Annotated in this window: 112 protein-coding genes, 2 tRNA genes and 2 pseudogenes (2 of these 116 cut by a window edge); 46 read left to right on the top strand and 70 right to left on the bottom strand. The window is 55.4% G+C overall.

The window, feature by feature from the left end:
- The 4 genes and pseudogenes from fdhF to ycgZ form a co-directional block, all read right to left on the bottom strand.
- Nucleotides 1–148: pseudogene (gene fdhF, locus EKN38_RS11305) on the bottom strand (formate dehydrogenase subunit alpha); it reaches 2003 nt to the left of the window's first position.
- A gap of 175 nt (nucleotides 149–323) precedes the next feature.
- Complete coding sequence (locus EKN38_RS11300; protein ID WP_014831586.1) at nucleotides 324–602, bottom strand: biofilm development regulator YmgB/AriR family protein; 279 nt, start codon at nucleotides 600–602, stop codon at nucleotides 324–326.
- Between the two features lie 29 nt (nucleotides 603–631).
- A complete protein-coding gene (locus EKN38_RS11295; protein WP_071841843.1) occupies nucleotides 632–952 on the bottom strand; it encodes a hypothetical protein in 321 nt (106 codons plus the stop codon).
- Nucleotides 953–956: 4 nt separating this feature from the next.
- Nucleotides 957–1196, bottom strand: coding sequence for a regulatory protein YcgZ (ycgZ, locus tag EKN38_RS11290; protein WP_014831587.1), 240 nt, complete (start codon nucleotides 1194–1196; stop codon nucleotides 957–959).
- Between the two features lie 340 nt (nucleotides 1197–1536).
- Between ycgZ and EKN38_RS11285 the strand changes: the two genes are divergently transcribed.
- From EKN38_RS11285 to EKN38_RS11240, 9 genes are all read left to right on the top strand, one after another.
- Nucleotides 1537–2757, top strand: coding sequence for a diguanylate phosphodiesterase (locus tag EKN38_RS11285; RefSeq protein ID WP_014831588.1), 1221 nt, complete (start codon nucleotides 1537–1539; stop codon nucleotides 2755–2757).
- Between the two features lie 190 nt (nucleotides 2758–2947).
- Nucleotides 2948–3676: a MerR family transcriptional regulator gene (locus tag EKN38_RS11280; RefSeq protein ID WP_014831589.1), complete on the top strand. Its 729-nt coding sequence runs from the start codon at nucleotides 2948–2950 to the stop codon at nucleotides 3674–3676.
- Nucleotides 3677–3990: 314 nt separating this feature from the next.
- The gene (sufA, locus tag EKN38_RS11270; protein WP_126522076.1) at nucleotides 3991–4359 is read left to right on the top strand and encodes a Fe-S cluster assembly scaffold SufA; all 369 of its coding nucleotides are present in this window, start codon (nucleotides 3991–3993) and stop codon (nucleotides 4357–4359) included.
- A gap of 8 nt (nucleotides 4360–4367) precedes the next feature.
- Complete coding sequence (gene sufB / locus EKN38_RS11265) at nucleotides 4368–5858, top strand: Fe-S cluster assembly protein SufB (protein ID WP_126522075.1); 1491 nt, start codon at nucleotides 4368–4370, stop codon at nucleotides 5856–5858.
- Nucleotides 5859–5867: 9 nt separating this feature from the next.
- A complete protein-coding gene (sufC, locus tag EKN38_RS11260) occupies nucleotides 5868–6614 on the top strand; it encodes a Fe-S cluster assembly ATPase SufC (protein WP_014831592.1) in 747 nt (248 codons plus the stop codon).
- Nucleotides 6589–7860, top strand: a complete 1272-nt coding sequence (sufD, locus tag EKN38_RS11255) for a Fe-S cluster assembly protein SufD (protein ID WP_014831593.1) — start codon at nucleotides 6589–6591, stop codon at nucleotides 7858–7860. The genes sufC and sufD overlap by 26 nt, the downstream gene beginning before the upstream one ends.
- Nucleotides 7857–9077 (top strand): cysteine desulfurase SufS, encoded by a 1221-nt coding sequence (gene sufS, locus EKN38_RS11250; protein WP_014831594.1) that lies wholly within the window; start codon nucleotides 7857–7859, stop codon nucleotides 9075–9077. The genes sufD and sufS overlap by 4 nt, the downstream gene beginning before the upstream one ends.
- Before the next feature lie 14 nt (nucleotides 9078–9091).
- A complete protein-coding gene (gene sufE / locus EKN38_RS11245; protein ID WP_014831595.1) occupies nucleotides 9092–9508 on the top strand; it encodes a cysteine desulfuration protein SufE in 417 nt (138 codons plus the stop codon).
- Between the two features lie 97 nt (nucleotides 9509–9605).
- Nucleotides 9606–10619 (top strand): L,D-transpeptidase family protein, encoded by a 1014-nt coding sequence (locus tag EKN38_RS11240; protein WP_014831596.1) that lies wholly within the window; start codon nucleotides 9606–9608, stop codon nucleotides 10617–10619.
- A gap of 60 nt (nucleotides 10620–10679) precedes the next feature.
- On the opposite strand, the gene lpp is transcribed toward EKN38_RS11240, so the two are convergent.
- The 4 genes from lpp to EKN38_RS11220 form a co-directional block, all read right to left on the bottom strand.
- A complete protein-coding gene (gene lpp, locus EKN38_RS11235; protein WP_001082307.1) occupies nucleotides 10680–10916 on the bottom strand; it encodes a murein lipoprotein Lpp in 237 nt (78 codons plus the stop codon).
- Nucleotides 10917–11227: 311 nt separating this feature from the next.
- Complete coding sequence (gene pykF, locus EKN38_RS11230; protein ID WP_013096950.1) at nucleotides 11228–12640, bottom strand: pyruvate kinase PykF; 1413 nt, start codon at nucleotides 12638–12640, stop codon at nucleotides 11228–11230.
- Nucleotides 12641–13017: 377 nt separating this feature from the next.
- Nucleotides 13018–14163, bottom strand: coding sequence for a trans-sulfuration enzyme family protein (locus tag EKN38_RS11225; protein ID WP_014831597.1), 1146 nt, complete (start codon nucleotides 14161–14163; stop codon nucleotides 13018–13020).
- Between the two features lie 11 nt (nucleotides 14164–14174).
- Complete coding sequence (locus tag EKN38_RS11220; protein ID WP_014831598.1) at nucleotides 14175–15545, bottom strand: pyridoxal-phosphate dependent enzyme; 1371 nt, start codon at nucleotides 15543–15545, stop codon at nucleotides 14175–14177.
- 400 nt (nucleotides 15546–15945) lie between these two features.
- Between EKN38_RS11220 and EKN38_RS11215 the strand changes: the two genes are divergently transcribed.
- The 4 genes from EKN38_RS11215 to fumD all read left to right on the top strand — a co-directional run bounded on the left by EKN38_RS11215 (nucleotide 15946) and on the right by fumD (nucleotide 18785).
- Entirely contained in the window at nucleotides 15946–16968 is a 1023-nt protein-coding gene (locus tag EKN38_RS11215) for a methionine ABC transporter ATP-binding protein (RefSeq protein ID WP_014831599.1), read from the top strand.
- Nucleotides 16961–17629 (top strand): methionine ABC transporter permease, encoded by a 669-nt coding sequence (locus tag EKN38_RS11210; protein ID WP_014831600.1) that lies wholly within the window; start codon nucleotides 16961–16963, stop codon nucleotides 17627–17629. Before EKN38_RS11215 ends, EKN38_RS11210 begins: the two co-directional genes overlap by 8 nt.
- A gap of 24 nt (nucleotides 17630–17653) precedes the next feature.
- Nucleotides 17654–18466 (top strand): MetQ/NlpA family ABC transporter substrate-binding protein, encoded by an 813-nt coding sequence (locus EKN38_RS11205; protein ID WP_014831601.1) that lies wholly within the window; start codon nucleotides 17654–17656, stop codon nucleotides 18464–18466.
- Nucleotides 18467–18575: 109 nt separating this feature from the next.
- Entirely contained in the window at nucleotides 18576–18785 is a 210-nt protein-coding gene (gene fumD / locus EKN38_RS11200; RefSeq protein ID WP_014831602.1) for a fumarate hydratase FumD, read from the top strand.
- Here fumD and EKN38_RS11195 read toward each other — a convergent pair.
- From EKN38_RS11195 to EKN38_RS11180, 4 genes are read right to left on the bottom strand one after another with little or no spacing between them, the layout of a single operon-like run.
- The gene (locus tag EKN38_RS11195; RefSeq protein ID WP_014831603.1) at nucleotides 18766–19452 is read right to left on the bottom strand and encodes an amino acid ABC transporter permease; all 687 of its coding nucleotides are present in this window, start codon (nucleotides 19450–19452) and stop codon (nucleotides 18766–18768) included. The genes fumD and EKN38_RS11195 overlap by 20 nt on opposite strands.
- Entirely contained in the window at nucleotides 19436–20212 is a 777-nt protein-coding gene (locus EKN38_RS11190) for an amino acid ABC transporter permease (RefSeq protein WP_014831604.1), read from the bottom strand. The genes EKN38_RS11195 and EKN38_RS11190 overlap by 17 nt, the downstream gene beginning before the upstream one ends.
- Entirely contained in the window at nucleotides 20212–21027 is an 816-nt protein-coding gene (locus tag EKN38_RS11185) for an amino acid ABC transporter ATP-binding protein (RefSeq protein WP_014831605.1), read from the bottom strand. The genes EKN38_RS11190 and EKN38_RS11185 overlap by 1 nt, the downstream gene beginning before the upstream one ends.
- Before the next feature lies 1 nt (nucleotide 21028).
- A complete protein-coding gene (locus tag EKN38_RS11180) occupies nucleotides 21029–21859 on the bottom strand; it encodes an ABC transporter substrate-binding protein (RefSeq protein WP_014831606.1) in 831 nt (276 codons plus the stop codon).
- Nucleotides 21860–22102: 243 nt separating this feature from the next.
- Between EKN38_RS11180 and EKN38_RS25760 the strand changes: the two genes are divergently transcribed.
- The 4 genes from EKN38_RS25760 to EKN38_RS11165 all read left to right on the top strand — a co-directional run bounded on the left by EKN38_RS25760 (nucleotide 22103) and on the right by EKN38_RS11165 (nucleotide 24877).
- Entirely contained in the window at nucleotides 22103–22270 is a 168-nt protein-coding gene (locus EKN38_RS25760) for a hypothetical protein (protein WP_014831607.1), read from the top strand.
- A gap of 107 nt (nucleotides 22271–22377) precedes the next feature.
- A complete protein-coding gene (locus EKN38_RS11175) occupies nucleotides 22378–23703 on the top strand; it encodes a sensor histidine kinase (RefSeq protein WP_014831608.1) in 1326 nt (441 codons plus the stop codon).
- Entirely contained in the window at nucleotides 23696–24307 is a 612-nt protein-coding gene (locus EKN38_RS11170) for a response regulator transcription factor (RefSeq protein WP_014831609.1), read from the top strand. Before EKN38_RS11175 ends, EKN38_RS11170 begins: the two co-directional genes overlap by 8 nt.
- Nucleotides 24308–24397: 90 nt before the next feature.
- Complete coding sequence (locus EKN38_RS11165) at nucleotides 24398–24877, top strand: GlcG/HbpS family heme-binding protein (RefSeq protein WP_014831610.1); 480 nt, start codon at nucleotides 24398–24400, stop codon at nucleotides 24875–24877.
- Between the two features lie 36 nt (nucleotides 24878–24913).
- Here EKN38_RS11165 and EKN38_RS11160 read toward each other — a convergent pair whose 3' ends face one another.
- Nucleotides 24914–25054: a hypothetical protein gene (locus EKN38_RS11160; protein ID WP_013096938.1), complete on the bottom strand. Its 141-nt coding sequence runs from the start codon at nucleotides 25052–25054 to the stop codon at nucleotides 24914–24916.
- 126 nt (nucleotides 25055–25180) lie between these two features.
- Here EKN38_RS11160 and EKN38_RS11155 point away from each other — a divergent pair, with 126 nt between their 5' ends.
- Nucleotides 25181–25963 (top strand): MBL fold metallo-hydrolase, encoded by a 783-nt coding sequence (locus EKN38_RS11155; RefSeq protein WP_014831611.1) that lies wholly within the window; start codon nucleotides 25181–25183, stop codon nucleotides 25961–25963.
- A 72-nt stretch (nucleotides 25964–26035) separates the two neighbouring features.
- Nucleotides 26036–26671, top strand: coding sequence for a carbonic anhydrase (locus EKN38_RS11150; protein WP_014831612.1), 636 nt, complete (start codon nucleotides 26036–26038; stop codon nucleotides 26669–26671).
- A gap of 28 nt (nucleotides 26672–26699) precedes the next feature.
- Here the strand turns inward: EKN38_RS11150 and EKN38_RS11145 are convergent, their stop codons facing one another.
- From EKN38_RS11145 to mdtK, 4 genes are all read right to left on the bottom strand, one after another.
- Nucleotides 26700–28295 carry an FAD-NAD(P)-binding protein gene (locus tag EKN38_RS11145; protein ID WP_050859588.1) on the bottom strand — a complete coding sequence of 532 codons (1596 nt, stop codon included), beginning with the start codon at nucleotides 28293–28295 and terminating at the stop codon, nucleotides 26700–26702.
- Between the two features lie 120 nt (nucleotides 28296–28415).
- Nucleotides 28416–28492: transfer RNA gene (locus EKN38_RS11140), tRNA-Val, on the bottom strand.
- Between the two features lie 4 nt (nucleotides 28493–28496).
- Nucleotides 28497–28573: transfer RNA gene (locus EKN38_RS11135), tRNA-Val, on the bottom strand.
- A gap of 153 nt (nucleotides 28574–28726) precedes the next feature.
- Nucleotides 28727–30100 (bottom strand): MdtK family multidrug efflux MATE transporter, encoded by a 1374-nt coding sequence (gene mdtK / locus EKN38_RS11130; RefSeq protein ID WP_014831613.1) that lies wholly within the window; start codon nucleotides 30098–30100, stop codon nucleotides 28727–28729.
- Nucleotides 30101–30326: 226 nt separating this feature from the next.
- On the opposite strand from mdtK, the gene EKN38_RS11125 reads away from it, so the two are divergent.
- Nucleotides 30327–30968: a riboflavin synthase gene (locus tag EKN38_RS11125; RefSeq protein ID WP_014831614.1), complete on the top strand. Its 642-nt coding sequence runs from the start codon at nucleotides 30327–30329 to the stop codon at nucleotides 30966–30968.
- Nucleotides 30969–30999: 31 nt separating this feature from the next.
- Here the strand turns inward: EKN38_RS11125 and cfa are convergent, their stop codons facing one another.
- Together cfa and punC are read right to left on the bottom strand one after the other, a co-directional pair.
- Nucleotides 31000–32148: a cyclopropane fatty acyl phospholipid synthase gene (gene cfa, locus EKN38_RS11120; protein ID WP_014831615.1), complete on the bottom strand. Its 1149-nt coding sequence runs from the start codon at nucleotides 32146–32148 to the stop codon at nucleotides 31000–31002.
- A 298-nt stretch (nucleotides 32149–32446) separates the two neighbouring features.
- Nucleotides 32447–33646 (bottom strand): purine nucleoside transporter PunC, encoded by a 1200-nt coding sequence (gene punC / locus EKN38_RS11115; protein ID WP_014831616.1) that lies wholly within the window; start codon nucleotides 33644–33646, stop codon nucleotides 32447–32449.
- Nucleotides 33647–33761: 115 nt separating this feature from the next.
- Between punC and punR the strand changes: the two genes are divergently transcribed.
- Nucleotides 33762–34673, top strand: a complete 912-nt coding sequence (gene punR / locus EKN38_RS11110; RefSeq protein ID WP_014831617.1) for a DNA-binding transcriptional activator PunR — start codon at nucleotides 33762–33764, stop codon at nucleotides 34671–34673.
- 17 nt (nucleotides 34674–34690) lie between these two features.
- On the opposite strand, the gene purR is transcribed toward punR, so the two are convergent.
- The gene (purR, locus tag EKN38_RS11105) at nucleotides 34691–35716 is read right to left on the bottom strand and encodes an HTH-type transcriptional repressor PurR (RefSeq protein ID WP_013096929.1); all 1026 of its coding nucleotides are present in this window, start codon (nucleotides 35714–35716) and stop codon (nucleotides 34691–34693) included.
- A 297-nt stretch (nucleotides 35717–36013) separates the two neighbouring features.
- Between purR and EKN38_RS11100 the strand changes: the two genes are divergently transcribed.
- Both EKN38_RS11100 and EKN38_RS11095 read left to right on the top strand, forming a co-directional pair.
- Nucleotides 36014–36103: a YnhF family membrane protein gene (locus tag EKN38_RS11100; RefSeq protein WP_126522074.1), complete on the top strand. Its 90-nt coding sequence runs from the start codon at nucleotides 36014–36016 to the stop codon at nucleotides 36101–36103.
- 163 nt (nucleotides 36104–36266) lie between these two features.
- On the top strand, nucleotides 36267–37433 hold the full coding sequence (locus EKN38_RS11095; protein WP_014831619.1) for an MFS transporter: 1167 nt from the start codon (nucleotides 36267–36269) through the stop codon (nucleotides 37431–37433).
- A gap of 35 nt (nucleotides 37434–37468) precedes the next feature.
- On the opposite strand, the gene sodB is transcribed toward EKN38_RS11095, so the two are convergent.
- On the bottom strand, nucleotides 37469–38050 hold the full coding sequence (gene sodB, locus EKN38_RS11090) for a superoxide dismutase [Fe] (RefSeq protein WP_014831620.1): 582 nt from the start codon (nucleotides 38048–38050) through the stop codon (nucleotides 37469–37471).
- Nucleotides 38051–38172: 122 nt separating this feature from the next.
- The gene (locus tag EKN38_RS11085; protein ID WP_126522072.1) at nucleotides 38173–38946 is read right to left on the bottom strand and encodes a C40 family peptidase; all 774 of its coding nucleotides are present in this window, start codon (nucleotides 38944–38946) and stop codon (nucleotides 38173–38175) included.
- 338 nt (nucleotides 38947–39284) lie between these two features.
- Here EKN38_RS11085 and grxD point away from each other — a divergent pair, with 338 nt between their 5' ends.
- Nucleotides 39285–39632 (top strand): monothiol glutaredoxin 4, encoded by a 348-nt coding sequence (gene grxD, locus EKN38_RS11080; RefSeq protein ID WP_003832760.1) that lies wholly within the window; start codon nucleotides 39285–39287, stop codon nucleotides 39630–39632.
- A gap of 44 nt (nucleotides 39633–39676) precedes the next feature.
- Here the strand turns inward: grxD and rnt are convergent, their stop codons facing one another.
- The 5 genes from rnt to eptA all read right to left on the bottom strand — a co-directional run bounded on the left by rnt (nucleotide 39677) and on the right by eptA (nucleotide 44349).
- The gene (rnt, locus tag EKN38_RS11075) at nucleotides 39677–40327 is read right to left on the bottom strand and encodes a ribonuclease T (RefSeq protein WP_014831622.1); all 651 of its coding nucleotides are present in this window, start codon (nucleotides 40325–40327) and stop codon (nucleotides 39677–39679) included.
- 96 nt (nucleotides 40328–40423) lie between these two features.
- A complete protein-coding gene (gloA, locus tag EKN38_RS11070) occupies nucleotides 40424–40831 on the bottom strand; it encodes a lactoylglutathione lyase (protein WP_013096923.1) in 408 nt (135 codons plus the stop codon).
- A gap of 100 nt (nucleotides 40832–40931) precedes the next feature.
- Nucleotides 40932–42029 carry an alkene reductase gene (locus EKN38_RS11065; RefSeq protein ID WP_014831623.1) on the bottom strand — a complete coding sequence of 366 codons (1098 nt, stop codon included), beginning with the start codon at nucleotides 42027–42029 and terminating at the stop codon, nucleotides 40932–40934.
- Nucleotides 42030–42082: 53 nt separating this feature from the next.
- Complete coding sequence (locus EKN38_RS11060) at nucleotides 42083–42682, bottom strand: TetR/AcrR family transcriptional regulator (protein WP_014831624.1); 600 nt, start codon at nucleotides 42680–42682, stop codon at nucleotides 42083–42085.
- 41 nt (nucleotides 42683–42723) lie between these two features.
- Nucleotides 42724–44349 carry a phosphoethanolamine transferase EptA gene (gene eptA, locus EKN38_RS11055; protein ID WP_126522070.1) on the bottom strand — a complete coding sequence of 542 codons (1626 nt, stop codon included), beginning with the start codon at nucleotides 44347–44349 and terminating at the stop codon, nucleotides 42724–42726.
- Nucleotides 44350–44497: 148 nt separating this feature from the next.
- Between eptA and EKN38_RS11050 the strand changes: the two genes are divergently transcribed.
- The 3 genes from EKN38_RS11050 (at nucleotide 44498) to sodC (ending at nucleotide 46281) form a co-directional block, all read left to right on the top strand.
- Nucleotides 44498–44737, top strand: coding sequence for a DUF1289 domain-containing protein (locus EKN38_RS11050; protein ID WP_014831626.1), 240 nt, complete (start codon nucleotides 44498–44500; stop codon nucleotides 44735–44737).
- Between the two features lie 48 nt (nucleotides 44738–44785).
- Nucleotides 44786–45682, top strand: a complete 897-nt coding sequence (locus EKN38_RS11045) for an aldo/keto reductase family oxidoreductase (RefSeq protein ID WP_014831627.1) — start codon at nucleotides 44786–44788, stop codon at nucleotides 45680–45682.
- Between the two features lie 80 nt (nucleotides 45683–45762).
- Complete coding sequence (gene sodC, locus EKN38_RS11040) at nucleotides 45763–46281, top strand: superoxide dismutase [Cu-Zn] SodC (RefSeq protein WP_014831628.1); 519 nt, start codon at nucleotides 45763–45765, stop codon at nucleotides 46279–46281.
- On the opposite strand, the gene EKN38_RS11035 is transcribed toward sodC, so the two are convergent.
- The 3 genes from EKN38_RS11035 to EKN38_RS11025 are packed head-to-tail and all read right to left on the bottom strand — an operon-like array spanning nucleotide 46260 to nucleotide 49386.
- Complete coding sequence (locus EKN38_RS11035) at nucleotides 46260–48287, bottom strand: FUSC family protein (RefSeq protein ID WP_014831629.1); 2028 nt, start codon at nucleotides 48285–48287, stop codon at nucleotides 46260–46262. The genes sodC and EKN38_RS11035 overlap by 22 nt on opposite strands.
- Nucleotides 48287–49147 carry an HlyD family secretion protein gene (locus tag EKN38_RS11030; RefSeq protein WP_014831630.1) on the bottom strand — a complete coding sequence of 287 codons (861 nt, stop codon included), beginning with the start codon at nucleotides 49145–49147 and terminating at the stop codon, nucleotides 48287–48289. Before EKN38_RS11030 ends, EKN38_RS11035 begins: the two co-directional genes overlap by 1 nt.
- A 2-nt stretch (nucleotides 49148–49149) precedes the next feature.
- Nucleotides 49150–49386 carry a DUF1656 domain-containing protein gene (locus EKN38_RS11025; protein WP_014831631.1) on the bottom strand — a complete coding sequence of 79 codons (237 nt, stop codon included), beginning with the start codon at nucleotides 49384–49386 and terminating at the stop codon, nucleotides 49150–49152.
- Between the two features lie 186 nt (nucleotides 49387–49572).
- On the opposite strand from EKN38_RS11025, the gene slyA reads away from it, so the two are divergent.
- The gene (gene slyA, locus EKN38_RS11020; protein ID WP_043951613.1) at nucleotides 49573–50016 is read left to right on the top strand and encodes a transcriptional regulator SlyA; all 444 of its coding nucleotides are present in this window, start codon (nucleotides 49573–49575) and stop codon (nucleotides 50014–50016) included.
- A gap of 30 nt (nucleotides 50017–50046) precedes the next feature.
- On the opposite strand, the pseudogene EKN38_RS11015 reads toward slyA, so the two are convergent.
- Nucleotides 50047–51410: pseudogene (locus tag EKN38_RS11015) on the bottom strand (MASE4 domain-containing protein).
- Nucleotides 51411–51607: 197 nt separating this feature from the next.
- Nucleotides 51608–52075 (bottom strand): outer membrane lipoprotein SlyB, encoded by a 468-nt coding sequence (gene slyB / locus EKN38_RS11010; protein ID WP_013096912.1) that lies wholly within the window; start codon nucleotides 52073–52075, stop codon nucleotides 51608–51610.
- Nucleotides 52076–52329: 254 nt separating this feature from the next.
- Between slyB and anmK the strand changes: the two genes are divergently transcribed.
- From anmK to pdxY, 5 genes are all read left to right on the top strand, one after another.
- Nucleotides 52330–53454 carry an anhydro-N-acetylmuramic acid kinase gene (anmK, locus tag EKN38_RS11005; RefSeq protein ID WP_014831634.1) on the top strand — a complete coding sequence of 375 codons (1125 nt, stop codon included), beginning with the start codon at nucleotides 52330–52332 and terminating at the stop codon, nucleotides 53452–53454.
- A gap of 94 nt (nucleotides 53455–53548) precedes the next feature.
- Nucleotides 53549–53872 (top strand): C-type lysozyme inhibitor, encoded by a 324-nt coding sequence (gene mliC, locus EKN38_RS11000; RefSeq protein WP_014831635.1) that lies wholly within the window; start codon nucleotides 53549–53551, stop codon nucleotides 53870–53872.
- Between the two features lie 57 nt (nucleotides 53873–53929).
- Nucleotides 53930–54586, top strand: coding sequence for a pyridoxamine 5'-phosphate oxidase (gene pdxH, locus EKN38_RS10995; protein ID WP_013096909.1), 657 nt, complete (start codon nucleotides 53930–53932; stop codon nucleotides 54584–54586).
- A gap of 125 nt (nucleotides 54587–54711) precedes the next feature.
- Nucleotides 54712–55986: a tyrosine--tRNA ligase gene (tyrS, locus tag EKN38_RS10990; RefSeq protein WP_014831636.1), complete on the top strand. Its 1275-nt coding sequence runs from the start codon at nucleotides 54712–54714 to the stop codon at nucleotides 55984–55986.
- A 66-nt stretch (nucleotides 55987–56052) separates the two neighbouring features.
- Nucleotides 56053–56913: a pyridoxal kinase PdxY gene (gene pdxY / locus EKN38_RS10985; RefSeq protein ID WP_014831637.1), complete on the top strand. Its 861-nt coding sequence runs from the start codon at nucleotides 56053–56055 to the stop codon at nucleotides 56911–56913.
- An 86-nt stretch (nucleotides 56914–56999) separates the two neighbouring features.
- On the opposite strand, the gene gstA is transcribed toward pdxY, so the two are convergent.
- From gstA to blr, 12 genes are all read right to left on the bottom strand, one after another.
- Entirely contained in the window at nucleotides 57000–57605 is a 606-nt protein-coding gene (gene gstA / locus EKN38_RS10980; protein ID WP_014831638.1) for a glutathione transferase GstA, read from the bottom strand.
- 98 nt (nucleotides 57606–57703) lie between these two features.
- Nucleotides 57704–59212: a dipeptide/tripeptide permease DtpA gene (gene dtpA / locus EKN38_RS10975; RefSeq protein ID WP_014831639.1), complete on the bottom strand. Its 1509-nt coding sequence runs from the start codon at nucleotides 59210–59212 to the stop codon at nucleotides 57704–57706.
- A 617-nt stretch (nucleotides 59213–59829) separates the two neighbouring features.
- Nucleotides 59830–60465 carry an endonuclease III gene (gene nth / locus EKN38_RS10970; protein ID WP_014831640.1) on the bottom strand — a complete coding sequence of 212 codons (636 nt, stop codon included), beginning with the start codon at nucleotides 60463–60465 and terminating at the stop codon, nucleotides 59830–59832.
- Nucleotides 60462–61148, bottom strand: coding sequence for an electron transport complex subunit E (locus EKN38_RS10965; RefSeq protein WP_014831641.1), 687 nt, complete (start codon nucleotides 61146–61148; stop codon nucleotides 60462–60464). The genes nth and EKN38_RS10965 overlap by 4 nt, the downstream gene beginning before the upstream one ends.
- Nucleotides 61145–61771 carry an electron transport complex subunit RsxG gene (gene rsxG / locus EKN38_RS10960; RefSeq protein WP_014831642.1) on the bottom strand — a complete coding sequence of 209 codons (627 nt, stop codon included), beginning with the start codon at nucleotides 61769–61771 and terminating at the stop codon, nucleotides 61145–61147. The genes EKN38_RS10965 and rsxG overlap by 4 nt, the downstream gene beginning before the upstream one ends.
- Before the next feature lie 10 nt (nucleotides 61772–61781).
- Nucleotides 61782–62834: an electron transport complex subunit RsxD gene (rsxD, locus tag EKN38_RS10955; RefSeq protein ID WP_014831643.1), complete on the bottom strand. Its 1053-nt coding sequence runs from the start codon at nucleotides 62832–62834 to the stop codon at nucleotides 61782–61784.
- Entirely contained in the window at nucleotides 62835–64856 is a 2022-nt protein-coding gene (rsxC, locus tag EKN38_RS10950) for an electron transport complex subunit RsxC (protein ID WP_014831644.1), read from the bottom strand.
- Entirely contained in the window at nucleotides 64849–65427 is a 579-nt protein-coding gene (rsxB, locus tag EKN38_RS10945) for an electron transport complex subunit RsxB (RefSeq protein WP_014831645.1), read from the bottom strand. Before rsxB ends, rsxC begins: the two co-directional genes overlap by 8 nt.
- Complete coding sequence (gene rsxA / locus EKN38_RS10940; protein WP_014831646.1) at nucleotides 65427–66008, bottom strand: electron transport complex subunit RsxA; 582 nt, start codon at nucleotides 66006–66008, stop codon at nucleotides 65427–65429. The genes rsxB and rsxA overlap by 1 nt, the downstream gene beginning before the upstream one ends.
- Nucleotides 66009–66084: 76 nt before the next feature.
- A complete protein-coding gene (locus EKN38_RS10935) occupies nucleotides 66085–66525 on the bottom strand; it encodes a DUF2569 domain-containing protein (protein ID WP_014831647.1) in 441 nt (146 codons plus the stop codon).
- A gap of 87 nt (nucleotides 66526–66612) precedes the next feature.
- Nucleotides 66613–66828, bottom strand: a complete 216-nt coding sequence (ydgT, locus tag EKN38_RS10930; protein ID WP_013096896.1) for a transcription modulator YdgT — start codon at nucleotides 66826–66828, stop codon at nucleotides 66613–66615.
- A gap of 233 nt (nucleotides 66829–67061) precedes the next feature.
- On the bottom strand, nucleotides 67062–67187 hold the full coding sequence (gene blr, locus EKN38_RS10925) for a division septum protein Blr (RefSeq protein ID WP_170289847.1): 126 nt from the start codon (nucleotides 67185–67187) through the stop codon (nucleotides 67062–67064).
- A 243-nt stretch (nucleotides 67188–67430) separates the two neighbouring features.
- On the opposite strand from blr, the gene EKN38_RS10920 reads away from it, so the two are divergent.
- The gene (locus EKN38_RS10920; protein ID WP_014831648.1) at nucleotides 67431–68471 is read left to right on the top strand and encodes an oxidoreductase; all 1041 of its coding nucleotides are present in this window, start codon (nucleotides 67431–67433) and stop codon (nucleotides 68469–68471) included.
- Between the two features lie 44 nt (nucleotides 68472–68515).
- On the opposite strand, the gene add is transcribed toward EKN38_RS10920, so the two are convergent.
- From add to malX, 3 genes are all read right to left on the bottom strand, one after another.
- Entirely contained in the window at nucleotides 68516–69517 is a 1002-nt protein-coding gene (gene add / locus EKN38_RS10915) for an adenosine deaminase (RefSeq protein WP_014831649.1), read from the bottom strand.
- Nucleotides 69518–69613: 96 nt separating this feature from the next.
- Nucleotides 69614–70786, bottom strand: coding sequence for a MalY/PatB family protein (locus EKN38_RS10910; RefSeq protein WP_014831650.1), 1173 nt, complete (start codon nucleotides 70784–70786; stop codon nucleotides 69614–69616).
- A 47-nt stretch (nucleotides 70787–70833) separates the two neighbouring features.
- On the bottom strand, nucleotides 70834–72426 hold the full coding sequence (malX, locus tag EKN38_RS10905) for a maltose/glucose-specific PTS transporter subunit IIBC (protein WP_014831651.1): 1593 nt from the start codon (nucleotides 72424–72426) through the stop codon (nucleotides 70834–70836).
- Between the two features lie 178 nt (nucleotides 72427–72604).
- Here malX and EKN38_RS10900 point away from each other — a divergent pair, with 178 nt between their 5' ends.
- A complete protein-coding gene (locus EKN38_RS10900; protein WP_014831652.1) occupies nucleotides 72605–73633 on the top strand; it encodes a Mal regulon transcriptional regulator MalI in 1029 nt (342 codons plus the stop codon).
- Nucleotides 73634–73719: 86 nt separating this feature from the next.
- On the opposite strand, the gene EKN38_RS10895 is transcribed toward EKN38_RS10900, so the two are convergent.
- Nucleotides 73720–75252 (bottom strand): YdgA family protein, encoded by a 1533-nt coding sequence (locus tag EKN38_RS10895; protein ID WP_014831653.1) that lies wholly within the window; start codon nucleotides 75250–75252, stop codon nucleotides 73720–73722.
- Nucleotides 75253–75350: 98 nt separating this feature from the next.
- The gene (manA, locus tag EKN38_RS10890; RefSeq protein WP_014831654.1) at nucleotides 75351–76526 is read right to left on the bottom strand and encodes a mannose-6-phosphate isomerase; all 1176 of its coding nucleotides are present in this window, start codon (nucleotides 76524–76526) and stop codon (nucleotides 75351–75353) included.
- Between the two features lie 197 nt (nucleotides 76527–76723).
- Here manA and fumA point away from each other — a divergent pair, with 197 nt between their 5' ends.
- Both fumA and fumC read left to right on the top strand, forming a co-directional pair.
- On the top strand, nucleotides 76724–78370 hold the full coding sequence (gene fumA / locus EKN38_RS10885; protein WP_014831655.1) for a class I fumarate hydratase FumA: 1647 nt from the start codon (nucleotides 76724–76726) through the stop codon (nucleotides 78368–78370).
- Nucleotides 78371–78507: 137 nt separating this feature from the next.
- Complete coding sequence (gene fumC / locus EKN38_RS10880) at nucleotides 78508–79902, top strand: class II fumarate hydratase (RefSeq protein ID WP_014831656.1); 1395 nt, start codon at nucleotides 78508–78510, stop codon at nucleotides 79900–79902.
- On the opposite strand, the gene tus is transcribed toward fumC, so the two are convergent.
- The 4 genes from tus to rstA form a co-directional block, all read right to left on the bottom strand.
- Entirely contained in the window at nucleotides 79903–80832 is a 930-nt protein-coding gene (gene tus / locus EKN38_RS10875; protein WP_014831657.1) for a DNA replication terminus site-binding protein, read from the bottom strand.
- A 73-nt stretch (nucleotides 80833–80905) separates the two neighbouring features.
- Entirely contained in the window at nucleotides 80906–82204 is a 1299-nt protein-coding gene (gene rstB / locus EKN38_RS10870) for a two-component system sensor histidine kinase RstB (RefSeq protein WP_014831658.1), read from the bottom strand.
- 109 nt (nucleotides 82205–82313) lie between these two features.
- A complete protein-coding gene (locus tag EKN38_RS10865; RefSeq protein ID WP_014831659.1) occupies nucleotides 82314–82574 on the bottom strand; it encodes a hypothetical protein in 261 nt (86 codons plus the stop codon).
- A gap of 247 nt (nucleotides 82575–82821) precedes the next feature.
- A complete protein-coding gene (gene rstA / locus EKN38_RS10860; protein WP_046887922.1) occupies nucleotides 82822–83538 on the bottom strand; it encodes a two-component system response regulator RstA in 717 nt (238 codons plus the stop codon).
- A 128-nt stretch (nucleotides 83539–83666) separates the two neighbouring features.
- On the opposite strand from rstA, the gene EKN38_RS10855 reads away from it, so the two are divergent.
- On the top strand, nucleotides 83667–84002 hold the full coding sequence (locus EKN38_RS10855; protein ID WP_014831661.1) for a GlpM family protein: 336 nt from the start codon (nucleotides 83667–83669) through the stop codon (nucleotides 84000–84002).
- On the opposite strand, the gene folM is transcribed toward EKN38_RS10855, so the two are convergent.
- The 3 genes from folM to ydgH form a co-directional block, all read right to left on the bottom strand.
- Nucleotides 83999–84721, bottom strand: a complete 723-nt coding sequence (folM, locus tag EKN38_RS10850) for a dihydromonapterin reductase (protein ID WP_014831662.1) — start codon at nucleotides 84719–84721, stop codon at nucleotides 83999–84001. The two genes, EKN38_RS10855 and folM, sit on opposite strands and share 4 nt — an antisense overlap.
- 39 nt (nucleotides 84722–84760) lie before the next feature.
- Complete coding sequence (locus EKN38_RS10845) at nucleotides 84761–86143, bottom strand: amino acid permease (RefSeq protein WP_014831664.1); 1383 nt, start codon at nucleotides 86141–86143, stop codon at nucleotides 84761–84763.
- 184 nt (nucleotides 86144–86327) lie between these two features.
- The gene (gene ydgH, locus EKN38_RS10840) at nucleotides 86328–87272 is read right to left on the bottom strand and encodes a DUF1471 family protein YdgH (RefSeq protein ID WP_014831665.1); all 945 of its coding nucleotides are present in this window, start codon (nucleotides 87270–87272) and stop codon (nucleotides 86328–86330) included.
- A gap of 534 nt (nucleotides 87273–87806) precedes the next feature.
- Here ydgH and pntA point away from each other — a divergent pair.
- Entirely contained in the window at nucleotides 87807–89336 is a 1530-nt protein-coding gene (pntA, locus tag EKN38_RS10830) for a Re/Si-specific NAD(P)(+) transhydrogenase subunit alpha (protein ID WP_014831666.1), read from the top strand.
- A 10-nt stretch (nucleotides 89337–89346) separates the two neighbouring features.
- Nucleotides 89347–90735 (top strand): Re/Si-specific NAD(P)(+) transhydrogenase subunit beta, encoded by a 1389-nt coding sequence (pntB, locus tag EKN38_RS10825; protein ID WP_014831667.1) that lies wholly within the window; start codon nucleotides 89347–89349, stop codon nucleotides 90733–90735.
- A gap of 121 nt (nucleotides 90736–90856) precedes the next feature.
- On the opposite strand, the gene uspE is transcribed toward pntB, so the two are convergent.
- The 7 genes from uspE to EKN38_RS10790 form a co-directional block, all read right to left on the bottom strand.
- On the bottom strand, nucleotides 90857–91807 hold the full coding sequence (gene uspE, locus EKN38_RS10820) for a universal stress protein UspE (protein WP_014831668.1): 951 nt from the start codon (nucleotides 91805–91807) through the stop codon (nucleotides 90857–90859).
- Between the two features lie 109 nt (nucleotides 91808–91916).
- Entirely contained in the window at nucleotides 91917–92069 is a 153-nt protein-coding gene (locus EKN38_RS10815; protein WP_014831669.1) for a hypothetical protein, read from the bottom strand.
- 168 nt (nucleotides 92070–92237) lie between these two features.
- Nucleotides 92238–92990: a fumarate/nitrate reduction transcriptional regulator Fnr gene (fnr, locus tag EKN38_RS10810; protein WP_126522068.1), complete on the bottom strand. Its 753-nt coding sequence runs from the start codon at nucleotides 92988–92990 to the stop codon at nucleotides 92238–92240.
- Nucleotides 92991–93173: 183 nt separating this feature from the next.
- Nucleotides 93174–93689, bottom strand: coding sequence for a methylated-DNA--[protein]-cysteine S-methyltransferase (gene ogt, locus EKN38_RS10805; RefSeq protein WP_014831670.1), 516 nt, complete (start codon nucleotides 93687–93689; stop codon nucleotides 93174–93176).
- A gap of 10 nt (nucleotides 93690–93699) precedes the next feature.
- Entirely contained in the window at nucleotides 93700–95226 is a 1527-nt protein-coding gene (abgT, locus tag EKN38_RS10800; RefSeq protein ID WP_126522066.1) for a p-aminobenzoyl-glutamate transporter, read from the bottom strand.
- Nucleotides 95227–95267: 41 nt separating this feature from the next.
- Entirely contained in the window at nucleotides 95268–96713 is a 1446-nt protein-coding gene (locus EKN38_RS10795; protein ID WP_126522064.1) for a M20 family metallopeptidase, read from the bottom strand.
- Nucleotides 96713–98023, bottom strand: a complete 1311-nt coding sequence (locus EKN38_RS10790; RefSeq protein ID WP_014831673.1) for a M20 family metallo-hydrolase — start codon at nucleotides 98021–98023, stop codon at nucleotides 96713–96715. The genes EKN38_RS10795 and EKN38_RS10790 overlap by 1 nt, the downstream gene beginning before the upstream one ends.
- 175 nt (nucleotides 98024–98198) lie before the next feature.
- Here EKN38_RS10790 and EKN38_RS10785 point away from each other — a divergent pair, with 175 nt between their 5' ends.
- The gene (locus EKN38_RS10785) at nucleotides 98199–99110 is read left to right on the top strand and encodes a LysR family transcriptional regulator (RefSeq protein ID WP_014831674.1); all 912 of its coding nucleotides are present in this window, start codon (nucleotides 98199–98201) and stop codon (nucleotides 99108–99110) included.
- A 355-nt stretch (nucleotides 99111–99465) separates the two neighbouring features.
- The gene (gene smrA / locus EKN38_RS10780; RefSeq protein ID WP_014831675.1) at nucleotides 99466–100029 is read left to right on the top strand and encodes a DNA endonuclease SmrA; all 564 of its coding nucleotides are present in this window, start codon (nucleotides 99466–99468) and stop codon (nucleotides 100027–100029) included.
- 37 nt (nucleotides 100030–100066) lie between these two features.
- On the opposite strand, the gene tcp is transcribed toward smrA, so the two are convergent.
- Complete coding sequence (gene tcp, locus EKN38_RS10775) at nucleotides 100067–101728, bottom strand: methyl-accepting chemotaxis citrate transducer (RefSeq protein WP_014831676.1); 1662 nt, start codon at nucleotides 101726–101728, stop codon at nucleotides 100067–100069.
- A 142-nt stretch (nucleotides 101729–101870) separates the two neighbouring features.
- On the opposite strand from tcp, the gene EKN38_RS10770 reads away from it, so the two are divergent.
- The gene (locus EKN38_RS10770) at nucleotides 101871–102734 is read left to right on the top strand and encodes an aldo/keto reductase family oxidoreductase (RefSeq protein ID WP_014831677.1); all 864 of its coding nucleotides are present in this window, start codon (nucleotides 101871–101873) and stop codon (nucleotides 102732–102734) included.
- A gap of 36 nt (nucleotides 102735–102770) precedes the next feature.
- Here the strand turns inward: EKN38_RS10770 and umuC are convergent, their stop codons facing one another.
- From umuC to EKN38_RS10755, 3 genes are all read right to left on the bottom strand, one after another.
- Nucleotides 102771–104033, bottom strand: a complete 1263-nt coding sequence (umuC, locus tag EKN38_RS10765; protein WP_014831678.1) for a translesion error-prone DNA polymerase V subunit UmuC — start codon at nucleotides 104031–104033, stop codon at nucleotides 102771–102773.
- Nucleotides 104017–104451 (bottom strand): translesion error-prone DNA polymerase V autoproteolytic subunit, encoded by a 435-nt coding sequence (umuD, locus tag EKN38_RS10760; RefSeq protein ID WP_043951617.1) that lies wholly within the window; start codon nucleotides 104449–104451, stop codon nucleotides 104017–104019. The genes umuC and umuD overlap by 17 nt, the downstream gene beginning before the upstream one ends.
- A 149-nt stretch (nucleotides 104452–104600) precedes the next feature.
- Nucleotides 104601–105230, bottom strand: coding sequence for a LysR family transcriptional regulator (locus tag EKN38_RS10755; RefSeq protein ID WP_014831680.1), 630 nt, complete (start codon nucleotides 105228–105230; stop codon nucleotides 104601–104603).
- 97 nt (nucleotides 105231–105327) lie between these two features.
- On the opposite strand from EKN38_RS10755, the gene EKN38_RS10750 reads away from it, so the two are divergent.
- The gene (locus EKN38_RS10750) at nucleotides 105328–106386 is read left to right on the top strand and encodes an SDR family oxidoreductase (RefSeq protein ID WP_014831681.1); all 1059 of its coding nucleotides are present in this window, start codon (nucleotides 105328–105330) and stop codon (nucleotides 106384–106386) included.
- 72 nt (nucleotides 106387–106458) lie between these two features.
- A complete protein-coding gene (locus EKN38_RS10745; protein WP_014831682.1) occupies nucleotides 106459–106905 on the top strand; it encodes a hypothetical protein in 447 nt (148 codons plus the stop codon).
- 46 nt (nucleotides 106906–106951) lie between these two features.
- On the opposite strand, the gene EKN38_RS10740 is transcribed toward EKN38_RS10745, so the two are convergent.
- Complete coding sequence (locus EKN38_RS10740) at nucleotides 106952–108394, bottom strand: PLP-dependent aminotransferase family protein (protein WP_043951618.1); 1443 nt, start codon at nucleotides 108392–108394, stop codon at nucleotides 106952–106954.
- Between the two features lie 95 nt (nucleotides 108395–108489).
- Between EKN38_RS10740 and EKN38_RS10735 the strand changes: the two genes are divergently transcribed.
- Nucleotides 108490–109257 (top strand): arylamine N-acetyltransferase family protein, encoded by a 768-nt coding sequence (locus EKN38_RS10735; protein WP_014831684.1) that lies wholly within the window; start codon nucleotides 108490–108492, stop codon nucleotides 109255–109257.
- Nucleotides 109258–109283: 26 nt separating this feature from the next.
- Here the strand turns inward: EKN38_RS10735 and EKN38_RS10730 are convergent, their stop codons facing one another.
- Nucleotides 109284–112358: an efflux RND transporter permease subunit gene (locus EKN38_RS10730; RefSeq protein ID WP_014831685.1), complete on the bottom strand. Its 3075-nt coding sequence runs from the start codon at nucleotides 112356–112358 to the stop codon at nucleotides 109284–109286.
- Nucleotides 112355–113288: the 3' portion of an efflux RND transporter periplasmic adaptor subunit gene (locus EKN38_RS10725; RefSeq protein ID WP_014831686.1), read on the bottom strand. The gene runs 215 nt beyond the window's last position; the window shows 934 of its 1149 coding nt (coding positions 216–1149); its start codon lies off the right edge, out of view; it ends in the stop codon at nucleotides 112355–112357. The genes EKN38_RS10730 and EKN38_RS10725 overlap by 4 nt, the downstream gene beginning before the upstream one ends.

Raw genomic sequence — 113288 nt, 5'->3', positions numbered from 1 at the left:
CCCAACCGTAAAACCCTTTCAGACATAAGGTGCCCTGATTGGTCACGCCGTCTGCGGCTTCGGCACGGATGATACGGTTATTTTCAACAACGAGGTTTAATTTGCAGCCTGCACCACAGTAAGGGCAGACGCTGGCGATTTTTTTCATCAATAACAGACCTGTTAAGAAATGAAGCAAGATGACCGGATAGCCCGATCCCGTAAAGAGGGATAAGCAGGAAGCGTGCCATCTTTAGGAGGCGTGTATTGCAGGGTGTTATCGGGGAGGAGGGGTGTCATCGTCAGGCTGTTCGACAGTTATGACGATGACACGTTAGCAGTCTTTAAAGATCGTCCATTGTGTAACCCACAACAATTTCAAGCGTTTTGCGTATGACGTCCGCCTGAACCACGTCGTTGGTCGCTTCCAGCGTTTGTATCAGCCAGAGAATGATCGCTTTGTTGGTAAGGTGACCTTCCGTGGCCAGGACACAACGTACTGCAGTAGAAAAAATCGCGGACTCTTCAGCAAAACGATCGCCAGCGTGGCGGAAATACTCCGACAGGGCGCTATCAAGAAAAGCCGAATGAAATTCGGGTTGCAGCTGAATATTCTGTCTCATTTGTTTTCACCGTAGCTGTTAAGTTGCAGTCAATGTATTTTTTTGGGGTCGGACGGTATTCCACTTCCAAATAACGGCACTACATTGTCTCTGTTATCATTGAGAGATCCCTCTCTGATTGGTCGTCCTTGCGCGGTTCTGCGACGTATAAAGGCGCTGCTTTTTGAGCCGATGTCGGCAATCACCCTCGCCAGTGTCTCCCGCCGCCGGGGATCCTTTTCACGAACTTGCATTTTACGCAGACGCTGTACCAGAGAATCGGTTGTTAACGGCCCCCGCTCTTTCAGAAGGGAAAGCACGGCTTCACCAATCAACTGGTCTGTCAGTCTTTCTGCGTCACTGCGATTCATCTCGTTACCGTTCGAAGAGCAGGCCAAGCAGCATGTGGTAATGCTGTTCCTCTTCCGGGCCTTCGGCCTTATCGAGGCGGCTTAAGAGTTTGGTGCAGAGCGACTTGCGGTTAAGGTTTCGCCCGTCGCTAAGTATTTCCACAACCACCTCACCCAGCGTTTCCTGTTGCGTAGGGAGAGCAGCTTTTTCGAAGTATTGCGCAATGGCGGCGGCTGAATCGGCGACATAACCGTTCTGGTTCATGTTTCGCTCCTGTAAAATTTAGTAATCACTAACGTTACATTTAAGGTATACACAATTTCTAAATCTGTACATTAAAAATGTACAGATTTTTGATGTTTTTATGATATATCTTATAAAGTCTTTATATTTCAGTTCGTTGCGTATCGGTATTGTGACGGCATCGTGACAGGATATATTGTACAACTTATGATGTTGCGGTTAAGTTATACAACAGAAAAAAAACGGGGTCATACATTGCCTAAATCATTGAGATGTAAATTATTTGCCTGACAATTAATATGCTATAACAGAACTCTACCCACGTGTTTACGTGGCCAAACCCCTAACCCCCAGGAAAAGCATGCTGACAACCATCATATACCGCAGCCATATCTGCGATGACGTTCCGGTGAAAGCGCTGGAAAACATGGTCGCTGCTGCAAATAGTAAAAACCGACAATCCGATGTCACGGGGATCCTGCTGTTTAACGGCACGCATTTTTTCCAGTTACTCGAAGGGCCAGTGGACAACGTGACCGCCATTTATGAGCAGATCTGCCGCGACCCGCGTCATCACAATGTGGTGGAACTGATGCGCGATCACGGTCCTTCCCGACGGTTTGGCAACGTGGGTATGGAGCTCTTTGATTTACGTCAGTACGACAGGGACGATGTGCTCCAGCAGGTACTTGATAAGGGGACGACCCGGTACCAACTGACCTATAGCGATCGCCCCCTGCAATTCTTTCGCACGTTCGTCGAGGCGACAGAGAAAGCCAACTATTTTGAATTGCCGCCCGCCGATGCCTGGGATTTTATCCCCGAAGAGACGCCGTTATCCGCGCAACCGGCGGTGGTGGCAAAAGGGGCGGACTGCAGCTTTGCCTTTCAGCCGATCGTGGATCCGTTTATGCAGCAGGTGGTGTCCTGGGAGGCGTTGATCCGCACGCCATCGGGTGATTCACCACGGGCCTATTTTGCGGCGCTTCCGCGGGAAGCCGTGTACACGGCAGATTTGCAGAGCAAACAGGTTGCGCTGTCGATGGCCAGTGCACTGGGGTTACAGGACCAGACGCTGTCCATTAACCTGCTACCCATGACGCTGGTCAATGTACCGGGTGCCGTCGATTTTCTGCTTACCGCCATTAATGCGAATGGCTTTGTGCCGGAGCAGATCGTGGTGGAGTTTACCGAGAGCGAAGCTATCTCCCGCTTCGATGAGTTTACCCATTCAGTACGACAGTTAAAAAGTGCAGGCATCAGCGTGACGATCGATCACTTTGGCGCCGGGTTTGCCGGGCTGCAGCTGTTGGCGCAGTTCCAGCCGGACAGAATTAAGATTAATCGCGATCTGGTTCTGGATGTGCATAAAAGTGGCCCGCGACAGGCCATCATTCAGGCGATCATCAAGTGCTGTTCCTCGCTGGAAATTCAGTTCTGCGCCGTGGGCGTGGAGAAGGCCGAGGAGTGGATGTGGCTGGAATCGGCGGGAATTTCCCAGTTTCAGGGGCACCTGTTTGCCAGCCCCCGACATGGCGGCATTCCGGCCATTGCGTGGCCCGATAAAAAGCCCGAATTGTGAGAAAGCTGTACATCGTGCGGCAGAGTTAACTGTACGTAAGGCAAAATTTAGACAACAATAGAGTAAACAGCGTGAGTGGTGAACAGGCCATTCACCTGTTGCAAACTGAGGTCTTCGTTATACAAATGGCTTGTACAATCTGATAAGGTTGCCGTGGTTAGGTATGGAAGTATTGAGCGTGAGGGAGTTAATGGCCTATTACAGTATCGGCGAAGTGGCCGAACGATGCGGTATCAACCCCGTTACGCTGCGTGCCTGGCAGCGCCGTTATGGTTTGTTGAAGCCGCAACGCAGCGAAGGGGGTCATCGTCAGTTCGACGATGAAGATATCCTGCGTATAGAAGAGATTAAGCGCCTGATGAAAACGGGCGTCTCGGTGGGTAAAGTCAAAGCCTTGCTGGAAAACAAGGAAGTGATGACCCAGGGTAACTGGGCCGCTTTCCAGGAAGAGATGATGACCGTTCTGCGTTATGCCAGCCCGGCAAAACTGCGCGCCAAAATAGGCGAGTTTCGCCGCGATCATGCGATGGATGCGCTGATTGATAACATCATTATCCCCGTACGACAGCGAATGAATCAGGATCAGAATACGGTGCGCCACATGGCGAGCCTGTTGGATGGCGTGCTGATTGAATTCGCCGTGGCAAGCCTGGCAGAATCGCGCAAAAAAGCCGGTAAAGATGCTTTGCTCGTTGGATGGGAATGTGACGACCGTACGCATCTGTGGCTTGAGGCCGCGCGCCTGACCAGTAAGGGCTGGCACATTGACGTGCTGGCGGAACCGATTGATTCACCGCGCCCGGAACTCTTCCCGGGGCAAAAAATCTTCGTCTGGACGGGGAAATCACTCACACCTCGTCAGCAGGAACAGCTCGATCACTGGCGTGAACAAGGTTTTGCTGTCTCATTTCATCTTTAATCATCAGAGGCCTTAAGGGCCTTTTTTTGTTTTTGTGGTTTTTCTGCGCAAAAGCTATCTCAAAAATAGGCATTTCCGATGCATATTTTATTTTTCCTCTCGCCCTCATAAGTCCCTCTACGAAATACATTATTAATCAATGCATTGAACAAATACATCCATCTCTACTGCATCCTTGTACAGGGTCTATGCTTAATAAAACCAGGCAAAAAGGGCTATTTAGCCGAAAGCCCCTGCTGACAGAGGGTTGAAGTGATAATCGTTATCACTAACATGGTGTTATGCCCTGATGGCTTATCAGATGAGGTGGACCTATGGAACTGCATTCAGAAACCTTCAATCCTGCCGATTTCGCCTGGCGCGGCTTAACGCTGACGCCAGCGGCGGCGGCCCATATTCACGAGCTGGTGGCGAAAAAGCCCGAGATCCTTGGCGTGCGTTTAGGGGTCAAACAGACCGGCTGCGCTGGCTTCGGTTGCGTGCTCGACACTGTCACCGAACCTGAGAAGGATGACCTGGTATTTGAAGCGGACGGCGCAAAATTGTATGTCGCGCTTCAGGCCATGCCGTTTATCGACGGCACCGAAGTGGACTACGTGCGTGAAGGCTTAAACCAGTTATTCAAATTTCATAACCCGAAAGCCCAGAACGAATGCGGCTGCGGCGAAAGCTTTGGGGTATAGGCGGTACTATGTCTCGTAATACTGAAGCAACGAGTGATGTAAATACCTGGAGCGGCGGGCACCTCAATTATAAAGAGGGCTTCTTCACGCAGCTGCAGACCGATGAACTGGCAAAGGGCATCAATGAAGATGTCGTGCGGGCGATTTCGGCCAAACGTAACGAGCCAGAGTGGATGCTGGCGTTCCGCCTGAGCGCTTATCGGGCCTGGCTGGAGATGGAAGAGCCGCACTGGCTGAAAGCGCACTACGACAAGCTGAATTATCAGGATTACAGCTACTACTCAGCCCCTTCCTGCGGCAGCTGTGACGACACCTGCGCCTCCCAGCCCGGTGCAGTACAGCAAACCGGGGCGGATAACAGCTTCCTGAGTAAAGAAGTGGAAGAGGCGTTTAACCAGCTTGGCGTGCCGGTTCGCGAGGGGAAAGAGGTGGCGGTGGATGCCATTTTTGACTCCGTCTCGGTGGCGACCACCTACCGTGAGAAGCTGGCGGAGCAGGGGATCATTTTCTGCTCCTTTGGCGAAGCAATTCATGAGCACCCGGAACTGGTGAAAAAGTACATTGGCACCGTGGTGCCGTCTAACGATAACTTCTTTGCGGCGCTCAACGCGGCGGTGGCCTCTGATGGCACCTTTATCTACGTGCCGAAAGGGGTACGTTGCCCGATGGAGTTGTCGACCTATTTCCGTATCAACGCGGAAAAAACCGTCCAGTTCGAACGCACCATTCTGGTGGCGGACGAAGGCAGTTACGTCAGCTACATCGAAGGATGTTCCGCTCCGGTACGCGACAGCTACCAGCTCCATGCCGCGGTGGTGGAAGTCATCATCCACAAAGATGCTGAAGTGAAATACTCCACGGTGCAGAACTGGTTCCCGGGCGACGGTAACACTGGCGGTATCCTTAACTTCGTCACCAAGCGCGCGCTGTGCGAGGGTGAAAACAGCAAGATGTCCTGGACGCAGTCCGAGACCGGCTCTGCCATCACCTGGAAGTACCCGAGTTGCATCCTGCGCGGGGATAACTCCATCGGCGAGTTTTACTCTGTGGCCCTCACCAGCGGCCATCAGCAGGCGGATACCGGCACCAAAATGATCCACATTGGTAAAAACACCAAATCAACCATCATCTCAAAAGGTATTTCTGCCGGGCACAGCCAGAACAGCTACCGCGGGCTGGTGAAAATCATGCCGACGGCCACCAATGCGCGAAACTTTACCCAGTGCGATTCAATGCTGATTGGCGCGGACTGCGGCGCGCATACCTTCCCGTATGTGGAGTGTCGCAACAACAGCGCCCAGCTCGAACATGAGGCGACAACATCGCGTATTGGGGAAGATCAGCTCTTCTACTGCCTGCAGCGAGGGATCAGTGAAGAAGATGCCATCTCAATGATCGTAAACGGCTTCTGTAAGGATGTGTTCTCTGAACTGCCGCTGGAATTTGCCGTTGAAGCCCAGAAACTCCTCGCCATCAGTCTTGAACACAGCGTCGGTTAAGGAAAGCACATGTTAAGCATTAAAGATTTACAGGTTAGCGTGGAAGATAAAGCCATCCTGCGTGGCCTCAATTTTGACGTCAAGCCAGGAGAGGTCCACGCCATCATGGGGCCAAACGGCTCCGGGAAAAGTACGCTTTCAGCGACGCTGGCGGGACGCGAAGATTACGAAGTGACCCACGGCTCGGTGGAGTTTAACGGCAAAGATTTGCTGGAGATGTCACCGGAAGATCGCGCGGGGGAGGGCATCTTTATGGCTTTCCAGTATCCGGTCGAAATTCCGGGCGTCAGTAATCAGTTCTTCCTGCAAACGGCGCTCAACGCGGTACGCAAATACCGTGGTCTGGAGGCGCTGGATCGCTTTGATTTCCAGGACCTGATGGAAGAGAAGATCAAACTGCTGAAAATGCCGGAAGACTTGCTCACCCGCTCGGTTAACGTCGGCTTCTCCGGCGGCGAGAAAAAGCGCAACGACATTCTGCAGATGGCGGTGCTTGAACCTGAACTGTGCATTCTGGATGAGACCGATTCCGGTCTGGATATCGATGCCCTCAAGATTGTCGCCGACGGGGTGAATTCTCTGCGCGACGGCAAACGGTCATTCATTATCGTCACCCACTATCAGCGTATTCTTGACTACATCAAACCGGATTACGTCCACGTGCTCTACCAGGGGCGCATTGTGAAATCCGGTGATTTCACGCTGGTCAAACAACTGGAGGAGCAGGGTTATGGCTGGCTTACCGAACAGCAGTAATGCGCTCCAGCAGTGGCACCGCCTGTTTGAAGCTCAGGGGCAAACGCGTTCTGAGCAGGCACAACAGCACCTGCAACAGATGCTGCGCCTCGGTTTGCCCACGCGTAAACATGAAAACTGGAAATACACGCCGCTCGATGGCCTGATGAACGCTGAGTTCGTCTCGCGTCTGGCGGATATCAACCCGACGCAGCGCGACGCACTGGCGCTGAATGTCGATGCCCTGCGCCTGGTGTTTGTCGACGGCCAGTTCCGTGCGGAGCTGAGCGACAGCACCGAAGATAGCGGTTATACAATAACCATTGATGATGAGCGTCAGAGTCTGACGGCGCCCGTGCAGCCAGAGGTCTTTCTGCATCTTACCGAGAGCCTGGCGCAGAGCGTGACGCAGATTCACGTGAAGCGAAACCAGCGCCCGGCAAAACCGCTGCTGCTGATGCACATCACCCAGGGCCTGGACGGCGATGAAATCAATACCGCGCACTATCGCCACCATCTGGCGCTGGCGGAGGGGGCGGAGGCCACGGTCATTGAACATTACGTCAGCCTCAACGACACCCGCCACTTTACCGGGGCGCGCCTGACGATGAACGTCGCCGCCAACGCTCAGTTGCACCATATCAAGCTGGCATTTGAGAATCCGCAGAGTCATCACTTTGCGCATAACGATATTTTGCTTGGGCAGGACGCAGCGGCATATAGCCACAGCTTCCTGCTGGGGGGCGCGGTACTGCGTCACAACACCAGCACGCAGCTCAACGGCGAGAACACCACGCTGCGCATCAACAGCCTGGCGATGCCGGTCAAATCGGAAGTGTGCGATACGCGTACCTGGCTTGAGCACAACAAAGGCTACTGCAACAGCCGCCAGCTGCACAAAACCATTGTCAGCGACAAAGGCCGCGCGGTGTTTAACGGTCTGATTAATGTGGCGCAACACGCTATTAAGACCGACGGGCAGATGACCAACAACAACCTGCTGCTGGGGCGTCTGGCAGAAGTGGACACCAAGCCGCAGCTGGAGATCTATGCCGACGATGTCAAATGCAGCCACGGCGCCACGGTCGGGCGCATTGATGACGAACAGATGTTCTATCTGCGCTCACGCGGTATCGACCAGCAGGCGGCACAGAAGATGATTATCTACGCCTTTGCCGCAGAGCTGACGGAGGCGCTGGACGATGGCCTGTTAAAACAACAGGTGCTGGCCCGTATTGGTCAGCGGCTGCCTGGAGGCGAAGCATGAGTTTTCCCGTAGAGAAAGTACGGGCCGATTTTCCGGTTCTGACCCGTGAAGTAAACGGACTGCCATTGGCCTATCTCGACAGCGCGGCCAGCGCGCAGAAGCCGAACCAGGTGGTGGATGCCGAAGCAGAGTTCTACCGCCACGGTTACGCCGCCGTGCATCGCGGTATTCATACGCTGAGCGCAGAGGCGACCCAGCGTATGGAGAACGTCCGCACCCAGGTGGCCGCTTTTCTGAATGCGCGATCGCCGGAAGAGCTGGTGTTTGTGCGCGGCACGACGGAAGGGATCAACCTGGTTGCCAATAGCTGGGGCAATGCGCAGGTGCACGCGGGCGATAACATCATCATTACCGAGATGGAACACCACGCCAATATTGTGCCGTGGCAGATGCTCTGTGAGCGTGTGGGTGCTGCGCTACGGGTCATCCCGTTGCATCAGGACGGAACGCTCCAGCTTGAGCACCTTGATGCCTTGCTGGACGACCGCACGCGGCTGGTCGCGGTTACTCAGGTTTCTAACGTGCTGGGCACCGAAAACCCGGTGGCAGAGATCGTTGAAAAAGCGCACCAGGCGGGCGCGAAAGTCCTGATTGACGGCGCTCAGGCGGTTATGCACCACCCGGTGGATGTTCAGGCGCTGGACTGCGATTTTTACGTATTCTCCGGGCATAAGCTGTATGGGCCCACCGGGATCGGCGTGTTGTATGTGAAAGACGATATTCTGCAGGCCATGCCGCCGTGGGAAGGGGGCGGCTCGATGATCGCCACCGTCAGCCTGTCGGAAGGCACCACCTACGCGCGTGCGCCGTGGCGTTTTGAGGCTGGTACACCCAATACCGGCGGGATTATCGGGCTGGGGGCAGCGGTTTCTTACGTCTCCGCGATTGGCCTTGACGCAATTCAGGAGTACGAACAGCTGCTGATGCATTATGCGCTGCAGGAGCTTGCCAGCGTACCGGATCTTACTCTGTACGGCCCGGTAGACCGGCAGGGCGTGATCGCGTTCAACCTGGGAAAACACCATGCCTATGACGTGGGGAGTTTCCTTGATAATTATGGCGTGGCCGTGCGCACCGGACACCACTGTGCCATGCCGCTGATGGCATTTTACCAGGTCCCGGCAATGTGCCGCGCGTCGCTGGTGATGTACAACACAACGGAAGAGGTCGACAGGCTGGTGGCGGGGCTAAAACGCATTCACCAGTTGCTGGGCTAACGGAGAAGCGAACAATGGCAGAGTTGCCGGATAAAGATAAATTGCTGCGTAACTTCGGGCGTTGCGCGAACTGGGAAGAAAAGTATCTCTATATTATTGAGCTGGGACAGCGTTTGCCGCCGCTCAGTGAAGAGGCGCATAACCCGGAGAATATTATTCAGGGCTGCCAGAGCCAGGTGTGGATCGTGATGGAGCAAAAGGGCGACGGTACGATTGAATTGCACGGCGACAGCGATGCCGCGATTGTGAAAGGGCTTATCGCCGTGGTCTTTATTCTGTACCACCAGATGTCTGCGCAGGATATTGTCGCCTTTGATGTGCGCCCGTGGTTTGAAAAAATGGCCCTGACCCAACACCTCACCCCGTCCCGCTCCCAGGGACTGGAAGCGATGATTCGCGCCATCCGCGCCAAAGCTGCAATCCTTAGCTAGACTTACAGGACAGCATTCATTCTGTTTCGCGAGGTGGTTCCCGCCTCGCTGGTTTTTCAGCTTTCTGGCGTTCTGTCAGTGAATAAGGAATCTCAGCATGAAGCGCGCGTCTCTAATAACACTCTTACTCCTTGGTTCGCTCGGCGCTCTTAATTCGGCCATGGCGATGGATTATCCGTTACCGCCCGCAGGCAGCCGTCTGATTGGGCAAAATCAAACTTACACAATACAGGAAGGGGACACTAAACTGCAGACCATCGCGCGTCGGTTTAATACTGCGGCGCAGTTGATCCTCGAGACCAATAATACCATTGCGCCGGTGAACCCCGCGCCGGGAACGGTTATTACCATCCCATCCCAGATGCTGCTTCCGGACACGCCACGCGAAGGTATTGTGGTGAACCTGGCCGAGCTACGGCTTTACTACTTCCCGCCGGGCGGCAATATTGTCCAGGTCTTCCCGCTGGGGATTGGACAGCTGGGGCTGGAAACGCCGGTCACGACCACCCGCGTGAGCCAGAAAATCCCTAATCCAACCTGGACCCCGACGCCGGGCATCCGGGCGCGTTCACTGGAGCAGGGCATTAAATTACCGCCAGTAGTACCCGCCGGGCCAAATAACCCGCTGGGGCGCTTTGCACTGCGTTTAGGCGTGGGCAATGGGGAATATCTCATCCACGGCACCAGTGCGCCGGACAGCGTTGGCCTGCGGGTCAGCTCCGGCTGTATGCGCATGAACGCGCCGGATATTAAAGCCCTGTTCGAACAGGTGCGTGTCGGTACCCGGGTGCAGATTATCAATGAGCCGGTGAAGTTCTCCGTTGAGCCGGACGGCAAACGCTACATTGAAGTGCATCGTCCGCTGGCACAGGTTGAGGGGGAAAACCCGCAGGTTACGCCGATTACCCATTCCGCTGATTTCGCCTCATTTGTTTCTCAGGCGGGGAGTGATAAAGCGCTTATTGATAAAGCCTTGTCGCGCCGGGCAGGGATCCCGGTTGCCGTGTCGGCCAGTAACGGCCCGTCAGCCAGCAACAGCGTGCAGTCCGTGCAGAACAGTCGGGTGTCTGCTGCGGTAATGGAAGATGACGGAGAGAAGGTGACGCAGTAGGGGTTTGACGCAGACAAAAAAAATGGCGCACAATGTGCGCCATTTTATTAACAGGTACTATTACTTACGGTATTTAGTAGCCTGGTTGTCCAGACGCTGGTTAGCGCGAGCTGCGTCGTCTTTAGCAGCCTGAACGTCGGAACGCATTGCGTTCACGTCGTTGCTCAGCTGGTCAACTTTAGCGTTCAGAGTCTGAACGTCAGAAGACAGCTGATCGATTTTAGCGTTGCTGGAGCAACCTGCCAGCAGAGTAGAACCCAGGATTACCGCGCCCAGTACCAGTTTAGTACGATTCATTATTAATACCCTCTAGATTGAGTTAATCTCCATGTAGCGTTACAAGTATTACACAAACTTTTTTGGGTTGAGAATATTTTTTTGATGGGAATACGCCTATTTTTGATCGTTCGCTCAAAGAAGCAACGAATTCGGCGTTTTTGTCGAAAAAGCTATGTTAAAAAAGGCATTTTTCATCGGATTCATCTTAGATAAATCGCGATTAAATAGAAAAACCCGATTTGCTTTTTGAATAGATTTGGCTAATACCACGAATAAAAAAAGCGCCCCGAAGGACGCTTTTTATCAAAAATTAATTTGTTTGTGCATTATTACAGCACGTGAACAGAGGCGGTGTTGGTGGTGCCACTTGGTACCAGCGCACCCGATACCATTACCACCACGTCGCCTTTCTGTGCCAGGCCGCTTTCCAGAGCCAGCTCTTTACCCTGAATGTAGAAATCGTCGGTAGAGGCGATCTCTTTCACCAGGTGTGCTACAACACCTTTGCTCAGCACCAGCTGACGCGCAGTGGTTTCATTGGTGGTCAGCGCCAGGATAGTCGCATCCGGGAAGTATTTACGCACTGCACGAGCAGATTTACCGCCCTGGGTGGCAACCACGATCAGTGGCGCTTCCAGCTTCTCAGCCGTTTCTACCGCACCGCGGCATACCGCTTCAGTGATGCGCAGTTTGCGGCTGTCGTTGTTGAAGTCCAGACGGCTGGTCATCACGCGGTCAGTACGTTCGCAGATGGTGGCCATGATGGACACTGCTTCCAGCGGATATTTACCTTTCGCGGATTCGCCAGACAGCATGACAGCATCAGTACCGTCGAGGATGGCGTTCGCCACGTCGCCAGCTTCTGCGCGGGTTGGACGTGGGTTTTTGATCATGGAGTCCAGCATCTGGGTGGCAGTGATAACCACTTTACGCGCGCGAACACACTTCTCGATCATCATCTTCTGCGCGAAGATCACTTCTTCAACCGGGATTTCAACACCCAGGTCACCACGCGCAACCATGATGCCGTCAGACGCTTCGAGGATTTCGTCGAAGTTGTTCAGGCCTTCCTGGTTTTCGATTTTGGAGATGATCTGGATCTTCTCACCGCCGTGCGCTTTCAGGTGCTCACGGATTTCAACTACGTCGGAACGCTTACGGATGAAGGAGGCTGCAACGAAATCAACGCCTTGCTCGCAACCGAAGATCAGGTCTTGCTTGTCTTTTTCAGCCAGGGCTGGCAGCGCGATGGAAACGCCAGGCAGGTTAACGCCTTTGTTTTCACCCAGGTCGCCGTTGTTCAGCACTTTACAGATGACTTTGTTGCCTTCGATCGCGGTCACTTCCATCCCGATCAGACCATCGTCTACCAGCACGGTGTTACCCACGGACAGATCGCTGGTGAAGCCTTCATAGGTCACCGCAACGATTTCGCTGTTACCGACCACAGACTTGTCAGTGGTGAAGGTGAAGGTCTGGCCCGCTTTCAGAGAGACGTCGTTACCGCCTTCCAGTTTGATGGTGCGGATTTCAGGACCTTTGGTATCCAGCAGGATGGCGGCTTTTTTACCGGTCTTGCTCATGACGTTGCGCAAGTTCTGGATACGCTGACCATGTTCAGCGTAGTCACCGTGAGAGAAGTTCAGACGCATAACGTTCATGCCGGCGTCCAGCATTTTGGTCAGCATCTCTTCAGATTCGGTTTTCGGGCCGATGGTACAAACAATTTTCGTCTTTTTCATGACAGTCTTAGTCTTTAAGTTGGGAAGGATATGGAAATCTCGCTCCGGGGGCGCACCGCCGCGGAGTCAAACCTGTGTTGCAAAAGAGTATATGACACGCACTAAGGATAGGAGACATCAAATGAGCGTGCAGAAGAAAGTGTGCCTGAGTGTCAGCCCAACGAAGGAGAGGAGAAGTTGTACGTTGTTTTTTGTATTCCAAGCGCTGAAACCATTCACCAGGGATTAGGCGCGCATTATACGCTGATTTTAGGATAAAAGGAAAATGAAAACAGCGTTTCAAAAATAATCTATGCAGTTTCACATAATATTGTTATCAAGGCGTTAAGGCATAATGACAACTTATGACGGCAGGCGAGTGACCTGCCGTATTTAGCTTAATTTTTCAGCGCCTGACTCAGGTCGGCAATCAGGTCTTTCGTATCTTCGATACCCACGGACAGGCGGATCAGTTGCGGCACAATGCCGTTGGCCAGACGCTGCTCAAGCGGGATCGAGGCGTGGGTCATGCTGTAAGGCTGACTCACCAGGCTTTCCACACCGCCGAGACTTTCTGCGAGGGTGAACAGCTTCAGCTTGCGGATCACCTCCGTCGCACGTTGCGCATCGCCTTTTACCACGACGGAAATCATCCCGCCCGGCAGCGCCATTTGCGTGCGGGCGAGCTGATATTGCGGGTGCGACTCCAGCCCCGGGTAGAACACGTTGTCAACCTGCGGCTGCTGCTCAAGCCATTGCGCAATCGCCAGCGCGTTGGTGCTGTGCTTTTCAACTCGCAGTGCCAGTGTCCGGATCCCGCGCAGCGTCAGGAAACTGCTGAACGGATCCAGGACGCCGCCGACGGCGTTTTGCAAATACCCCAACCGCTCTGCCAGCGCCGGGTTATCCCCCACGACCGCCAGACCAGCAACCACGTCGGAATGGCCGTTCAGGTATTTGGTGGCGGAATGCACCACGATATCGAAACCCGACTCCAGCGGACGGTGAATGACCGGTGAGGCGAAAGTGTTATCTGCCACGCTGATCACGTTATGACGGCGGGCAATGGCACCGATGGCCGCCAGATCGGCCAGTTTCAGCAGCGGGTTGGTCGGCGTCTCCACCCAGACCATGCGCGTTTCAGGTCGAATGGCGGCTTCCAGCGCGGCCAGATCGCCAGGCTTAACCCAGCTGACCTGCAGCCCGGTACTGCGCTTGCGTACGTTTTCAATCAGCCGGTATGTGCCGCCATACACATCATCTATGGCAACGATATGGCTGTCTTTGTCCAGCAGTTCCAGCACGGTGGAAATGGCGGCCAGGCCTGAGGCGAAAGCATAGCCGCGCGAGCCGCCTTCCAGTTCGGCGATGGCGGTTTCCAGCGCATGGCGGGTGGGGTTGCCGCTGCGGGAATATTCGTAGCCGGTATGCTCCCCGGGTGACGGTTGCGCAAACGTCGAGGTGGCGTAAATGGGCGGCATGACCGCCCCGTGTTGATCGTTGAATTCACCGCTGTGTACGCTGAGCGTGGCCAGGTTTTTCATCATTTTTTCCTTTATTGTTGTAGACGGTTGCGCCAGGCGGTGAGGACATCGCTGCGCGTAATCAGACCCAGGAAACGGTCGTTGTCATTGATCACGGCCACCAGACCGCGATCAAAAATGGCGTTGAGGGCGCTTTCCGGTGCGTGCTTATCAAGAAACTCCACCTGTCGCGTCATCGCTGCCGTGACGGGAAGGGCAAAGCGATCGCCATCGCCGCCGATATGGCGCAGCAGATCCCACTCGTCGATAATCCCCACCACCTTGCCGTTATCCAGCACCGGCAGTTGCGAGATGTCATACAGACGCATTCGCGCCAGCACGGTGGAGAGCGTGTCATCCGGGGCGGCGGTGACGGTGGCTCCTTCATCGTGGCGCAGCGCAATGTAGTCGGAGAGATCGCCTGCCTGCGGGCGGGACATCAGCCCCTGCTGGCGCATCCAGTCATCGTTGAACATCTTCGAGAGGTATTTGTTGCCACTGTCGCAGGCGAAGGTCACGACGCGTTTCGGCGTGGTCTGTACCTGGCAATACTTCAGCGCGGCCGCCAGCAGGGTTCCGCTGGAGGAGCCTGCCAGGATACCTTCCGTTTTCAGCAGTTCACGCGCGGTGTTGAATGCTTCCTGGTCGGTGATGCGCCAGGCGCGCTCCACGCCTTCGATGTGAGCCAGCGGCGGAATAAAGTCTTCACCGATCCCTTCAACCAGCCATGAACCGGCATCATGGTAGCGCCCGGTTTCGACCTGGTCTGCCAGTACGGAGCCGGCCGGGTCTGCCAGCACAAACTCCGTGTGCGGAGAGTGCTCGGCAAACCAGGCCTGCAGGCCACCCAGCGTACCGCCGGAGCCCACGCCGACCACGATGGCGTCGATGTTGCCGTCGAGCTGCTCAAACAGTTCTGGCGCGGTGGTGGTGCGATGCGCCAGCGGGTTGGCTTCGTTATTGAACTGATCGATATAAAACGCACCTGGCAGTTCATTAGCCAGACGCTGGGCGTAATCCTGATAATAGGCCGGATGACCTTTATTCACGTCCGAGCGCGTCAGTACCACCTGGGCACCCAGCGCACGCAGGTGGAAAATCTTCTCGCGGCTCATTTTGTCCGGCACCACCAGGATCAGCGAATAGCCTTTCTGGGCGGCAATCAGGGCCAGGCCGAGACCGGTATTGCCTGCCGTCGCCTCAATTATCGTGCCACCCGGCTGCAGCTTACCGGTACGCTCCGCTTCATTAATCATCGACAGCGCCACGCGGTCTTTAATGGATCCACCCGGATTCTGGTTCTCCAGTTTCAAAAACAGCGAGCAGGGACCGGTATCGAGTTTATGCAGCTGGATAAGCGGTGTACGGCCAATCAGTTCAGTGACGGAGTGATAAATCGTCATGGTTTTGTCCTTTCAGGAGAGCATGACGGGATGATAGGGCGATGAAATTTTCTCAAGAAAGAACGAATCTCTGCTTTTTAGAACTGAAAAGAATATAAATGATGTTTTTGGATGTCAGGACAGCAAGACGTAAAGTGCTCTGGATGTGAGGATGGCTATATCAACAGAAAATGCTGAAAAAATGACCGTTTTTCTCGTCTGGTGTCTGTCAGATATGCATCTGGCAGATAATCATTGCTGAAATTGGTCTAAACGGTTCCCATCCGCTCAATCCGCCGCTTATTTCTTCAGGTTATAACACATTCTTTTTTGTTCATTTAAAAGCTGATAACGGCTGTTTACTATCATTTTGGACATCCATACTGCTAAACCGCTATGCGCGGACGGATAATGAATAAGAATGATTGTTCTCAGTAATATTTCGAAGGTTTTTGACAACGGAAAGGTGGCGCTCACGGCCGTTGATAACGTCAATTTGACGATCGAACAGGGGCAAATATACGGCATTATTGGTTACAGCGGCGCGGGGAAAAGTACCCTGATCCGCCTGTTGAATGGCCTGGAAAAACCGAGCAGCGGCAGCGTGACCATCAACGGGCAGGACATTTCTGCCGCAAAAGGGGAAGCACTGCGTCAGGCGCGGCTGAAGATCAGCATGGTGTTCCAGCATTTCAACCTGCTGTGGTCACGGACGGTAACGGAAAACATCGCTTTCTCAATGCAGATAGCCGGAGTACCAAAAGCCAGGATTCAGGCTCGCGTGGCCGAGCTGGTGGAACTGGTCGGGCTGAAAGGCCGTGAAAATGCGTATCCGTCGCAGCTGAGCGGCGGGCAAAAGCAGCGCGTGGGCATTGCGCGTGCGCTGGCGAACAACCCGGATGTGCTGCTCTGTGACGAAGCCACCTCCGCACTCGATCCCCAGACGACCGATCAGATCCTCGATCTGCTGCTGGACATCAACCGTCGTTTCAAACTCACCATTGTGCTGATCACCCATGAAATGCACGTGGTGCGCAAAATCTGCGATCGCGTGGCGGTGATGGAGAGCGGCAAAGTGGTGGAAGAGGGCGACGTGCTGAGCGTCTTTACTCACCCTCAACAGCCGATCACCCGGCAGTTTGTCCGTCAGGTGAGCCAGTATGCCGAGGAAGAGACCTTCAATACCGAGCTGGCAGCCGACCTGGAAGGCACGGTCATCCGTCTGACCTTCACCGGACACAGCACGCACAAACCGATTGTGGGTGAACTGACGCTGCGCTACGGCCTGCCGTTTAACATTCTGCACGGGAAAATGACCCAGACGGCGCACGGCGTTTTTGGCCAGCTGTGGGTACACGTGGTGGCATCTGATGAACAACTGAACAATATCCTCGCCGACCTGAAGCACAGCGATATTGAAGGCGAGGTGATTAAACATGGCTGATACCCTCTTTCCGCACCTGAAATGGGATCAACTCTGGGCGGCAACGCTCGAGACGCTGTACATGACTGCGCTTTCTGGCGTGGCAACCTTTGTACTGGGGATTGTGCTGGGTCTGGCGCTGTTTTTAACCGCGCGTGGCGGGTTGTTCCACAACCGTACGGTCTACAGCGTGATTTCGATTGTGGTGAACGTGTTTCGTTCTATCCCGTTCATCATTCTGATTGTCCTGCTGATCCCGTTCACCAAGACCATCGTCGGCACCATTCTGGGGGCCAACGCGGCACTGCCGGCGCTGATTGTGGGCGCGGCACCGTTCTACGCGCGTCTGGTAGAGATTGCCCTGCGTGAAGTGGACAAAGGGGTGATTGAAGCGACGCGCTCGATGGGCGCACGACTGAGCACCTTAGTTTTTCGGGTTTTACTGCCAGAATCATCACCTGCACTGGTGTCCGGTATTACGGTGACGCTGATTGCGCTGGTGAGCTACAGCGCAATGGCCGGGGTGATTGGCGCAGGCGGTTTGGGAAATCTGGCTTATCTGGAAGGATTCCAGCGCAACCATGGTGACGTCACGCTGGTGGCAACGGTGACCATTTTGATCATCGTTTTCATTATTCAGTTCTGCGGCGACATCATCACTTCACTGTTAGATAAACGCTAATAAATACACACAGGAACCATCATCATGAAAAAGACACTGACACTGATCGCCGCTGCAACCCTGAGCGCCCTGAGCTTTGCCGCGTGGGCTGACACCCTGACCGTGGGCGCGTCCAATACGCCACACGCTGAAATTCTGGAGCAGGCGAAGCCGATTCTGGCAAAGCAAGGTATCGATCTGGAGATTAAACCCTTCCAGGACTACATTCTGCCCAACACCGCGCTGGCCGGTCATGACATTGATGCTAACTACTTCCAGCACATTCCTTACCTGAACAGCGTGCTGAAAGATCACGCGGGTGATAAGGATTATGATTTTGTCAGTGCCGGCGCGATCCATATTGAGCCAATTGGTATCTACTCTAAAAAATACAAGTCGCTGAAAGACCTGCCGGAAGGCGGCAAAATCATCATGCGTGATGCCGTGTCTGAAGAGGGGCGCATTCTCTCTATCTTCGAAAAAGAGGGGGTGATCAAGCTTAAGCCTGGCGTCGACAAAGTGACCGCGCGTATCAGCGACATCGTGGACAATCCGAAAAAGCTGCAGTTCACGCCTAACGTAGAAGCCTCTCTGCTGCCGCAGATGTACAACAACGATGAAGGGGCTGCGGTAGTGATCAACGCCAACTACGCGATTGATGCGGGTCTGGATCCGGTTCACGACCCGATTGCGGTTGAGAGCGGCGAAAACAACCCGTATGCCAACATCATTACTGTGCATCGTGGCGATGAGAAGAAAAAAGATATCGTCGCGCTGGTGAACGTGCTGCACTCGAAAGAGATTCAGGACTGGATCCGCACCAAGTATAAAGGCGCGGTGATCCCGGTAAATAACTAATCGGTTGATTTAACAGATGAAGCCCGGTGAGTCTCTCGCCGGGCTTCTTTTTTGTATCCGGGCGAGGGATCATTTAAGCTGACGCTTTTGGGCAATGGAGTGGATGACCGTGGGCAATGTGACCAAAGACGAAGCGCTGTACCAGGAGATGTGTCGGGTGGTAGGGAAGGTCGTTCTGGAGATGCGTGACTTAGGGCAGGAGCCGAAGCATATTGTGATTGCCGGGGTACTGCGTACGGCGCTGGCGAACCAGCGCGTAAAACGCAGCGAATTAACCACCCAGGCGATGGAAACGGTGGTTAAAGCGCTGGCCGGCTGATACGCCAGCGCTTTGCCAGCTGCTCAAGAGAACAGCAGAGCAGGTAATAAACGACACCGGTAAAGATAAAAATGGCCGCCGGGTAAATTTGCACCCGGTTGTTCACCTGTCCTGCCACCGTGGTCAGCTCAGGCACGTTCACAATAAAAGCCAGCGAGGTGTCCTTCAGCAGGCTGATAAAAATGCCCACCAGAGACGGCAGAATATTGCGCATTACCTGTGGCAACAGAATGTGCCACAGGGTTTGTTGCGTGCTGAACCCCTGCGTTAATGCCGCTTCGTACTGACCCGATGGCAGCGCATTAATGCCGGCCAGGACGGAGTGCATCACCGATGCGGCCGTAAACCACGCCAGCGCCAGCGTCACGGTGAGCGCACCGGGGAGGTCGCCACCGGTGATAAGCGGCAACAGATACCACATCCAGAAAATCACAAAGATTAACGGGATCCCCCGGATAAGCTCAGCCCACAGAAACAGCGCCTTGCGTATCACCCCGGCATAGCGCCATGCCAGACAGGCAAGGGCCACCCCGCCCGGCAGCGCGAGGAGCGCCGCGCCTGCGGCCATCAGTAAGGAGAGCAGGACCCCGCCGGGCTCACCGGCAGCGGCGCGTCCCCACAGCAGATAATCCAGGTTATCGGTAATGACATTAAGTCCGGCAATCATGTTTTTCACTCCCTGTGAGTGTTGTCTGCTGGCGTTGACGTTTTGCGGCGGGACCGAGCCGCACCAGCACCACGCCCATCACCACACCGGTGAACAGATAGAGCAGGGTGCCTACGGTAAACGCCTCCAGCGCGTGCGCGTTAAAGCTCTCAATCTGCCGTATCTGGCAGGTCAGTTCGGCAAAACCAATACCGCTGGCAAGCGAGGAGAGTTTCATCAGATTAAGGTACTGCCCCACAACGGGCTGCCAGGCGTTCGCCAGCCCCTGCGGCAGCAGGATGTAACGAAACAGACGCCACGCGGAGAATCCCTGGGAGAGCGCCGCCTCCCGTTGCCCGCCCGGAACTGAACGTAATCCGGACGCCACTTCTTCAATGAGAAAAGCCGAGGCAAACACGCCCAGCCCCCAGGCCGAGCATAAAAACTCGGGTGTGAACCACCAGACATCACCGGGAAGAATGGACCAGCGGTGATCTGCATTCACTGTATCCCGGAATGCCTGCGGCAGACCGTTCCAGGCGGCAAAATACCAGAACAGCAGCTGTACCAGCAGCGGGGTATTGCGAAAAAGCGACACCCAGGCATTGACCACCGCGTTGCCGGGGCGCCCACCGGAAAGACGCAGGAGCAGAAAAAGCAGCGCAAGCAGGCTTGCCAGTATCGCCCCGGCGAGCGTCACCCACAGGGTGGTGAGATAACCGGAAATAATCCATTGCAGGGGCTGTCCGGTCAGCACCCCCTGCCAGTCGAGCGCGGGCATTACAACGGCTCCTGATGCAGCGGGTTCAACACCTTTTGCAGAAAACGCTGCGCACGCGGGTGCGACGGATGGCGGAAGAATTGTTCCGGCGGCGCGGTTTCCAGTATCTGTCCGCCATCGATAAAGACAATCCGGTCGGCAATGTCACGGGCAAACTGCATCTCGTGCGTGACCACAATCATGGTGATCCCGCTGTGAGCCAGCGATCTCATGACCAGTAACACTTCGCCAATCATTTCAGGGTCGAGCGCGGAGGTCGGCTCGTCGAAGAGAATAATTTGCGGCGATGAGGCCAGCGCACGGGCAATCGCCACCCGCTGCTGTTGGCCGCCGGAAAGTTCCGCAGGGAAATGGTGTGCCTTGTCCAGCATGCCTACGTTTTCCAGCAGCGTCAGGGCACGTTCTTGTGCGGGCAGGGGCTTCCAGCCGTGAACATGCTCCAGTGCCAGGGTGATATTCTGACTGGCGGTGAGATGGGCATAGAGATTAAATTGCTGGAACACAAACCCGACGCGGCTACGTAACTGGCGCAGCGCGGGGCCGGAAAGTCGCCCGGTGGGTTTGTTGTCGACCAGGATCTCACCGCCGCTTAACGTCTCAAGCTGGTTAATAAGGCGGATCAGCGTGGATTTACCCGAACCCGAAGGGCCGAGGATAGCCACCACTTCCCCAGGCGTAATGGTAAGGTTAATACCGTTTAAAACCGGATGGTTACCGTAATGTTTGTCGACGTTGCGAAACTCGACACTGGCCTGTTCCAGATGTGAAAAATCCGCGGAGCCTGCCGCGGAGTGTGAAAATAAACCTGAAAGCATCTTACTTAGCTTCTATTGTAAAGGCGCGTGGCTGTGGAGACGGGGTGTCTGGACCAAACCAGACATCGTAGATTTTTGCTGCCTGGCCGTTTTTCTCCAGGTTCACCAGCTCATCATTGACGGCTTTCAGCAGTGCCGCTTCACCTTTTTTGACCCCCACACCAATCTCTTCTTTGCTGAGCAGATCGGGCAGAATTTTGAAATTCGCTTTATCCGGGGCTTGCGCCAGCAGGCCGGCCAGAATGGTGCTGTCCTGGGTGATCGCCTGCACGTTGCCATTGCGAAGCGCCGTCAGCGCCAGCGGAATATCGTCGTAGGAGAGCACGCGGGATTGCGGGAACCGCTGGTGCAGCGCCTGTTCGCCCGTGGTGCCTTTTACCGCGCCAATGCGTGCATGGCTGTAGGCGTCCAGCTTATCGGCGGATTTTGCCGGGACCAGGAATTGCTGGCCGGTGACAAAATACGGTGTAGAGAAATCAATCACCTGCGCCCGCTCCGGGGTGATGGTGATATCCGCCACAATTAAATCCGCTTTACCGGACTGGAGTAGGGGAATGCGGTTCGCCGGGTTAGTGGCCACCAGTTCCAGCTTCACGCCCAGCGATTTTGCCAACGCTCTGGCAAAGTCCACGTCGTAGCCCACGATGTCATGCGTTTTGGCATCGACGGAACCAAACGGTGGGTTGGCATCAAAGGTCGCCACTTTCACCACCCCTGCGGCTTTAATATCCGCCAGCTGATCTGCCTGAACCTGTGCAGAAAGCAGGCCACCTGTTGCCAGTAAACCCAGCGCAACAATCCGTTTTTTGAACCCTTTTCTGTTTGCTGCCATAGTCATACGTCATCCCGTCGTTTTTGTTTTGTCCCGTTACGCTCCCATAAGCGAAAGCTATCGCCAAATAAGAAATCGTTCTTTGCTATAAACAAAAAAGCATTAGTGAACAGTGTGTTACATGGTGGTGACACATTCTGACGGCATTTGCAGATCCTGCATATCAACAGTGGATATTGGTATTTCACCTGTGCGGAGTTTGGGTGTTTAACTGAGGGCAGGTAAAGCGAGAGGAGTCTGACGATGAAAAAGTGGATAAGCACGTTACGGCGGTTTTTTGCGACCCGACCCGTGAATGCGGAGAACAGCGCGCAACGTGTTCTTGAGTCGATACTGCCTGTCGCCAGCCTGTATGGCGTGGACGTGGCCAACATTGACCCGGAGTGGTTCCATGATAAAACGTCACGCTGAACTGCGCCGCACGCGCGAAATGTACTGGAACGAGCTGTGCTAAATTTTGTTCTGACGCCGGTTAGCTGTTAAGGTCAACAGGATGTTGAGCCTGGTCAGTAAATGGAATGAAGAACCCTATTTTCAAACGTGGCATTGTTGTCTGGACGATAGTCTGCCTCATCAGCGGCGTGTTGCTCTACGCCGAACAGATTCGCCGTCAGTTCTGGGAGCGCGATCGTGAGTTCTCGGCGTTATTCTCCGAATTAAGCGCGGTCCTGACGCAAAATGAATCGGTTTTACCGCTTCTGAATGGCGATGAAGACATTGCCGCTCTGCGCAAAAAATTCCCCCATCTGCTCGCTCTGGAAAAAACGACGGGACGCCCACTGGATGCGGCGCGGGTGGAGCCTGCCCACGAGATGCAGTACTGGCTTTATAACCCATGGCGTCAGATCCGCGTGCGGGTGGACCTCGGCCCGATTCTGAATGCACATCATCCCTTTACCCACCTTGGGATCCGCTTTATCCCGACCGGTGACGAACCGGCGTCTGAGGCATTCTGGCACTGGCAACGCACCTTCCCGCAGCATACTCAACCTTTTACGCTGGAAGCGGATTCTCGTCCGGACTGGTTCGGCGTCAGCTGGTATTTTTATCCCATCCTGTTTATCGGATGGGGGATAGTGATTGCGCTGGCAAGCGTGGTGCTCTGGCAGCGTAAAGCACGTAAAGACGCCGAGCAAAGGGCGCACTATTACCAGCACGCCAGGCTCAATACCCTGGGGGAGATCACCGCCGGTATTGTGCATGAGATAAACCAGCCGCTGACCGCCGTCCAGACGTGGATCCAGGGCGCGCAGCGTCAGTTACAGCTGGAAAACGGCCAGGCCGTGTCGCAGGCGCTGTCGGCTGCGCTGACGCAAACGCAGCGTATTAGCGCATTATTAACCCGTTTTCGCGAGCACGTTGTGAAGGAGAAAGTCACCCTCCGCGAAACCGATCTGGCAGCATGCTGGCTACAGGTGGTGAACTTACTTGAGCATGAGCGCAGGGCTGAACATATCTCGGTCAGCCATGCGTTTGCTCCCGGGGCCACCACCGTGCTGGCCGACCCTCTCTGGCTGGAGCAGGTGCTGCATAACCTGCTCAGCAATGCGATTCAGGCCCAACAGGCCAGTTCAGCCGGCTGGGTAAAGATAGAGAGTCAGAAAAACGAGAGGGGTATTCAGATAACCGTGACTGACGGCGGTCCTGGCTTTAGCCCTGAGGCGTTACAGAATGCCTTTATGCCATTTTACAGTGGCAGAGAGGTGGGCATTGGTCTGGGGATGACCTTAACGGAATCATTAATGACGCGTATGAATGGATCGATTACGCTGGATAATGCGCCGCAGGGCGGGGCACAGATCCGATTACAACTGGCGAATGGAAAGGAGGCGACGGTTGGATAACACAATCTGGCTGATAGACGATGATGAGTCTATAAGAGAGTCAATGGCGTTTTTGCTGTCGGGCATGGGCTGGACGGTAAGAACGTTTGAAAGTGTTGATGCCTTTACCGCGGCCCATTCCCGGGAAACCGCGCTGGTAGGCTGTATGCTGCTGGATATGCGTATGCCAGGAAAAGGTGGACTCACCTGGCTAGAGGAGGGCAAATGGCCCTGGCCTCTGTTGCCGGTGATTATCATGACCGGGCACGGTACCGTTGATGCCTGCCGTCGGGCATTTCGTAACGGCGTGTTTGAGTTTTTCACCAAGCCGCTGGATGCCGACAAGCTTATCGAAACGGTGGGTCTGGCCTTTGAGGAGAGTCAGCGTCGCTTTGCCGACTGGCAGGAAACCTCGCGGGCCAAAGCGCGTTTCGCGCAATTGACCGCGCGGGAACATGAAGTGCTGGGGGAGTTGATGCAAGGGCTCAGTAACAAAGAGGTGGCTGCCCGGCTGAACCTCTCGCCACGAACGGTGGAAGCGCACCGCGCGGCGGCATTTACCAAGCTTGGCGTCAGCAGCCTGGTCCAGGCAATACGCGAATACGATAAATTGCAATCCGTATAACTACCAGGTTGAGTGCGTATTCAACCGAATTATGTTTCATCGCACGTCGGGGTAATCTCTGCCACGTATCCCAACACGCGAGGAAGTGCGATGAAAAAATTAATGATGGTTGCGGCACTGGCCGCGGGTAGTGTAAGTCTGGCCGCTCAGGCTGATAAGTTGAACCAAAAGAATCTCTCGCTGGCGCAGGCGAATGCGCTGGCAACGTCCGCCATTCAGGCGTGCACGGCAAAAAATTATCAGGTGACGGTCACCGTGGTTGACCGCGCGGGCGTGGTGAAAGCCGTACAACGGACCGACAATGCCGGTCCTCACACGGTCAAAGCCAGTGAAATGAAAGCCTGGACGGCGCTCAGCGCAAAAAATGCGTCAGGCAAAGTGATGGAAGCGGCACAGAGCAATGCCGGCGCGCAAAACATGCGTGACATCCCTGGCTTCCTGCTGCTGGCGGGCGGCTTGCCGGTAAAAGAGGGCGATGAGGTGATCGGAGCGATTGGTATCGGCGGTGCGCCGGGCGGTCATCTTGATGAAGCCTGCGCGCAGGCAGCCATTGACGGGCTGAAAAAGTAACATAAAAAAAGCACCGGGTTAGCCGGTGCTTTTTCATCAGATTTTGCAGGCATCGCCGCAGTCGTCATCGGCGACAATCGCCTGGGCTTTTTTATCTGCGTCGTCCAGACGTTCCGCATTACGCTCTTCTGCTTCATCCAGTCCGTTAAAGACCAGGTTTTCGAGATCAATTTCCATGTGGCACCTGCTTTGTTCAGTTTTTTGATACTGGCACAGTATAGGGCAAAAAACGCCAGCAATGTACCTCGCAGCACATATGGATAATCCCTGCCATACTCTCTGCTTTATGGATGAGGAATGCCAATGATGACACTCTGCAAAACCTGCGGTACCGCGTATGACGCCGCGCCGCAAATATGCCCGATTTGCGAGGACGAGCGCCAGTATGTTCCACACAGCGGCCAGGCGTGGACAGACTTTGCTACCGTGACATCCACGCACAGCAACAAATGGCAGCAGCTGGAGCCACAGCTGTTCAGTATCAAAACGGTTCCCGCCTTTGCGATCAACCAGCGCGCGCTGTTGTTGCGTACCCCGCACGGTAATATTCTCTGGGACTGTATTGCCAACCTCGACCCGGCAACCAAAACGCTTATCACCGCGCTCGGCGGCATCAGCGCGATTGCGATTTCGCACCCGCACTATTACACCACCATGCAGGTATGGGCTGCGGCATTTGATGCGCCGGTGTACCTGCACGCCAGCGACAGAGAGTGGGTCATGTGCAGCAGTCCGGCCCTTCGCTTCTGGGAAGGGGATGCGCTGGAACTTTTCCCGTCGGTCACCTTGCTGCGTCTGGGCGGCCATTTTGCGGGCGGCACGGTGCTGCACTGGCAGGAGGGCGATGGTGTATTGCTGGTGGGGGATATTCTTCAGGTCACGCCCGGCAAGGACGCCGTGTCATTCATGTGGAGCTACCCGAATATGCTGCCGCTGCCTGCCCGTACCGTTGAGCGGGTCACCGGTCTGCTGGAGGGCAAAAAATTTGCTCGTCTGTACGGCGCCTTTGAGGGACAAAACATCCCGGCGCACGCGGACGCGATTGTGCAGCGGTCGGGCCAGAAATATATTGCTTGTCTCAGGTAAAGCACGATGGGTAAACTTCACGAGTGTGATCCCGATCATACCTAAACGACAACAGATAAAAGAGAAATTGCTATGCAACATATCATTGAAGGTTTCCTCAACTTTCAAAAAGAGATTTTCCCGCAACGTAAAGAGCTCTTTCGCAGTTTAGCGTCCAGCCAGAATCCCAAAGCGCTGTTCATCTCATGCTCCGACAGCCGTCTGGTACCAGAACTGGTCACTCAGCAAGAGCCAGGACAGCTCTTTGTCATTCGAAATGCTGGCAACATTGTGCCACCGTTTGGGCCAGAGCCGGGCGGTGTCTCCGCGACTATCGAATATGCCGTTGTGGCGCTGGGCGTGACGGATATCGTGATTTGCGGTCACTCCAACTGTGGGGCGATGAAGGCGATTGCGGATAACGCGAACCTCGAGCCGATGCCCGCTGTCTCCCACTGGCTGCGCTATTCTGATGCCGCTAAAGCCGTGGTTGAGAAGAAAAGCTGGGATAAGCCGATCGATAAAGTCAATGCGATGGTGCAGGAGAACGTGTTTGCGCAGCTGAGCAACATCAAGACACATCCTTCCGTTGCTGTGGGCCTGCGCAATAACTCTCTTCGCCTGCACGGCTGGGTATATGACATTGAAAGCGGTGAGATCCGTGCGCTGGATAAAGCGACAAAAACGTTCGTCTCCCTGTCTGAAAACCCGGAAGTATTCTTCGAATAATCACGCTTTGCAGGGCATGGAGGCCCTGTCAGTAATCGAAATACGGTAATCTCCGGCGTAGTCCCAACGCGGGTTTTTCCGCCGCTTTCGCCATCGCCTCCGCAATCTCCGCACACTCCGCCAGTCCCTGAACAAAGGGATGGTCGTGCATCAGCCACGGTATCGCGCCAAACGCGATCCTCCCGCACACCGATTCAGGCGCTTTCAGGGTGTAATCCTCGCCAATATCGGGGATCTCGTCACCTGTCGCCTGCAGTTGTTTGCGCAGGGTGGGAAAAGGCAGATCTTTTGTTCTGAGGGGCTTTTGCCCGCGGGCATCGATAAACACGTCGAAGTGATAAGTGTTGTCTTCAGTCGCGATCGCCGTCTGCGCGCTACCGATATCCAGCGTGTAATCATCTCCTAACGCGGCAACGCTGATGATCCCGGCCTCGCGCAGTGCCAGCAGCCGGCGGATGGACTGCGGCGGAATGGCGGCATAGTTGTCGATAAACACCCGCGCCAGTCCCTGTTTGAAACGTTCCCTGTCCTGCTCATTAAGATGCGGCACGATCTCCTGAACTACCTCGTGCAAACGAAGTACGGTGTAGCGCCAGGGCACCGTTCGCCGTTCACGTTTGTTGCGTTCGACTTCATTCAGATTGGCTTCTGCCCAGCTAAACGGGCCGTGCTGCTTACGATCTTCAAACCAGGCCTCGCGAAGGGTGTCCGCATCCAGCATGCGCAGCCCGATTTTCTCGCACCATGTTGGATCGGCGAGTTCCAGCTCTTTCACCATCAGGGCGAAGATACGATCGAGCAGCCCGTCCGGTCCTTTGGCGATTTCGCTTTCAACGACAAATTCAGTCAATACCGATAGCGGCTCGTAAGGAATAGGGCAGTAAAAATCGGCCTCAGGCAGAATACCCGTCCGGGACATCAGGACTATTTTTAACGCCTCGCTGCCTTTATCCAGCATAAATTTGTCGTCAACAAACGCGCCATGCTGCATAACAACCGCCATCGCGGCGTCCAGCCCGCTTAAGGAGGTCCCCATGATCCCCACCCGACAGGCGGGGATGTCGGCGTCCATCAAACCGGACCAGGGGCTCGGAAAGAAGGTGCGCGTAGCCTCGTCCTCTTCAGGCCAGACGTGGCCGGTGGCGATGACGGCAAGATCGAAGCGTTCAGGAAAGAGGCTGTCATTTACCGAAAGTGTGACGCCGTTTTTGTCGGTGGCGATATCCGTTACTTCGGCTGACTCATGGATGTCGACCTGAAATCCCAGCCTGCGGGCCTCTTTTACCACCGTGAGAAAGCTGTCGCGAAAATACTCCCCCAGCAGAATACGGGGCAGAAATTGCCGGTCGTGCAGTGAGGCTTTTTCGACGTGAAAACGGGCCAGATGGCTTTCACTCTGCTCTTTTAACCAGTCGAGGTAGGTCATAAAAACGGGCGGGATTTCAATACTGGCAATATTCGCCAGCATCAGACGCGAGTTTTCATCAACACGGTAGGGCATACCCACGCCTGCCTCATCGGCTTTTTCAAAGACGGAAACAGCCAGTGGTGTTTTATTTTTCAGTAGCGCGTAAAAGGTGTAAATCCCTGTGGGGCCGGAGCCGATAATGGCGATTTTTTTCATCGACACTGTTCCTGCTTTTTTTTGTCATATGAAAAGCGTAGCAGGAGAAAGCGTAAAAAATCAGGCGATTGGGATTATTCAGACTACGAGAAGAGGATTTGCACCATTTCAGGACTGAAATGGTGCGTCCGAGTGGACTCGAACCACCGACCCCCACCATGTCAAGGTGGTGCTCTAACCAACTGAGCTACGGACGCAGAATGGTGCGTTCAATTGGACTCGAACCAACGACCCCCACCATGTCAAGGTGGTGCTCTAACCAACTGAGCTATGAACGCAACGTGTTGTCGGTGACAACGGGGACGAATATTAGCGGCACAGCACCGCAGTGGCAAGAGGCAAAATGCATTTTTCTCTCTGATTTCACGCGATTGCTTCATTACCGCGCAAAGTGAAGAGAAAGTAGCCGCCAGCTGGCGGCTACTGCGTATTTAACGTGCGGCGCGCTGCAAAATTATCGTTGATGGCTGGCGCTGCAGGAAGCGCATGCGCAGCATCATCATGATGGCCGCAGAGGTCAGACCGATGATAAAGCCCATCCAGAATCCGGCAGGACCCATGCGATCAACCACCAGATCGGTGAGGGCGAGGATGTAACCACACGGCAGACCCAACACCCAGTAGGCGATGAAGGTGATAAAGAAAATGGAGCGGGTATCTTTATAACCACGCAGTACGCCGCTGCCAATCACCTGGATGGAGTCGGAGATCTGGTATACCGCCGCCAGCAGCATCAGATGCGATGCCAGCATCACCACTTCCGGGTTGTCATTGTAGAGCAGGGCAATTTGCTCACGCAGTGCGACGGTGAAAAGCGCGGTACAGACCGCCATACAAACCCCCACACCCAGCCCGGTACGCGCAGCCGTTTGTGCATCCAGGGTTGAGCCTTGCCCGAGACGGAAGCCGACGCGGATGGTGACCGCCGCCGCCAGCGACATTGGCAGGACGAACATCAGTGAGCTGAAGTTCAGCGCAATCTGGTGTCCGGCCACGTTCACAATGCCCAACGGGGAGACCAGCAGGGCGACAACGGCAAACAGGGTCACTTCAAAGAACAGTGCCAGTGCAATAGGCAGTCCCAGCTGTACCAGACGCATCATGATGTTCCAGTCCGGCGTGCTGAATGAACGCTCGTTACGGATATCACGCATGGAGCGGGCGCGTTTAACAAAGGCGAGCATACTGAAGAACATCACCCAGTACACCGCCGCCGTCGCCACGCCGCAGCCAACGCCGCCAAGCTCGGGCATGCCGAAGTGACCGTAGATAAAGACATAGTTCACCGGAATGTTGACCAGTAAACCGATAAAGCCCATAACCATCCCCGGCTTGGTTTTTGCCAGGCCTTCGCACTGGTTACGCGCCACCTGGAAAAAGAGGTAGCCCGGTGCCCCCCAGAGCAGGGCGCGCAGATATCCCACGGCCTTGTCAGCCAGAGCCGGGTCAATATTATGCATGGCGCGAATGATATGACCGGCGTTCCACAGCACCACCATAATCAGCAGTGAGACAAAACCCGCCAGCCAGAACCCCTGACGCACCTGATGAGCGATGCGCTCACGTCGACCGGAGCCATTTAGCTGAGCGATAACCGGCGTGAGTGCCAGCAGCAGGCCGTGACCGAAGAGAATGGCCGGAAGCCAGATAGAGGTTCCGATTGCCACGGCGGCCATATCGGTGGCGCTGTAGCCACCTGCCATTACCGTATCCACAAATCCCATTGCGGTCTGGGCCACCTGCGCGATGATCACCGGGATAGCCAGTGCCAATAATTGCCGCGCTTCATTCATGTACTTCTGCACGTGAACACCTTTGTATTGTTGTTATTTGAGAGACTAAAAAAGCCGCCATAACAGGCAGCAAGAAGAAAAAGCAGAGGGGGTGCCAGCTATTGTAGCGGGCTTTAACTAATTATCTAGTGAAAAAATCGCCAGAAAATGCGCTCCTCTGGCAACCTGTATTTCCAACTGTTATTGTGGTGGGATTAAACGGTGTCACCACCGTCCGGAAAAAACAGGAGTTGTAAGCATGTTTACTGGTATTGTGCAGGGCACCGCCAAAGTGGTGTCCATTGATGAAAAACCTAATTTCCGTACCCACGTTGTTGAGCTGCCGGAATATATGCTGGATGGCATCGAAACCGGTGCCTCGATTGCGCATAACGGTTGCTGCCTGACGGTGACCGAAATTAACGGCAATCAGATTAGCTTTGATTTGATGAAAGAGACGCTGCGTATCACCAATCTGGGCGAACTGGTGGTGGGCGATACCGTAAACGTAGAGCGTGCGGCGAAGTTCAGCGATGAAATTGGTGGTCATCTGATGTCGGGCCATATCATGACCACCGCCGAAGTGGCGAAAATTGTCACCTCTGAAAATAATCGTCAAATCTGGTTTAAAGTGCAGGATCCGGCATTGATGAAATACATCCTGTATAAAGGGTTTATTGGTATTGATGGGATTAGCCTGACGGTCGGAGAAGTGACGCCGACGCGTTTTTGCGTGCATTTAATTCCGGAAACGCTGCAGCGTACGACGCTGGGCGCGAAAAAACTGGGGCAGCGTGTGAATATCGAGATCGATCCGCAAACCCAGGCAGTCGTGGATACCGTGGAGCGCGTGCTGGCGGCAAAAGAGGCGGCCATAATAAAGGCCACGGAAGAAGAATAAAAAAATAACCCCGGCAATCCGGGGTTATTTTTTATCGCGGTACACGCAAACCGTGTTCAATCCCGCGGCTAAAGACGACCTGCCAGAGCTGAATATCACGCGCCCGGAACGCACCGGCGCAGGCATTCAGATAATAGCTGAACATGCGTTTAAATCGTTCAGAATAGTTGTCTGCAATCTCAGGCCACGCTTGCTGGAAACGCTCATGCCAGGCCATCAGGGTCGTGTCGTAATCCGCGCCGAAGTTATGCCAGTCTTCCATGATGAAATGGCCTTCACTGGCGTTGGCAATCTGGCGGACTGAAGGCAAACAGCCATTCGGAAAGATGTATTTATTGATCCACGGGTCAACGTTATTGTCCGTGCGCTTAGAGCCTATGGTGTGCAGCAGGAAGATGCCGTCCGGTTTTAAATTACGATCCACCACCTCAAAATAGGTGTCGTAATTTTTCGGCCCGACGTGCTCAAACATGCCCACGGAAACAATGCGATCAAACTGTTCGTTGAGGTCGCGGTAGTCCTGAAGACGGATATCAACGTCCAGACCCTGACAGCGTTCCCGGGCCATTTTTTGCTGCTCGGCTGAAATGGTGACGCCGACCACGCTGACGCCATAATGCTTCGCCATAAAATACGCCAGACCGCCCCAGCCACAGCCAATATCCAGAACGCGCATACCGGGCTGTAACTGCAGCTTCTCGCTAATCAGCCGCAGTTTATCCTGCTGAGCCGCTTCAAGGGTGGTCGCCTCTTTCCAGTAGGCGCAGGAGTATTGCATGAAGGGATCCAGCATGCGGCTGAACAAATCGTTACCGAGGTCGTAGTGCTCTTTGCCCACAATCCACGCCCGCTTTTTGCTTTGCAGATTGAACAAACGGGCGGAAGCGACGCGCAACGTATCTTTGATATTGCGGGGGAGTTGGTTCTCCAGACCGGCTCGCAACACGCTGGCAAAGAAAATATCCAGCCGCTCGCAATCCCACCAGCCATCCATATAGCTTTCGCCCAGCCCTAACGATCCCTCGCGCAGCACGCGTTTAAAAAAATCGGGATGTTTGACCTGCGGATCGGAGGGTGAAGATCCGTTGATAGTGATGCCTGCACGACCTAACAGTTCACTGACGATCCGGGACCAGTTATCGTCCGGAACGCTGACTTCTTCTATACACGATGAACTCATAGCTTCTCCATCACCTTACTGTGATCAGAACCTTCAAACAGCGTAGACGCTTTTTATGGTTTGTGAGAAATCTCACGGTAAATACCGCGAGGCTAGTATCCGACGTAGAACAGAGGAAGGGAGATATCCCTTGCCGAAATGCCTTCCATGGTAAAACGGGAGCACTCCGGCTCCCGTTAACACTTAATATTTATCGTATTTAATCGAACCAAATTTAGTATAGGCCTCAAAATTTGGTGATTCAATAGAAAATTCTTAGCAACCTAATCACTGAAATGTCACATATTTTCCGCAGTGACTACGCATGCGACGTTTCCGGCTGCGTGGGGCTATCAAGCTCACGTTGCGCGGCTGATTGCATGCGATATCCCATCACGGCCAGCACAACGGTCGCCAGCATCACGCTGGTGGTGGTCAACAGCGGCGTGGCAATCAGCGCTGAAACCACCAGGCTTGCCAGGAAGCACAGACCCAGCTGCAGGGTATTTTGCAGGGCAGCGGCACGACCTGTCGCCTGCGGGAAAGGACGTAACGCCTGTGCCACCACGATAGGGTAAATGGCGCCGTTAGCCACTGCCATCACGCAGAACGGAATCAATATCTCTACCAGGCCGACGCCCGGAATAAAACCGACAGCCCAGGTGGCGATCACACTCAGAGCAAAGAGCACCAGCAGCCATGGCAGCATCTGCTGACCTTCCCATTTCTGCAGTGCCGCACGGCAGCCGTATCCGCCCAGCAGGAAGGCGATGGTCTGCGGGACATAGCTCAGGCCAATGGCGGCCGGGCTGTATCCCATATCGTGCAGAATAAAGGGTGAACCGGTCAGCCAGGCGAAGAAGCTCGCCGAGCAGGCGGCATAGATCAGGACATTACCACGATACGCTTTGGCGCTCAGCAGGGAGAGGAACGTGATCGGTTTGGCGTCGGCATGCGCCTCTTCTTTATGCGCCGGCTTGAGGGCAAACGCCGGCAGCATCAGTACCAGCGTGATGGCAAACAGCGTGGCGAAGATAGCCTGCCACTCGAAATGCACCAGGATCCAGCTGCCCAGCAGGGGAGCGAGGGCAGGTGAAAGCCCTACCAGGGGCATAATGGTGGCGAAAATGCGGTTGGTGCGGTTGGCCGGGTAGTAGTCGGTAACAAGGGCCTGCCAGGTCACCGCTGCCGCACAGACGCCGACGGCTTGCACAAAGCGCAGCACCAGCAGCCAGGTCGCATCGCGTACCCATAACATTCCCAGACAGCCGACGGCAAAAATGCCCAGGCCCAGTAACAGCACCGGTTTACGCCCAAAGCGATCGGAGAGCGGGCCCCAGAGCAACTGTGCAATGGCAAAGCCCGCGAGGAACAAACTCAGGCTGGCGCTGATGGCCGCAGCAGGGGTTTGTAAATCTGCCTGCATCGCCGCAAACGCGGGCAGGTACATATCGGTGGCCAAAAAGCCCAGCACGCTCAAACCGCCGAGCCAGACTAAAAATCCATTCCTGGGTTGCATTGTTTTATTCTCCTTGAGGAGGCAGGTAGACACTGGCGCAGAGTGTAGGGAGTGCAAAGCGGGTTGTGAAACGCTAATATTTGGCGAGTGCATTCAAATTTTTTGCAGGCAGAAAATGTGGTCAGATTATTCTCTTGAAGTTGTCGATGCTGTCGCACGAAACGGCAGTTTCAGCGGTGCCGCAGAGGAGCTACACCGCGTTCCCTCCGCGATAAGCTACACGGTACGTCAGCTCGAAGAGTGGCTGGCTGTGCCGCTGTTTGAACGACGTCATCGCGATGTGGAATTAACGCCGGCAGGGGCATGGTTTTTGAAAGAAGGGCGTTCTGTTATCAAAAAAATGCAGATCACCCGTGAGCAGTGTCAGCAGATCGCCAACGGCTGGCGCGGGCATCTCTCCATCGCCGTGGATAACATCGTCAAACCCGAGCGCACCCGGCAGATGATTGTGGATTTCTATCGTCATTTTTCAGACGTTGAACTTCGCGTCTCGCAGGAGGTGTTCAACGGCGTCTGGGACGCGCTGGCGGACGGCAGGGCAGAGATGGCGATTGGGGCGACCCAGGCGATTCCCGTCGGGGGACGCTATGCGTTTCGTGATATGGGCATGTTGAGCTGGAAATGTGTGGTGGCAAGCGATCATCCCCTGGCTGCCATGGAGGGGCCGCTGAGTGACGACACGCTGCGCAACTGGCCGTCGCTGGTGCTGGAAGATACCTCGCGCTCATTGCCAAAACGTATTACCTGGCTTCTGGATAATCAGCGGCGGGTGGTGGCACCAGACTGGGAGTCCTCCGCGACCTGCCTCAGTGCCGGGCTGTGCGTCGCGATGGTGCCCGTGCATTTCGCTAAGCCGAGAATCGATACCGGTGAATGGGTCGAACTGACGCTGGAGAATCCGTTCCCGGATGCGGCCTGCTGCCTGACGTGGCAACAAAATGACGTGTCGCCCGCCATGGCGTGGTTACTGGATTACCTGGGAGACAGCGAAACGCTTAACCGGGAATGGTTACGGGAGCCAGCGTAACTGGCTCCGTACAGCGATTAACGACGGTAGTCGCGGAACGGACCATCCGCAACGGAACGGCGTTCGATAAGACGCGGGTGGACTTCAATCGACTGCGACTCTTCACGTTTGTTGACGATCCTGTCCATCAGCATATTGAAGGCCGTTTCACCCAGGGAGTCTTTCGGCTGGTGGATGGTGGTCAGCGCTGGGGTAAAGAAGCGCGCGTTGCGCACGTTGTCATAGCCGATCACGGAAATATCCTGCGGCACGCGCAGGCCCAGCTCATCGGCCGCACACAGGGCCCCCATCGCCATGATATCCCCGCCGCAGAACACCGCCGTTGGACGATGCGGCTGGGAAACGATCTGCTGCATGGCGCGGTAGCCCGATTCCGGCTCAAAGTCGCCCTGCACGATCCAGTTTTCCGGCACGGTGATCAGCGCTTCTTCCATCGCCTTCATAAATCCGGCCAGACGGCCAGCACCGGTGTTGCGCTCAAGCGGCCCCGGGATCACGCCAATTTCACGGTGACCGCGTTCAATCAGATAGCGGCCCGCCATATAACCGCCTTCAAAGGCGTTATCGATGACGGAGTCGGTAAAGTCGGCGCGCGCTTCGCCCCAGTCCATCACCACCATTGGGATATGACGATACTCTTCCAGCATGGAAAGCACGGACTCCGGATACTCGGAGCACATCACCAGCAGGCCATCCACGCGTTTTTGCGCCATCATCGACAGATAGGCGCGCTGTTTTTCAATGTTGTTCCACGCGTTGCCGAGGATCAGGGTATAGCCTTTCTGGAAGCAGTTTTTCTCAACCGCTTCGATGATTTCGGCAAAATAGGCCGCTTCACTGCTGGTCGCCAGCAAACCAATAGATTTGGTGTGATTAACTTTAAGACTGCGCGCAACGGCACTCGGCGAGTAGTGCAGCTCTTTGATTGCCGCCCAGACGGCGTTGCGCGTCTCTTCCGCCACGAAGCGGGTTTTGTTAATTACATGTGATACGGTTGTAGTGGAAACGTTTGCGCGTTTTGCTACGTCTTTAATTGTTGCCATTAAATGTCACTCCAGACCATATCCTAAACTCCTGAAAACCTTGAAGGTAAACGTTTGCCTTCTCTCACCCTTATCACGCAATCTTGAATTGCGGCACGCCAGGAAAACGACACGGGACGTCAGGAGGGGGTCAATGGCCGGTACGCTAATAAATTTAGCGTGGAATTTTGTCCTATCTTGATGAAAAGGGGAAGAGCTAAAGTGGTTATCCGTTTAAATCCGGGAAGATTTTTGACGTAAATTGTGTAAAAATGAGCAAGCTCACTTTTCGTGGGGGGATTAAAAGGAGAAAAATTGATGAGTTCCGATCTGAAGTTTTCGCTGTTCACCACCATTATTGTGCTGCCGCTGATTGTTGCTGCGGGTCTGACGGCTGCACTGCACTGATTTACGCGGAGGGAGCGTTCGCTCTCTCCCGCTTCCCCTGATTGTTACATCTCCGGCAAAAATCTTTTGCCAATTTGTTAACTTCTCATTTTTTGTGATTAATGTCATGCTTTCGTCTTCTTTGTTCTGTGTCACGACCTGACACGGCATCCGGAGTTGACGCATGAAAATCAATTTTCCCCTGCTGGCCCTGGCGATTGGCGCTTTTGGGATTGGCACTACTGAATTCTCCCCGATGGGGCTCTTACCGGTTATCGCCCGCGGTGTGGACGTCTCTATCCCTGCAGCCGGGATGTTAATCAGCGCCTATGCCATTGGCGTAATGGTTGGTGCTCCGCTGATGACGCTGTTGCTTTCCCACCGCGCGCGCCGTAACGCGCTGATTTTCCTGATGGCTATCTTTACCCTCGGCAATGTGCTCTCCGCCATTTCGCCGGATTACACCACATTGATGCTGTCCCGCATTCTGACCAGCCTTAACCACGGTGCCTTCTTTGGGCTGGGGTCGGTGGTTGCCGCAAGCGTGGTGCCCAAACACAAGCAGGCGAGTGCCGTGGCAACCATGTTTATGGGCCTGACCATCGCCAACATTGGCGGTGTTCCTGCGGCGACCTGGCTGGGAGAGGTCATTGGCTGGCGTATGTCGTTCCTCGCAACCGCCGTACTGGGCGTTGTCGCGATGGTGGCGTTGTTCTTCTCCCTGCCGAAAGGCAGCGCTGGTGAGCGGCCTGAGGTACGTAAAGAGCTGTCGGTACTGATGCGCCCGCAGGTGCTCTCGGCGCTGCTTACTACCGTGCTGGGTGCCGGGGCGATGTTTACCCTTTACACCTATATTTCGCCGGTGCTGCATGACATCACTCACGCGACGCCGATCTTTATCACCGCGATGCTGGTGCTGATTGGCGTGGGCTTCTCGATTGGTAACTATCTGGGTGGGAAATTTGCTGACCGCTCCGTGAGCGGAACGCTGAAGGGTTTTCTGACCCTGCTGATTGTCATCATGGTTGCCATCCCGTGGCTGGCGCGTAATGACGTTGGCGCGGCCATTGCGATGGTCGTCTGGGGGGCGGCCACCTTTGCCGTGGTTCCGCCGCTGCAGATGCGCGTAATGCGCGTCGCGCATGAGGCGCCGGGCCTCTCCTCGTCGGTGAATATTGGTGCGTTCAATCTGGGCAATGCGCTCGGTGCCGCAGCGGGTGGTGCTGTGATTTCGGGTGGTCTGGGATACAGCTTTGTGCCGGTGATGGGGGCCATTATTGCCGCGCTTGGCCTGCTGTTAGTGATGATGTCGGGTCGTAAACAGCCTGAAGCGGCCTGTGCTGCCGAATAAAAAAACGCAGAAGGGGAAACCCTTCTGCGTCTCTCTTACGCGGCGAAGTTCTTCGCCACAAAGTCCCAGTTAACCAGTGCCCAGAAGTGCTCCAGGTAGTTAGGACGCGCGTTACGGTAATCAATGTAGTACGCGTGTTCCCAGACATCCACGGTCATCAGCGGAGTCGCGCTGGTGGTCAGTGGTGTACCCGCGTTAGACGTGGAGACGATAGCCAGTTTGCCATCGGCCTCTTTTACCAGCCATGTCCAGCCAGAACCGAAGTTTTTGATTGCGGCATCGGTAAATTTCGCTTTGAACTCCGCAAAGCTGCCAAAGGCGGCGTTAATCGCAGCAGCCAGTTCACCGGTCGCCTCGCCGCCCGCATTTGGCGCCAGGCAGTGCCAGTAGAAAGTGTGGTTCCACACCTGAGCAGCGTTGTTGAATACGCCACCGTCTGAACTGCGGACGATCTCTTCCAGCGTTTTGCCTTCAAAATCGGTGCCCTTGATCAGGTTGTTGAGGTTGGTGACATAGGTCTGGTGATGTTTGCCGTAATGATATTCCAGGGTTTCCGCTGAAATGTGCGGTGCCAGGGCATCTTTTGCATACGGTAGTGCAGGTAATTCGAACGACATTGCTTCTCTCCTTATTGTATTTTGCGTTGCCAATAACCACACAGACAACAAGGACAGGATAGCAAATTGAAAGGGTATGCAAAAGAGGAACTTACCCTGCCGTGGTGACGGCAGGGCAGGGTTTAGCGGATGGTTTTCGGTGTCATGACGCGGCGTGCGCCGACGTAGTGACGCACCCAGTAGTCTTCGCTAAGCGAGGTGATCTGAATGTCCTGACCGCTTCGTGGCGACTGAATAAACTTCCCATTGCCCACATACACGCCGACGTGATCAGCCGTACCGCGACCCTGGGTGCGGAAGAAGACCAGATCGCCGTTTTGCAGCTCGCCACGGTTAACGGGGGCGGCGTCGCGCAGGTGGTACATTTCATTGGCGGTGCGCGGAATGCGGAATTTCACCAGATCTTTATAGGCGAAATACACCAGCCCGCTGCAGTCAAAACCGGTGCGGGGAGAAGTGCCACCCCAGCGATACGGTTTGCCAATTTGCCCCATAAGCTTATTCATCGCCGTTTTTTGCGCTTTCTGTACCCGAACCTTATGCGCGTCGGCAATTTTTGTCACTTTCGTGCATTTGGCTTTATGCCCTTTGCGCGTGGTGCATTTTTCCGTTACGAGGTTGGCAGCAGTTTGTGAGGCTTTACGTTTCGATGCGAGGGCAGTGCGGGAAGATGTTGATTTCGATTTGCTGGAGGCGGTCTTTTTCGTTTGAGCAGTTTTTTTTTTCTTTTCGTTCTTACTGGTGGTCTTTTTTTTACGTTCTGTGGTTTTTGCCAGATGCGTTTTTTGCACAGCAGAGTGCCGCGCCTGTTGAGAGGCGTTTGCCGCTGGCGTGAAAGAGAGTGATGTAAACAGTAAAGCACAGAGCGTGATCGAGATTTTATTTATCCGCGCCACTGGGCAGTCCCCTGATTAATGCAGGTCATCAATAATACCCGCGTATGATTTACAAAGCCCGTCGATTCTAATCCATAAAAACCCGAGAAGTTAATAGCATTTTTCAATCTAAAAACCTGTTTCGTTAGCAAGTGCAAAAAAATTCATCGATTTGTCGCACAATTGTTCACGCCCTAAGCAAAACCCTGCCTGCCGCAGGGTTAAGCACCATTTACAATGCAACTTTTCCCCACTCGCGATAAAATAGCTATACGTGACAAAAATGTTATTTTCCGATGCCAGTCTGAACCGCTACAATGTCAGACTAATGCCGTAACAGAAGTTAAAGGAAGCAAGACATGAGCACCACTATTGAAAAAATCCAGCGCCAGATCGCTGAAAACCCGATTCTGCTGTATATGAAAGGTTCTCCGAAGCTGCCAAGCTGTGGCTTCTCCGCGCAAGCGGTTCAGGCGCTGTCTGCCTGTGGTGAACGTTTTGCTTACGTTGATATCCTGCAGAACCCGGACATCCGTGCTGAGCTGCCAAAATACGCTAACTGGCCGACGTTCCCGCAGCTGTGGGTCGACGGTGAACTGGTTGGCGGTTGCGATATCCTGATTGAAATGTATCAGCGCGGCGAACTGCAGCAGCTGATCAAAGAGACGGCGGCGAAGTACAAAACTGAAGAGCCTGACGCGGAGTAATTTTCTGCGCAAATAAAAAAGCGACCTTAAGAGGTCGCTTTTTTTTATTCTTCGCTGTCGCCCATCGGCAGCGGCCAGCCGCCCAGACGCTTCCAGCGGTTGACGATCTCACAGAACAATTCTGCGGTGCGCTCCGTGTCATACAGAGCGGAATGGGCCTGCGTGCCGTCAAACTCAATCCCGGCGGTGATACAGGCTTTTGATAACACCGTTTGTCCGAGCGCCAGGCCGCTCAGTGCGGCGGTATCAAAGGTCACAAACGGGTGGAAAGGGTTACGCTTAAGAGAGGCTCGCTCGGCGGCAGCCATGGTAAAGCTGTGATCGAACGTGGCGTTATGCGCCACCATAATGGCGCGGCTGCAGTTACTCTCTTTCATGCCTTTACGCACCATTTTAAAAATGGCATGCAGCGCGTCATATTCACTTACCGCACCGCGCAGTGGGTTATGCGGGTCGATGCCATTAAATGCCAGCGCCTCTGGCTGCAGGTTTGCGCCTTCAAAGGGGTCAACGTGGAAATGCATCGTGGTGTCCGGTGTAAGCCAGCCCTGTTCATCCATCTTCAGCGTGATGGCGGCAATTTCAAGCAGCGCATCGGTTTTAGCGTTAAATCCGGCTGTTTCGACATCAATGACAACAGGATAAAAACCACGAAAACGGTCGCACAGACCGGTAAGTTGAGCGTTATCGGACATCAGGGTCTCTTACAAGGGGAAAAAAGCAGAGCGCATTATGGCAAATTTTGGCGGGGGATGCAGTAAAACAACGGGCGCATAGTGCGCCCTGAAGGATCAGTTGCCCAGACCGCGACCGGCGTCTTTGGCTTCAATCAGCTCGATTTTATAACCGTCCGGATCTTCAACAAACGCAATCACGGTGGTGCCGCCTTTTACCGGGCCCGCTTCACGCGTGACGTTACCGCCGTTGCTGCGAATACGTTCACAGGCTTCTGCCGCGTTGTCCACTTCCAGCGCGATGTGGCCGTAGGCCGTGCCCAGCTCATAGCTGTCGACGCCCCAGTTATAGGTCAGCTCGATAACCGCTTCATCCGTTTCCGGGCCGTAACCCACGAACGCCAGCGAGTATTTATATTCCGGGTTTTCGCTGGTGCGCAGCAGCTTCATACCCAGTACGTTAGTGTAGAAATCGATAGAACGTTGCAGATCGCCAACGCGCAGCATGGTGTGAAGTAGGCGCATAATTTCCTCATTAACCAATGGAGTAGAGTATCTTTTTGAACAGAAACGATGTTTTAGTATAGCGGCGAAAGGCCGCCGCTATCAATGCACAACGGAGAGATTACAGCGTAGGGTAGTCGGTATAGCCTTCCGCGCCGCCGCCGTAGAAGCTTTCCGGGCGCTGTGGGTTCAGCGCTGCTTTTTGCTGCAGACGGGCAACCAGGTCCGGGTTGGCAATGTAATCACGACCAAACGCCACGGCGTCGATTAACCCTTTATTAATCAGATCTTCGGCTTTCTCAGGTGTATAGGCCCCCGCACCGATGATCACCCCGTGGAAACGCGCGCGCACTTTCTGGCGGAAGGCCTCAGAGTAAGGCTGACCACCTGCCCAGTCCGGCTCGGACATATGCAGATACGCGATACCGCGTTTCGCCAGCTCTTCAATCAGATACAGCGCGTCCGCTTCTTCGTTCGGACCGTTGTCGACGTTCTGGAAGGTACCGATTGGGGAGACGCGAATACCAATACGATCCGGGCTCCACTCCTTGCACACTGCATCAACGACTTCCAGCACCAGACGGGCGCGGTTTTCGACGCTGCCGCCGTACTGGTCGGTGCGGTGGTTGGACGACGGTGACAGGAACTGATGCAGCAGATAGCCGTGCGCGGAGTGCAGTTCAACCAGATCGAAACCGGCTTCGCGGGCGTTGGCCACGGCCTGACGGAAATCGTTCACGATACCCGGGATCTCGTCCAGCTCCAGCGCGCGTGGCGTGGAGGTGTCGACGCGGATCGCGTGGCCATTTTCATCGCGCAGGGAAGTACGGGTATTCGCATTCAGGGCTGACGCGGAAACCGGTGCCTGACCGCCAGGCTGAATGCTGCTGTGAGAGATACGGCCGGTGTGCCACAGCTGAACCGCGATACGTCCGTCTTCAGCGTGAACACCGGCGGTGATTTTCTTCCACGCGGCGATCTGCTCCGGGCTGTGCAGGCCTGGTGCGCCGGCATATCCCTTCGCCTGTGCGGAAATCTGCGTGGCTTCAGTGATGATGAGGCCAGAGCTGGCGCGCTGACGATAGTATTCACCCATCAGTGGGGTTGGGATATCACCCGGCTCAATGCTGCGCAGACGGGTGAGTGGGGCCATAAACACGCGGTTTGGTGCGGTGACGGCGCCCACTTTCAGTGGGGTGAAAAGTTTTTCAGCTGACATAACGACTCCTGAGTAGACCAGTCGACTAGTAATTAAGTAAATAAAAACGCCTGCTACACGCCAGGCGCAGTAATGCTGCTATTAACATGTGCCAGTGCGCTTTCCAGCGGCACGGCACTGCGGGAAATTTTGGCCTGCAGGTTCGCCCCTAACCAGAGCGAATATAAGACCTGCGCCTGGGTTAACGCCTCACCGGAGAAGGCCAGCGTTTTTTCACGGCGGCCATTCTCAAGCGCCTGCGCCAGCAGGGCGATAACGCCGCTGGCACCTTTATCCATGGCCGCGCGCATATCTTCGGAGAGATCGCACACTTCGGCAGAAAGTTTTACCGTCAGGCATCCGCTGATAATGCCCTGCTGACAGAACTGGTTCAGGGTTTCCTGATAGTAATTCAGAACACGATCCCGATAGTTACCTTCGCCACTGGCGAAATGGGTCGCCAGGCGCTGATGGTAGCTGGCATAGTGCCGCTCCAGCATCGCCACGCCAAACGCCTCTTTGGATCGGAAGTAGTGATAAAACGACCCCTTCGGCACTTCGGCGGTTTTAAGTAACTCGCTTAACCCCATACCGGTGAACCCGCGATGCATGCAAAGCCGCTCGCCGGTCGCCAGTAAATGTTCGCGTGTATCGTGTTCAGTATTTCTGCTCATGGTCGAACTCTAATAGACCGTTCGGTCTATTGCAAGTGAGTTTATTGACGGCAGGCCTTCAGAATATCCAGTTGCTGCTGATAAACCGTTGATTTCACGTCCATCATACCCAGTACGGTCGAGAACAGGTTGTCCTGCGAAACCGCATTTTTTGCTGCGTAGTCGCGCAGGCACTGCGCGTTGATTCCAAAGTTTTTCGCATAGTCCGGTGATAACCAGAACATAAACGGAATGTGCGTTTGTTGCTCTGGCGCCAGCATGTACGGCGTGCCGTGCAGATAAATTCCGCTTTCGCCCAGCGATTCGCCGTGGTCGGAAAGGTAAATCAGCGCGGTGTTCATGTTGGCCTGGCGTGCTTTCAGCGCATCGATGGTTTTACTGACCATACTGTCGGTATACAGGATGGTGTTGTCGTAGGTATTCATCAGCGCCTGGTGATCGCAATCCTGAATTTCGTTGGTATCGCAGGTCGGCGTGAACCTGCGGAAATTGTCCGGATAACGGTGATAGTAGGCCGGACCGTGGCTGCCCATCAGGTGGATCACCAGTACGGTGTCCTGTTTCAGGCCGTCCAGCACGTTGTCGAGACGGTAGAAGTTCACATCATCAATACAGGACTTGTCTTTGCAGAACTGATCCAGGTTCCACTGGGTCATATCGGTATGGGGTACGCGGTCGCAGGCACCTTTACAGCCGCCGTCATTGTCGCGCCACAGCAGGTTGATTCCCGCATGTTTGAGCACATCGAGCAACCCTTCCTGGTGATGCGCCAGGTCAGCATCGTATTTGCTGCGCGTCATGCCGGAGAACATGCAGGGAACGGAAACGGCCGTTTCGGTACCGCATGACGTGGCCTGCGGGAAGTTGATGACATCCTGCTTTTTCAGTTCCGGGTTCGTTTCACGGCCATAACCATTCAGCGAGTAGTTCGCGGCACGTGAGGCCTCACCTACCACCAGCACCAGAACCGTTTTCTTGTTCTGACCTGCAATCAGTGGGCCCTTATGGGCATCTTCACCAATACGCACCAGCGTCTGGTCGCCTGCAAACCAGCGCATCTTGCTGTATTTCACCATGGCACTGACGTAGTTCGCCGGCGTCACCATCTTGACGATGCTTTTATTATTGCGAAACAGCGACGCATAATCTTTGTAAAACACGGCGGCGACAAGGATGATCACCAGCAGGGCGCCAAGCATGGCGGCAACGCGCATCAGCAGGGCATACCACCACTTTCCGGTATGAATGCGCGTCATCGTTAACACCACGGAAGGAACCAGTCCCGCAATGACAATCCACAGAATCATCTGTGGCGTGACCAGCGCAGTCGCCTCCTGGGAGTTCGTTTCGAACACGTTAACAATCATGTTCTGATCGATAACCGCACCATAGGTGTACATAAAATAGGTGGCCGCGGCGCATCCGATAGTTAAGACGATCAGCAGCGGCTTACGGATAAAGGGGATATTGAGCAGGCTGAAGACAATCACCCAGCCGCAGAACAGCACCAGCGGCACGGACGCGGCAAAGAGAATATCGTGAAACCGCACCGGGGCAATAATGGCCCAGCTACGTTGAATAAACAGTGCGTTTAAGAGCGTGAAGAAAAGCGCACAACCCAGAGTGAATTTTATATCGTTACACTGTAACTTTTTCGTTAACCACATCGAAAACAAACCTGTCATCATATTGATGAGGCGAGTATAGAGAGGGAAGATTAGTGAAACCTTAATGCCACAAAACTGTGGTAAAGCCCTTGCACGTGGGGCGTTTAACGTCTTCACTGTAGGTGAGTGTCGGTATTCGGAGGTGAGCGTGGCAGAGCAGCTGGAGTTTTTCCCCATCCAGAGCCCATGCCGGGGGATTTGTCAGGTGGATGAACGCGGGTATTGCCGTGGGTGTATGCGTACCCGCGACGAGCGGTTTAACTGGCAACATTTCAGCGACACGCAAAAGCAGGAGGTGCTTCGCCTCTGCCGCCAGCGGTTTCTGCGCAAAATACGTGAAAACAAGCCGGGTGAAACCGAAGAACCCCAGCAACCTTCACTGTTTTAACACGGTAATTGCGTATACTCATGACATCACTTCCTTGAGGAAAATGTTATGGTTCAGCGTATTACCCTTGCCCCCCAGGGGCCAGAATTCTCCCGCTTTGTGATGGGTTACTGGCGCCTGATGGACTGGAATATGTCCCCCCTGCAGCTGGCGAGCTTCATTGAGGAGCACCTCGATTTAGGGATCACCACCGTCGATCATGCTGACATTTATGGCGGCTATGCGTGTGAAGCCGCGTTCGGAGAAGCCCTCAAGCTGGTTCCGGCGCTGCGTGAGCGGATGGAAATTGTCACCAAATGCGGTATTGCCACGACGGCAAAACCTGAACATGCCCTTGGTCATTACATTACCGACAGCGCACACATCATCAAAAGCGCCGAGCAGTCGCTGGTGAACCTGGCGACGGATCATATCGACCTGCTGCTGATCCACCGTCCCGACCCGCTCATGGATGCCGATGAGGTTGCTGAAGCTTTCCTGGCGCTGCATCAAAGCGGCAAAGTGCGTCATTTTGGCGTCTCAAACTTTACCCCGGCGCAGTTTGCGCTGCTGCAGTCTCGTCTGCCCTTCACCCTGGCCACCAACCAGGTGGAAATCTCCCCGGTGCATCAGCCATTGTTGCTGGATGGTACGCTCGATCAGCTGCAACAGCTGCGTATCCGTCCTATGGCGTGGTCCTGCCTCGGTGGCGGTCGTCTGTTCAATGACGATGAATTCCAGCCGCTGCGCAATGAGCTGGAAACCATTGCCCGTGAACTGAACGCTGAGAACATCGAACAGGTGGTTTACGCGTGGATCCTGCGTCTGCCGTCGAAACCGCTACCGATTATTGGTTCCGGTAAAATTGAACGCGTGCGTTCTGCCCTGGCAGCGGAAGAGTTGCAGATGAGCCGACAGCAGTGGTTCCGCATCCGCAAAGCTGCGCTCGGTTACGACGTACCGTAAACCGGTAAAAAGTGACTTTCCGGTGAAATCTTTGCCCCTGGTATACACTTAAGAGGCAAAAAATAACCAGCGGAGGTCATATGAAGCGTTTTGCTCTGGCACTGGTCACGCTGGTTGTTTGCGCAGGGGCGCAGGCAGCCAGCGATGAAGTAGAAATGAATCTCGTCACCTCGCAGGGCGTAGGTCAGTCCATCGGCACAGTGAAAATCACAGAAACCGACAAAGGACTGGAATTTGCGCCCGATCTCAAAGCCCTGCCTCCCGGCGAACATGGTTTTCATGTTCATGCTAAGGGCAGTTGTCAGCCGGCGTTAAAAGAGGGTAAAGCCTCGGCAGCAGAGGCGGCAGGCGGCCACCTTGACCCACAACATTCCGGTAAGCATGAAGGCCCGAACGGAATGGGCCATCTGGGCGATCTACCCGTGCTGGTGGTGAATAACGACGGTAAAGCCACGGATCCCGTGGTTGCGCCTCGCCTTAAAAAGCTGGATGAGGTGAAAGGCAAGGCGTTAATGATCCACGTCGGCGGCGACAATATGTCCGATCAGCCGAAACCGCTTGGTGGTGGTGGAGCACGCTATGCCTGCGGAGTGATCTGATCCCCAATCGTCCCCGGCGGTGGCGCTTGTTCCAGCTGTGACAGGGAACAGTGCAGCCGCCAGATTATCGACGCTAAATCACGCGCGGCGGGCTGATGGTGGTGTGCAAGGCTATCGCAGATCCGCTGCAGCTCAGTCAGCGTCGCTTCCAGCGGGCGTTGCTGAACACCGCGTTCACTCATCACATCGCGAAGCAGGGAAATGCACACGTCACGCACCTGCGACAGCGGATCGGACCGCGTCTCCCATGCGCGAAGTTGCCAGACCACATGGGAACAGTTCAGCAGGACCACTCCCCAGCGCAGCAGCCAGCGACGCGAAAGCGAGTCCTGGCTGTTATTGAGCTGGCTGACATGGTGGTACACCAGCGATTCATACTCACTCTCGCGCAGATGCGGTTTACGGCTGAGCTGATCGACAAACCCCCGACGAAGCTCGCGGATATGGCGTCGGCTTTTGCGTGCGTCTGAGCCGGGGCGTAATACGGCAAAAGCCAGCCACGCCAGACCCACGCCAAGGATTTTTGCCAGATTATCATTGAGAAAATCGGCGTAATCATAAACCGGCGGGTTTGTGACTGAGATAAACGAGCCCATAAAGACAATCAGCTGACCCCAGAGACCCGCCAGTTTGGGCATTTGCAGCTTCAGAAGCTGCATAGTGGTTAACAGCGGAAACAGAAACAGCAGGAACTGCCACAGGTCGCTTATCTGCACCATGAGGCCGAACTTGACCACAAAACTGAACAGCGATAGCAACACCAGCGTGCGCAGCAGTAGCGTAAGCGAGTTGAAGGGTGAGGCGGCAACGGAGTAGAGCACGCAACTGATGGCGGCCAGCGTGAGCGCGGCGGAGCCCGATTCCCACTGCGTAGTGATGCTCCATGCGCCCACCAGCGTCAGTGCGCAAAAGGTCCGAAAACCGCTCCACAACGCTTCCAGATAGTCGGTGTGCCGCGCCAGCGCCGGGCTACTGGGGACGGCGAATTCCGTTATCGGCGTGGCATTTTCGACAGCCTTGATCCAGCGACTGCTGCGCAGGTACAACCGGCAAAAGTAGTTCAGACGCTGCCAGAAGGCGCGATGGCGATAATCGTACTCATCTTTAGGCGCGAGCGGGGCGATAATACGGGCCACGGTGTAAATGTCGGCATCCGGGCGGGCGAGGGCCGCAAGCAGCGTTTCAATGATGGCGCGGGTGTTTTCCGGTGGCGTTGACCAGTTGAGCAACATCCGGCGCAGGCTGGAGATCGCACTGGTCATCCGTAACTGCTGGTGGAGCAGATAGTTCAGCAGGGTGTTCTGGCGGCGAAAACGGTAGTGGCTCCAGAAGGCCTGAATGCGTAGCAGATTCATGGTCAGGATCTGACCAATCACCTTTTCATGCGCCAGGCGAATCTCATCGTTAGTATCCGGCTGCCAGAGCAGGCTCGCATGTTCCAGCAAGCGGGTATGCATGGTCTTCAGGGCCGTGATAAGCGCGGTGCCGTCAGAGGTGCTGGGCAGGATCATCATCATGAACCCGCCACTCAGAATACCGACAATGACTTCGCAGACGCGCGCCTGGGCGATGTCCCATAATTCGGTGGTGTCGAGAACGTTAACCACCGGAAAGGCAATAATCGCGGCGGTATAGCCCGCCAGCTGAAAGGCGTAGGCGACGTTATTGGTAAAGTGGGCGCAGGCCCAGGTGCAGCACCCCAGCCATGCCGCCATGCTCAGTAAAAAGAGCCACGGATCGTTGAGCGTATGGCCTGCAATGATCAGCGCCGCCGTGGCACCCAGCAGGCTGCCCGCGATGCGCCCGAGACTTTTACTGATCACGCCGCCAACGGTCGGGAAGCTCACGACCGCCGCGGAGGTCATTGCCCAGTAAGGTTCGTCAAGGTTCAGATAATAGGCAATGCTCAGCGCAAGGCACATGGCAATGCCGTTGCGCAGGGCGTAGCGCCACTGAGGGCGCGTTGCTTTCATCCACGGCAGGTTTCGCCAGGAGAAGGCATTCATCAGGGTGTTCCGATGGAGACAGTACAGGTTGTGCCGGAAACCAGCGTTAAGCCCTGCGGTAAGTGGTCAAATTCCACCCTAACCGGCACGCGCTGGGCCAGACGCACCCAGGGGACATTCGGTTTGATGTCGGGAACCAGGCCCGAATCGGTTTCAACGCTCTGATCGTAAATGGCACGGCCAATGCTGGACACGTGACCCTGTAATCTTTGCGAGCCACTATAAAGCGTTATCGTGGCAGGGGCACCTTCCCGAATGTGGCGAAGTTTGGTCTCTTCAAAATAGCCCACCACGTAAAACGAGTGGCTGTCGACCAGCGCGAAAATCGGTTGGCCGGTGGTGGCATAATTACCCACGCGGGCAGAGAGGTTCGTCACCCACCCATCGACAGGGGCCTGTACCACGGTTTGCGTCAGTTCCCACTGCGCCTGTTTGAGCGTTGCCTCAGCCACATTGACGCTGGCCTGCATCGCCTTGACGTTGATGTTGGCGGTATCCAGGTCTTCGGCGGAGATATAGTTTTGTGATAAATGCCGACGACGCGTGGCTTCGTTGTTCGCTTTTGCCAGCTCAGTCTGGGCCTTAGCCAGCTGTGCCTGGGCGTTAAGGATCGCAATATGATAGGGGGTATCGTCAATGCGGAATAAAACATCTCCCTTTTTAACGAACTGGTTATCCTTAACCAGAAGCGCCGTAATACTGCCCGATACCTGCGGGGTAATACTGACCTGCTCAGCGCGGATTTTGCCGTCACGTGTCCAGGGGGACTGCATATAATAATTCCACAACCACCATCCGGCCACCAGGGCCAGAGCAAGGACAATGAGGGTGGAAAAGTACTTCAGCGTTTTCAGGGGCATAGTCACCACACAATCAATACGGCAAGACCAAGACACACGGAGAGGGCGAACAAAGAGAGATCCATCAACATGGGGTGCCAGATCTCACCAGAATACATCCAGTCGCGAAGCAGACGATGGGCGACAAGCCAGATCAGAAAGCCCACCAGAACGGCTTTAAACAGGGGAGGAAAGTAGACTGATGCACCGAAGATCAGGTCCTGAAGGGGCAGCCCCTCTGAGCGATGAAAAAACGTCACGAGCAGAGATCCTTTGCAGTGAACAGAATGCCGGGATGGCTTGTCTTAATGAGATGAAACATCACTTTTCAGTGTAAGTCATCGTTTTAAGTTTGATGAATGTCGTAATGCATTTGTTTTGGCAATACAAATGCTGCACACTATTCTAAAATCAGTATAATAACTTAGCAAGCTAATTATAAGGAGATGAAATTGGAATCGCCATTAGGTTCTGATCTGGCAAGGTTGGTACGCGTCTGGCGTGCTCTGATTGACCATCGCCTGAAACCTCTGGAATTGACACAGACGCATTGGGTCACGCTGCACAACATTCATCAGCTGCCGCCCGACCAGTCACAAATTCAACTGGCAAAAGCGATCGGTATTGAGCAGCCGTCGCTGGTGCGAACGCTTGATCAACTGGAAGAGAAGGGACTGATCTCCCGACAAACCTGTGCCAGCGACCGTCGCGCCAAGCGGATTAAACTCACCGAGAAAGCGGCTCCCATTATCACTGAAATGGAAGCGGTGATTACCAAAACGCGCGGCGAGATCCTGTCCGGGGTTTCACCTGCGGAGCTTGAAATGCTCATCAGTCTGATTGGACGTCTTGAGCAAAACATTCACGAGCTGCAGGCACGCGACGCCTGACCTTATCAGGCCTTGCATTCGCAAGGCCTTTTATCCTCTGAAGACGATCACCCGGTTGCGGCCTGTCTCTTTCGCCTCGTACATCGCTTTGTCAGCATTTCCAACGCACTCTTCAGCGGTCACGTCTACTGACGTTGCCGTAAAGACGCCCATACTGATGGTTATCGGTTCCGGTAGCTGACCCTCGCTGCTGGTCTTATCAAAACTGCTCAAATTCAGCCTGATGCGTTCTGCAACCCGGTACGCGGCTTCCGAAGAGGTGTTGGTTAACATCAACACGAACTCCTCGCCGCCTATACGAGCAGCAATGTCCTGCGGTCGCACAGAGTCCATCAGCAGGTTCGCCACAAACTGCAGCACTTTGTCCCCCTGCAGGTGGCCGTAGCAGTCATTGATGCGTTTGAAACGATCGAGATCGCTGACGATAACCGAAACAGGGCGGCTGGCTTTGCTGGTACTCAGTGCCTGATTGAGCGCATCGTAAAAATAGCTGCGATTGTAGAGACGGGTCAGGGGATCGCGAATTGAGTTCTGATAAGACTGCTGATATTTCAGATGCGAGTCGCGATATAGCTGAAAGACGTCGTACAGCAGGACAAATATAATCAGTAACGTCGCCACGGTTTCAAATAAGCGCGCACGATACCAGGAGATATCCTCGGCATGTCCGCCCGCTAATAACATCGCCAGTGTCACGATATAACAGACGCATAAGAAATTACCGCCCACCCAGAAAAGATTGCGGACGCGGGTTATAAGCATTAGCGTTGCTAATGTCACTACCCAAAGAATAATTAAGACGATGTTAATCGCATGGCTCCAGAGAACCATAAATTGGTGGGTTTCATTATCCACCAGGTCCAGCGACAGCCACGGCGAATGGCTGGAATAGATCCATGCCAGCATGACCATGATAACCGTAAACAGAAACGTGGCGGCAACAATGGAAATATGCGCCATGCGGGAAGCGGATTATCCCTGACGATATAAAGTAAGGCCGACACGATCATCAGTACCGCCATTAACAGATGGCGGAACATAAAGAAAATCATCGCATCGTTATAGTCCACGACGTTGAACTGATAGAGATCAAGCCATGCCGGGAAGCTGGTGAGCGTTCCCACCATCAGCAGAGCCGAGCCGCCAAAGGCGAAAGCGATGGCAATCAGATACAGCCGCCTTCTGTCACACCAGTATTTCATCGCCATAAAACAGGCAATAAACAGATGGAATACCAGTAAAAATATGGTAAGTGTAGGGAATAAAAGTGGTGAGGATGACGGCACCCATTCGACCAGTTTTAAAAACAGAAATTGTAATATTCCAATAACGACAATGCAGCCTAAACAGAACGGAATATAAGGTTTTTTCACGTATCGGGTTATCGCAAGCATAGGGTTTTTAATAAAATATAATAAATTGCAAAAAGAGAATTGAGATTAGTCTAACGGCAATGCGGGGGGAATACTTTGCGCAGGAACAAGATACGAGGAAGTTAATTATTGATAGCGTGAATGGGGTTTGTAAATATATTTATTTTAATGATGCTTTTTGTAAAAGGATGTGGCCTGAAAGCCACATCCTTTATGAATTAACGCGGAGAAACGGTAACCTGGCTACCGTTGCTTGCCAGCACGACGCGCTGACCAGCAGAGAAGCGGGTGCTGCCTTGTTTCTGTACAACCATGATGGTGCTGCCGTCGTCTTTACGGATTTCCAGCTCCACACCCTGGGTTTTGTTCATCGCACCCTGAACGCCCTGGCCTGCTACGCCACCTGCCACGGCACCTGCCGCAGTTGCCAGAGAACGGCCGGTACCACCGCCTACGGTGTTACCCAGGAAGCCACCCAGAACCGCGCCGCCAATGGCGCCCATGACGTTGTTTTCGTCGCCACCCTGAATCTGAACAGGACGTGCGTTAACAATAGTACCGTAAGTCACGTTCTGAACCTGTTTCGCTTCAGAAGCGCTATAAACGTCGCCAGAAAGTGAACTGTCATTCACACAGCCAGCCAGGGTTAAACCAATCAGCGAAACGCCCAGTACACGTAAAATCATTTGAATCTCCTGTTCACCAAAAACGCCCGATCCGGGCATCCGTTATGGCTAAATTATATGGCATAAAGAGCCATAGTTCATATCTTTGCACTAACAATCGGAAAATTGTACTTGAATTTGACTTAACGAGAGATAAACAGAATTCCGCCCTGTTACGTCTCTGAGAGTGTTAAAAAATATTATCGCCGGATGGCAAAGCGGTGCTGTTTATGGTTGAGTGGTTATCCTTAGCCCACGTAACGTAAGGAAAGCGCATGAAATCGGGTCGCTATATTGGTGTGATGTCAGGCACCAGTCTGGATGGGGTAGATGTCGTCCTGGCTGCTATCGATGAAAACATGGTGGCACAACAGGCAAGCCTGACCTGGCCTATCCCCATTTCGCTGAAAGAGGAGATCCTGAGCATCTGTCAGGGGCAACAGTTGACGCTTTCGCAGCTTGGACAGCTTGATGTCAGGCTGGGTGCGCTGTTTGCCGATGCGGTACTGGCGCTGATGCGTAAAGAGAATCTCCGGCCGCAGGATGTGGTCGCAATTGGGTGTCACGGGCAAACTGTCTGGCACGAACCCACTGGTGACGCGCCACATACCATGCAAATCGGCGATAACAATCAGATTGTAGCCAAAACGGGTGTGACGGTCGTGGGCGATTTCCGTCGTCGTGATATCGCGCTGGGTGGGCAGGGGGCGCCGCTGGTACCGGCCTTTCATCAGGCGTTGCTGGGGCATCCGACGGAGCGCCGTATGGTGCTTAACATTGGCGGTATTGCCAACCTGTCGATGCTGATCCCGGGCCAACCGGTGCGGGGTTATGATACCGGCCCGGGTAACATGCTGATGGATGCCTGGATCTGGCGTCAGTGCGGTAAACCGTATGATAAAGACGCCCAGTGGGCAAGCGAAGGCAAAGTGATTCTCCCGCTGCTGCAATCCATGCTAAGCGATCCCTGGTTTGCGTTACCGGCACCGAAAAGCACCGGGCGAGAGTATTTCAACTATGGCTGGCTTGAACGTCAGCTGGCGCAGTTCCCGGCGCTGGCACCGCAGGATATCCAGGCGACGCTGGCCGAACTCACGGCGGTCTCCATATCAGAACAGGTGCTTCTCAGCGGTGGTTGCGAACGTCTGCTGGTCTGCGGAGGCGGAAGCCGCAACCCGCTGGTGATGGCCCGCCTTGCCGGGTTGTTGCCTGGCACCGAAGTGACGACCACCGATGATGCCGGCATCAGCGGAGACGACATGGAAGCGCTGGCCTTCGCCTGGCTTGCCTGGCGTACCGTTGCCGGGCTGCCGGGTAATTTACCGTCAGTGACCGGCGCACGCGAGGCCAGTGTGCTCGGTGCGATTTTCCCGGCCAATCCGCGTCATAATCAGAGTTAACTGAAATTCAGCGCTGCGTATCGCCGTTAAAATGGCATGCAAACAGGGGGGCGGACATGCCCTCCAGGACCAGGATAGTCTTCGGAATACGCTCATGAAAAAACTTCTCCTTCTTGCTGTACCTGTCTTGCTGTCTGGGTGCAGCGTCTATAACCAGCTCGTTGAGCGCATGCAGACCGATACGCTGGAGTATCGCTGTGATGAAAAACCGCTGACCGTGAAGCTAAATAATCCTCGCCAGGAAGCCAGCTTTGTTTATGACAACAAATTGCTGACCCTGAAGCAGGGTATTTCGGCTTCCGGGGCGCGTTATACCGACGGTATTTATGTCTTCTGGTCAAAAGGCGACAGCGCAACCATCTACAAACGCGACCGCATCGTGCTGAACAATTGCCAGCTCGAAAATCCGAAGCGTTGAGATTTTCACAGGGGCGGCGCACAATAGCGCCACCCAATCTCAACGTCACCTAACGCCATGTCTGATAACGACGAACTGCAGCAAATTGCGCATCTGCGCCGTGAATACACCAAAGGCGGCTTGCGTCGCCAGGATCTTCCCGCTGAACCCCTGGTGCTTTTTGAACGCTGGCTCAAACAGGCCTGCGAAGCAAAACTGGCCGATCCAACGGCCATGGTTGTCGCCACGGTAGATGAAAACGGTCAGCCGTATCAACGCATCGTGCTGCTTAAGCATTATGACGAGAAAGGGCTGGTGTTCTACACCAACCTGGGCAGCCGCAAAGCGCACCACTTAGAAAACAATCCCCGTATCAGCCTTCTGTTTCCGTGGCATATGCTGGAACGCCAGGTGATGGTCACAGGCAAAGCGGAGCGCCTTTCCACGCTGGAAGTGGTGAAGTACTTCCACAGCCGCCCGCGTGACAGCCAGATTGGTGCCTGGGTCTCAAAACAGTCCAGCCGAATTTCTGCCCGCGGCGTGCTGGAAAGCAAATTCCTTGAACTCAAGCAGAAGTTCCAGCAGGGCGAAATTCCACTGCCCAGCTTCTGGGGCGGATTCCGCATTCCGATCGAGCAGATTGAGTTCTGGCAGGGGGGCGAACATCGCCTGCACGACCGCTTTTTATACCAGCGCGACAACGGCGGCTGGAAAATCGACAGGCTGGCACCGTAATCCCCGAAATTTGTTGATTTAAGCGCTAGCGCACACCGCGCTTGCGCTTTATTCTATGGTCCTTTCGCATCAGGCGAAAAGTCGTGTACCGGCAAAGGTGCAGTCGTTTATACATGGAGAATTTGATGGCAAGCAGTAACTTGATTAAACAATTGCAAGAGCGGGGCCTCGTGGCCCAGGTGACGGACGAGGAAGCGTTAGCAGAGCGACTGGCGCAAGGCCCGATCGCGCTCTATTGCGGCTTCGATCCCACCGCTGACAGCTTGCATTTGGGGCATCTTGTTCCATTGTTATGCCTGAAACGCTTCCAGATGGCTGGGCATAAGCCTGTGGCCCTGGTGGGCGGCGCGACCGGTCTGATCGGCGACCCAAGCTTTAAAGCCGCTGAGCGTAAACTGAACACCGAAGACACCGTGCAGGAGTGGGTGGATAAGATCCGCAAACAGGTTGCACCGTTCCTCGACTTCAACTGTGGTGATAACGCCGCGATTGCCGCCAACAACTACGACTGGTTTGGCAGCATGAACGTGCTGACCTTCCTGCGTGATATCGGTAAGCACTTCTCTGTTAACCAGATGATTAACAAAGAAGCGGTGAAACAGCGCCTGAACCGTGACGATCAAGGTATCTCCTTTACTGAATTCTCTTATAACCTGCTGCAGGGTTATGACTTCGCCTGTCTGAATAAACTGCACGGCGTCTGCCTGCAGATTGGCGGTTCTGACCAGTGGGGTAACATCACCTCCGGTATCGATCTGACCCGTCGCCTGCATCAGAATCAGGTGTTTGGTCTGACCGTTCCGCTGATCACCAAAGCCGACGGGACTAAATTCGGTAAAACCGAAGGCGGTGCGGTATGGCTCGATCCGAAGAAAACCAGCCCGTACAAATTCTATCAGTTCTGGATCAACACCGCGGACGCCGATGTTTACCGCTTCCTGAAGTTCTTCACCTTTATGGACATTGAAACCATCAATGCCCTGGAAGAAGAAGACAAAAACAGCGGTAAAGCACCACGTGCACAGTATGTGCTCGCGGATGAAGTGACCAAACTGGTTCACGGCGAGGAAGGTCTGGCCGCGGCGAAACGCATTACCGCAAGCCTGTTCAACGGTACGCTGAGCGATCTGAGCGAAGCCGATTTCGAACAGCTGGCGCAGGATGGCGTGCCGATGGTGGAGATGGAGAAAGGTGCCGACCTGATGCAGGCGCTGGTGGACTCTGAGTTGCAGCCGTCTCGTGGCCAGGCGCGTAAAACCATTGCGTCTAACGCTATCACCATTAACGGTGAAAAACAGGCTGACCCGGAATACACCTTCGCTGACAGCGATCGCCTGTATGGCCGCTATACGCTGCTGCGTCGCGGTAAGAAAAACTACTGTCTGGTCTGCTGGAAGTAAGTAAAAGTATCCAGGGGCGTGGGAAACCACGCCCCTTTTGTTTTTTCAGGGTTTGGTAAGCATAAAATGAAGAACATCCTCGCCATTCAGTCCCACGTTGTTTTTGGACATGCTGGCAATAGCGCGGCGGAATTCCCGATGCGCCGCCTCGGTGCCAACGTCTGGCCCCTCAATACCGTACAATTCTCAAACCATACACAATACGGCAAATGGACCGGCTGCGTGATGCCGCCCTCGCATCTCACGGAGATCGTGCAGGGCATTGCCGATATCGACCAGCTCAAACGCTGTGATGCCGTTCTGAGCGGTTACCTGGGTTCCGCAGAGCAGGGGGAGCATATTCTCGGCATCGTTCGCCAGATGAAAGCGGCAAATCCATCCGCAAAGTACTTCTGCGACCCGGTTATGGGGCATCCGGAAAAAGGCTGTATTGTGGCGCCTGGGGTGGCTGAATTCCATGTTCGCCATGCGTTGCCCGCCAGCGATATCATCGCGCCAAACCTGATCGAACTGGAGATCCTCTGCGAGCATCCGGTAAACAGTGTAGAAGAGGCTGTAAGCGCTTCTCGTGAACTGATAGCCCAGGGGCCTGAGATTGTGCTGGTGAAACATCTCGCACGAGCAGGGCTGAGCAGAGACCGTTTTGAGATGCTGCTGGTCACCAAAGACGATGCCTGGCACATCAGCCGTCCGCTGGTGGATTTTGGCCTGCGTCAGCCAGTGGGTGTGGGGGATGTGACCAGCGGACTGTTGCTGGTGAAATTGCTGCAGGGCGCGACGCTTCGCGAAGCGCTTGAGCATGTGACTGCGGCGGTTTACGAGATTATGGTTGCGACGAAAGAGATGCAGGAATATGAACTGCAGGTGGTCGCGGCACAGGATCGTATTGCGCAGCCAGAACACTATTTTAGTGCAACACAGCTCTAAACTATGCCGGGTGGCGCTGCGCTTACCCGGCCTACAAATCCCGTAGGCCCGTGCAAGCGAAGCGCCGCCGGGCGATAACGACCCGGTTAATTCAATCCTTCCGCTTTCAGCGCCGCGGCCACCGCAGGGCGCTCCGCCACGCGCGCCATATACGCTGCGATATGGTCTAACCCGTCCAGATTCAGCTTAATCGCACGTGCCCAGCGCAGCACGGTAAACAGATACGCATCGGCAATGGTAAACCGTGTCCCGCAGATAAACTGGTCGTCTTTCAACGATTCGTTGATGAACTGCAGCTTTTTCTCCAGCAGGGCGCGCACGGTCGGTTTGTACTCTTCCGGTGTATCCGGACGGAACAGCGGCGTGAACCCTTTGTGCAGTTCGGTAGCGATGTAGTTCAGCCACTCAAGCGTTTTATAGCGTGAAATCGTCCCTACCGGGGCCAGCAACTGACGATCGGGCACGTTGTCCGCCAGGTACTGCATAATCGCGACGCCTTCTGTCAGCAGGGTACCGTCATCCAGCAGCAGTGCCGGAACTTGTCCCTTCGGGTTAATGGCAAAAAAATCGTCGCCGTTTTCCAGACGTTTTTTCATCAGGTCAACGCCGTCCAGCGTGAAATCTTTGCCGCTCTCGCGCAGGGTAATATGGGAAGCAAGAGAGCACGCGCCCGGTTTGTAGAACAGTTTCATCGGTAACTCCTTTTTGCTGAGGTTTCAGCTATGTTAGTGCGCGATCAAACAAAAAAAAAGCCGCTAATACATTAGCGGCTCGTTGTTTCTCAATAACATTACGCGGTAGCGGTTTCGGTCGCCTTCGTCGTTTTGTCGTCGTCCTGAGTCATGCGGTTCAGCTTCGGTGCAGTCAGCAGCATCAGAGCCGCGATAACCGCCGTTGCGATACCAATCTGCAGGAAGACGCTGCCGTAAACATTCAGGGAGACCAGCGGATCGGTTACGTTCTCCGGAACCGCCATCAGGTTTGCGATCTTACCGGCGATGATGGCCGCACCGGCAGTGGTCAGGAACCAGCTCCCCATGATGAAGCCCATCAGACGCTGTGGCACCAGCTGTGCAACCATCGCCAGGCCCAGACCGGAGATCATCAGTTCACCGATGGACTGCAGCGCATAGCTCAGGATCAGCCAGTTAACGGAGACGATACCGGCGTCAGTCGCAAATTTGGTACCCAGCGGCAGCACCAGGAATGCACCTGAGCACAGCACCATACCGATAGCGAACTTGTGCGGCATTGGCAGACGGTCACCCATCTTGTTATAGATAGCCGCCAGAATAGGGCTGCCAATCATGATCCAGAACGGGTTCAGTGCCTGATACTGCTCCGGCTCGAACGCGATACCCAGGATGGAGTGCTCAACGTTACGAATAGCGAAGAAGTTCAGAGACGTTGGCATCTGGCTGTACAGTACGAAGAAGATAATCGCTTCCAGCATCAGGATGAATGCCACAATCATCTTACGACGGGCCGCACCCTGCATCGCGAAGGCTTCTTTAGCAAAGATAATCACGATACCCAGCGCAACCACGCCCAGAACGGCACGTGCAACACCCTGGTTATGCAGCAGCCAGGTGGCGATTGACGCGAGGATCACAACACCCACGATGGTGGCCAGCAGTTTGCCCATATGTACTGGTTCGAAATCCGGTTTTGAACCGTAGTCTTTAACCCAGCTACGGCAGAACAGGAAGTTCACAACGGTAATCAGCATACCGACAAAGCTCAGCGCAAACGCCACGCTCCAGCCGAACTTAGCCGCGAGCCATGGGGTCGCCAGCATAGAGAAGAATGAACCAATATTGATGGACATGTAGTACATGGTGAATGCACCGTCCAGACGCGGGTCATCTTTGCTGTAGCAGGTAGAGAGCAGGGAAGACGGGTTCGCTTTGAATAATCCGTTACCAACGGCGATGGTCGCCATCCCCATATAGACCACAGCTGCGTCATGGCCTGACCAGGCAACCAGTCCATAGCCGATCGCCAGCACAATGGCGCCCAGCATGATGACACGTTTAGTACCAAGAACTTTATCACCGAGCCAGCCGCCGATAGCGACCAGACCGTAAACGAGGGCACTGAATGAAGAGAACAGCGTGATGGAATCTGCTTCGGACATACCCAGTTGCTTAACCAGGTAAACCGCCATGATCCCTTGCAGGCCGTAATAACCAAAACGCTCCCATAACTCGATAGAGAAGATGAGATAGAACGCTTTTGGCTGTTTAAAAGCGTTCAGACTCACGCTTTCTTCTGTTGGTTTATTGTTTGCAGTTGACACATATACCTCTTTTTTTACATCCCATATTAACGGGGGTGTTCATAGCGTGATGGCCGTAGTCCATCCGCCTTATAGTTATATTGGGAGGAGAAACGGCGGGTAATGTTCACTATCCTGACCCGTCTGGCAATACGTTTGTAATAATCTGTTACATATAACTGAGCCGCTATAATCCTCGGTTTATGCAAATGTTATTCAGCGTTAAATTTTATACGATGAGTATTGTTAGGTTTTTTGACTGCCATATGCCCTCTGCTCCCGCTATCAGGCGATATGTTCTGCTATTTGCCGCTAATTGTAGTCATATAGCCCATATTCTGAAAAATGGGTGGTTTTATCTGTGGTCCTTGAGGGGTTATATCTTGTCTGGCAAAGGGTTTGGGTTGGTTTTGACAACAAAAAATCAACATGAAGTTATCAGAGTGATCCCGATCACAGATGTATAGAAATTTTCGGTAGTGAAAAAAGTATTAACCTGTTTGAGCGTTAAATGACCGAATAATTGACAGGGTGAAAGCGCACCGGTACGGACAATTTGCGGTCAAAAGGAAGGTTTTTAGTTAAGCCTTCCTTTAGTAAGGTCTTGATGAGGCGAAAGGAAAAGCAGGAGAGGGCAATCAGGGATACACTTTTTCTTTATATTCGCAGAGATCTTCGATGATACAGGAGCCGCAGCGAGGCTTTCGGGCAATGCAGGTATAACGGCCGTGCAGGATCAACCAGTGATGGCAGTCGACCTTAAATTCGGCGGGAACCACTTTTAGCAGTTTCTCCTCCACCTGTTCGACATTTTTACCCGGCGCAAAGTTGGTCCGGTTAGAGACGCGGAAAATATGGGTATCCACGGCGATGGTCGGCCAGCCAAACGCGGTGTTAAGTACCACATTCGCTGTTTTGCGGCCTACGCCCGGCAACGCTTCCAGCGCCTCACGATCTTCGGGCACTTCGCCACCGTGACGCTCCAGCAAAATACGGCAGGTCTTTATCACGTTCTCCGCTTTGCTGTTAAACAGGCCAATGGTTTTGATGTAGGACTTCACCCCTTCCACACCCAGCTCCAGCATGGCTTTTGGGGTGTTGGCCACCGGATAGAGCAGGGCGGTGGCTTTATTCACGCTCACGTCGGTGGCCTGGGCTGAAAGCAGCACTGCGATCAGCAGCTCAAACGGTGAGTTAAAATTCAGCTCTGTCGTTGGATGAGGATTCTCGTCCCGCAGACGTGTCAGGATCGCAATGCGCTTGTCTTTATTCATGAGGCTTTCTCGGGTATCCCTTCCTGCACGCTACGCTCAGCCGCGCGGCGCTTACGTTTTTCATCAATCAGGTATTTTATCGCCAGCATCATGCCAAGGCCAATAAACGCGCCCGGCGGCAGCATAGCCAGCAGGAACGGCGTATCCGTATGGAACACCTCAATGCGCAAGACTTTGGCCCAGCTTCCCAACAGCGCGTCTGCGCCGTCAAAGAGCGTACCGTTGCCCAGGATCTCACGCAGTGAGCCCAGAACGAACATGGCGCCGGTGGCGCCCATCCCGATGGCGAAACCATCCAGAGCGGACATTGCCGGGCTGTTCTTCACGGCAAAGGCTTCTGCACGGCCAACCACGATACAGTTGGTGACGATCAGCGGAATAAAGATCCCCAGTGACTGATACAGACCGAACGCATAGGCGTTAATCAGCATCTGAACGACGCTCACCACCGACGCGATGATCATAACGTAAATCGGAATACGGATTTCCGATGGCGTCCAGCGGCGCAGGGCGGAAATGGAGAGGTTGGTCAGAGTCAGTACCAGCGTGGTTGCCAGACCCAGACCCAGCGCGTTGGTGGCGGTGGATGTCACCGCCAGCAGCGGACACATCCCCAGCAGTTGAACCAGGGCGGAGTTGTTCTTCCACAGCCCCTGGACAATGACCTCTTTAACCTGGCTCATGATGACTCCTCACAGGCCGGAAGATTGTTGATCTGCGCGGGCAGCGTTTCTGCATACAGCCCGGCTCGTTTTACGGCATTCACGACGGCACGCGGGGTAATGGTGGCCCCGGTGAACTGGTCAAACTCGCCGCCATCTTTCTTCACGGCAAACGCCGGATCCGCTTCGCCGTGGATCACTTTACCGGCGAAGTGCAAAATCCAGTCGCTCAGGCGGGTTTCAATTTTATCCCCAAGGCCTGGTGTTTCATGGTGCTGAGTCACGCGGGTACCCAGTACGGTACCGGAAAAATCGGTACCCACCAGAAGCTGAATGGCACCGGAGTAACCATCAGGGGCCGTGGCTTCCATAACCGCGCCTACCGCTTTATCTCCTTTACGGGCGATAAAGAGACGATGCGGGCCTTTGCCCAGTTGCGGTGCCTGCACCACGAAGCAGCTTTTCTGCAGGTCATTATCGTAGAAATCAGGCGGGATCACCTGATCGAACAGCGCCTTTTGCTGCTTGGCGGCCTGTTCATCAATGGTCGTTTTGGTCAGTTCGTTCACCAGCGCCGTCAGCCCGGTCAGGACTGCGGCGAAAACAGCCAGCGTGACGCCGTGTTTTTGCATTGTTTTCAGCATCGCGAAACCCTTAACGATGGCCGTACACGCGCGGGCGCGTGTAGTAGTCAATGAGCGGAACGGTGATGTTGGCAAGCAGGACAGCGAATGCCACCCCGTCCGGGTAACCGCCAAAACTGCGGATCAGCCACACCAGCAAACCGGCCAGCGCGCCAAAGATCAGGCGGCCACGGTTGGTGGTCGAGGCGGTCACCGGGTCGGTCAGAATAAAGAAGGCGCCCAGCATGGTCGCGCCAGAGAGCAGATGCATTTGCGGGCTGGCCAGGGACTCAGGAGAGAACAACCAGCCCAGCGTGGAGCAGACTGCCAGCGTGACAAGGAAGCTGACCGGAATATGCCAGCGGATCGCTTTCTGCTGCAGCAGGAACAGGCCGCCCAGCAGATACGCCAGATTAACCCACTGCCAGCCCGCACCCGCCAGCACGCCGCTGTAGATAGCCGACTTCATGATCTGCTCAACGCTGTGCCCGGCATGCAGGGCGGTTTTAAACGTGTCGAGCGGTGTGGCCTGGCTGATACCATCCACGCCCATACGCAACGTGTTCATATCGCCACCGGACGCCGTATGACCGGTAAAGATCACATGCAGGGCATCCATAAAACCAGGCACGGTGGCGGCGATCTCATGCGGCGGCAGCCAACTGGTCATTTGCACCGGGAAGGAGATCAGCAGTACCACATAGCCGATCATCGCCGGATTAAACGGGTTATGGCCCAGTCCACCGTATAACTGTTTGGCAATAATCACCGCAAACACGGTACCGAGCACGACCATCCACCACGGCGCAAACGGTGGGATACTGATGGCCAGCAGCAGACCCGTCAGCAGGGCCGAGTTATCGCTGAGGATACGGGAGACGTGCATCTTACGCAGCTTCAGCACCAGCGCTTCTGCCGCTACGGCGCTGGCACAGCCCAGCACTAACTGGAACAGGGTTCCCCAGCCGAAAAACCAACACTGGACGGCAATGCCAGGCAACGCGGCCAGGCAGACCAGCATCATAATGCGCGACGTCTGGCGCTGGTTATGGGTGTAAGGGGAACTTGCGATTCTGAAAACCATTTAATCCTCGTTAACTGCTTGCTGTGCGGCTTTCTTCGCCTGAACGCGTGCAATCGCGGCGGCGACTGCGGCTTTGCGTGGATCGTCGTTTGCGGCCGGCTGCTGTTCTTCCTGCTGCGCCGCTTTACGGGCTTTAGCGCGGGCGATAGCCGCTTCGACTGCGGCTTTACGCGGGTCGACCGGTGCCTCTTCTGCGGCCGGTTGCGGCTGCTGGGCCGCTTTACGCGCTTTGGCTCGGGCTATCGCGGCTTCCACCGCCGCTTTACGCGGATCTACGGGCTCCTGCTCAACGACTACCTGCTGCTCTCCCGCTTTACGGGCCTTCGCGCGGGCGATGGCGGCTTCAACGGCCGCTTTACGCGGATCGACGTTGGCTTCCGGTTGCGCGGTCTGCGCTTTTTCTGCCTGACGTGCGCGGGCCGCGGCCTTACGCGCTTCACGGGCGGCAATGGCTTCGCTGTTATCCGGTTTCTCGCCAGCCGGGATCACGACAGGCTGCGCCGCCGTTGCTTTTTTCTCGCGAACGCGAGCCAGCGCCGCGTTAATGGCATCCTGATCTTTCTCGCCGGGCTGAACGGCAGCCTGCTTATGACGCTCCTGACGGGCCAGTTTTTCGCGCTCCAGTCGAGCCTGGCGCGCTTCAAAGCGGGCTTTCGCTTCGGCGGCGCGTTTTTCTTCCATCGAGATGGCATAAATTTCAGCCTTCTCCTGACGGAAGTATTGCACCAGCGGAATGTTGCTTGGGCAGACCCAGGCACAGGCGCCGCATTCGATGCAGTCGGCCAGGTTATGCGCTTGCGCTTTATCGTGCAGCTGGCCTTTGCTGTACCAGTACAACTGCTGCGGAAGCAGATCCGCCGGGCAGGCATCGGCACAGGCGCTGCAGCGGATGCAGCCTTTTTCTTCCTGCTCTTCACCCATTTCGGTCGCAGAGGGGGCGAGCAGACAGTTAGTGATTTTTACGACCGGGACGTCCAGCCACGGCAGGGTAAAGCCCATCAATGGGCCGCCCATGATCACCATCTGATCGCTGCCGGGACAGAATCCGGCCTGCTCCAGAAGATGACGAACCGGTGTACCCAGACGCGCCCAGACGTTGCCCGGACGAGAAACGGACTCACCCGTCAGCGTCACCACGCGTTCGGTCAGGGGTTCACCGTCAATCACCGCGCGTTTCACGGCGTAGGCGGTGCCTACGTTTTGCATCAACACGCCAATATCAGAAGAGCGGCCGCCGTGGGGAACCTGTTTCCCGGTGAGTATTTGCGTCAGCTGTTTCGCCCCGCCAGAAGGGTATTTGGTCGGAATGACGCGCAGACCAATATCGTGGCTACCGGCGAGCACCGCACGCAACATGGAGATGGCCTGCGGTTTGTTGTCCTCAATACCAATCAGCACTTCGCGCGGTTGCAGCACATGGGCAAGAATACGGATCCCTTCCACCACCTGCGCGGCACAGTCCTGCATCAGGCGGTCATCGGCGGTGATGTAGGGTTCGCATTCGGCGGCGTTGATAATCAGCGTCTGAATTTTATCGCCGCCACCGCGCAGTTTGACGCCGGTCGGGAACCCTGCGCCACCCAGCCCGGCAACGCCGAACTGATGGATACGCTCGATGAGCGCTTCCCGGCTGTGAGCGCGGTAGTCACTCCAGCCATCGCGTTCGAACCAGCGGTCTTCGCCGTCGGCTTCAATAATGACGCTCAGCTCGGAGAGGGCTGACGGATGTGCCACGGTGTGAGGGGTAATCGCCACCACTTTACCGGATGTCGGAGCGTGGATCGGCAGCATACGTCCGCGACCAAAGGTCAATGGCTGGCCGCGAAGGACGGTATCGCCTTCTTTTACACACAGTTCGCCCTCAGCACCAATGTGCTGCTTCAGCGGCATAACGAAACGGGTCGCCAGCGGAATTTGACGCAGCGGCGTGCCGCTGGACTGGGTTTTCATCTCCGGCGGATGGATGCCGCCGTCAAAGTCCCAAATCTTCTCTTTTCTGAAAGCAGAAAATAACTTAAGCATGTTGTTCCACAGGAATGTTGCGAACCGGAATGGTTTGAAGGTCCCACTTCCAGCTTTCGGTAGTCGTTTCAACCGGGCGCAACTCGATACATTGCGTCGGGCAGGGCGCCACGCAGAGGTTACAGCCGGTGCACAGATCCGCCACGACGGTGTGCATGGCGCGGGTTGCGCCAACAATGGCATCGACAGGGCACGCCTGAATACATTTGGTGCAGCCAATGCAGTTCGCTTCGTCGATTACGGCAAGGGCACGCACGGGCTCCTGCACATCCGCATCGCCATCAACCGGCTGCGGATCAACGTTAAGCAGGGCCGCAATTTTCAGCATTACCGCTTCGCCACCGGGCGCACAGCGGTTAATTTTCTCACCCTGAACACCCACGGCTTCTGCATAGGGGCGACAGCCAGGGTAACCGCACTGCCCACACTGGCTTTGCGGCAAAAGCTCATCAATTTTTTCAACAACAGGATCGTCCTCTACCGCGAAACGGCGGGAGGCGTAACCCAGAATAAGGCCAAACACCAACCCCAGCACGCTGATGGAGGCGATGGCTATCCAGATGGTATTCATTACAACTTCACCAGACCACTAAAGCCCATAAAGGCCAGAGACATTAAACCTGCGGTCACCAGCGCAATCGCGTTACCGCGGAATGGCGCAGGGATATCCGCTGCGGCGAGGCGCTCACGAATAGAGGCAAACAGCACCATCACCAGCGAGAAACCGACGGCGGCGGAAAAACCGTACAGCGCCGACTGCATGAAATTGTGCCCGAGATTAATGTTCAGAAGCGCCACGCCGAGAACGGCACAGTTGGTGGTGATCAATGGCAGGAAGATACCCAGCAGGCGATAGAGTGCCGGGCTGGTTTTGCGCACCACCATTTCGGTAAATTGCACCACAACGGCAATGACCAGAATAAAGGCCAGCGTACGGAGATAGACTAAACCCAGCGGGATGAGGATCCAGGTATCAATCAACCATGCGCAGATGGACGCCAGCGTCATGACGAAGGTTGTCGCCAGCCCCATGCCCATTGCCGTTTCCAGCTTTTTGGACACGCCCATAAACGGACACAGGCCAAGGAACTTCACCAGAACGAAGTTGTTAACCAGCACAGTGCCGACAAAGAGCAGTAAGTAATCGGTCATTATTCAGCCTGAAATAAAAAAGCCGCCTATTATCGGATAAACCACAACAGGCGACAACAGGTTAACTGTAAGGTTATTACGGGTTCACGAAGGTGTTCTTCACCCGCGTCGAACGCTTGAAATAAGGCACCAGAAGCGCCGCAGCCAGTAAGGGGAAAAGCAGCTGACGAACGGCCAGGGCATCCGAAACCGGTGAAAAAGCAAAGGCTTTCACCGCCAGCAGCACGGAAACCAGCAGCCAGATTATGTAGTGCTTCGGCACACTCTTGCGACGTTTAAAGAACGCAATGGTCAGCCACAGCGTGTAGTACCACATTGCGATCGCGAAGACGAACGACACGAACCACAGGGTAATATTCAGCACACTTTGCGACATCAGGGTCTGGATTGCATGAGGGGTAACCAGCGCGGTGGTATAAAGCAGCAGCGCAAGTGAGGCGCTTAATAATGCAACCAGCAGCCATGCCAGTGGGGCGATTAACCAGCCTCCAATTCTTTCTCCAGGCGTTGCGGTCATGAACTCTCCCATAAATCTGCGCGAAATGTTGTACAGCCAGTTTGCAGGGCGGAGAGTATATAACATTTCGCGCGGATGGCTACTTTCTTATAAAACGTAACGCCATACGGACTTGGGCACTTCGCCGACGTTAAACAAACGCCCGCCGGAAACCAGCTCCGCACGGCGATGGTCCGCAGCACGATACATATTGATGATGTCCTGATTATCCGACAGCGTGTAGTTCAGGTGGTCAAACAGTTTTTCCAGGCTCTCAAGGGAATTGATCTTACGAAATTTTAATAAATAGTCCTGAACTGTCATATTAATAAGTTTCCATATAAAAGTGAGTCATACCCGTAAAGGTAATTCGTTTGAATAATAAACGGATTAATAAAGACGTAAACTGCCCACTCAGGTAACGCGACTAAATTAGGAGTTTTCTTTGCTGAAAGATTCAGGCATCAGATGATGCCTGGAAGAGAAGGTTAACCGTGTTCACCAGGACTGGCAATACGTAACTGACATATTGTGTCACTCTTTATTGCCGTAACCGGTTACTTAGGTTGCGCGACAGTGGCAGGCTCCGGCGGTTGGTAGTTATCGATATGGCTGGCAACGCCGAGCAAAATGACCGATACCCCAAGAACAATCCATCCCGCTAATTCAATGATTCGATTAATAATTGACGTCATAATTCGTGCTTGTAATTTATCCATAAATACCGGTTGCAAATGTTACAGCGACAGTTGGTTGACAGCAAGTGCTTTGGGAACGGTTCCCTTAAACGCAATCAGAGGGTTAAACCCATGTAACAAAAACAACCGGTGCAGGATGCTATTTTAAGTCATATGGCACATGCTTAATCTGTTATGAAGCCAGGTTAGCCAGTGTGAAATAAGAACATCACAGGAGAGGGCAGTATTATGAGTGATAGCATCCGTGTCGGACTTATTGGTTTCGGCTATGCGAGCAAAACATTCCATGCGCCGTTAATTGCCGGCACGCCTGGAATGGCGCTGGCGGCCGTTTCAAGCAGTGATGCGACTAAAGTACATGCCGACTGGCCTGGCGTGCCGGTTGTCTCTGAGCCTAAGCACCTTTTCAATGATCCGAATATTGATTTAATTGTGATCCCCACGCCGAACGACACCCATTTCCCGCTGGCGAAGGCTGCGCTGGAAGCCGGTAAGCACGTGGTGGTGGATAAACCCTTTACCGTGACGCTGTCTCAGGCACGCGAGCTGGACGCGCTGGCGAAAAGCCTTGGCAGACTGCTGTCGGTGTTTCATAACCGCCGCTGGGACAGCGATTTTCTGACGGTAAAAGCGCTGCTCAGCGAGGGAACGCTCGGGGAAATAACCTTTTTTGAATCGCACTTTGACCGTTTCCGGCCGCAGGTGCGAAACCGCTGGCGTGAACAGGCCGGGCCAGGCAGCGGCATCTGGTACGATTTAGCCCCGCATCTGCTCGACCAGGCCGTGAATCTGTTTGGCCTGCCGGTAAGCATGACGGTTGACCTGGCTCAGCTCAGACCCGGCGCACAAACAACCGATTATTTTCATGCCGTTCTGAGCTACCCGCAGCGCCGGATAGTGCTGCACGGAACGATGGTCGCGGCTGCGGAATCGGCCCGTTATATCCTTCACGGCACGCGCGGCAGTTACGTGAAGTTTGGCCTCGATCCGCAGGAAGAGCGTCTGAAAAACGGCGAGCGTCTGCCACAGGAAGACTGGGGATATGATATGCGCGACGGGGTGGTGACCAAAGTGGAGGGGGAGACGCTGGTGGAAGAAACCTTGCTGACGATCCCGGGGAACTACCCGGCATATTATGCGGCCGTGCGTGATGCGCTGAACGGCACGGGGGAAAACCCGGTACCAGCCAGCCAGGCGATTCAGATCATGGAGCTGATCGAACTGGGCATTGAATCTGCCAAACATCGCGCCACGCTCTGTCTGGCATAAGTTTTGTAGGCCGGGTCGGGCGTAGCCGCCACCCGGCAAAGGGGTTACGCGTTTGCCACCTTATCCCTAAGCGCCTGCTTCTCTTCCGGCGTGAGGAACGCCATCTCCAGCCCATTCATCTGCGCCTGGCGGATCTGCTCGCGGCTCAGGCCCGCCTGTGGTGCAGCGACCGTATACTCGTGGATAATGTCCACGCCCTGTACCGCCGGATCGTCCGTGTTGAGCGAGGCCAGCACGCCGTGTTCGAGGAAGGTTTTCAGCGGATGCTTATCCAGTGCGGACACGGTGCTGGTCTGAATATTTGACGTCAGACAGGATTCAATGCCGATACGTTGCTCAGCCAGGAAGTCCATCAGGGCGCGATCTTCCACCGCTTTAACACCGTGGCCAATACGCTCGGCACCCAGTTCACGGATGGCCTGCCAGATGCTTTCCGGACCCGCCGCTTCACCCGCATGAACGGTAACATGCCAGCCGGCATCACGTGCGCGGTTGAAATGAGAGAGGAACAGACTGCCCGGGAAGCCCAGTTCATCCCCGGCCAGGTCGACTGCGGTGATCGCGTCACGATGCGCCAGCAGCGCTTCCAGCTCCTGCAGACAGGCCGCTTCGCCGAAGGTACGGCTCATGATGCCAATCAGACGGGCCTGCACATCGAAGGTTTTACACCCTTCACGGACACCTTCAATCACAGCTTCAACCACGCCTGCAACCGGCAGACTGTGGGTCATCGCCATATAGCCTGGCGAGAAGCGCAGTTCGACATAATGCAGGCCATTACGGGCGGCATCTTCGATGTTCTCAAAGGCGACACGGCGACAGGCATCCAGCGTGGCCAGCATCTTTACACCCCAGTCGAGTTTGCTCAAAAAACTGACCAGGTCCGGTTCATTAGAGGTGACCTGAACGTGCGGGATCAGGGTTTCAAGCGATTGAGCAGGAAGCGTTAAATTATACTGGCGGCCAAGATCGAGGATGGTTTGGGCACGAATGTTACCGTCAAGGTGACGATGAATATCTGTTAAAGGCAGGCGTGTATCAATCATGGTCGCACTCTTTTCTGGTTAAAGTGCGCCACATTATAAAAACAAAACGAGGTAAAAAGCTATTTGCGCAAGGGAATATTCCGTTGCGCAAACAAACTACAGGAGCGTGTTGATACCCGCAATCAGCCGCTGCACCCCTTGTTCCAGCTTGCTGTGCGGGCAGCCAGCATTCAGGCGGATGAAACCATTGCCTTCGTTTCCGTAGGTATATCCCGGCATAATGGCGACTTTCTGTTGCTCAATCAGCACCTTTTGCAGGGCGCGATCGTCAATGTTTAGCGGGCGCAGGTCAATCCAGGCGAGATAGGTCGCCTCGGGAGGCGTCCAGTTGAGTGTCGGAAAAGCGCTGTTCATCTCACGTGCGATAAATTTCAGGTTCTCTTCCAGATACTCGCGCAGCGCGGCAAGCCATGGCTCACCCTGCTGATAGGCGGCAATATGGGCCGTCAGTGCCAGCACGGAGGGGGAGGAAAGACCATCACGGCCTTTTAGCGCGCCCAGATACGCATTGCGGCTCTCTTCATCGCCTATCAACCCATATGCGCCGGTCAGTGCCGGGATGTTAAAGCTCTTTGAGCCCGAGGTCAGAAGCGCCCATTTGCCGCGAGCCACCGTATTCCATGGCGTGTGGCGATGATCTCCCCAGACCATGTCCATATGAATTTCATCGCTGATCACCGCCACGCCATAACGCGCGCACAGCTCAGCCATGTGCGTCAGCTCCTCCCGCGTCCAGACCTTGCCGGTCGGATTTTGCGGGCTGCACAGCAGCAGTATTTTGTTTTCCGGTTTCGCCAGGGCGGCCTCAAGCGCGGCCATATTTCCCTGCCATCCCGTCGCCTGTTTTTCCATAGCAACCGGCACCACGTGACGCGCATTGCCTTCAATGGCTTTATAAAACGCGTCGTAAGCCGGGGTATGCACCACCACACCGTCACCCGGCATCGACCACAGGCGAATCAGTTCAGAGACCATGTAGATAACGGAAGGGCCATAAACGACGGTTTCCGTCTCAATCCGGCTGTTAAAACGTTGCCGGAACCAGTGCGACACTGCTGCCAGGAACTCATCGTTTTTCCAGCGGCTGTAGCCAAACACGCCATGATCAATACGTTGATGTAGTGCCTCGATAATGCAGGGGGCGGTGGCGAAATCCATATCCGAGATCGTAAAGGGCAGCAGGTCGGCGGTACCAAAACGGTCAGCAACATAATCCCACTGTGTACACCAGGTGCCGTGGCGATCGACAACGGTCGAGAAATCAAACATGACGTACGTCCTTAAAGTAAAACCCCCTCAGCGTGAGGGGGGAGGCATCAGGCTTCGACTGTGCGCATCAGGGTGGCCAGTTCATCTTTGACCGACTGCACCTGCGGGCCGATAACCACCTGCAAATTGTGTTGATTCAACTGTACCACGCCGATTGCCCGGTTGGCTTTCAGGGCGTTGGTATCCACTTTCGACATATCCGCCACCGACAGGCGCAGACGGGTAATGCAGTTATCCAGAGAGGTAATATTATCCGCACCGCCCAGCGCCGCCAGAATTGCGGGGGTGTTATAGCCCGACTTGCCCACGGTACCGGCAACCGCCTGTTCAACGCTGGTGGCGGTTTCGGCATCGCGGCCTGGCGTTTTCAGGTTAAAACGGGTGATGGCGAAGCGGAAGATCCCGTAGTACACCACGAACCAGATTGCCGCCACGACCGGCACCAGATACCACTTGGTGGACAAACCGTGCAGGATGCCGAACACCACGAAATCAATCACGTTGCCGTCAGTGTTGCCGATGGTGACGCCCAGTACCGCCATCACGGTAAAGCCCAGACCGGTCAGCACAGCGTGGATGAGATACAGCACGGGCGCGACAAACAGGAACAGGAATTCGATGGGCTCAGTCGTACCGCCGACCACGCAGGCGATCACCCCGGAAATCAGCAGTCCTTTGATTTTATGACGGTTTTCCGGGCGGGCGCAGTGGTACATCGCCAGCGCCGCGCCGGGCAGACCGCCGAGGAAGGCTGGCATTTTGCCCTGTGACAGGAAGCGGGTCGCACTCTCAGAGAAGCCATGAGTGGTCGGGCAGCTCAGCTGCGCCTGGAAGATGGTCAGCGCGCCGCTCACATCATGGCCACACACTTCCATGGTACCGCCAGCTTCGGTGAAGCGAATCAGCGCCACCAGAATATGCTGCAGGCCAAACGGCAGCAGCAGACGTTCGCCAGTACCGAAGATCATCGGGCCAAAATCGCCCGCGCCGTTAATGATACGGCCAATACCGTTGATACCGAGCGCAAAGACCGGCCAGATCAGCGGGATGATCAAACCAAACAGCCCCATGACCACGAGGGTGATAATCGGCACAAAGCGGGTGCCGCCGAAAAATGCCAGTGCATCGGGGAGGCGGATATTGTGGAAACGCTCGTGCAGCATCCAGATAATGACCCCCGCGATCACCGCGCCGAGGATCCCGGTGTCGATGGACTGAATGCCAATCACGCTCTGAATGTTATTGGCTTTCAGCACCGCAGCATCAGTCGTGGGCAGAATACCTTTGGCGGTCAGCCAGAAGTTCACCGCGAGGTTCATCACCGCGTAGCCTACAAAACCGGCGAACGCCGCCACGCCTTTGTTCTCACGTGCCAGACCCAGCGGGATGGCGATACAGAACATCACGGGCAGGAAACTGAAGGCAAAGGAGCCGACCTTACTCATCCAGATAAAGATCGCCTGCAGCACAGGGGTACCGAGGAACGGGATCAGCGTGATGACGTCCTTACTGCTGAGCGAGCTGCCGATCCCGAGCATGATCCCGCAGAACGAGAGAAGCGCCACGGGCAGCATAAAGGTTTTACCCAGTTGCTGGAAAAACTCCCACAGCGATATTTTTTGTGCTGTTTTCGCCGTCATAAAACGACTCCTTTATGGTTAAAATCAGTTTGTCTGCTTCAATGCTGCGAGAAGATAAAACGTTTTATCAAACTTTAGTGCGCGCTAAATCACATTCCCAGGCTTTCACTGGTAGTATAAAGATAACGTATTGATAAAACGTTTTACCGATCTCATTATCAGGGAGTCACGCCAAGACATGGCTGTAGCGAAAAAGATCACCATCAACGATGTTGCCCTTGCGGCTGGCGTTTCCGTCAGCACCGTTTCACTGGTCCTTAGCGGGAAAGGACGCATCTCTCCTGCGACCGGTCAGCGTGTCAACGAGGCGGTTGAACAACTGGGTTTTGTGCGTAACCGCCAGGCATCGGCCCTGCGCGGCGGGCAAAGCGGGGTGATTGGCTTGATTGTACGTGACCTGACGTCCCCCTTTTACGCCGAACTGACCGCCGGGTTAACCGAAGCGCTGGAGGCGCAGGGACGCATGGTGTTTCTGCTCCACGGTGGGCGCGAGGCGGACCAGCTTCTTTCCCGGCTCGACATGCTGCTCACCCAGGGCGTCGATGGGGTGATTGTTGCCGGAGCGTCGGGCGTCAGCAGTGAATTGTGCGAACGTGCGGCCGCAAAAGGCGTGCCGCTGGTCTTTGCGTCGCGAGCCAGTTATCTGGATGAAGCCGATACCCTGCGACCAGACAACATGCAGGCGGCACAAATGTTGACCGAACATCTTATTCGTCGCGGTCATCAGCGGATTGCCTGGCTCGGCGGTAAAAGCTCGTCGTTGACCCGCGCCGAACGGGTGGGCGGTTATTGCGCGACGCTGATCAAGTACGGTTTACCGTTCCACAGCGAGTGGGTGGTGGAGTGTGAATCCAGTCAGAAAAAAGCCGCAGAAGCGATCGGTGCGCTGCTACGCAGCAGTCCGACGATAAGCGCCGTGATTTGCTATAACGATGTGATTGCGATGGGGGCCTGGTTTGGTCTGATCCGCGCCGGCCGTCAGAGCGGCGAGGGCGGGGTTGAAACTTTCTTCGACCATCAGGTGGCGTTAGGGGCATTTGCCGACGTTGGCGAGAACGCGCTGGACGATCTGCCCATTGTCTGGGCCACGACCCCTGCGCGGGAGATGGGTTACACGCTGGCGGACAGGATCATGCAGCGCATTGAGAACGCCGAGGTGCAGGCCGGGCACCAGATTGTGGCGGCGCGTTTGGTAACGGTGAAATAATCCAGAGCACGTTGCGGATCGTAGGCCAGATAAGGCATCGCCGCCACCCGGCAATAAAAAACCCCTCATGCGAGGGGTTTTGTCGTTTACTGCTGCGGCGCCGCAGGTTCGGCTGGCGCTGCCGGTTCAGCCGGTTCCGGCATGCCCAGGGCAGGCATACCAAACATGCCGACAAAGTCCTCCAGTGGCATTTTGTCACCGTTGAGCGTCACCTGGCCGTTGGCATACTGCAGGCTGGTGGAAATCGTATTGTCGTCCACCTTCGTGATACGGAACATCTGGCCCATCGCCGCCAGGCCTTTCACCTGCTGGTTTGCCAGCTTGCCGGCATCGTCATCGCCGTACCCTTCAAGCTTCGCAATCTGAGTCATAAACTCGGTCGCCATATCCATTGGGATCGTCAGCTTGCTGTCCAGAGACTTCACGCTGCGATCCACTTCCTGGGCCAGCGTTTGCGGTTCGCCCGTTGCCGTTGCCGGATCTTTCAGGAACAGCGACAGGTTAAAGCTGGTTTCGCCTTTACTGTTTTTCCAGCTCAGCGGAGCGACGGTGATCACCGGTTCACCTTTGAGCAGGATAGGCAGGTTGTTGAACAGCACGGCCATCGCCTGCTGCTGATACACTTCCGGGTTCTGCTGCAGGGCGGCATCGGTCAGCAGCGCCTGGCTCTCTTTGCTGTATTTCTGGCTGAATTCATGCCATGCCTGACCGTCAATATTGCCGATCTTCAGCGAAAGCTTGCCGGTACCCAGATCCTGATTCTGCACTTTCAGGCTCTTCAGGGTGTAATCCAGCTGAGTGTTGATACTCTTACCGTCTTTGGAGACATCCGATTTACCATCAACGTCCATGCCTTCCAGCACGGCCATCTCTTTACCTTCAATCGCAATGGCAATCTTATCAATCGAGAGTTTCTGATCGCCGATACGCTCTTTGAAGTCGGTCATGCGGCTGTTGCCGTCTGCTTTCAAATTGTTGAAGGTAATTTGTACCTTCTGATCGTATTCGTTAACGGCGTTGACCAGACCGCTTTGCGCTTCCCCTGTCAGGGAGAGCACGTTCCCTTCGCGGTCAGCATCTACGGTGAAGTTGCCACCGCTGAAGGTGACTTTCTCGTTCTCTTTCTCGTAGTTCAGCGCCTTCAGCGCGATATTCGAGCGGGTGTCACCGGCATAGCTGATGCGGGTATCCACTGCGAAAGGTGATTCATTTTTTGCCAGCTCGAACAGCGGCTTAGTTAAGTCGTTATTCACCAGCACGGTGTGAACGGACGCCATCGAGGGGATCAGGTTAAAGGACTTCAGCTGCGCCAGCGGGAACGGTCCGTGACTCACCACCTCATCCAGCACCACCGTCTGGCCCGGCTTCAGCCAGCCGTTTTCATTTCCGGCAACGGGCTTCACCACAAGCTGCATATGGCTGGTGAATACCCCGCGCTCATAATTCTGATAGCTCAGCTCTACACCCGCTTCCGGTGCGCCACGCTTAATTTGGCTGTTAGCCTGTGCCACCATCTCAGCCAGACGGCTCTCCAGCTGCTTCCCGGTAAACCAGGATGCTCCCGTCCAGACTACGCCTAACGCTACAATCACGCCTACCGCTACGACCGATTTTTTCATTGCGACTATCCCTAAAATGAAACCAGGCGGTAGAAACCGCCCGGAGATATAAAGCCTGCCACTAGCTTAGCAAGAGTTGTTAAAAAATTCAGTAGTGTCTATAGCTTATTAAATACGCGCGCCAGGCGACCGGTACCGCTCACGCTGACCGGGGACTCATTAGCAGCAACGAATGCTGACTCACCGGGCTTAAGCACCAGACGCTGTTCGCCTTTATGCAGAGTAGCCTCGCCCTCAACGCAGAACAGGATGGCCGCGCTCTCCTGCGCGATGGTCGTTTCGGTCTGGCTGAGGTCGTGCAGGGAGAAAGCAAAATCGTCAACCGGAATAGGGAAGTCCAGCTCTGCGCCATTTTTGACGGGCTGAGTAAGCAGCTCGGCAGCCGGTTTCGCCACGAACTTCACGTTAGCCACCAGTTCAGGAATGTCGATATATTTCGGCGTCAGACCCGCGCGCAGCACGTTGTCGGAGTTGGCCATTACCTCCAGCGCCACACCCTGCAGGTAGGCGTGCGGGGTTTCCGCGAACAGGAACATGGCTTCGCCAGGGTTGAGCTTCACCACGTTCAGCAGCAGCGGGGAGAACAGGCCGCTGTCGTCCGGGTAAAACGCAGAAATCAGTCGGATGGTGTCCCATGGTTCGCCCTGCTGGTCGTTCAGCGCCGCTTTCAGCACCGCCAGGGCGTGGGATTTCTCGTCGCCCTGCATGTTGAGCAGGCTGGCGAACAGCTGGCTCAGGCTTTCCGCGTTCGGGGTTGCCAGGAAATGCGCGATAGCGTTATGCGCTCCTGCGACCGGCTGCAACAGCGAGATGATCTCGGAGAACTCGCGGAACGCGTTCATCGCCAGGAAAGGGGTCAGCGCAAAGACCAGCTCCGGCTTGTGGTTCGGATCTTTATAGTTACGCTCGGCGGCATCTAACGGGATACCGGCCGCATTCTCTTTTGCAAAGCCAATTTCAGAGGCTTTCTTGTTCGGGTGAACCTGGATGGAGAGAGGTTGATCGGCACACAGCACCTTAAACAGGAACGGCAGCTCGCCAAAACGGCTGGCCACGCTGTTGCCCAGCAGCGTGGCTTTATCGGCATCAATGACGTCGCGCAGCGCGCGCACCTGGCCGCTGGCATCTTCAACTTTTGAGCTGCTCTTCGGGTGGGCGCCCATCCACAGTTCTGCCATCGGCAGGTTGTCCGGGTTCGCGATACCGTAGAGTTCCGTTAACGCAGTTTTACTTCCCCAGGCGTAGTTTTGCACTGAGTTGATGAGTTTTTGCATTATCAAGCCCTGATTCAAATGTGGAATAAACTCCGGGTATTAAAGCAATAAACCACATGGAAGTAACCTGCGGATGTAAAAAGTCGTACTAGTCTCAGTTTTTGTTAAAAAATTGTGTAGGATAAGCTGACTCGCTTTTAAGCGGGCAGCGGAACATCTGCCCAAATAATCAGACTGAAGCAGTAAGTGAGAGAACAATGTCGAACAAACCCTTTCATTACCAGGATCCTTTCCCGCTCGGTAAGGATCAGACCGAATATTACCTGTTAACCCGCGATCACGTCTCTGTCTCTGAGTTTGAAGGGCAGGAGATCCTCAAAGTCGATCCGCAGGCGCTGACCTTACTGGCGCAGCACGCCTTCCACGACGCCTCGTTTATGCTTCGTCCTGCGCATCAGCAGCAGGTGGCCGATATCCTGAGCGACCCGGAGGCCAGCGAAAACGATAAGTATGTCGCGCTGCAGTTCCTGCGTAACTCCGATATCGCGGCAAAAGGCATTCTGCCGACCTGCCAGGACACCGGTACGGCCATCATCGTGGGTAAAAAAGGCCAGCGTGTCTGGACCGGTGGCGGCGATGAAGCCGCGCTGGCGCACGGTGTCTATAACACTTACACCGAAGACAACCTGCGCTACTCGCAAAACGCGGCGCTGGATATGTATAAAGAGGTCAACACCGGCACCAACCTGCCTGCGCAGATTGACCTCTACAGCGTGGACGGTGACGAGTATAAATTCCTCTGCATCGCCAAAGGCGGTGGTTCAGCCAACAAAACCTACCTCTACCAGGAAACGAAAGCGCTGCTCACACCGGGCAAGCTGAAGAACTATCTGGTGGAAAAAATGCGTACCCTGGGGACCGCAGCCTGCCCGCCATACCATATCGCCTTTGTCATCGGCGGCACGTCGGCGGAAAGCACCCTGAAAACCGTGAAGCTGGCATCGACCAAATACTACGATGGCCTGCCAACCGAAGGTAACGAACACGGCCAGGCGTTCCGTGATGTTCAGCTTGAGCAGGAGCTGCTGGAAGAAGCGCGTAATCTGGGGCTCGGCGCACAGTTCGGCGGTAAATACTTTGCTCACGACGTGCGTGTGATCCGTCTGCCGCGCCACGGCGCATCCTGTCCGGTGGGTATGGGCGTTTCATGTTCGGCGGATCGTAACATCAAAGCGAAGATCAACCGTGAAGGCGTATGGATCGAAAAACTGGAGAACAACCCGGGTAAATACATTCCGGAAGCGCTGCGTAAAGCCGGTGAAGGTGAAGCGGTTCGCGTTGACCTGAACCGTCCGATGAAAGAGATTCTGGCGCAGCTGTCTCAGTATCCGGTCTCGACGCGTCTCTCCCTGAACGGCACGATCATCGTCGGCCGGGACATCGCCCATGCGAAGCTGAAAGAGCGCCTGGACAACGGCGAAGGGTTGCCGCAGTACATCAAAGATCATCCGATCTACTACGCGGGCCCGGCGAAAACGCCAGAGGGTTATGCCTCCGGCTCATTAGGCCCAACCACTGCAGGCCGCATGGACTCCTATGTTGACCAGCTCCAGGCCAACGGCGGCAGCATGATCATGCTGGCGAAGGGCAACCGTAGCCAGCAGGTGACGGACGCATGCCACAAGCACGGCGGGTTCTACCTGGGCAGTATCGGTGGCCCGGCGGCGGTGCTGGCGCAGGGCAGCATCAAGAGCCTGGAGTGCGTGGAATACCCGGAACTGGGTATGGAAGCGATCTGGAAAATTGAAGTGGAAGATTTCCCGGCGTTTATCCTGGTGGATGACAAAGGCAATGACTTCTTCAAGCAGATCCAGTCCTCTCAATGTTCGGCATGTGTGAAGTAAGCTAAAAAGCCGGGTGGCGGCTGCGCCACCCGACACCAAAAAGAGCGCACAAAGCGCCATAACGTTTCTCAGAAGTCATCAATACTTATCTCTTAAGCATGTGAGCAATCCCATCTTTAATTATCAAGGAGAAAGTAATGACAACGCATCGCCGTGAGAAAGACTCGATGGGCGCGATCGACGTTCCGGCCGACAAACTCTGGGGGGCGCAAACCCAGCGCTCACTTGAGCATTTCCGCATTTCAACTGAAAAAATGCCCGTCTCGCTGATTCAGGCGCTGGCGCTGACCAAACGTGCCGCCGCCAAAGTAAACCTGGATCTGGGCCTGCTGGCGGCTGACAAAGCCAACGCCATCATCAATGCCGCCGACGAAGTGCTGGCGGGCAAGCACCCCGATGAATTCCCTCTGGCCATCTGGCAGACCGGGTCCGGCACGCAGAGCAACATGAACATGAATGAAGTGCTGGCCAACCGCGCAAGCGAGCTGCTGGGCGGCGTGCGCGGTATGGAGCGTAAGGTTCACCCGAACGATGACGTGAATAAAAGCCAGAGCTCCAACGATGTCTTCCCGACGGCAATGCACGTGGCGGCGGTGATCGCCATCCGTGAACAGCTGATCCCGCAGCTAAACGTGCTTAAAACCACCCTTAACGAGAAAGCCCAGGCCTTCAGTGATATCGTCAAAATCGGGCGTACCCACCTGCAGGATGCCACGCCGCTGACCCTTGGGCAGGAGATATCCGGCTGGGTGGCGATGCTGGAACACAATCTCAAACACATTGAGCACAGCCTGCCGCATCTCTCTGAGCTGGCGCTGGGCGGTACGGCGGTGGGGACGGGGCTAAATACCCATCCGGAGTACGCGGTGCGCGTGGCGGAAGAGCTGGCCGCGATCACCGGACAACCGTTTGTTACCGCGCCCAATAAGTTTGAAGCGCTGGCAACCTGTGATGCGCTGGTTCACACGCATGGTGCGCTGAAAGGGCTGGCGGCATCCCTGATGAAAATCGCCAACGATGTGCGCTGGCTGGCCTCTGGCCCGCGCTGCGGCATTGGTGAAATCAGCATCCCGGAAAACGAACCGGGTAGCTCCATTATGCCGGGCAAAGTGAACCCGACGCAGTGTGAAGCCATGACTATGCTCTGCTGTCAGGTGCTGGGAAATGACGTGGCCGTCAACATGGGCGGTGCGTCAGGCAATTTCGAGCTGAACGTCTATCGTCCGATGGTTATCCACAATGTGCTTCAGTCTGTGCGTCTGCTGGCGGACGGCATGGAGAGTTTCAACGCGCATTGCGCCTCCGGCATTGAGCCGAACCGCGAGCGAATCAGCCAGTTGCTCAATGAGTCGCTGATGCTGGTGACCGCTCTCAATACCCACATCGGCTACGACAAAGCCGCTGAGATCGCCAAAAAGGCGCATAAAGAGGGGCTGACGCTGAAAGCCTCTGCGCTGGCGCTCGGCTACCTCACGGAAGCCGAGTTTGATGCCTGGGTTCGCCCTGAAGCGATGGTCGGCAGCCTGAAATAGTCACGTCGCCACATACAGGTGCAGCCGGGGAATAATCAGCTGCAGCGGCTGCGCCTGAGGCTTATAGCGATGCTGAACGTTTTCCGCATCGTAATTCAGCAGTTCGCCAATGTCCGGTACCACGGCGCCCTGATCGGCATCATAGAGCGCAATCAGCGGCGTTGGGCAGGCGTACTGGATCTGCTTTTGCTGGCCTGAATACCAGACGCGGGCGATAGGCTGCACCTTTACCGGGCGTTTAATCTTCAGGCGCGTTTCAGCGGGCAATGACGCGATGCTGTGATACTCCTGCTCCAGGCGCTCAATCCACTGCTCGCGCGACCACGGAGCCACGGTGCGCGGCGCTCTCAGGCTTTTTTCCAGCTGGGCCAGGATCTCGTCCCGGGTAAAGTTTTTGATAATGTGCTTGTTGGCCCAGCCGAAGCGAAGCGTGGCGGGCTGACGCAGTACCGTCAGCGTACGGTAGGCATTCAGGGTGATTAAACCCGGAAGCTGGCGGTGCACCCACTCAAAGCGGGCGGCTGGTGCCAGGCCTGACTCTTCGGTAATGATCTTTTCAAATGCCGCTTTCAGGGTATTGATGTGCGTAATCTGGGTTTCCAGCGCCTCACGGGTTCCGGCATCCGTTTGCAGGCAGATCACCCCCGGCAGGCGAACGGCCGCCTTGCTGCTGCGGTTTTCTGACTGCTGCTGAATAAACAGGCGACGATAGTGCTGTAGCGCCAGATCCCGCGCGGATTGACCGATATGCTGTTTGACGTCGATGGTTTGCAGCGGATCGTGCTCTGCGCCTTTCGCCACCTCCGGAAGGGTAAAGACCCGTGCGGCCAACAGGCGGCAGGCCTGCAGGCGCTCGGTCAGCGTTAACTGCTCATGCTCCATCTCCCGAAAGGTGCTGTTCAGCCTTTCGATAAGATCGTATGTCGCCATGTGAATCCCCATTAGTTACAACATACTCATGGTATAGCACAGCACACCGGGTCAGGCCAACGTGCGGTTAAGGTCAGGCAGGAACAGGAAGGGCGATGTTATGGTATACCGGCCAGCTAAAGCAGAAGCATGCGCCACCAAGTTCACTCTCCCCGCAATGCACCGTGCCATTCATCGCCTGCGCGATGGAGTGGACAATCGCCAGCCCCAGACCACACCCTCCCGTCGCACGGTCGCGGCTTGGATCGAGACGCACAAACGGTTCGAACACGGTCTCACGCGCGTCCGGGGCGATGCCGGGGCCATCGTCTTCCACCGTCAGACGGGCCTGGTTTCCCTGCAAGTCCAGGCCAATCCGCAGCGTGCTTTCGCTATAGCGCATGGCGTTGTTCATCAGATTATCCAGCACTCGCTCCATCAGACGCATGTCCAGCGCGCCGTAATCTCCCGGCGTGACGCGCGTTAACAGGGTGCGTTGCGGATTGACGCTCTGGACGTCATCAATATGCGTTCGTAACCACGCGGGCAGGTCCGGCGTACTGAGGTGCAGTTCATTTTGCGGACGGTCAAGGCGGGCGTAGGTCAGCAGCTCCTCAATGAGCGCTTCAAGCTGGCCGATGTCGCGGTTTAACGCCTGCGACTCTGCCGCCGTGAGGTTTTCGCTCATCTCCAGCCGATAGCGCAGCCGCACCAGCGGCGTACGCAGTTCATGAGCAATCCCGTCGATCAGCTGTTTTTTACTGGCAATCAGGGCATTGATATTATCGGCCATCTGGTTAAACGCCACGCCCAGACGTTCAAAGCTGGACCCGCTGTCAAAGTGAATACGCTCGGTAAGATGCCCCTCGCCAAAGCGCTGCGCGGCGGATTCCAGTTTCAGCATGTCCTGCCAGTGCGGGCGCATCCAGATAAAGACCGGGAAGGCGAGCGAAATGGCGATAAAGGCCATCAGGGCCATATCCAGCAGGCGCATCTGGTGCAGATAATAGAGATAGGGGACCGGCCCCACGGCCAGCACATAATGGCTGCGTGGAATGCGCTGGATAAAGGTGTATTTCTCATCCAGTGCCACGATATCCCCGTCACGCAGGCGCTGCATGGCGGGCGGATCTAAATCGAAATCCTTCAGCGGCTCGATGCGCAGATCGAACGACAGGTTCAAATCCAGCTCTTTTAAGGTTCTCGCCCAGTCATGTGGTGGAATTTCACGCAGTTCGCTGCGCATCAGATAAAGTGAGCTTTTCATCAGATCATCCAGCGACTGTCTGCCCGCACGTTCGGCAGTGAACTTATAGACCAGCCCGACCAGCATGGTCATCACCAGGAAGCAGACAAACAGCAAAAGATAAAACTGCACAAAAAGCTTTTTCATGAAATCCCACCGAAAAAACGATACATGCAGAATATACATGAAAAATCGCCCGGTGTTTTCACGTCTGCCGCAGGTGACAAACGTAATATCATGGCTGTGCAGAAGTACGTTACATAGCGTGTGTGCTTCTTTTGACCTTGGCGATAAACGTTTCTGTTACAGCCAGGCCTTCTGCTATGTGCACATCAATCACGGCGCTGCCGAATTCGTTAATTAAATCCAACAATATTTCGTAAGACTGAATCAGTTCCAGAAGATCAAAGAGGGCTTTTTGGTCGGCACACGAAGGGGAGGCTTGGTTAAGCGTTGCCTGATTCACAATCCATTCAAGATTGGTTTTGATGGCTTCTACGTCATGGTAGCTATACATATGTCATAGGCTTAAATCCTCATTTCAAGATTTTATGGGAGAGAGGTAGCGAAAGCGTCGCGATAAAAACGTTTATGTGGCGGGCCCGGTGCGAGCTCAAGAAGGAATGCAGGAAAAGTAATTATGGATTAGTTCGCTGGCTTAGCAAGTTAATTGTTGCGCAAACGGAGACATTAATGCGCGAAAGGAAAGGCATCGTCATGTCATGCCTTCATTTCGCGCAGGTTATGCTATTTTGCCAACACGATCAGGTTTCCCAGGCGTGCGGGGCGAACAGATAACCCTTGTTACGCACGGTTTTAATGCGGTACGGCTCGGTGGCGTTGTCCTGCAGTTTTTTACGCAGTCGCGAAATAGCCACGTCAACGCTGCGGTCCATTCCATCGTAACTTACGCCGCGCAGGTTTTTCAGCAGCGCGTCACGGTCCATAATCTGTCCGGCATGGGTGGCCAGCTCCCAGAGCAGGTCAAAATCGGCGGTGGAGAGGGCGATAAGCTCACCGGAAAGCAGGACCTGACGGTTAATGGGATCGATGGATAACGTGCCAAACCGCATCGCTTTATGCGGCGTCAGGGACTGCGCCGGCGCGTCGCGTTCACTGCTGGCGTGCTGACGCAAATGCAGGCGCAGACGGGCAAGCAAAACGGCAGGCGGCGTGGTTTTAAGAATGTAGTCATTGGCCCCCATCTCCAGCGACAGGATATGGTTCATATCGCTGTCCAGTGAGGTCAGCAGCACGATAGGGCCATCCCACTGAGCGCGCAGATCGCGGCACAGCGTCATCCCGTCTTTGCCGGGCAACATAATATCCAGCAGCACCAGATCCGGGTTTTCACGCACCACGACCTCTTCGGCGCGATCGCCGCGAGGCTCAACAATGACGTCCATATCATGTTTACCCAGATAAGCGGCGATCAATTGCCCCACTTCGGGCTCATCTTCAACATAAACAATCTTATTCATACAACGTCTGTTATCGCGAAAAATGCCAACATACACCGCGTAACCTTAACCTTCCATTAATCTTTCATAATTAACGTCAGTTCCGTTATTCTGGCTCTTATTGTTACTTGATTGTTATAGGAAAAAGCATGGGGCTGGTGATTAAAGCCACGCTGGGTGCGCTGGTGGTGTTACTGATTGGCGTACTGGCGAAAACCAAAAACTACTACATTGCCGGGCTGATTCCCCTGTTCCCGACGTTTGCGCTCATTGCACACTACATTGTTGCCTCGGAACGCGGCATTGAGGCGCTGCGCACGACCATTGTGTTTGGCATGTGGTCAATCATCCCTTACTTTCTCTACCTGTTATCCTTGTGGTATTTCACGGGCTTTCTGCGGCTTCCCCTGGCGCTGGGCGGGGCGGTGGTCTGCTGGGGGCTCAGCGCCTGGGTGCTGATTTTCTTCTGGAGCCGCTTCCACTAGCGCAGCGGTCGGCCGCCATCCACGGCAAAGGTTCTGCCGGTGACGTAACAGCTGGTGAGCAGATAATCGATTAGGTCGATCACCTCTTTCTCACCAGGGGCGATTTTCATCAGCGATTTATTCAGCGCCTGTTGACGATACTCGGCATCATCGCCTTCGTTGAATAAAATCATCGCCGGGGCGATGGCGTTCACCTTGACCTCTGGTGCCAGCTTGCGGGCAAAGGAGCGCGTCATATTATCCAGTGCGGCTTTACTCGCCGCGTAGGCGATATGCTTGTCGCTCCCGCGCTCCACCACATAATCGGTGAAATGAATAATGTCACCCGCGGCATGGCCGTGGCCGCGCAGCAGATCCTGCAGGGCATGGTTAAGCAGGTAGGGGGCATTAACGTGGATCTGCAGCATACAGGCGAGCGTCTCGCTGAGCGACGTACCGGGTTTTTCAGCAAGCCATGCGCTGGCGTTATGGATAATGGCCCGCAGACCATGGGTAGTCGACTTGACCGTATCCGCAAAGGCAAGAATGCCCTCGTCGGTGGAGAAATCTGCCTGAATGCAGGTCGCACCCGCTTTCCGTAGCCCGTCTATCGAGGGGTATTCCGTGCGATAGCTGACGATAACCGGATGGCGAAGGTTGAGAAAGTGATGGGCGAGGGCGAGGCCGATACGACGGCCTCCACCGGTAATCAGTATTGGGCGTTGCTGCGCAGTTCCCATCGTATTCTCCTTTTCAGTTCAACAATGGGAAAGGCAGGGCTATCCCATTAACATCCAGGTTGCCGGTACGGCAGCAACCAGTAACAGCCCGATGAGGGCCATTTCACGGCGTTTGAGTGCGTTCTCCAGCTGATGAGTCCGTCGGGCATAGATAAACACCAGCAGGCCCGGTGCATACAGCACCACCGACAGCAGCAGGTGCATAGGCCCGGAAGCATACAACAACCACAGGCCGTAAATACAGGCGCCGATCCCCACCGCATAATGCGCGGGTCGGGTGGCGATTTTTAACAGATACGCACCCACTAAGAAATAGGGTACCAGAATCATCTCCGAGGCGATGGTCAACAGGGTGTTATAGTCCGAACCTGTGAGCCAGATCAGCACCAGACAGACCTGAACACTGATATTCGTCAACCAGAGCGATGCTGACGGCGCACTGTTTTTATTCTGACGGGCAAACAGACGCGGGAACGCTTTGTGCGTGGCTGCCAGGAACGGTACTTCCGCCGCCATGATGGTCCAGCTGAGGTAGGCTCCGCAGACGGAGATAATCAGTCCCGCAGCAATCACCACGTCGCCCCAGCTACCGAGCATTTTCACCATCAATCCGGCCATGGACGGGTTACGCATTCCCGCCAGTTCCGGGCGAGCTACCACACCCAGTGACAGCAGCGTCACCAGCAGATAGACACCCAGCGCCGCCAGCACTGCCAGCAGCGTGGCGCGCCCCACGTCGCGCTTATTGCGCGCGCGGGCAGAGACCACCACCGCACCTTCAACACCAATGAATACCCACAGGGTGATCAGCATGGTGTTTTTCACCTGTTCCCAGACGGGGACGCCCAGCGCGAGGCCGGTGAAATCGAGTTTAAACACATCCAGACGGAATGCCATAAACGCCAGCACGATAAACAGCCCGAGCGGAACCAGTTTGGCCAGCGTCGCCACCAGGTTAATGCTCGCCGCTGTCTGGACGCCGCGCAAAATGAGCCAGTGTACGACCCATAGCAGCACCGACGCACCGACAATCGACTGCCAGGTGTTGCCGTCACCAAAGAGACGCAGCTCGGGCGTATCGGTAAAGAAACTGAGCGCCGAGAAGACAATAACCAGATAGGAGACGTTAGCGATCACCGCACACAGCCAGTAACCCCACGCGGAACAGAAGCCAATCAGTTCCCCAAAACCGGCCCGCGCGTAGGTGAAAATACCGCCATCGAGATCGGGACGAATACGGGTCAGCAGCAGCATGGCGAAGGCCAGCAGCAAAATGCCAACGCCGGTAATCCCCCAACCAATCAGCAGTGCGGCAGGGCTTGCAACGGCCGCCATATTCTGCGGTAAACTGAATACCCCCGCACCCAGCATTGAGCTTAAAACGAGTGCAGTTAAAGCACTCAGGCCAAGTTTCTTTTCCATTGGCTTCCTGTTATGAAAGGTCCAAATCCAGAATAATTATTTCGCACAGGCGCATAAAAATGGTGGATCACACTAAGGCGCGGGATTTTACGGAGTGTCACGAACGCATGCAATGATGTGTAGCAGAAATTCAAAAAAAGTAACAAAAAAGGCGGCATTACGCCGCCTTTGAGGAAGGGTTTTGTTACTTGTACAGATCGGCGCTGATGGTCATGTTGTTACCACGTTCCTGCCACTGGCGGGTGATGTGGTAGAACTTCGCCCCTTTCTTCGCCGCACGCTTCGCGACCTGATAAGAGACTTCCGTACCGTTGCCGTAGTTGCCGGTAAACTTGATGCTGTCGAACGGCACCATCTGCGCAGCGGTGGCGTTGTTCAGCTCTTCAACTTTGGTGCCGTCTGGCAGGGTAACGGAGTAACGGCCACCTTTCGTGGATTGCGTCTCAAAGAAACGGCCCACTTCAGCGCTTGGCGCTGCGGAGGTTGCTACGCCTGGAATTTCGACTTTCTTCGCTTCTTCGCCGCCTTTCGCTAATGCCGCGCGACCGGCTTCTGAATCAGCCGGGATGGCATCCGGGCTTTGCAGCACGCGTTTTTTCGCACCTTCTTTATAGATGAACGCGGTAATACGCTGGTTGCCACCCTGGTTAGCATCCACCTGACGCACGATGTAGAACGAGTAAGCCCCTTTCTGTTTCGCGGCTTTGGTGATGGCATCGTTCACTTCAGGCTGGCTGCGGTAGAAGCCCTGAACGGTAACGGTGTCATACGGTTCCAGCTCAATCGCCTGATCTTTAGGCAGTTCAACGACGCCGTTGATCACGCGGTTTTTCGGCGCGTCAGCTTTTGGCGCATTCTCTTTGTACAGCGCAATGGTCACGCGCTGGTTGCCGCTATTGCCTTGATCGGACTGGTCAAGCACGTAAAACGACGCTGCGCCGTTTTGATCAGCGGCTTTTGATGCGGCGGCAACAGCATCGCCAATAGAGTTGTAACGACCCACAATGACCGTCTGGTCAAAAGGTTTTAACGCTGCCGCTTGCTCCGGCGTTAACTCTGTCGCGGCATTCGCAGACAGGGCGGTCGCGGAAAGAAGTGCGGACGCCAGGAGTGTGTTCTTAAGCTTCATAAAAATAATCCTTCGCCTTGCGCAAACCATGTACTGGTATTGTTGTTAATTTGAGACGGTCCCGATTATGGCATTTAAAACCTGTCGCTGTCTGCGCCATTTTTCACAGCCTGTGCTCACAGGATGATCTGATTCGATAACATTTAGTGATATGTTGAAAAAACAGGCGTTTGACAAGCAAAAGTGATAAAGCTTATGACTTTTACAAGTTAATTTAATGTTAATAAGTTGATCTCTTATGGCGCTATATCATGTTTTTACCGCTTCGCTTGCGCGATTTATCGGTCCTGACAATGAATTTAAGGTAAATATCTCTGTCAGCGACGCGGATCACTTATTTTTCACAGATAAAGTAAGAAATAGTGTTTTCGGGCGGTAGATCGCGGGCGCTATTTTCAGTAGGTTATAGAAAGTTTGTTACTGTTTTATTTTCCGGGGTTAATCATCTTCTGCCGCTCTCACAATGGCGAAAATTGATACAACCTCGGGCATTTATCGACAAACCATCATCAAAAACCGATGGAAGGGAAAACTATGCGTATTGGGGTACCAAAAGAACGGTTTGCCAATGAAACCCGCGTAGCGGCAACACCAAAAACGGTGGAGCAACTGCTTAAACTGGGTTTTACCGTCGCCATTGAAAGCGGCGCGGGCAAACTGGCGAGTTTCGATGACGAGGCCTTTATTCAGGCTGGCGCGGACGTGGTGGACGGTGCTGAAGTCTGGCAGTCACCTGTTATTTTGAAGGTGAATGCGCCGGAAGAGAGTGAGATTGAACTGCTCAACCCTGGCACCACACTGGTGAGCTTCATCTGGCCTGCGCAAAACCCAGAGCTGATGGAGAAGCTGGCAGCGCGTGGCGTGACGGTAATGGCGATGGACTCCGTGCCGCGTATTTCGCGTGCGCAGTCTCTGGATGCACTGAGTTCAATGGCGAATATCGCGGGTTACCGTGCAATCGTTGAAGCCGCCCATGAATTCGGTCGTTTCTTTACCGGTCAGATCACCGCGGCAGGTAAAGTGCCACCGGCGAAAGTGATGGTGATTGGTGCAGGCGTGGCCGGCCTTGCGGCGATCGGTGCGGCAAACAGTCTGGGCGCTATCGTGCGCGCGTTTGACACCCGTCCGGAAGTGAAGGAGCAGGTTCAAAGTATGGGCGCCGAGTTCCTTGAACTGGACTTCAAGGAAGAAGCGGGCAGCGGTGATGGTTATGCGAAGGTCATGTCCGAAGCCTTTATCAAAGCGGAAATGGCACTCTTTGCCGCTCAGGCTAAAGAGGTGGACATCATTGTTACCACCGCGCTGATCCCGGGTAAACCGGCACCGAAGCTGATCACCCGTGAGATGGTCGACTCCATGAAGCCGGGCAGCGTGATTGTCGATCTGGCGGCGCAAAACGGCGGCAACTGTGAATATACCGTGCCGAATCAGATTTCCACCACTGCCAACGGTGTGAAGGTGATCGGCTACACCGACCTGCCAGGTCGCCTGCCAACGCAGTCTTCTCAGCTGTACGGCACTAACCTCGTTAACCTGCTGAAACTGCTCTGCAAAGAGAAAGACGGCAATATCACCGTTGATTTTGACGATGTGGTTGTGCGCGGCGTTACCGTAGTCCGCGAAGGTGAAATCACCTGGCCTGCGCCGCCGATTCAGGTTTCCGCCCAGCCTCAGGCTGCACCGAAAGCAGCGCCAGAGCCAACAGAGCCTGCTAAACCGGCGTCCCCGTGGCGTAAATACGCGCTCATGGCGCTGGCGATTATTCTGTTTGGCTGGCTGGCCGATGTCGCGCCAAAAGAGTTCCTCGGCCACTTTACCGTCTTCGCGCTCTCCTGCGTGGTGGGTTACTACGTGGTATGGAACGTCTCCCATGCGCTGCATACGCCATTGATGTCGGTCACCAACGCCATCTCCGGGATTATCGTGGTCGGGGCGTTACTGCAGATTGGCCACGGCGGCTGGATTAGCTTCCTGAGCTTTGTCGCGGTACTGATCGCCAGTATCAATATTTTCGGTGGTTTCACCGTGACTCAGCGCATGCTGAAAATGTTTCGTAAAGGCTAAGGGGTAGCATATGTCTGGAGGATTAGTGACAGCCGCATACATTGTTGCTGCAATCCTGTTTATTTTCAGTCTGGCGGGACTTTCCAAACACGAAACGTCTCAGCAGGGTAATAACTTTGGTATCGCCGGGATGGCGATTGCGCTGATTGCCACCATCTTCGGACCCGATACCGGCAACGTTGCCTGGATCCTGGTGGCGATGATCATCGGCGGGGCGATTGGTATTCGTCTGGCAAAACGCGTTGAAATGACCGAGATGCCGGAGCTGGTGGCGATCCTGCACAGCTTCGTGGGTCTGGCGGCGGTGCTGGTGGGCTTCAACAGCTACCTGTACCACGAACCAGGTATGGAGCCCATTCTGGTCAACATTCATCTGACCGAAGTGTTCCTGGGCATCTTCATCGGTGCGGTGACCTTCACTGGCTCAATTGTGGCGTTCGGCAAACTGCGCGGTAAGATTTCTTCTAAACCGCTGATGCTGCCTAATCGTCATAAGCTGAATCTGGCGGCGCTGGTGGTGTCGTTTGTGCTGCTGGTGGTCTTCGTGCGTACCGAAAGCGTCGGTCTGCAGGTACTGGCGTTACTGGTGATGACCATCATTGCCCTGGCGTTCGGCTGGCACCTGGTGGCGTCCATCGGTGGGGCAGATATGCCTGTTGTTGTGTCAATGCTCAACTCCTACTCCGGTTGGGCAGCCGCGGCGGCTGGTTTTATGCTGAGCAATGACCTGTTGATCGTCACCGGTGCGCTGGTGGGCTCTTCCGGTGCGATCCTGTCCTACATCATGTGTAAGGCGATGAACCGTTCGTTCATCAGCGTTATCGCCGGCGGTTTTGGCTCTGACGGCTCCTCGACCGGTTCTGACGAAGAAGTGGGTGAGCACCGTGAGATCAGCGCAGAAGATACGGCTGAGATGCTGAAAAACTCGCATTCGGTCATTATCACCCCAGGCTATGGCATGGCGGTGGCGCAGGCGCAGTATCCGGTTGCTGAAATCACCGAGAAGCTGCGCGCGCGCGGCATCAAGGTGCGCTTTGGTATTCACCCGGTAGCAGGGCGTCTGCCAGGCCACATGAACGTGCTGCTGGCGGAAGCGAAAGTACCTTACGACATCGTGCTGGAGATGGACGAGATCAACGATGATTTCGCCGACACCGACACCGTCCTGGTTATCGGGGCTAACGACACCGTTAACCCGGCGGCACAGGATGACCCACGTAGTCCAATCGCCGGGATGCCGGTTCTGGAAGTGTGGAAGGCGCAGAACGTCATTGTCTTCAAACGCTCCATGAACACCGGCTATGCCGGGGTTCAGAACCCGCTGTTCTTCAAAGAGAACACCCACATGCTGTTTGGCGATGCCAAAGCCAGCGTGGATGCGATTCTGAAATCACTCTGAGGGTGTAAAGCCCGGTGGCGCAAGCTTACCGGGCCTACCCAACCCGTAGGCCGGGCAAGGCGACGCCGCCATCCGGCAAAAAAAACCGCCGGTTCTCCGACGGTTTTTTTCATCTTACGGGTTAATCGTCTTCCGGGTCATCCAGCTCAACCGGTGTCTGATACTCATCCGGCTTGATGACCAGCAGGTCGCAGCGCAGATGATCGATCACCTGTTCGGCAGTATTGCCCAGGAACGCGGCAGAAATACCGGTCCGGCCGATGGTGCCCAGCACCACAATCCCTGCCTGCAGATGTTCTGCTAAATCCGGGATCACCTCTTCAGGTAACCCTTTCTCGACATGTGTCATGTTCTCATCGATGCTGAACTTCTGGCGCAGCGCTTTCATGGCCAGCAGGTGCTGACCGCGGATAGCGTCGTTGTACACGCTTGGGTCGAATTCTGGCAGTTCGATGGCAATATTGATGGGGGTAACCGGGTAAGCACCGACCAGATGCACCTCAGTGTGGTTAACCTGCTCAGCAAGCAGCAGCGTCTCTTTGACCAGCTTTTCATTCAGCGAATTGTGATAATCCTCTTCGCTTGCCAGGTTTACTGCCACGACGGCTTTGCCGCCTTCAGGCCACGGCTGATCTTTCACCATCCAGACCGGACACGGGCATTTACGCAGCAGGTGCCAGTCTGTCGGCGTGAAGATCACCGATTCCAGCTTGTCGTGCTGGTGCGCCATTTTCAGCAGCAGATCGTGCCCACCGGCGACCACCTCCTGGATGATCGCTTCGAAGGGGCGGTTATGCCAGACCACTTTTATATCGATAGGAATACCCGCTTCCAGGTAGTACTTGGCCTGTTCGCGGATCCACGCGGTACGTTGGCTGATCACTCCCTGACGCATAGCGGTACGCTCGTCAGGCGACAGAAGGGTGGTCATCTCATACGAGAAGTCATAGATCGGCAAAAACGCTTTGATTTTGCCACCAATCCGTTGATGTAAATACACAGCACGTCGTAATGCCGGCTGATCGTCCTGATTAGGATCGATAGCTACCAGCATGTTTTGATACTTTGCCATACAGGTCTCCTTACTACTGTCACCACAGTCTGTAATTAAAAGAGTAACCTATATATCCTGAATGAAACAGAGGTGGGGTTTTGCCAGATCAATAATTCATGAAAATTTATCAGAAGAACAGCACCGTCGTGGTCACCGCGATAAACGCGATCAACAGCAGGACCATCACCACGATGGCAAACGTGGTCGAGTCCTGTACGTAAGTTTTTTCCTCTCCCTTCATCGGGCCGACAAGCATGATCCAGATGAAAATGAAGGTCACGGAGGCAATAACAACTGAAACGAAAAATAAACTTTCTCTCAATTTAACCTCAACGAGAACCTTTCAGCAGCGGGGGATGTCTGTCGCAGGGGCGGGAAGTGGTGTGCTTACCTGCCAGACCAATAAATCATAAAAATTTATCGGCCTGGCATCAATCATTCGTGGGCTTTATGCCACGTTGCGGGCATGGCCGGCAAGAACAGCCAGCGCTTCACCGTTTTCGATGGTGATGTATTTACCTTTAACGGCCAGCATGCCGCTTTTCTGGAAACGCCCCAGAAGACGGCTGATGGTTTCCACGGTCAGGCCCAGGTAGTTACCAATATCGCCACGGGTCATGGTGAGACGGAACTCACGCGGAGAGAAACCACGCTCTGCGAAGCGGCGGGAGAGGTTGTAGATAAACGCGGCCAGGCGCTCTTCGGCGTTCTTTTTGGACAGCAGCAGGATCATGTCCTGATCGCCTTTGATCTCACAGCTCATCAGACGCATCATCTGCTGACGCAGATTCGGCATTTTACCTGACAGATCGTCCAGCGTTTCAAACGGGATTTCGCAGACCATTGAGGTTTCCAGCGCCTGAGCAAAGCTCGGGTGATGGCCCGTCCCGATGGCGTCAAAGCCGACCAGGTCACCCGCCAGATGGAAGCCGGTGATCTGCTCATCACCCTGTTCGGTGATGGTGTAGCTTTTGATGGTGCCAGAACGGATAGCATAGAGCGACTTCAGTTCGTCTCCGGCTTTAAACAGCGTCTGCCCTTTCTGAATAGGCTTTTTGCGCTCGATGATATTATCAAGCTGATCAAGTTCATGCTCATTCAGGGTAAACGGGATACAGAGCTGGCTGATGCTGCAATCCTGGCAATGGATAGCACAACCGCCAGACTGAATGCGTCGTATAATTCGCTTTTCCGGGATCATAGGTTTGCTCAAGCCTTAATTGATATTGGTCAATTTTAACATCTTTTTGGTAAGTACGTAAGCCTGGCAAACCATCAATAAGGACAAGAGACGGCAACGTGTTGCCATCTTCTTGAAATTCCACAGCTTGATTATGGATTTTTAGCCTAACCGGAAGAAAATTAAGCACAAAAAGCCTGGGAATTACAGCAAGAGATACCCCTCGTGACGCAGTAACCACTCCTTGCGCTGTACGCCACCGGCATAGCCGGTCATGGTGCCGTTGCGGCCGATCACACGATGGCAGGGCACCACGATACTGACAGGATTAGAACCGTTCGCGGCACCCACCGCTCGCGCCGCGCCCGCGCGGCCTAACTGCTCTGCGAGCTGACCGTAGTGCATGACCTGGCCACACGGAATATCGCGTAGCGCCTGCCAGACTTCGCGCTGGAATGGCGTACCGGCCGTGGCGGTCGGCAGGTCATTGATGATGCTGAGATCGCCCTCGAAGTACGCCGCCAGCTTGTCGCTCAGTCCACCCGGGTTGTTGGCGCTGATTCGCTCAAACCCCTGGGCGCGGTAATGGATGTTGAGCAGCTCTTCCATACGGTTGCTGTGCTCTTCCCATTCCACGGCGCGCAGTTGGAACTGCTCGTCCGCGATAACCCACAATGGCCCAAGCGGCGTTGCAATTTTATCTTCGAGTAATCTCAGCATCGTCGTTCCTTTAATTCAGCCTCGGGTAGATCCCCGGTCCAATCGGCAGGCCGACAAGATACCACGCCACCAACATCACCAGCCATACCCCTAAAAAGATAAGCGGATAGGGTAAAACCAGCGAATAGTAGGTACCCAGCTTCGCCTCCGGTTTATAGCGCTGCAGGAAGCCCAAAAACAGCGGCACAAACGGCGAAACCGGCGCCAGCGGGATCACCGAGGAGTCGGCGATACGAAACAGGATCTGCGCAAAGGCCGGATGGAAGCCCAGCATCATAAACATCGGTACGAAGATAGGCGCCAGAATCGACCAGATGGCGGATCCACTGGCGATAAACATACACAGCAGTGACGACAACAGCGCCAGACCGACAAATGCCGGGACGCCGCTTAAGCCGGCGGCTTCCAGCGCATCGGTCAGGCCAACGGCCATAAATTTGCCCATGTTGCTCCAGTTAAACATGGCGACGAACTGGGCCAGCGGGAAGACCATCACGATAAAGCCCGCCATCTCCTTCATCGGCTCAATCATCAACTGTGGCAGATCGGCCTGGCGGCGGATTTTGCCGGTGGCGATGCCATACGCGAGCGACACGACAAAGAAAAACAGAATGATCAGCGGCACAATGCCCTGAATAAACGGCGAGGGCAGAACGGTATGTTTCACCGGGTCGCGCAGGATACCGTTCTCTGGCACCACCATCAGCGCCACCATCGCGATAAATACCAGCGAGACTACCCCGGCGACGCGCAGGCCAACGCGTTGCTCTTTGCTCAGCGTTTCCAGCTTTTCGTCACTACGGACTTCCCATTTCCCTAACCGCGGCTCGATGAGCTTATCGGTAATCAGCCCGCCAACAAGCGTCAGGACGATCACCGAACTGGCCATAAAGTACCAGTTGTCGATCACGCTGACGTGCATGGCCGCATCGATTGTTTTCGCCGCCTCAGTGCTAATACCCGAAAGCAGGACATCGGTGGTGACAATCAGCAGATTGGCAGTGAAACCGCATCCTACACCGGCAATGGCCGACAGCAGACCCGCCACGGGGTGACGCCCGACGGCGAGGAAGATCAGTGCCCCCATCGGCGGCATGATCACCAGCGCGGCATCGGAAGAGATGTGGCTGAAAAACGCGATAAACAGCACCATATAGCTGGCGTAGCGTGCGCTGACGTGAGAGGCCATTTTCACCATCAGCGCGGGGAGCAGGCCAACACGCTCAGCCAGACCGGCCCCCAGCACCAGCGCCAGAATGGCGCCCAGCGGCGCAAAACCGCTGAAGTTTTTAATCACATTCGGTAAAAACCAGTGCAACCCTTCAATGCTCAGCAGGTTCTTTACGCTTACCATGCTGCCATCGGCCGGGCTGCGCACGCTCACCCCTAAGGCGGACAGCACGGCTGTCGCCACCATCAAAACCACGATCAACCAGATAAAAAGCAGGAAAGGATGTGGCACTTTATTACCGATCCTTTCAACCCAGCCATAGAGCTTACCGGATGGGGAATGCGAAGGTATGGATGACATACTCATGGGCGTTCCTCGGGACTGTTGTGTTGTTGTGTTGTGTTTTTTTATTTTAAAGGTGACGGTGTCACGCCCTGTGGGATCGGACACACGTACGGTTTTTCTTGTACTTGTTGTTCAAACTCTTCACGGCATTTTTTCAGCAGCGCTGCATCCTGTAGCAGATTCAGCGCGGTGGCGCCCATCACTTTTCCGGCCAGCAGCATGCCTTTATGGGCAATGGACGTTCGCCCCTGCGCCACCAGTTGCCAGGTGTGCAGCGGTGTGCCGACGGTAAAGCAGGGGCTGAAACACTGGGCGACGGGCATCTTCCAGCTCACATCACCCACGTCCGTTGAGCCTGCCAGCACGTTGTCGGTGATGGCGTAAGGCGCGACCTCGTCCACCAGCAGGGTCTCCTGGTGGCGGCGGGCAAAGGCTTTACCTTCATCACCCCCGGTTGCGGCAATATTCTTCAGGCTGTTTTGCAGATCGTTTGGCGTCAGGGTGGTGCGGATCTCCCGGGCAAAGGCGCGTTCTTCCTCCGTCCAGGCTGGCGTACCGTAATGCTGCAGGGCGCGATACATCGCTGCTTCCAGCGTGCGGTTTGGCAGGTAGCTGGAGCAGGCTTTATCAAAGCGACACTCAACGCTGGTCTCGGTCATCAACGCCGCACCCTGAGCAATCTTCTCAATCCGCGCGTAGATTTGCTGCGCGTCGGCCATCTCCGGGGCGCGGATCAGGTACAGCACTTCGGCCTGCGCCTGTACCACGTTGGGGGAGATGCCGCCGGTATCGGTAATGGCGTAATGGACGCGCGCTTTCTCAATAATATGTTCGTTGAGGAAGTTCGTGCCGGTGGTCATCAGCGTCACTGCATCCAGAGCGCTGCGCCCCAGATGCGGAGAATTAGCCGCGTGCGCCGCCACGCCCTTAAAGCGCCAGGCGGCCTGGATATTGGCCAGCGTACTAACGTTAAACATGCCGGCAAACGCTTCCGGATGCCAGGTGACCGCGGCGTCAACGTCGTCAAACAGGCCCTCACGAACCATAAACGTTTTACCGGAGCCGCCTTCTTCGCCGGGGCAGCCATAAAAACGCACGGTTCCACGCCCGCCGTGCTGCTCCAGCCAGCTTTTCACCGCAACGGCACCCGCCAACGCCGCGGTGCCGAGCAGGTTATGTCCGCAGCCGTGGCCATTAGCACCGGGCGTGGTGGCGTGTGCCGTCGCGCAGTGTGCCTGCTGGCTTAATTCGGCCAGGGCGTCATATTCGCCGAGCAGGGCAATTACCGGTGTACCGCTGCCGAAGCTGGCGATAAAGGGATTCGGAATTCCGCCGGCCTCACGGGTCAGGGTGAAGCCTTCCGCTTCCAGCGCGCTGGCCAGCCGCTCTGCGGACCAGAACTCTTCAAAGCGGGTTTCCGGATGATCCCAGATTTCGTCGGCAATGTCGGTGAACGTCCGACATCGCGTGTCGATTGCATCGGCAATAAAAGCGTAGTTCTCCTGCATTACACACCTCGCGTCCAGGGGAAATTCAGCGCAGTGCGCGCCAGCGTTTCGATAGCGACGGTCATGACGCGCTCATCAAAGTCGAATTTTTCATTGTGATGTCCGGCGCTCAAATCGGTGCCAAACACCATGTAGGAGGCCATGCCGCCGTTTTCCTGCACGCGAGCCATCATCAGCGTGGCGTCTTCGGAGCCGGCCGGGGCTTTGACCTTATCAATGGCCTGTTCCACACCGGGCACCTGGCTTGCCTGCTGGCGCAGATAATCCACCCAGGCAGGTGTCGGAGCGCTGGCGGTGGCAGCCCCCATCAGACGCATCTCAGCCGTCACGCCGTACAGCGCGGCGGCACCGGTAATGACGGATTGTGCGCGTTCGAACACATACTGATTGATCGCCTCGCTCTCGCCACGGGTTTCGACCTTAAGCAGGGCATGGGCGGGCACCACGTTGCGCCCGCTGCCGGCCTGCATCACTCCCACATTCACCCGGGAAGCCCCTTCGCTGTGTGGCGCAATGCTGTGCAGCGCGAGCGCGGCCTGGGCGGCGGCGAGCAGGGCGTTACGGCCTTCTTCCGGTTTACCGCCCGCGTGTGCGGCGACGCCGGTGAACGTCACGTCAAACTTGGTTGTCGCCATAAAGTTATCGCTGCCGCAGATCACCGTCCCGGCAGGCACCCCGGTACCAATGTGAATGGCGGTGAAATAGTCCACCCCGTCCAGTGCCCCGGCGGCCACCATGGCGCGTGCGCCGCGTGTGCCTTCTTCTGCTGGCTGGAAGATCAGTTTGATGGTGCCGTTCAGCTGCGCTTTGCTGCGCATGAGCACGTGCGCCAGCCCAAGGCCAATCGTGGTGTGGCCGTCGTGCGCACAGGCGTGCATCATGCCCGGATTGCAGGAGGCAAAGCCGTCGCGGAACGGGCGATGGCTGTCGTCAAGCGCTTCACCCAGGTCGAGGGCGTCCATGTCCACGCGAAACGCCAGCGTCGGGCCAGGACGGCCGGTATTCAGTGTGGCAACCAGGCCGGTGAAGCCGCCTTCAAACGGTGCGAGCCATTTTTCGGGCGCGCCCTGCGCCCGGGCGCGGGCAAATTCTCGCGTCAGGGTGGCGTTATCCGGCAACCCCATACGGCTTTCGGCATCCACCACGTCGCGGCCCATCGCCAGGTCATACCCCAGGTGGTCCAGGATTTCCGCGACCTTCGCGGCAGTCCGAAATTCCACCCAGCCGGATTCGGCAAAATGGTGAAAATCGCGACGCCATGCGCTCAGTTGCGGGGCTAAGGTCTGGATGTACTGCGCCAGTGAGTCCATATCTGTTCCTGTCATCATTAAAATATGTGAACTGCTTCACGCTGTGATAGTTTTTACTTATCACTAACCGATTTTTCACAGTTTTAACCGTTCAGGAATTACCCTCGCACATCCCTTTCCATTAAAGTAGATGACAGTTTCTTTACTCTGATAAACAACGGTTATCGGTCGGGCTATGTCATTTCAGATTAAATTTCATCAAATTCGGGCGTTCGTTGAAGTGGCGCGTCAGGGCAGCATTCGCGGCGCCAGCAGGACGTTGAATCTGTCGCAACCGGCGTTGACCAAATCGATCAAAGAGCTGGAAGAGGGTATGGCGGCGCAGCTCTTTGTACGCCGCAGTAAAGGCGTGGCGTTGACTGAGTGTGGTGAAGGCTTCTATCAGCGCGCCAGGCTGATTCTGGAAGAGCTGCGCGCGGCGCAGGATGACATTCGTCAGCGGCAGGGCGAGCTGGCCGGGCAGATCAATATCGGTATGGGGGCGAGTATTTCACGAAGCCTGATGCCCGCGGTGATCACCCGCTTTCATGCTCAGCATCCGCAGGTCAAGGTGCGGATTATGGAAGGGCAACTGGTATCGATGATCAATGAATTACGCCAGGGCGAACTGGATTTCACCATCAATACCTATTATCAGGGGCCTTACGATCATGAATTTACGTTTGAAAAGCTATTAGAAAAACCGTTTGCTGTATTTTGTCGGGAGGGGCATCCGGCGACGGGAGCAACCTCCATTAACGATCTGCTGCATTATAACTGGACCATGCCCACCCCGCGGGGAAGTTATTATAAGCAGTTAGAGGATGTATTTAGCCACCGCTCGCAAATACCCCGTATCGGCGTGGTATGCGAAACCTTTTCGTCGTGTATTAGCCTTGTCGCACAAAGCGATTTTTTAAGCATATTGCCGCAGGAGTTGGGCTGTGACCCACTGTTGGCGGGGCGTCTGGTCATGCTGCCGGTTGTCGAATCACTTCCAAAAGCGGCTTATTATTTAATTCAGCGCCGGGATTCCCGTCAGACTCCGCTTACCGAATCGTTAATTACGCAATTCAGACGAGAGGCGCGGAAAATAACCGCGGCATGAAAAATCATTTATAAAAAAACAGAGTCTGTCCGACATCAGACAGACCCTACAGTACACACAGCAGTGCGTCCTTTCGCAGATCCTGGATGTTATATCCATGGGGCAGGTTAATGTAGTTATAACAGCTTTCTCTCAAAATGAAAGGCGGTTGAGTGATTGATTTCATGAAATTTTAACGCAAATCGATGGTTTTATTTTTGCTGAAACTTAAGTTAAGTGGCAATTAAATTTATGCGGACATTGTTATCGCTTTTCATCAGGTTAATATCAGGCCCACCATCAGCGGGATAGCGGTTGTTGAGGCCTATTCCCCGCGAAGGTATAGTACAGACTCAGATGTAGCCGGAGGATTTCCATGAACCCTGACGACAAATCACTGTTTCTTGACGCCATGGAGGATGTCCAGCCCCTGAAGCGCTGCGCAGATATTCACTGGCAGCCGAGCCGCAATACGCGGGCGCGCCAGGAGATTGATGCCGAGCAGCTGGATAACTTCCTGACCCTGGGTTTTCTGGAACTTCTGCCCCTGGATGAGCCGCTGGCGTTCCAGCGTGAAGGGGTACAACAGGGCGTAATGGATAAGCTGCGTTCCGGGAAATACTCCCGCCAGGCCAGCCTGAACCTGTTACGTCAGCCTGCCGAGCGTTGCCGCCAGATGCTGTACGCCTTTATTCGCCAGGCCGGACGCGACGGATTACGTAATTTAATTATCATTCATGGAAAAGGGCGCGAACAGAATGCTCATCCCAACGTGGTGCGTAGCTATCTGGCGCGCTGGTTAACCGAGTTTGAGGAAGTGCAGGCCTTCTGCGTGGCGCTGCCGCATCACGGCGGCAGCGGGGCCTGTTATGTTTCACTGCGAAAATCCGACGACGCAAAACAGGAGAACTGGGAACGGCACGCCAAGCGCAGCCGTTAACGGGCCGTGGCGGGCGATATTCTCGCCCGCACAGCACTCAGAACGTTTCCCAGTTGCTGTCGGTGGCGGTGCTTGCCGTGGCCGGGCGCAACAGCTGCGGTGTTTTCACATTTGTTGGGCGGGGGGCAGCGGCCTGTTGTTTGCCGCTCAGACGAAACGCCGCCACCGCCTGGCGCAGCTGTTCGGACTGATCTTCCAGCGCTGCTGCCGCCGTGGCGGACTGCTGTACCAGCGCGGCGTTTTGCTGGGTGACGCTGTCCATCTGCGAAACGGCCAGACTCACCTGTTCAATACCGCGGCTCTGCTCATCAGACGCAGACGAAATCTCGCCCATAATATCGGTCACGCGGGTCACTGCCGCCACAATTTCTTTCATCGTTGCACCGGCTTCGCTAACCTGTTCAGAGCCGGTATTCACGCGGCTGACAGAGTTCTCGATAAGGCCCTTGATCTCTTTTGCCGCCTGCGCGCTGCGGCTCGCGAGAGTACGCACTTCCCCGGCAACTACCGCAAAGCCACGACCTTGTTCCCCGGCGCGTGCGGCTTCTACCGCGGCGTTCAGCGCCAGAATGTTGGTCTGGAAGGCAATGCTGTCAATCACGCCGGTGATGTGGGCGATTTGCTGCGAACTGTCGGCAATTTCCGTCATTGTGCGGACAACGTTATCCACCACATGACCGCCGCGCGCCGCTGTTTCAGACGCGTTCTTCGCCAGCAGGGTCGCCTGACGGGCGTTGTCGGAGTTCTGTTTCACCGTTGCGGTCAGCTCTTCCATGCTGGCAGCGGTCTCTTCCAGCGAGGCGGCCTGTTCTTCCGTACGGGCGGAAAGATCGTTACTTCCGGCAGCAATTTCGCCTGCGCCGGTGTAGATGGAGTCGGTACTACCGCGTACGGCGCTGACCGTGGTAACCAGAGATTGCTGCATCTCATGCAGACCGGCCGCCAGCTGGCCCATCTCATTGCGGCCAGAGAGGGTGATATCCTGCGTCAGATCGCCCGCCGCAATGGTGCGAATATGGTTCATAATGGTTTTCAGCGGTTTTAACAGCAGGTGCTGTAAACCCTGCCAGATCACCACCAGCACGGCGATAACGGCCAGGAAAATTGCCGCCAGCGTCCACTGCATCTGGGTAAAGCTGCTCTGGTTCTCTTCGGTAGCGGCTTTCAGCAGGGTATTGTTCTCGGCACGCCAGCGGTTATAGACCGCTTCCATAGCGTCCTGCGCCTGCTGCGCATCCAGATCGCCATAGGCCTGGTAGTTGTCGGCACGCAGATACTCAATCGACAGACGCATCACTTCATGCATCTGATTCCAGGATTTCAGCATCTCGTCGGTTAGCGCCGCATTCTGGCCGTTAACCTGCGGCAGGGCCTGCCACTGTTTGTTATAGGCTTCAGCTTTAGCCAGAGAGTCGCCCGCGGTGCCAAGCAGTTTGTTGATCGCCTCCAGGGACGCCGGATCGCGCTGATTTTTCAGGTAGCGGATCGCCACTCGCGTCACGGTGACGCGCGTTTTGATAAGGGTGTTAACGCTGTCGCTCAGGCTCTCCTGCTGGGCATTAAGCACCCCGGAGTTCTGGAAGTTATGGCGATCGTTGCTGACGGCAGAGTAGAACAACCCTCCCGTGACAACTTGCAGCAGGCAGAATATGGTGAGAGCAAAGATAATTCCGGTAATCACGTGCAGATTTTTCAGCATAGCGGTCGTCCGTAAGAAAGTGCAGGGGTACACAAATACTATCGTCGTAGGGAATTTAAACTTTAATTTAACTCGCGCTTAACTAAGGGTTCCCGACAGGAACCTGTTGTAAATCCGGATCATTTAGATGAGGAAGGTGAACATGAGCAGCATTGATAAAAGCGGGACATTCGCGCTCGGGACGCGAACGGTAAAACGACTGGGTTACGGCGCGATGCAGCTTGCCGGGCCGGGCGTTTTTGGGCCACCGAAGGACAAAAATGCCGCGCTGGAGGTGCTCCGGGAAGCCGTGGCGGCGGGCGTGAATCATATCGATACCAGCGATTTTTATGGTCCGCATGTGACTAACCAGCTGATCCGTGAGGCGCTGCATCCGTACCGGGACGATCTGACCCTCGTCACCAAAATTGGTGCGCGCCGCGACGATAAAGGTGCCTGGCTGCCGGCCTTTTCCTCGCAGGAGCTGACCCGGGCGGTGCATGACAACCTGCGTAATCTGCAGCTGGATGTGCTGGACGTGGTTAACCTGCGGATTATGTTTAGCGCACACGGACCGGCGGAAGGCTCGATCGCTGAACCGCTGTCCACCCTGGCCGAGCTACAGCAGCAAGGGCTGGTGCGACATATTGGTCTGAGCAATGTCACGGCCACGCAGGTTGCCGAGGCGCAGAAGATGGTACCCGTGGTGTGTGTGCAAAACATGTACAACATCGTGAACCGGAGTGACGATGCGCTGGTGGATTCGCTTGCGCAGCAGGGGATTGCCTATGTGCCATTCTTCCCGCTGGGCGGTTTTACGCCGTTGCAATCTTCCGGGCTGCAGGCGGTGGCGGACGACCTGGGGGCGACACCGATGCAGGTTGCGCTGGCCTGGCTGCTGCAACGTTCTCCGAACATTCTGCTGATCCCGGGAACCTCTTCCGTGGCGCATCTGCGGCAAAACCTCGCGGCAGGTGAGCTGGTGTTACCGCCTGACGCACTGGCTACGCTGAATGCGCTGGTGTAATCACGCATAAAAAAGCCCGGAGGGATCCGGGCTTTGTTATTTAACGACTGGCAAATCGGAATAGCGCGTGGTGTAGCAGGGCGACAGCATATCCCGCTTCATCGCCCAGGATTTCACCGCCCCCTGGCCCGCAAACCACACAGACCCCCGGCCTGAACGGTTAAGGCGGTCGATAACCTGCATCAGGGCTGTGCTGTCTGGCCGCGGTGGGTGTTCATCGAACAGGCTAAGCTGTGCCACGCCCTGACTGAAAAAGTCACTGAGCATGACGCCTGCTTTCATATAGCGATGCCCCTCTTTCCAGATTCGGTTCAATGACTCGATAGCTACCCTGATAATATCCCGCGTATCGTTGGTGGGGATCGTCAGCTTGCCGGAGGCCTGGTTACCATAAAAAACCTCATCCTCTGCATGCGGGCTGGTGCGAATAAACACGCTGATATAGCAGCAAAACTGTTTCTCTTCGCGCAGCTTCTCGGCGGCGCGTTCCGCATAGGCGCAGATCGCCTGGTGCATATCGTCATACCGGGTGATACGGCTGCCGAAGGAGCGGCTGCAGATGATTTGTTGCTTTGTTGGCGAAAACTCTTCCAGCGCCAGACACGGTTCACCGCGTAACTCGCGGGCAGTTCTTTCCAGCACGACATTGAAGTGTTTACGGATCACCCAGCTTGAACATTCCGCCAGATGCAGGGCAGACTCGATCCCCATCAGATTCAGTTTTTTGCTGATCCTGCGCCCGACGCCCCACACTTCGCTGACCGGTACCAGTGACAGCAGTTTACGCTGACGATCGATATTCGATAAATCCACCACGCCGTTGGTTTTCTTCCAGGTTTTGGCGGCATGGTTAGCCAGCTTGGCTAAGGTTTTGGTGGGCGCAATGCCCACCCCAACCAGCAGTCCGGTCTCTTTGTACAGGCGCTGGCGGATTTCCTGCCCGAACGCCTCCAGACTCATACAGTGGCTGATGCCCGTCAGATCCAGAAAGGCTTCATCAATCGAGTAGATCTCCACTCTCGGGGCCATCTCTTCAAGGATGGTCATCACCCGGCGGCTCATATCCGCATACAGCGCATAATTGGAGCTAAAGACGTGTACCTTCTGGCGTCTCAGCTCATCCTTCAGCTTGAAGTAGGGGCCGGCCATGCCGATCCCCAATGCTTTTGCTTCTGCTGAACGGGAAATGATACACCCGTCGTTATTTGAAACGACCACCACGGGTTTCCCCTTAAGGTCGGGCCGAAACGCCGTCTCGCAGGAGGTGTAAAAACTGTTTACGTCAACGAGCGCGAACATGGCGGTTAGCTTTCAGGGTAAACGTCACAACGCCGAAGATCTCCAGCTCGTCTTCCGCGGCAAAAACGACCGGCGCGTAGTCAGGATTATGGGGGATGAGCTGAAGACGCGGATGCGTTTGCAGCTCCTTCACGGTAAATTCGCCCGCGACCGCCGCAATCACAATATCGCCATGAACGGCGGTTAACGAACGGTCAACCACCAGCAGGTCGCCATGGCTGATGCCTGCACCGATCATCGAATCACCGCTCACCCTGACAAAATAGGTCGCGCTGGGGTGTTTGATCACCAGCTTGTTCAGGTCAAGGCTGTCCTCGACATAATCCTGAGCCGGGCTGGGGAAGCCACAGGGCACCCGCTCCATAAACAACGGAAGCAATAGCGTGGCATCAGGCCCCAAAGGAGAGATCAACTGCATAATGGTTAACTCATATTACTGTGTTTATATACAGTATTCATGATTAACCAGAACGATCAAGAGACGGGAGGGGAATTTTCCGGAACTCGTTGAAAGTCGAAAAATTTTAGTTCAACAAGGCGCGCTGGCGAGTATACATCCAGGAATGTTTAATTTTTCTTAATTATTTCAGGCAGTAGCTGTTCTATGACCCCGACAACGCTTCTGACCCTGTGTGGAATAAAGCGAGCGTCCGGGTAAACCGCATAGAGAAAGCGGTCGGGTAACCGCCACGCGGGGAGTACCGGCACCAGCGTACCGGTTTGCAACGCCCGTGCCGCGTGGGTTTGCGGAGGCTCTGCGCTCAGTCGTAGCGCCACATCCACCCCTTCGGTGACCAGATCGGCGATGCGGTCATCAAGCGAAATCTGTAGGTGTAATTCGGGATTCATGCGCTGTAGTGTCAGCAGGCGCGGCAACACGATCTGGCCCAGGCCGCTCGGCAACTGCACATGTACGGCTCCCTGATATTGATGCTCAACCGGGTTCAGGCGTCGCTCCGCTTCCTGCATGGCCTCCAGCACAAGCTGCATATCCCGCCGGTAACGTTCACCCTGCGCGGTGAGCTTCATCCTGCGCGTTGTACGATGCAGCAATACCACACCGAGTTCTTCCTCAAGGGCGGCGATCTGCTGGCTGACGGCGGACTGCTTGATCCCGGCCAGGCGGGCGGCAGCGGAAAAGGAGCCGGCTTCGGCGACGCGCAGAAAGGTGGAAATGGCGTTGAGCTTATTATTCATTTCGTGATTCTGCTTATAAATGCCATCGGATTCGGGGGATATATCAGGAAAAAATAATAGATCACACTGTGTCTGTCACCCCTTTCGGAGAAACACCATGAATAAGACGCAGCAACACAGGGTCGCACTGGTCGCTGGCGCCAGCGGGGTTGTTGGCAACCAGCTGGTCAAAACGCTTTTGCGCCATCAGTGGGAGGTTATTGGCCTGAGCCGCCAGGCGGTATCTCACCCTGACGGCATTGCGATGGTTAATGTCGATTTACTGGATGCGCAGGACAGCGCGCGGGCACTGTCATCGCTCAGCGGGATCACTCATGTGTTTTACAGCGCCTGGGTCAACGCCGCGAACTGGACAGAGATGGTTGAACCGAACGTCACCATGCTGCGCCATCTGGTCAGTAATCTCGAAAACACGGCCCCTCTTGAGACGGTCAGCCTGATGCAGGGCTACAAAGTCTACGGCGCGCATCTTGGCCCGTTTAAAACCCCGGCACGTGAAAGCGATCCCGGCGTACCGGGGGCAGAGTTTAATGCGGCCCAGCTCAGGTGGCTTAGCGATTTTCAACGCGGAAAACAGTGGCACTGGAGCGCCATCAGACCGGGTGTGGTGGGTAGCACGGTGCCAGGCAACACCATGAATCTTGCCCTGAGCATCGCGCTGTACGCCTCATTGTGTAAGGCGCTGGATTTACCGCTGCGTTTTCCCGGCTCTGAACAGACCTGGCACAGCATTGTTGATCATACCGACGGCGAATTGCTGGCAGAGGCGACCATGTGGGCCGCCACGTCGCCGGCAGCAGAGAACCAGGCATTCAACGTGAATAACGGGGATATCTGGCGCTGGAGCGAGCTGTGGCCACGCATTGCACGCTGGTTTGAACTGGAGTCTGCCCCCCCGGTCCGGCTCTCATTTCAGCAGCTGTTTACGGACTACCGTGCGGTATGGCGCGAACTTGCCGCAGCTCGCGGGCTGGTGGAAAGCGAGATTTTGCAGCTGAACGACGGACAGTTTGCCGACTTCGTGTTTGGCTGGCATTACGACATGTTTGGTGATGGCAGCAAGCTGCGACGGACCGGGTTCACCGCCATGCGGGCCACCGACGAGATGTTTTTCAGCCTGTTCGCACAGCTCAGGGCGGCACGCATTATTCCCTGACAGGGGGCATGTTGTTCTCAGGAACGAACCCGTTATACTCGCTCATGACTGTGATCAACGGGATTGGTGAATATGCGGGAAGCAATCAGCGTTTTATTAATGGCTCTGCCGGTTATTGGGTTATGTCTGGTGATAAGGAATGGAGTGAGGTCATTTCGCCAGCCAAAACGCATCGTTTCAGATGCCCATGGCAAGAAGAAAATATCCACTAACCCGTGGTTTTTTGATTGTTTTTCCCGCAAGGTTTATTTTTATGATGAGCGCTATTTTTATGAAATTCAGAAGGATAGAACCACTCAGATTGAACTGGCCAGGATAGTAAACATTAAGCCGGGATCGACGATGGTTAATAATCGTCGGATCTGGTCAGTAATCTATGTTGAAAACGGAAGGGAAAAACAGGTGCAGTTTTACCCGAACGTAACGATGTTTAATCATAATTTCTCTGCTTTTTTGATAGCGGTAAAAAACGCCAATCCACACGCCGATATTAAAAATCTTTCCGTTTTCAATTTCTGAATGCCACCATGCGGTATGCAGAGACGATCAAGCCAGTCAGTAACCATTAACGCATCGACGCTCTGAACGCGGTACCCGCCAGCTCGTGACAAATCGCGCCGATCTGTTCCACAGCGTTGAGCAACTGGGGCGTGGGTTCATTCGCGCAATTTAAGCGCAGGAAGTTCATCAGCTCCGCCCCCGGGGAAAACAGCGGGCCAGGGCTGACGCCAATGCCCAGCGCCAGCGCACGACGATGCACCTCCAGCGCATTGACCTGGTGTGGAAGTTCAACCCACAGCAAGAAACCGGCGGCGGGGGCGGTAATACGCGTACCCGGCGGGAAGCACGCCTCCACCCGCGCGGTAACGGCCTGTATCCCTTCGGCGATGCGAACTTTCAACCGTCGAAGATGGCGATCGTAGTCACCACTGGCGAGTATTTCGCTCGTCGCGGCTTCAATTAACGGTGCGCCTGCCCACTCCCCGGCCATGCGGGCCTGTAAGACCTGCGTGTGGTAACGTCCGGCGGCAATCCACCCGATACGCCAGCCTGGCGCAAGGGTTTTGGACAATGAGCTACAGTAGAGCACATTCCCGCTCTGGTCGAAGGCCTTGCAGGCCGGAGGCCGTTGGCCTTCACCCACCAGGTCCCCATAAACATCGTCCTCAATAAGAGGGATGCCCGCCTCTTCAAGCAGGGCAACCAGCTCCTGTTTACCGGCGACGGACATGCTGGCGCCGAGCGGATTTTGCACCGTGGGCGAGGCCAGCACAGCCGCGGGACGGTGACAGCGAATGGCCTCAGCCAGCGGTGCCAGTAACAGGCCTTCGACGGGATCGGTTGGGATCTGCAACGCCTTCAGACCTAAATCCTCCAGCAGCAGTAGCGTGCCGAAGTAAGCGGGGGACTCAATCGCCACCACATCACCCGGCTGGCACACGGCCCGCAAAGCCAGACGCAGCGCCTGCGTTGCGCCCGCGGTGATGACCAGATCGTCTGCACCAAAATGGGCTCCCCACTGTGCCGCGCGTGCGGCGACCCTGTTGCGCAGATCCACTCGCCCCGGCGGCAGGCTGTAGCTCTGACCGTGTGCTTCCAGACGACGGCTGGCCGCATGAAGCGCGCGATGCAACGTATCTCCCGGTAGCCAGGTGGGGTCGGGCAGTGCGGCCCCCAGCGGCACCAGGCGCGCTTCTGCGCGACTGAAAAGCGAGCGGGCGATGGCTGACATGGTCACCGGTACCGGGCCGGGAGGCGTGTGGGATGATGGCACGTTCTGTGGCACGCGGGGCTGGTGGACGTAATAGCCCGAACGCGGACGGGCAACAATCAGGCCTTCGGCCTCGAGGTAACGAAGGGCCTCGAGGGCCGTCGGGAGGCTAACGTGCTCGCGCTCTGCCAGTTTACGCGCGGAGATCATCCGATCACCGGGTCGCAATGCACCTGAAGCCAGGGTAAGGCGCAGCATCTCTGCAATCCGGCGGTAATGGGGGGACGGGACGGACATGGGATCTGTACAGTCTGATTTTCGATAAAACTGACTATACAGCCAATGCGGAGCGCCATCTATAGTGTCCGGCATGTTCAGGACAAGGAGGCACTATGCACAGCGACAACTTTGATATTTCTACCTATTTCAAACGTATAAACTATACCGGGCCAGCGGCGGCCGATACCGCCACCCTGCATGCGCTGATGCGCCATCAGCTCTTTGCGGTCCCTTTTGAAAATCTGGACGTACAGGCAGGCAAAATGGTCTCGCTGGTACCCGAAGAGATTGTCGATAAGATCCTGCATCAGGGGCGCGGCGGCTATTGCTACGAGGTCAACGGGCTGTTTGCCATGGCGCTGGAGGCGTTAGGCATTTCCTGGCGTTTTGTGGCGGCGCGCCCCATGTTCTACCCGGCACGTCGCCCAAAAACCCATATGGCGGTGGTGGCGGAGGTGGAGGGCCGTCAGTGGCTCTGCGACCTCGGGTTTGGCAGCTATGGCATCCGTGCGCCGATGGCCCTCGACATGCTTGATGTCGATATCGGACAAGATTTCGACACCTTCCGCCTTACCCGTCACGCAAGGGGCGAGTACCTGCTCCAGGCGAAGGTGGAGGGGGCGTGGGCTAATCAATACGGTTTTGATCTCTCTGTTCAGGAATGGGTTGATTTCATTCCGGCCAACTACCTGAATTCAACCCATCCTGACGCCATCTTTGTGCAGAAGCGAGTGATCGTGCAGCATCACCCCGAAGGACGTCAGATCCTGCTGGGCAATATGCTGAAGACCATCACCGCAAATGGCACAAAGACACAGCAACTGGCGGAAGAGGATATTGCTGAGGTCCTGAGAACCCATTTTGCGCTGACGGTCGCGTAACGGATCGGGGGACAATAGACCGGGTTTTATATGTTGTGCCGGTTGCGTAAAGCGTCCCCCCACTGTAATAACAGACTGAACGACGCGGGCAGTACCGTGAGTGTGACCAGCGTCGCGACCAGCAACCCCCCGATAATGGCATACGCCATCGGTCCCCAGAATACCTGGTGCGAGATGGGGATCATGCCCAGAATGGCGGCACAGGCGGTCAGACAGATAGGCCTGGCCCGGTGCTCTGCGGCTGCGATAATGGCGGCATCGTTCGTCATCCCCTGAGCCAGATTGCTGTCAGCTTCGCCGATCAGGATCACCGCGTTACGAATGATCATGCCCGCCAGCGCGATCACGCCCAGCAGGGCGACGAACCCCATCGGTGTTCCGCCCGGCAGCATCGCCAGAACGATGCCCGGTAAGCCAAACGGGGCCATGAACAGGGCCAGAAACATCCGGGAATAGCGTCGTAGCTGAAGCATCAGCAATAACAACATAATGACCAGCGTCACCGGAAGAACGGTAAAGACAGACCGGTTTCCTTTATCGGACTCCGCAACCGCGCCGCCTTCCTCAATACGGTAGCCCGCAGGCAATTGGGCACGCAGTTTATCCACCGCCGGGCGCAGCGCGGCGGAGACGACCTCGGCTCTGAGCCCCGGCGCAAGGTCAGTTTGCACGGTGATAAACGGCAGGCGCTGACGACGCCAGACAACCGGATCGTCCACCCCCCAGACCGGGGTTGCGACAGCACTGAGCGGAATTTTTTTGCCATCGTTCCCCTCAACGGTCAGCGACGACAGTGTGGCCAGATTAAGACGTTCACTGTCTCTGGCGCGGAGCACCACATCCACCAGCCGGTCATTATCCCGTATCGAGGTCACGACGCTGCCGGACCAGACCGTATTCAGCGTCCGGGCCAGACTTTCTGACGACACGCCCGCAGCCCGGGCCGCCGTCTGATTCACCGCAAGGGTAATTACTCTCTCCGGTTCACCGGCGGTCTGGTTGACTTCACGTGTGAGCGGTGACCGGCCAATCACGTCCGTCAGGTGATTCGCCAGCGCCCGAACCTTCACATAGTCCGGCCCGCTAACCCGGTATTTGATGGGCCAGCCGACCGGGGGCCCGAGCTCCAGGGGCGATACGCGCGTGATAATGTCGCTAAATTGCGTAGCCAGTATCTTGTTCAGCTGTGCGTGCAGACGGTCGCGGGCGGCGAGGCTTTTCGCGACCACCACCAACTGGGCACTGTTTTCATTCTCCAGCAGCACATCCATTGGCAGATAAAAACGGATGGCGCCCGATCCCACGTATGTTGAGTAATGATCGATATTGCTATTACCTGCCAGCGCCTTTTCCAGCTTTTCGGCCTCTCTTTGCGTTTCCGGCTGTGAGGCGTTGGCCGGAAGCGTCAGGCTCACCAGCAGCTCTGGTCTGTCGGACGCGGGGAAAAACTCGCCCTGCATAAACGTCGTCCCGTACAGGGACAAACCCAGTGCGGCAAGGGCGCAAAGCACGGTGGCGAGTCGGTGGCGCAAAACCTTGCGCAGCAGCCAGTGATAGCCGCGTGCGAGCCGCCCCGGGCCGGAGGTATGATGCCTGATGTTCTCCGGCAGCAGCCATGTCCCGGTCAGCGGTGAAAATAAGATCGCGACCACCCATGAACACAGCAGGGCAATCAGCACGACCGCAAACAGAGAAAAGCAGTATTCACCCGCGCTGGATGCCGCAAAGCCGACCGGAATAAATCCGGCGATCATCACCAGGGTGCCGGTGAGCATCGGGAATGCCGTCGTGGTGAATGCCCGGGTTGCCGCCTGCCGACGGGAATCGCCAGCCTCCAGACGAGAAACCATGGTTTCCACGGTGATCATGGCGTCATCCACCAGCAGACCCAGCGCAATAATCAGTGCCCCGAGCGAGATGCGCTGCAGGCCAATCCCGGCCAGCATCATTCCGGCGAAGGTCATGGCCAGAACCAGCGGGATTGCCGCAGCCACAACCAGCCCCGCCCGTAGCCCCAGAGAGACAAATGAAACGGCCAGGACGATCACCACCGCTTCAGTAAGAACCCTGATAAAACCCCTCACCGCGTCGCTGACTACGGCGGATTGATCGGCGACCTTCACCATCTCGATACCGTGTGGCAGCCCGGCGCTGAGGGCGGCCACTCGTTGATTTAATGCGGCGCCAAAACGCAGCATATTGCCTGTCGGCGCCATTGAAATCGCCAGCCCGATAGCCGGTTTTCCGTTGACGCGGAACGCCGGCGAGGGCGGCTCGGCGTTTTCCCGGGTGAGGGTGGCAATGTCGGTCAGGGGAAGATAACGATTGTTAATATGCAGCGTGACCGCGCGTAAACTCTCCTCTGAGGTGAGCGCACCGCTGACGCGGAGTGCGATGTTCTCCTGCCCCGTGCGCATGATGCCCGCCGGGACGACGGCATTCTGCGCCCTGAGCGCCTCTGCAACCTGCTGAATATCCAGACCCATCCCCGCCAGACGGGCCGGGGAAAAGGCCAGAACCATCTGTTCCTGCTGTTCACCCAGCAGGGTGGTTTTGCCGATATCCGGCAGGGACATCAGCTCCCGACGCAGTGTCTCCACCCGATCCCGAACCTCCCGCAGGGAATAGCCTTCGGGGATAAAGCCATAAATCGTGCCGAACGTGTCGTCAAATTCATCGTTGACGGCAGGGCCCTGAACGCCTTCGGGCAGGGACGGGGCGATATCCTGCATTTTCTTCCGCACCTGGTACCAGATATCCGGCACCGTTTGCGGCGGCGTGTCATCGCGCAGATTGACATGTATAACGGTACGTCCAGCCCGGGTTTCGCTTTCGATATAATCAAGCCAGGGGACCTCCTGTAATTTTTTCTCAAGCGTATCCGTCAGCAGACGGGTCGTGTCCGCTTCCGATGCCCCCGGCCACTGCGCGGAGACCACGGCCGTTTTGATGGTAAACGCCGGATCTTCGTTGCGCGGCAGGCGCTCGTAACAGAACACGCCCATCGCCATGACTAACAGTATAAAGAAACTGACCATCTGCTGATTTTTAAGCGCCCAGGCGGAGAGGTTAACTGTCTCTTTTGTGCGTCTCATGTTCATGGCTGCTCCTCTCCGGCAATCACCGGTTCGCCTGAGCGTAATTTGCTCACGCCAGCCGTAATCACTCTGTCACCGGGCGCAAGACCGGAGGCGATGATGACGGAGGAGGCTGTGTAACGTGCTGGCACAACCACGCGCAGTTGCGCCTGAGATTGCTGGTTGATCACAAACACAGCGGGCCTGTCTGCGTAACGACTCAGTGCCGAGGCCGGAAGGACGTAACCGCACGCGGCACTGGAGGGCAGGGTTACGGTGACGCTGGCGCCCAGAGCCATGGCGGCGGGCGGGGTGTTCAGGGTGGCGCGGACCCGCCAGGTACGGGTCAGGGGATCGGCCTGAGGCGTGATATCGCGTAACACCGCTGAAGCATTGACCGTCGGGTCGCTGAGCAAGGCGATGCGGAATTCAGCTTTATCCGGTGAGGGGATCTCATCGGGCGCGGCAACATCAAACACCACATCGCGGGCTTCACCGGTCGCCAGCGTCAGCACCGACTGGCCTGCGCTGACAATCTGGCCCGCAGAGGCGCTGACCGCGGTAATGATGCCCTCCTTCGGCGAGAGAAGGCGGGTCCAGCCCAGGCTTTCCCGGGCGTTGCGCAGTGCCGCCTCGCTACTTTTCAGACGCGCGCTGGCGACAAGCCAGTCTGCACGGGCAGTGTCGAGTTGCGTGCGGGCTATCGCGCCGGTGGGCATCAGCGTTTGCATTCTGTTGACGTTGAGCGCGGCAACCTGCGCTGAGGCTTTGGCACCCTCATAGTCAGCGGTGGCGGCGTCGAGCTGATTTTGTCCGGTGGTATTGTCGAGGGTCGCCAGCAGTTGCCCGGCGGTAACCCGATCGCCAATATCGACAACGCGCGTGAGGATCCTGCCCCCGACACGGAAACTCAGCGTCGTCTCATCATGGGCATGGATCTCACCGGTTCTTTCC

Source organism: Enterobacter sp. WCHEn045836 (assembly GCF_003965585.1).
In the GTDB taxonomy this organism is placed as follows: Bacteria; Pseudomonadota; Gammaproteobacteria; order Enterobacterales; family Enterobacteriaceae; genus Enterobacter; species Enterobacter dissolvens.
Note: the sequence above shows the minus strand (reverse complement) of the source record. Positions and strands in the feature narration are given on the sequence as shown.

What these genes read in the sequence shown, in the direction of transcription:
- EKN38_RS11300 (WP_014831586.1), bottom strand. Translation starts at nt 602, where the DNA reads ATGAGACAGAATATTCAGCTGCAACCCGAATTTCATTCGGCTTTTCTT.
- EKN38_RS11295 (WP_071841843.1), bottom strand. Translation starts at nt 952, where the DNA reads ATGAATCGCAGTGACGCAGAAAGACTGACAGACCAGTTGATTGGTGAA.
- ycgZ (WP_014831587.1), bottom strand. Translation starts at nt 1,196, where the DNA reads ATGAACCAGAACGGTTATGTCGCCGATTCAGCCGCCGCCATTGCGCAA.
- EKN38_RS11285 (WP_014831588.1), top strand. Translation starts at nt 1,537, where the DNA reads ATGCTGACAACCATCATATACCGCAGCCATATCTGCGATGACGTTCCG.
- EKN38_RS11280 (WP_014831589.1), top strand. Translation starts at nt 2,948, where the DNA reads ATGGCCTATTACAGTATCGGCGAAGTGGCCGAACGATGCGGTATCAAC.
- sufA (WP_126522076.1), top strand. Translation starts at nt 3,991, where the DNA reads ATGGAACTGCATTCAGAAACCTTCAATCCTGCCGATTTCGCCTGGCGC.
- sufB (WP_126522075.1), top strand. Translation starts at nt 4,368, where the DNA reads ATGTCTCGTAATACTGAAGCAACGAGTGATGTAAATACCTGGAGCGGC.
- sufC (WP_014831592.1), top strand. Translation starts at nt 5,868, where the DNA reads ATGTTAAGCATTAAAGATTTACAGGTTAGCGTGGAAGATAAAGCCATC.
- sufD (WP_014831593.1), top strand. Translation starts at nt 6,589, where the DNA reads ATGGCTGGCTTACCGAACAGCAGTAATGCGCTCCAGCAGTGGCACCGC.
- sufS (WP_014831594.1), top strand. Translation starts at nt 7,857, where the DNA reads ATGAGTTTTCCCGTAGAGAAAGTACGGGCCGATTTTCCGGTTCTGACC.
- sufE (WP_014831595.1), top strand. Translation starts at nt 9,092, where the DNA reads ATGGCAGAGTTGCCGGATAAAGATAAATTGCTGCGTAACTTCGGGCGT.
- EKN38_RS11240 (WP_014831596.1), top strand. Translation starts at nt 9,606, where the DNA reads ATGAAGCGCGCGTCTCTAATAACACTCTTACTCCTTGGTTCGCTCGGC.
- lpp (WP_001082307.1), bottom strand. Translation starts at nt 10,916, where the DNA reads ATGAATCGTACTAAACTGGTACTGGGCGCGGTAATCCTGGGTTCTACT.
- pykF (WP_013096950.1), bottom strand. Translation starts at nt 12,640, where the DNA reads ATGAAAAAGACGAAAATTGTTTGTACCATCGGCCCGAAAACCGAATCT.
- EKN38_RS11225 (WP_014831597.1), bottom strand. Translation starts at nt 14,163, where the DNA reads ATGAAAAACCTGGCCACGCTCAGCGTACACAGCGGTGAATTCAACGAT.
- EKN38_RS11220 (WP_014831598.1), bottom strand. Translation starts at nt 15,545, where the DNA reads ATGACGATTTATCACTCCGTCACTGAACTGATTGGCCGTACACCGCTT.
- EKN38_RS11215 (WP_014831599.1), top strand. Translation starts at nt 15,946, where the DNA reads ATGATTGTTCTCAGTAATATTTCGAAGGTTTTTGACAACGGAAAGGTG.
- EKN38_RS11210 (WP_014831600.1), top strand. Translation starts at nt 16,961, where the DNA reads ATGGCTGATACCCTCTTTCCGCACCTGAAATGGGATCAACTCTGGGCG.
- EKN38_RS11205 (WP_014831601.1), top strand. Translation starts at nt 17,654, where the DNA reads ATGAAAAAGACACTGACACTGATCGCCGCTGCAACCCTGAGCGCCCTG.
- EKN38_RS11195 (WP_014831603.1), bottom strand. Translation starts at nt 19,452, where the DNA reads ATGATTGCCGGACTTAATGTCATTACCGATAACCTGGATTATCTGCTG.
- EKN38_RS11190 (WP_014831604.1), bottom strand. Translation starts at nt 20,212, where the DNA reads ATGCCCGCGCTCGACTGGCAGGGGGTGCTGACCGGACAGCCCCTGCAA.
- EKN38_RS11185 (WP_014831605.1), bottom strand. Translation starts at nt 21,027, where the DNA reads ATGCTTTCAGGTTTATTTTCACACTCCGCGGCAGGCTCCGCGGATTTT.
- EKN38_RS11180 (WP_014831606.1), bottom strand. Translation starts at nt 21,859, where the DNA reads ATGGCAGCAAACAGAAAAGGGTTCAAAAAACGGATTGTTGCGCTGGGT.
- EKN38_RS25760 (WP_014831607.1), top strand. Translation starts at nt 22,103, where the DNA reads ATGAAAAAGTGGATAAGCACGTTACGGCGGTTTTTTGCGACCCGACCC.
- EKN38_RS11175 (WP_014831608.1), top strand. Translation starts at nt 22,378, where the DNA reads ATGAAGAACCCTATTTTCAAACGTGGCATTGTTGTCTGGACGATAGTC.
- EKN38_RS11165 (WP_014831610.1), top strand. Translation starts at nt 24,398, where the DNA reads ATGAAAAAATTAATGATGGTTGCGGCACTGGCCGCGGGTAGTGTAAGT.
- EKN38_RS11160 (WP_013096938.1), bottom strand. Translation starts at nt 25,054, where the DNA reads ATGGAAATTGATCTCGAAAACCTGGTCTTTAACGGACTGGATGAAGCA.
- EKN38_RS11155 (WP_014831611.1), top strand. Translation starts at nt 25,181, where the DNA reads ATGATGACACTCTGCAAAACCTGCGGTACCGCGTATGACGCCGCGCCG.
- EKN38_RS11150 (WP_014831612.1), top strand. Translation starts at nt 26,036, where the DNA reads ATGCAACATATCATTGAAGGTTTCCTCAACTTTCAAAAAGAGATTTTC.
- EKN38_RS11145 (WP_050859588.1), bottom strand. Translation starts at nt 28,295, where the DNA reads ATGAAAAAAATCGCCATTATCGGCTCCGGCCCCACAGGGATTTACACC.
- EKN38_RS11125 (WP_014831614.1), top strand. Translation starts at nt 30,327, where the DNA reads ATGTTTACTGGTATTGTGCAGGGCACCGCCAAAGTGGTGTCCATTGAT.
- cfa (WP_014831615.1), bottom strand. Translation starts at nt 32,148, where the DNA reads ATGAGTTCATCGTGTATAGAAGAAGTCAGCGTTCCGGACGATAACTGG.
- punC (WP_014831616.1), bottom strand. Translation starts at nt 33,646, where the DNA reads ATGCAACCCAGGAATGGATTTTTAGTCTGGCTCGGCGGTTTGAGCGTG.
- punR (WP_014831617.1), top strand. Translation starts at nt 33,762, where the DNA reads ATGTGGTCAGATTATTCTCTTGAAGTTGTCGATGCTGTCGCACGAAAC.
- purR (WP_013096929.1), bottom strand. Translation starts at nt 35,716, where the DNA reads ATGGCAACAATTAAAGACGTAGCAAAACGCGCAAACGTTTCCACTACA.
- EKN38_RS11100 (WP_126522074.1), top strand. Translation starts at nt 36,014, where the DNA reads ATGAGTTCCGATCTGAAGTTTTCGCTGTTCACCACCATTATTGTGCTG.
- EKN38_RS11095 (WP_014831619.1), top strand. Translation starts at nt 36,267, where the DNA reads ATGAAAATCAATTTTCCCCTGCTGGCCCTGGCGATTGGCGCTTTTGGG.
- sodB (WP_014831620.1), bottom strand. Translation starts at nt 38,050, where the DNA reads ATGTCGTTCGAATTACCTGCACTACCGTATGCAAAAGATGCCCTGGCA.
- grxD (WP_003832760.1), top strand. Translation starts at nt 39,285, where the DNA reads ATGAGCACCACTATTGAAAAAATCCAGCGCCAGATCGCTGAAAACCCG.
- rnt (WP_014831622.1), bottom strand. Translation starts at nt 40,327, where the DNA reads ATGTCCGATAACGCTCAACTTACCGGTCTGTGCGACCGTTTTCGTGGT.
- gloA (WP_013096923.1), bottom strand. Translation starts at nt 40,831, where the DNA reads ATGCGCCTACTTCACACCATGCTGCGCGTTGGCGATCTGCAACGTTCT.
- EKN38_RS11065 (WP_014831623.1), bottom strand. Translation starts at nt 42,029, where the DNA reads ATGTCAGCTGAAAAACTTTTCACCCCACTGAAAGTGGGCGCCGTCACC.
- EKN38_RS11060 (WP_014831624.1), bottom strand. Translation starts at nt 42,682, where the DNA reads ATGAGCAGAAATACTGAACACGATACACGCGAACATTTACTGGCGACC.
- eptA (WP_126522070.1), bottom strand. Translation starts at nt 44,349, where the DNA reads ATGTGGTTAACGAAAAAGTTACAGTGTAACGATATAAAATTCACTCTG.
- EKN38_RS11045 (WP_014831627.1), top strand. Translation starts at nt 44,786, where the DNA reads ATGGTTCAGCGTATTACCCTTGCCCCCCAGGGGCCAGAATTCTCCCGC.
- sodC (WP_014831628.1), top strand. Translation starts at nt 45,763, where the DNA reads ATGAAGCGTTTTGCTCTGGCACTGGTCACGCTGGTTGTTTGCGCAGGG.
- EKN38_RS11035 (WP_014831629.1), bottom strand. Translation starts at nt 48,287, where the DNA reads ATGAATGCCTTCTCCTGGCGAAACCTGCCGTGGATGAAAGCAACGCGC.
- EKN38_RS11030 (WP_014831630.1), bottom strand. Translation starts at nt 49,147, where the DNA reads ATGCCCCTGAAAACGCTGAAGTACTTTTCCACCCTCATTGTCCTTGCT.
- slyA (WP_043951613.1), top strand. Translation starts at nt 49,573, where the DNA reads ATGAAATTGGAATCGCCATTAGGTTCTGATCTGGCAAGGTTGGTACGC.
- slyB (WP_013096912.1), bottom strand. Translation starts at nt 52,075, where the DNA reads ATGATTTTACGTGTACTGGGCGTTTCGCTGATTGGTTTAACCCTGGCT.
- anmK (WP_014831634.1), top strand. Translation starts at nt 52,330, where the DNA reads ATGAAATCGGGTCGCTATATTGGTGTGATGTCAGGCACCAGTCTGGAT.
- mliC (WP_014831635.1), top strand. Translation starts at nt 53,549, where the DNA reads ATGAAAAAACTTCTCCTTCTTGCTGTACCTGTCTTGCTGTCTGGGTGC.
- pdxH (WP_013096909.1), top strand. Translation starts at nt 53,930, where the DNA reads ATGTCTGATAACGACGAACTGCAGCAAATTGCGCATCTGCGCCGTGAA.
- tyrS (WP_014831636.1), top strand. Translation starts at nt 54,712, where the DNA reads ATGGCAAGCAGTAACTTGATTAAACAATTGCAAGAGCGGGGCCTCGTG.
- pdxY (WP_014831637.1), top strand. Translation starts at nt 56,053, where the DNA reads ATGAAGAACATCCTCGCCATTCAGTCCCACGTTGTTTTTGGACATGCT.
- gstA (WP_014831638.1), bottom strand. Translation starts at nt 57,605, where the DNA reads ATGAAACTGTTCTACAAACCGGGCGCGTGCTCTCTTGCTTCCCATATT.
- nth (WP_014831640.1), bottom strand. Translation starts at nt 60,465, where the DNA reads ATGAATAAAGACAAGCGCATTGCGATCCTGACACGTCTGCGGGACGAG.
- EKN38_RS10965 (WP_014831641.1), bottom strand. Translation starts at nt 61,148, where the DNA reads ATGAGCCAGGTTAAAGAGGTCATTGTCCAGGGGCTGTGGAAGAACAAC.
- rsxG (WP_014831642.1), bottom strand. Translation starts at nt 61,771, where the DNA reads ATGCTGAAAACAATGCAAAAACACGGCGTCACGCTGGCTGTTTTCGCC.
- rsxD (WP_014831643.1), bottom strand. Translation starts at nt 62,834, where the DNA reads ATGGTTTTCAGAATCGCAAGTTCCCCTTACACCCATAACCAGCGCCAG.
- rsxC (WP_014831644.1), bottom strand. Translation starts at nt 64,856, where the DNA reads ATGCTTAAGTTATTTTCTGCTTTCAGAAAAGAGAAGATTTGGGACTTT.
- rsxB (WP_014831645.1), bottom strand. Translation starts at nt 65,427, where the DNA reads ATGAATACCATCTGGATAGCCATCGCCTCCATCAGCGTGCTGGGGTTG.
- rsxA (WP_014831646.1), bottom strand. Translation starts at nt 66,008, where the DNA reads ATGACCGATTACTTACTGCTCTTTGTCGGCACTGTGCTGGTTAACAAC.
- EKN38_RS10935 (WP_014831647.1), bottom strand. Translation starts at nt 66,525, where the DNA reads ATGACCGCAACGCCTGGAGAAAGAATTGGAGGCTGGTTAATCGCCCCA.
- ydgT (WP_013096896.1), bottom strand. Translation starts at nt 66,828, where the DNA reads ATGACAGTTCAGGACTATTTATTAAAATTTCGTAAGATCAATTCCCTT.
- EKN38_RS10920 (WP_014831648.1), top strand. Translation starts at nt 67,431, where the DNA reads ATGAGTGATAGCATCCGTGTCGGACTTATTGGTTTCGGCTATGCGAGC.
- add (WP_014831649.1), bottom strand. Translation starts at nt 69,517, where the DNA reads ATGATTGATACACGCCTGCCTTTAACAGATATTCATCGTCACCTTGAC.
- EKN38_RS10910 (WP_014831650.1), bottom strand. Translation starts at nt 70,786, where the DNA reads ATGTTTGATTTCTCGACCGTTGTCGATCGCCACGGCACCTGGTGTACA.
- malX (WP_014831651.1), bottom strand. Translation starts at nt 72,426, where the DNA reads ATGACGGCGAAAACAGCACAAAAAATATCGCTGTGGGAGTTTTTCCAG.
- EKN38_RS10900 (WP_014831652.1), top strand. Translation starts at nt 72,605, where the DNA reads ATGGCTGTAGCGAAAAAGATCACCATCAACGATGTTGCCCTTGCGGCT.
- EKN38_RS10895 (WP_014831653.1), bottom strand. Translation starts at nt 75,252, where the DNA reads ATGAAAAAATCGGTCGTAGCGGTAGGCGTGATTGTAGCGTTAGGCGTA.
- manA (WP_014831654.1), bottom strand. Translation starts at nt 76,526, where the DNA reads ATGCAAAAACTCATCAACTCAGTGCAAAACTACGCCTGGGGAAGTAAA.
- fumA (WP_014831655.1), top strand. Translation starts at nt 76,724, where the DNA reads ATGTCGAACAAACCCTTTCATTACCAGGATCCTTTCCCGCTCGGTAAG.
- fumC (WP_014831656.1), top strand. Translation starts at nt 78,508, where the DNA reads ATGACAACGCATCGCCGTGAGAAAGACTCGATGGGCGCGATCGACGTT.
- tus (WP_014831657.1), bottom strand. Translation starts at nt 80,832, where the DNA reads ATGGCGACATACGATCTTATCGAAAGGCTGAACAGCACCTTTCGGGAG.
- rstB (WP_014831658.1), bottom strand. Translation starts at nt 82,204, where the DNA reads ATGAAAAAGCTTTTTGTGCAGTTTTATCTTTTGCTGTTTGTCTGCTTC.
- EKN38_RS10865 (WP_014831659.1), bottom strand. Translation starts at nt 82,574, where the DNA reads ATGTATAGCTACCATGACGTAGAAGCCATCAAAACCAATCTTGAATGG.
- rstA (WP_046887922.1), bottom strand. Translation starts at nt 83,538, where the DNA reads ATGAATAAGATTGTTTATGTTGAAGATGAGCCCGAAGTGGGGCAATTG.
- EKN38_RS10855 (WP_014831661.1), top strand. Translation starts at nt 83,667, where the DNA reads ATGGGGCTGGTGATTAAAGCCACGCTGGGTGCGCTGGTGGTGTTACTG.
- folM (WP_014831662.1), bottom strand. Translation starts at nt 84,721, where the DNA reads ATGGGAACTGCGCAGCAACGCCCAATACTGATTACCGGTGGAGGCCGT.
- EKN38_RS10845 (WP_014831664.1), bottom strand. Translation starts at nt 86,143, where the DNA reads ATGGAAAAGAAACTTGGCCTGAGTGCTTTAACTGCACTCGTTTTAAGC.
- ydgH (WP_014831665.1), bottom strand. Translation starts at nt 87,272, where the DNA reads ATGAAGCTTAAGAACACACTCCTGGCGTCCGCACTTCTTTCCGCGACC.
- pntA (WP_014831666.1), top strand. Translation starts at nt 87,807, where the DNA reads ATGCGTATTGGGGTACCAAAAGAACGGTTTGCCAATGAAACCCGCGTA.
- pntB (WP_014831667.1), top strand. Translation starts at nt 89,347, where the DNA reads ATGTCTGGAGGATTAGTGACAGCCGCATACATTGTTGCTGCAATCCTG.
- uspE (WP_014831668.1), bottom strand. Translation starts at nt 91,807, where the DNA reads ATGGCAAAGTATCAAAACATGCTGGTAGCTATCGATCCTAATCAGGAC.
- fnr (WP_126522068.1), bottom strand. Translation starts at nt 92,990, where the DNA reads ATGATCCCGGAAAAGCGAATTATACGACGCATTCAGTCTGGCGGTTGT.
- ogt (WP_014831670.1), bottom strand. Translation starts at nt 93,689, where the DNA reads ATGCTGAGATTACTCGAAGATAAAATTGCAACGCCGCTTGGGCCATTG.
- abgT (WP_126522066.1), bottom strand. Translation starts at nt 95,226, where the DNA reads ATGAGTATGTCATCCATACCTTCGCATTCCCCATCCGGTAAGCTCTAT.
- EKN38_RS10795 (WP_126522064.1), bottom strand. Translation starts at nt 96,713, where the DNA reads ATGCAGGAGAACTACGCTTTTATTGCCGATGCAATCGACACGCGATGT.
- EKN38_RS10790 (WP_014831673.1), bottom strand. Translation starts at nt 98,023, where the DNA reads ATGGACTCACTGGCGCAGTACATCCAGACCTTAGCCCCGCAACTGAGC.
- EKN38_RS10785 (WP_014831674.1), top strand. Translation starts at nt 98,199, where the DNA reads ATGTCATTTCAGATTAAATTTCATCAAATTCGGGCGTTCGTTGAAGTG.
- smrA (WP_014831675.1), top strand. Translation starts at nt 99,466, where the DNA reads ATGAACCCTGACGACAAATCACTGTTTCTTGACGCCATGGAGGATGTC.
- tcp (WP_014831676.1), bottom strand. Translation starts at nt 101,728, where the DNA reads ATGCTGAAAAATCTGCACGTGATTACCGGAATTATCTTTGCTCTCACC.
- EKN38_RS10770 (WP_014831677.1), top strand. Translation starts at nt 101,871, where the DNA reads ATGAGCAGCATTGATAAAAGCGGGACATTCGCGCTCGGGACGCGAACG.
- umuC (WP_014831678.1), bottom strand. Translation starts at nt 104,033, where the DNA reads ATGTTCGCGCTCGTTGACGTAAACAGTTTTTACACCTCCTGCGAGACG.
- umuD (WP_043951617.1), bottom strand. Translation starts at nt 104,451, where the DNA reads ATGCAGTTGATCTCTCCTTTGGGGCCTGATGCCACGCTATTGCTTCCG.
- EKN38_RS10755 (WP_014831680.1), bottom strand. Translation starts at nt 105,230, where the DNA reads ATGAATAATAAGCTCAACGCCATTTCCACCTTTCTGCGCGTCGCCGAA.
- EKN38_RS10750 (WP_014831681.1), top strand. Translation starts at nt 105,328, where the DNA reads ATGAATAAGACGCAGCAACACAGGGTCGCACTGGTCGCTGGCGCCAGC.
- EKN38_RS10745 (WP_014831682.1), top strand. Translation starts at nt 106,459, where the DNA reads ATGCGGGAAGCAATCAGCGTTTTATTAATGGCTCTGCCGGTTATTGGG.
- EKN38_RS10740 (WP_043951618.1), bottom strand. Translation starts at nt 108,394, where the DNA reads ATGTCCGTCCCGTCCCCCCATTACCGCCGGATTGCAGAGATGCTGCGC.
- EKN38_RS10735 (WP_014831684.1), top strand. Translation starts at nt 108,490, where the DNA reads ATGCACAGCGACAACTTTGATATTTCTACCTATTTCAAACGTATAAAC.
- EKN38_RS10730 (WP_014831685.1), bottom strand. Translation starts at nt 112,358, where the DNA reads ATGAACATGAGACGCACAAAAGAGACAGTTAACCTCTCCGCCTGGGCG.